This is a genomic window from Microbacterium deferens, assembly GCF_045517775.1.
Lineage (GTDB): Bacteria > Actinomycetota > Actinomycetes > Actinomycetales > Microbacteriaceae > Microbacterium.
This window is the reverse complement of the sequence record NZ_JBEUWT010000001.1, coordinates 1,807,486-1,920,302: the sequence shown is the minus strand read 5'-3', so window position 1 is coordinate 1,920,302 and position 112,817 is coordinate 1,807,486. Positions and strand designations below refer to the sequence as shown.

Here is a 112,817-nt window from a genome sequence, read left to right as displayed (position 1 = left end):
GAGCGTGCGGGTCAGCGTCCGGAACCACTGATGTCCGATGTCATCGGTGAACTGGCGATGCCAGGCGAGGATGATCGGCACGGGTGGCAGATCGACGGGCAGGCGAAACCGCGCTACTCCGGCGTCAAGGCGGACTGCCACGGACTTCGGCACGACGGCGACCACGTCGGTGGCGCGGACGATATCGATCGCCGCGCCGGTCGCTGCCACGGCTGCCACCACTGTGCGAGAAACGCCGGCGGCTTCGAGGACGTCATCGACACGGTCCCGCAATCGGCCTCTCCGCGACACCAGCACGTGCGGAACGGCGACGAACTCCTCGAGGTCGATCGCGGTAGCCAGCATCGGGTGGCCGGCCCGGGCTATCCCCACCAACTCGTCCATTCCGACGGCATCATGATCGACCGCCGGCGACGTCGGCATTGCGGACCCGATCTCGAGATCAATGACCCCGCGGCTAAGGTCTGCAGTCTCATCAGCCGTTTCGGCCAGAAACCGCAGCCTGACCCCCGGCGCGACGGCCGCGACCTGCTGCGCCAGCACCGGCGCCACGGCCGTCGTCAACGCATCGTGCGCCCGCAGCGTGAACGTGCGCTGCAACGTATCGAGGTGCAGCTCCTGCTCCGGTGCCAGCACCGCAGCGCTTCGAAGGACGAGAGCTCGCACCTCATCCCGAAACGCCAACGCCCGCGGAGTCGGCTGCATCGCGCGACCCGCGCGGACGAGGATCTGGTCGCCCGTCGCCCGCCGAATCCGTCCGAGCGCGCGGCTCATTGCAGGAGCCGAAAGGTGCAGACGGTCCGCGGCGCCCGTGACGCTCTCCTCCTCCAGCAGCGCATCCAAGGAGATCAAGAGGTTCAGGTCCAAGTGCATGAGAAGCAATCTATATGTGCATGGATTGCATTTGAGCGCATGTACCGGCGCTTGTACCGTTGCCGCCAGAGCGACGATGACCGCCGCGGCGAAGGAGAAGAACCCCCATGAACGACACCACCGCGTCGGTCCAGACCACCGACGATCTCGCCTTGCTCGAGGCTGTGACCTCAGCCGTCACGGAGGCCGGCAACGTCCTGCTCGACCGATTCTCCACGGAGAACCGCGTCGACGGGCTCGATGCGCTCCTCACCGCGATCGGCGGCAACGACGACGCGTCAGCCGCCGTGCTCCGGCCGGCTCTCGAACGCCTGCGTCCGCAAGCGCGGTGGGACGACGACGAAGAGGGACACGGCGCCCTCGGTCCGGGTGAGTGGTGGGTTGCAGACGCCGCCGAGGGCAACGTGAACCACATTCACGGCGGAGTGAACTGGGGCGTCACCGCGACCCTCGTCCGCGACGACGTCCCCGTCGTCACCGCAGTATTCCTGCCGGCGCTCGGTCAGACGTTCACCGCCGTCCGAGGCCGAGGCGCGTTCCTCAACGGCTCTCGCGTGTCGGTGTCGACGAAATCCGACCTGCGCGCCGCGCTGGTCGGCACTGGGCAAGCAAAGCCCGGCGAAGAACGCGACGTCCTGCGGCGTACGAGCGCGTCGATCGGCCGCATGCTCGACGCCGCGCTGCTCGTGTCCGTCACCGTCCCCGCGACACTGCAGCTCGTCCAGGTCGCTGCCGGACACACCGACGCGTTCTGGCAGTTCGGCCAGGTCCGCTCCGGTCTCGTCGCCGGCGCCTTGCTCGTGCAGGAAGCCCAGGGTGCCGTCATCGATTCCATGGGCGCACCGTGGACGCTGACCAGCGACGACTTCATCGCCACCACCCCCGGCCTCGCAGCGGATATCGCCGCAGTCCTTCGCTGATCCACCCCTTTCTCGAGATCCGCACACGTCAGGAGACACCATGACCCCCACCAGCACGATCGCCATCGCCGTCCTCGGTGCAGGCCGCGTCGGCGGCAACCTCGCCGCAGCCCTCACCGCCGCCGGCCACCGGGTCACTCTCGGCGTGCGCGACACCGACACCGCAGAGGCCGCATCCGACATCACCGTCACCGACGTCGCCACCGCGATCACCACCAGCGACCTCGTCATCAACGCGACCCCGGGCGACACCACCCTGCACCTCCTCACCGCCCACCGCGGACCGCTGTCCGGCAAGGTGCTGCTCGACGTGAGCAATGCCACCGTCCGAGGCGCCGACGGCCTGCCCGGCGGACTCGTCTATCCCGATAGGAGCCTCGGCGAGCTCCTGCAGGAGGCGCTGCCCGACACGATGGTCGTGAAGAGCTTGAACACGATGCTGTTCCCCGTCATGACCGCCCCGGGAGCGCTTCAGACGCCTCCCACGGCATACCTCTCCGGTGATGATGCCTCCGCCAAGAGCACGGTCCACGCCGTCCTCGGCAGCCTGGGCTGGCAGGACGACTGGGTGATCGACCTCGGAGGCATCAACACCGCCCGCGGTACCGAGGCCATGGCGCTCATGGTGCCGAGCCTCCTCGGCTCACTCGGATTCGTGCCCTTCGCCCTCGCGGTCGCTCGCTGAGCCGACCAGAGCACGGATGCTGCGCCCGCCGCGGCCTGGCAGGCTGTACCGATGAGCGAAGACGACGCCCCGATCGACGTCTCCGTCGAGCACGTGCACACCGGCGACGCGGTCACGCGCGTCACCCGGATGACGACCGACAGCGGCGACGACGCCACCGCCTTCGTGCTCGTCGCCGGGATCGGGGTCGCCGCGACCTACTTCGAGTTCCTCGCGCCGCTCCTGGCTCGCACGGGTGCGGTCTACGCCCTCGACCTCCCGGGGTTCGCGGGCGTGCGCCGCCCCGACGAGGCCCCCACCGCCGCGTTCTTCGCCGATCAGGTCGAGGCCGTCCTCGACCGGTTCGACCTGCGCGACCCGGTGCTGATCGGCCACTCGATGGGCACCCAGGTCGTGACCGAGGTGCTCGTGCGGCGCACGGGCCTCAGCCGCGGCGTGCTCGTCAGCCCCGTCGTCAACGAGGCCGAATCAGCCCCCCTCCTCCAGGGCGTGCGCTTCGCGCAGTCGGCGGCGCGCGAGTCGTTCCACCTCGCGATGACCGCCCTGTCGGCCTACATCCTCTGCGGCATGGTCTACTTCCTCACCGTGCTGCCGCACATGCTCCGCTACCGCATCACCGACCGGGTGCGTCTCGTGAACGCGCGCACCCTGCTCATCCGCGGCGAGTTCGATCGATCGTCACCCCGTCGCTTCCATTCCCGACTCGCCGACGCCCTCCCCGATGCCTGGCGCTGGGAGATGAAGGGGGCGGCCCACTCGATCATCAACGGCCATGCCGTCGGTGTCGCCGAACTCGTGATCCGCCACCTCGACGACGACCTGCCGCGCCGTGGACAGATGCCGTCGGACGAGGCCGAAGTGCCTCCCGCCCGGCACGCCGACATCCGCATGTTCGTCGCGGCGCTCGCCTCCCGCGGCGCGGAGTGGATCAGCGCCCTCCGCGGCGACGAGCGGGGCGTCGCCCGGGCGAAGTCCGAGCACGCCGCGCTTCTCTGGCGCGCGTACTCACCGCGCGGCTGACAGCCGACCGGGCGGCGTCCACGCGCGCCGATAGGATGGGCGCTATCCCCGATCCCCGCGATCTCTGGAGTTCAGCCGCGTGACCAGCCCCGCAGCATCCCTCGCCGACACCGTGCAGAACGCCGCGTCGACGCCCGAGAAGGAGCAGCCCTACGGCGCGCTCGGCCTCAAGTCCGACGAGTACGCGAAGATCCGCGAGATCCTCGGCCGCCGCCCCACGAGCGGCGAGCTGGCGATGTACTCCGTGATGTGGTCGGAGCACTGCTCCTACAAGTCGAGCAAGATCTATCTGCGCCAGTTCGGCCAGAAGGTCTCCGACGAGATGAAGACGCGCCTCATGGTCGGCATGGGCCAGAACGCGGGTGTCGTCGATGTCGGGCAGGGCTGGGCCGTGACCTTCAAGGTCGAGTCGCACAACCACCCGAGCTACATCGAGCCCTTCCAGGGTGCCGCGACCGGCGTCGGCGGCATCGTGCGCGACATCATCTCGATGGGCGCGCGCCCCGTCGCGGTCATGGACCAGCTGCGCTTCGGCGCGATCGACCACCCCGACACCGCCCGCGTCGTGCACGGCGTCACCAGCGGCATCTCGTTCTACGCGAACTGCCTCGGGCTGCCGAACATCGGCGGCGAGACCGTCTTCGACGCGGTCTACCAGGGCAACCCCCTCGTCAACGCCCTCGCGGTGGGCGTCCTTCGTCACGAAGACCTGAAGCTCGCGAACGCGTCGGGCGTCGGCAACAAGGTGGTGCTGTTCGGCGCCCGTACCGGCGGCGACGGCATCGGCGGAGCATCCATCCTCGCCTCCGACACCTTCGCCGACGGCGGACCGACCAAGCGCCCCGCGGTGCAGGTCGGCGACCCCTTCGCCGAGAAGGTGCTCATCGAGTGCTGCCTCGAGCTCTACAAGGCCGAGCTCGTCGAGGCGATCCAAGACCTCGGCGCCGCCGGCATCTCGTGCGCCACGAGCGAGCTCGCCGCCAACGGCAACAGCGGCATGAAGGTCGAGCTGTCCAAGGTGCTGCTGCGCGACCCGTCGCTCACGCCCGAGGAGATCCTCATGAGCGAGAGCCAGGAGCGCATGATGGCGATCGTCGCTCCCGAGAAGCTCGACGCGTTCCTCGCGGTCGTGGCGAAGTGGGACGTCGAGACCAGCGTGCTGGGCGAGGTCACCGGAGACGGCCGCCTCGTCATCGACTGGCACGGCGAGCGCATCGTCGACGTCGACCCCTCCACCGTCGCGGTCGACGGCCCCGTCTACGAGCGTCCCGTCGCCTACCCGACGTGGATCGACGCACTGCAGGCCGACTCGGCGAGCGCGCTTCCCCGCTCGAGCGACCCCGCCACCCTCCGCGACCAGTTCACGCGCCTGCTCGCCAGCCCCAATCTCGCCGACACCTCGTGGATCACGAACCAGTACGACTACTTCGTGCTCGGCAACACCGCCCTGTCGTTCCCCGACGATGCCGGCATGATCCGCGTCGACGAGGAGTCGGGTCTCGGCTTCTCGATCGCCACCGACTGCAATGGCCGCTACTGCCAGCTCGACCCCTACCAGGGGGCGCGTCTCGCCCTGGCCGAGGCCTACCGCAACGTCGCCGTCACCGGCGCCGCCCCCACGGCGGTCACCGACTGCCTCAACTTCGGCAGCCCCGAGAACCCCGAGGTCATGTGGCAGTTCTCGCAGGCCGTCGAGGGCTTGGCCGACGCGTGCCTCGAGATCGGCATCCCGGTCACCGGCGGCAACGTGTCGTTCTACAACCAGACCGGTGACGCCCCGATCTTCCCGACCCCGGTCGTGGGAGTGCTCGGCATCATCGACGACGTCGCCGCGCGCATCCCCAGCGGGTGGCAGGACGCCGGCGAGAACCTCTACCTCCTCGGCATCACGCGCGAGGAGCTCGACGGTTCGGCCTGGGCCGACACGATCCACGACCACCTCGGCGGACGCCCGCCCCAGGTCGACCTCGCCGGGGAGAAGCGACTGGGCGAGCTGCTGCGCGCAGCATCCGACCAGTCGCTCGTCTCCAGCGCTCACGACCTCTCCGCCGGCGGGCTCGGCCAGGCCCTCGCCGAGGGCGTGCTGCGCTTCGGCGTCGGCGCCCGGGTGTGGCTCACCGAGATCATGGAACGCGACGGGGTGGATGCGGCGACCGCCCTCTTCTCCGAGTCGACCGGCCGCGTCATCGTGTCGGTGCCGCGCGAGGAGGACGTGAAGTTCCGCGGGCTCTGCGCGGGCCGCGGCTACCCCGTGCTGCGCATCGGCGTCACGGATCCGGCCGCCGACGGCGAAGAGGCGGCGCTCGAGGTCCAGGGCGTCTTCACGCTGCCGATCTCGGAGCTCCGCGCCGTGTCGACCGCGACGCTGCCCGCCGCCTTCGGCGCCACCGTCACCGAGCCCGCCGCGTAGGGTTGACGCCATGAGCAACGACGAGGACTACGGCGATCTTGTAGGCGTCCGTCAGCGACGCGTGAAGGTGATCGCGTGGGTCGTGATCGCCGCCCTCATCATCACCGGCGGTGGCGCCACGGTGTTCGCGCTGCTCGTCCAGCGCTGAGACCGGGCTCGGGCTCCGGTCGCGGGGCGAGTATGACGCAGCTCCTGAACACCTCGACCGATGCGGCCGCACCCCGCGAGCGCGCGCGGCGACCGCCACGAGGCGCCGCCGCGACGAGCGACGTAGCATGAAGGAGTGGATCCGCTCTGGCTGTTCGTGGCCGACTGGTGGTGGATCGGTCCTGCGGCGGCCGGCACAGCCACTCTCGGCTGGATCGGCGTGCTCACACAGCGGGAGCGAGCGAAGCGGCCGGCGGTGGCGGGCGGCCTCGGACGCAAGACCATGAGCAAGGGTGCCGCGCGTCGGCTCGAGCTCGACGCCGCCGTACTCGATCTGCAGTCTTCGCGCGATGCCGTCGCGCGCAGCCGCGCCGAGGTGCAGGTGGCGCAGGCCGAGCTCGCCCGCGTGCAGGCCGACAGCGCAGCATCCCGCGTCGCTCCGGGTGCCATCGCCGCCGCCCGGGCGCGCGTGCAAGCCGCTCAGCGGCAGGTGCGCGCCGCGGGCGCCGACCTGCGCGCACGACGCGCGGGGTTGAAGGCCGCGAAGGCCACCTTGCCCGCCATCCGTGCCGGGCGCGCCATGCTGCCGCTCGACCGGCTCATGGCCCAGCACGACGCTCTGAACGCCCGGTGGCTGGCCTACGAGACCGACATCGACCTGCAGCTCGCCTACCCCGCGATGAGCGACGCCCGCTCGCCCCTGCTCGCGGTGTTCCTCCGCGAGCAGTCGCAGGCGCAGTGGCTGCGCCCCAGCTCGAGCAGTGTGCGGGTGACACCGGCGGACTTCCTCGCCTACCGCGATGCGGTGCGTCGGGCCGGGCACGCGTTCGACGACGCCGAGCGCGAGGCGCGTCGGCAGGCCGGCGAGGCACCCCCGCGAACGACGGATGCGGCGTCGGAGATGTGGTCGCAGATGGCGCAGACCCTCGGCGACAACGCGCAACGGGCCGTCTCCGACTCCGTGCGGGCGATGAGCCGCGCGGCGAAAGACCGCTTCGATCGCGCCCGATCGTCGCGCGCGTCCTCCGACGACGCACCGCGTCGGCCCTCGGGCGGCGACGACCCGATGCCTCCGAGCGACCCCGTGTGGCCCGTGCCTGGCCGCGACCGGCCGTACGACCGGTGACCGTCGACGACGGCGCACCGCCGCTCGGCGGACGCGCGATCATCGAGCAGCGGTGGAGCACGGCGCTCTTCCTGCACTGGCGGGTCGACCCCGCCGCGATCGCCGGCCGCCTTCCGCCCGGAACGCGCCCCGATCTCTTCGACGGGTCGGCCTGGGTGGGGTTGATCCCCTTCGTCCTCGGCGACTTCCGCTTCCTGCCTCTGCCGCCGGTGCCCGTGGTCGGATCGTTCGTCGAGATCAACGTGCGCACGTACGCCGTCGATGAGCGCGGCCGCCGGGGTGTCGTCTTCCTCACCCTGGAGGCCGAGCACCTGCTTCCGGTCGCCGGCGCGCGGGCGCTCTTCGGCCTCCCCTATCGCTGGGCGAGAGCCGGTCTCCGCGCCGACGAGCAAGCGATCGAGTACCGCTCACACCGGCACGGCCCCGGCCCGAGGCCGCGCACGCGCATCCGGGTCGTTCCCGGCGCGACCCCCGTCGACACCGACCTGTCGCGGTTCCTGACCGCGCGATGGGGGTTCCACCAGTCCCACCTCGGCCGCACGATCTGGGCCGCGAACGAACACGAGCCGTGGCCGCTCGTCGACGGCGAACTCCTCGCCCTCGACGACGAGCTGCTCGGCGACAGCGGCTTCGCCGGCCTCGCGTCGCGCCCGCCCGACTCCGTGCTCGCGATGCCGTCGCAGCATCCGGGATTCCTCACCCGCTTCGGGACACCCGTGCGCGTGTGACGCCGCCGCCCGTCACGACGGGAGGAGATCTCACGAGCGGCTGACCGCCGGGCCCCCGACGGTCCTCCGCTCGTGAGGTTTCCTCCGCTCGTGGCCGCGCCCCGTGCGCGAACGAGAGAACGGGCGGGCTCCCCGGAGGGAACCCGCCCGCTCATCGAACTCAGGTCAGCGCGCCGCGACCGCGGGGATCACGTCGGGGTACTGCTCGAGCCACGCGGTGATGGCCTCGGCCTCGCGCCCCTCGCCGTACTCGTTGACGACCATGTCTTCCAGGGCGCCGTACTGCTCGTCGTCCAGCTTGATGCCGGAGATCAGCTCCGCAGCATCCGGGTACTTCTCGGCGAAGCCCGACGCGCCGAGGAAGTGCAGCGCCTCGGGGTCGCCCATGAGGCCCTGCGGGTCGGCGAGGTCCTTGATGTCGAACGCGTCGTTGGCCCAGAACGGACGCCACAGCGTCACGACGATGTCGTCCTGCGCGGCGATCGCGTTGTCGAGCTCGGTGAGCATCGCCGCGGTCGACGAGGTGACGAGCTCGAACTCGCCGTCGAGACCGTACCCGGGGAGTGCGACCTCCTGGGTCTGCTTGGTCAGGCCGGCGCCGGGCTCGATGCCGTAGATCTTGCCGTCGAAGCGGTCGGCCTGGCCGGCGAGGTCTTCGATCGAGTCGATGTCGGAGTAGCTCGGCACCGCGAGCGTGAGCTTCGCGTTGTCGTAGTAGGCGCCGAGGTCGTCGATCGAGTCGCCGTACTCCTCCATGTAGGACGCGTGGGTCAGCTCGGGCCATGCCGACGGGTAGATGTCGATGTCGCCCTGGGCGAGCGCGGTGTAGAGCGGGCCCGCCTCGGTGAGCGTCTCCATCTCGACCGTGTAGCCGAGCTCCTCGAGCTGGTTCTGGAGGAGGTAGGCGGTGCTGAGGCCGTCAGTCCACGAGGGGAGGAAGCCGAGGGTGATGGTGCCCTTGTCGCCGGAGTCGGCGTTGCTGTCGCCGTCACCGGCGCCGCTCGCGCAACCTGCGAGGGCGAGGGATGCTGCGGCTCCGAGAGCAACGAGGGATGTGATCTTGCGGGACATCTGCATGGTGTTCCTTTCGTATGTTCTGCTGCGTTCCGTATGGGTTCAGTGAGGTCGGGCCGAGGCCCGTGTGTCAGCCGTTGGTGCTGATCGGGGCGCGACGCGGCGATGCCTTCATGCGGTCGGCCTCCGCCGTGGCGTCCTTGTCGTCGGCCGAGGGCGCGATCGCCCGCTGAGCGGCGCGGCGACGGGAGATCAGACCGAGGAGCGAGCCGCGGTACTCCGAGGGGTTGCCGAGCGCGGCGGTCACGCGGTCGAGGTAGACCGCGATGATGACGACGCTGAGGCCCGCTTCGACGCCCTTCGCGAGGTTGACGGTCGAGATCGCCGAGACGACCTCCTTGCCGAGGCCGTCGGCCCCGACGATGCCGGCCACGACCGCCATCGACAGCGCGAGCATGATGACCTGGTTGACGCCGGCCATGATCGTCGGCATCGCCAGGGGAAGCTGGATGCCGCGGAGGATCTGCCCCGGCTTGGCGCCGAACGCGTGGCCGGCCTCGACGGTCTCGGAGTCGACGCCGCGGATGCCGAGCTCGGTCAGCCGCACGCCGGGCGGGAGGGCGAAGATCACCGTGGAGACGAGACCGGGGACCACGCCGATGCTGAAGAACGTGATCGCCGGGATCAGGTAGACGAAGGCCGGCATCGTCTGCATGAAGTCGAGCACCGGCTTGAGGATCGAGCGCACCCGGGCGTTGCGCGCCGACCAGATGCCCAGCGGCACCGAGATCGCGACCGCGATCAGGGTGGCCACGAGCACGAGGGAGAGGGTCTGCATCGAGGCGGTCCACTGGGCCATGCCGACGATGAGGGTGAACGACACCAGGGTGCCCACACCGAGCTGCCACGATCGGACCAGCCAGCCGATGAGCGCCGCGACGACGATGGCCACGGGGATCGGGGTGCTCACCAGCACGTCGGTGAGCGTGTCGACGAGGAGGCGCACGATCCATGCGATCGCGTCGAGCAGTCCGTCGAGGTTGTCGCGGATCCAGTCCACCCCGCCCTTGACCCAGGAACCCACGGGAATACGGAAGTCTTCCATCACACTGCCGCCTTTCCTGTGGTGGTGGATGCATCGTCGGCCGACTCCGCGAGGGCCTCGTCGATGACGGTCGCCGGAAGCGGGACGACGGGGATCGTGATCTCGTCGGTCGCCCCGGGGCCGGGGCCGAGCGCCGCGAGAAGAGTGACGCGGGGGATCACGCCGACGAGCCTGCCCTCGGCGTCGGTCACCGCCAGCGGCACGGGCGATTCGACCGCGGGGACGAAGAGATTCATCAGCACCTCGTCCTGCGAGACGGTGAGCGGGGCGGGGCGGATCACCGAGGTGACCGAGCCCTCGCCGCGTCGGACCAGGGCGATCGCGTCGCGATCGGTGACCACGCCGAGGAGGCGGCGGTCTCGCCCCACGACGTACGCGGCCGACATGTACGCGTCGCGCATCTGGCGCAGGGCGGAGCGGGGTCCGGCGGTCTCGGTGACCACGGGCCGCGGGCGCTCCATGACGTTGGCGGCGGTCAGCACGCGTGCGCGATCGACGTCCTGCACGAACTGCTCCACGTAGTCGTTCGCCGGGTCGGTGAGGATGTCTTCCGGCGTGCCGATCTGCACGATGCGACCGTCGCGCATCACGGCGATGCGGTCGCCCAGGAGCATGGCCTCGTTGAGGTCGTGCGTGATGAAGACGATCGTCTTCTGCAGCTTCTGCTGGAGCGCGAGCAGTTGCTCCTGCATCTCGCGACGGATGAGGGGATCGAGGGCGCTGAAGGCTTCGTCCATCAGCAGCACATCGGGATCGGCCGCGAGGGCACGGGCGATGCCGACGCGCTGCTGCATGCCGCCCGACAGCGCGTCGGGGAGCTTGTCGCCCCACCCCTCGAGCCCGACGAGCGAGAGGATCTCCTCGGCGCGCGCGAGGCGCTCGGTCTTGGCGACGCCCCGCAGCTCGAGCGGGTACGCGACGTTCTCGGCGACCGAGCGGTGCGGCAGGAGCGCGAAGTGCTGGAACACCATCGAGACGCGGTCTCGGCGCAACGCCCGCAGCTTCGCCGCGGTGGTGCCGGTCACCGGCTCGCCGTGCACGTGGACCGACCCGGCGGTGGCGTCGTGGAGCCCGTTGAGCATGCGGATGATCGTCGACTTGCCGGAACCCGACAGGCCCATGATGACGAAGATCTCGCCTTCGGCGACGTCGAAGCTCGCGTCGATGACGGCGGCGGTTCCCGCGTCGGCGACGTCGGTGCGGCTCTCACCGGCTTTCAGGCGTTGGACGGCCTTCTGGGGACTGCGTCCGAAGACCTTGAAGAGATTGCGCGCCTCGAGGGCAGGCGGAAGAACGGTCACAGTGTGTACCTCGGCTGCCCCGCGCGGGGACGGCATCGGTCACGCCCGGGTGGCGGTCGCAGACGCGCACCTCGGGTCGAGGCGCGGCCGGGCGGCGGGTGTCGGACCCGCACGCAAAGACCGCCGACCGTACGATCGCGGTCTGACACCCTCGGGAGATGTCACCGCGACCGCGGACTGGTCGGGTGGCCCGGCAACGGGCACATCTCAACGTGTCACGGCCTCGGGGGCGTTGGCAAATCGGGCCGCGAGGCGACCTGCACGGTGCCGCGAGCCTCGATCCGGGTACGCCGGCGCGTGAGACGGCGTCGCCGACGGAGCACGCGGAGCCCCCGCCGGAAGGCCGCGGGATCCCTTATTCGGCGGCGATCCAGACGGCGACGTCGGGGGGCAGCTCGGCCCCCGAGAAGGGCTCGCTCGCGACGATCACCCGACCCGCGGGCAGGGGCACATTCGTCTGCCCGAGATTGGCGACAATCGTGACCTTCCCGTTACGGAAGGCCACCGAATCCTCCCCCAGGGAGAGCCATTCGAGCGTCCCGGCACCGAGTCGCGCCTCGCGACGAGCCGCCAGGAGCCGTCGATAGAGGTGGAGTGTCGAGTCGGGATCTCGCTCCTGACTGTCACGGGCGAACGGCGCCCACCCTTCCGGCTGCGGCAGCCAAGGCGGCGCATGAGTCGCACCGAAGCCGTACGAGGGCGCGTCCGCCTCCCACGGCAGAGGAACCCGGCATCCGTCCCTCCCGTACCGCTCGCCGTTCGAGCGGGCCCAGGTCGGGTCCTGACGTGCAGCGGCGGGAAGGTCGACGACCTCGGGGAGTCCGAGCTCCTCGCCCTGGTAGAGATAGGCCGATCCGGGCAGCGCCAGCATCACGGTCGTCGCCGCTCGCGCGCGTCGCAGGCCCAGTTCGGGGATGGGGCGACCGGGCGAGTCCGGACCGATCCCGTGCCCCTGCGGGTTCTCGGCGGTGAGCGCGAGACGGGCCGTGTGCCGCACCACGTCGTGATTCGACAGCACCCACGTGCTGGGCGCGCCGACCGCACCGTAGGCGCGCAACGACTCGTCGATGACGGCGCGGAGCCTGCCGGCGTGCCAGGGCGTCTCGAGATAGGCGAAGTTGAACGCCTGCGACATCTCGTCGGGGCGCACCCAGAGACTCGTCATCTCGATCGAGGGCAGCCAGGCCTCGGCGCAGAGGGCCCGGTCGCCGTCGTACTCCTCGAGCAGCGAGCGCCAGTCGCGGAAGATGTCGTGCACTCCCGGCTGCGCCCAGTACGGCACGCCGTACTCGTCGCCGCCCATCGACCCCGCGTGCGGGTCGGGGGTGTAATCGGGCAGCCCCTCGGCCTTCACCAGCCCGTGCGCGACGTCGACGCGGAAGCCGTCCACGCCCCGATCGAGCCAGAAGCGCAGGATGCGGCGGAACTCCGCCCGCACATCCTGGCTGGTCCAATCGAAATCGGGCTGCGAGGTGTCGAACAGGTGCAGGTACCACTGGCCGGGAGCGCCGTCGGCGTCGAGCGTCCGGGTCCACGCCGGCCCCCCGAACAGCGACTGCCAATTGTTGGGCGGCAGGTCGCCGCCCGGCCCCCGGCCGTCGCGGAACATGTATCGCGCGCGCTCCGGGCTCCCCGGGGCGGCGCGCAGCGCGTCGTGGAACCACGGATGCCGGTCGGACGAGTGGTTCGGCACGAGGTCGACGATCACACGGATGCCCCGAGCGTGGGCGGCCGCCCGCAGCACGTCGAAGTCGTCGAGCGTGCCGAAGAGCGGGTCGACGTCGCAGTAGTCGGCGACGTCGTACCCGGCGTCCTTCTGCGGCGACACGTAGAAGGGGCTCAGCCAGATGGCGTCGACCCCCAGCGCCTCGAGGGCGGACAGGCGCGCCGTCACGCCGGCGAGATCGCCGACCCCGTCTCCGTTCGCATCGGCGAACGACCGCGGATAGATCTGGTAGATGACGGCCGAGCGCCACCACTGCGCGCCGGCCGTCGTCGCGCCCGAGATCACGACTCCGACGTGGCGAAGGTATCGAGGCGCATCGTGGCGGTGGCGCTGTGCGCGGCCATCCCCTCGGAGTCGGAGATGACCTGCACCGCGTGCGCCAGCTCGGGGGTGGCGTCGCGGGTGATGCGCTGGTAGGTCAACGGCTTGAGGAAGCGGGAGACCGACAGCCCCGCGCTGTGCTTGGCGCCGCCGGCGGTCGGCAGAACGTGGTTCGTCCCCGCCATGCCCTTGTCGGAGTAGGCGACCGTGCTCCACGCGCCGAGGAAGATCGAGCCGTAGTTGCGCAGGTGGTCGTGGTACCACGCGTCGTCCGAGGTGATCACCTCGAGGTGCTCCGGCGCGAGATCGTCCATCAGCACGACCGCTGCTTCGCGGTCGGCGGCGACCGTGACCGAGCCGTAGTCCCGCCACGCCGGCCCGGCGATGGGCTCCGTGGCGAGTCCGCTCAGCTGTCGCTCGACGGCCTCGATCACCGCACGTCCGTGCTCCTCCGACGTCGTCACGAGGGCAGCGGGCGAGTTCGGCCCGTGCTCGGCCTGCCCGAGGAGGTCGGCGGCGACGATCTCGGGATCGGCGGTCTCGTCCGAGATGACGGCGACCTCGGAGGGCCCGGCGAGCAGGTCGATCGCCACGGTGCCGAAGAGCTGACGCTTCGCTTCGGCGACGTAGGCGTTGCCCGCACCGACGAGCATGTCGATCGGCAGCTCTCCGAGCAGCCCGTACGCCATGGCCGCCAGTGCCTGCACTCCGCCGAGCACGAACACGCGGTCCACACCGGAGAGGTGGGCCGCGTAGACGACCGCGTCGTTCGCGCCACCGCCGGGCTGCGGCGGGGTGCACGCGATGACCGTGGGAACGCCGGCTGCCTTGGCCACACCGACGGTCATGAACGCGCTGGCCGTCAGGGGGAAGCGCCCGGCCGGGAGGTATGCCCCGACGCGGGAGACCGGTACGTAGCGCGCGCCGGTGACCAGCCCCGGGACCAGCTCGGTCTCGAAGTCCTTCAGGTGGGAGCGCTGAACCCCGGCGAAGGCCCGTGTCCGTTCCGCGCCGAGCTCGATCGCCGCGCGGAGATCGGCCGGGAGGCGGTCGCCGCTCGTCGCGATCTGCGCCGCGGTGAGCTCGATCTCGCCGCCGGTGTCGTTGTCGAGGGTGCGCGCGTAGTCGCGGACGGCGTCCATCCCGCGGCGCTGGATGTCGGAGAGCATCGCCGAAACCGTCTCGATCACGGCGGGATCGCGCTGCGCGGCCGGAGCGTCGACGAGCGGAGTCTTGAGGTGGTGGAAAGAGCCCTGCAGGCTCTGCAGCAGAACGGGAGTGAAGCGCATGACAGATAGCTAAGCGTTCGCGCTGATACCCCACAAGCCCAGTGGATACGATGTGAACCATCGGGTTTACCATTGGCTGTGACCATCGCGCAGCTGAAGGCCTTCCTCGCCGCCCTCGACCTCGGCTCGTTCACCGCGGCCGCTGTCGAGCTCGACAGCGCTCAGGCCTCCGTCTCGGAGCTCGTGGCGCGTCTCGAACGAGAGCTGGGGGTGAAGCTGTTCGCCCGGGGCGGTCGACGACTCACCCCCACCGATGCCGCCCTCGCCCTGCGCGCTCACGCCGAGCAGGCCGTGAGCGCGATCGACAACGGTCTCGAGACCGTCCGCGCGCTCCACGCGCTCGAGGGCGGTACGTGCACCTTCGGGGTGCTGCGCAACGCCGCCTACTACGACCTGTCCGACCTGGTCGAGCGCTTCCACGCGCAGCACCCGAAGGTGAAGGTGCGCCTCGTCGGACTCAACTCCGCGCTCGTCGCGGAGTCGGTCGCCGCCGGCGAGATAGAAGCGGGTCTCGTCGTGCTGCCGGTCGAGGAATCGGGGCTGCGCATCACCCCGCTCTTCCGCGACGAGGTGCTCTACGCATCCGCACACCGTCGCCCCGCCGACGGCCCCGTGACGACGTCAGAGGTGTCGTCGGCGAAGCTCGTGCTCTACGACGCCTACGCCGCGTGGAACGACCCCACGCGACGGCAACTTCTCGCTCGGGCGCGACTGGAGGGGCTCACCATCGAGCCGGCGATCGAGGTCGAACACGTCGAGACGGCGATCAGCCTGGTGGCCACCGGCGCCGCCGACACGATCGTCTCGCGAACGATCGCCGAGTCGCCCTCGTTCCCGCCGGGGGTCGCCGTCACCCCGTTCGCCGATCCGATCTACGACACGATCGCCCTCGTGCAGCGCGACGGCGCCTACCTCTCACCCGCGACGCGCCGGCTCGCGCAGCTCGCCCAACAGCTGCTGATGGCCAGGGTGGGCGACCATGCCGGCCGCTCCCCCGCCTGACCTCACCCGTAGAGGTCGGGACGGCGATCGGCGAAGAGGTCGTTGCGAGGTGGCAGACCTTTGTCACCGCGCAACGAGATGGTCGTCGCGGCGATGCCGTCGACGTCTGCGGATGCCGCGACCCAGCCGTCCTCGTCGATGACCGCGGTGCCGCCCGTCCACGGCACCCCCCTCTCCACGCCGCGACGATCCGCGATGACGGTGGCCAGGCGTGAGGACCGTGCCGCGGCCATCGCCTGGATCGTCTCCGGGGCGCGCTCTCCTTCCGGGCGCGCGACGAGCGGCCAGTTCACGGGCAGCGCCAGCACGTCCGCACCGGCCAGCGCGAGCCGCCGCGGAACCTCGGGGAACTCGTTGTCGTAGCAGATCGCGACGCCGAGACGCCCGACGGGTGTCTCGAACAGCGCCCCCGCAGCATCCCCGGTGCGGAAGAAGTCCGCCTCCATCCCCCAGAGATGCGCCTTGCGGTAGTCGCCGATGCGCTCGTCTCGGGTGAGGACGGCGGCGGTGTTGTACAGATGCTCTCCGTCTCGCTCGGCGTACCCCACGACGGCGACCGCCCCGCGCGGCAGCGCGGCGGCGAGGTCGCGCCACCGCGGATCGTCGCGGGCGACGGATGCGGCGAAGGCCTCGGCGCGATCGGCGAACACGTATCCGCTCGTGGCGAGTTCGGGCACGACGATGAGACCCGCGCCGTCACTGCCCGAGCGGAGCACGGCGTCGCGGATACGCGCGAAATTGCCGGCGACCTCGCCCACACGAATGTCGGGCGAGGTCGCGGCGACCCTGAGAGTACGTGTCATACGTCGGGGGAGGAGATCAGTCGTCCTCGGTGGCCGTGATCATCACACCGACCGGTGCGAGGTATCCGTTGGGGTCGATCATCCAGTCGGCGTCGCGGGCGGCGTCGACGACCTCGGGCGCCCAGTCGATGTAGACACGGTCGTCGCCGGAGTTGACGACGAGGAGTTCTCCGTGGCCCGACTCCCCCGCCTCGATGCAACGGAACGCCCGCCAGGCTCCGACGGGCACCGAGAACGAGTCCGAGGGACCGATCTCCACGGTGGTGGCCGGGTCGCCGTTGAGAGTGACGGCCCACCGGCCGGACTTCACCAGCAGCGCCTGCGTCTTGTCGTGACGGTGGCGAAGGATTCCCTCGTCCTCCGCCGCGCGGACCCATGCCATGTTGAACGAGTGGGGCTCGTGGATGCGGGGCACCTGGCGCCGATCCTCGCTCATGCCGTACCCGATGGCCAGGCTGAGCTCGGCGCCACCGCCGGGGAGACTGGCGCACAGCAGGGCGTTGCTGCTGTAGACGCGGTCGCCGGGCTGGATGACGCGGCCGCGCATCTGCTCGACCGAGTAGGTGCTGAGTTCGTCGACGTACTTCTGCTGGATCGGCTTGATCAGCGAGACGCCCTCGGGGAGCACATCACCGGCGACCGTGTCGATCAGCTGGTTGTCCGCCGTCAGGTGCAGGCCGTAGGACTCCGCCTCCTTGAGCACGGAAGGGCCCCAGATGATGCCGCCCGTCACGTCGCGACCCAGCACTGTCCACAGGATGCCGTCGTCAGGACCCTCGTTCGTGAAGCCGCGGAAGATCCACGTGGGGATCGAGATGATGTCGCCGTCGGTGCTGACGTACTCGCCCTGCTTGCCGTCGATCCCCCAGCGCAGCCGGAACTCGCCGCCGAGGTTCACGAACACCTCGGCAGTGAAGTGCAGGTGGAGGTTGTTCGAGATGCCCTTGGGCATGCCCGCGGCACCGGTGTTGAATCCGTGTTCCTCGGTGAGGTTGATGACCTGACCGGCATTCTGCGAGACGCCGCCACCGATGAAGGCGTAGTTCTCCTTGCGGTCGGAGCCCGGGGTGCGGCAGTCGATGAAAGCCGCGTTGTGGGGCGCCCAATCCGTCTTGCGGATCGTGCGACGCTCGATCTCTGTTTCATCGACGGTGACGTCTTGGCTCAGATGATCGGTGCTCATTTTCGTCTTCTCTCTCTGTGTCGTGCGAATCAGTAGATGTTGGAGGGGCCGACGCTCTCGTCGCCGCGCATGCCGGCGATCTGGGCGCGAAGGGCGATGTCGTCCCAGAGCCGTACCTCTTTCGTCAACGCCCCCTTGTGGAACGTGAACTGCGAGATGCCCAGCAGGTCGACGGGCTTGCCCGTGAGGGGACCGTAGTTCGGCTTGCCGGAGTAGTCGCCGACGAACTTCCACGTGACGGCCACGCGCAGGCCCGCGTAGCGGACGTCGTAGTTGGTCTGGATGTCGCGGATCTCGAACTGCCCGGCCGGGAAAGCCTCGAGGAAGCGCAGCAGGGAGCGGCGGTAGCCCTCGGGCCGGATGACGAGGCGGTTGCCGACGGTCAGGAGGACGAGGTCGCGCTCGAAGTACTTCTCGACCTTCTGCAGGTCACGGTCGTTCCAGACCGTCTGGATCATGTCGATCACGGTCTCGACCTCTGAGCGGTGATCGTCGGCGCGCGGACCCGAATCACCCCGGGCGATCGGGTCGACGGGGGCGGGTTCCGTCCACGACCCCGTGTAGCCCCGGAAGGCCTGGGCACGGGCGAGCTCGTCGAGGTCGTCGCCGCGCTCGAGCGCCCCGGCGAGGGTGTCGCGCACGACCCACTCCTCGACCATGCGGCCTCGTCGGTAGAGGCAGTTGGCGATGGTACGGCTGTACTCCGGCGCCTGCAGGTGACCCGACAGCACCAGGTGCGAGCTCAGGAACGCGTCGTCGCCGCGCGCCTCCCAGATGACGTCTTCGGCCTGGCCGGTGCGATCGGGCGTCGCCGAGATGCGCATGAGAGTGCCCTCGATCACCTCGTCGCGCGACGTCGAGGTTCCGTAGGCCCCGTGCACGATCGAGTCCGGTTCATAGTTCTCGCGGATGTAGCTGATCGAACGGTCCACCCAGATGAGGTCGGTGACCTCGCGGATGAAATCGTCGGGGTCTGCATACGGCTGGTAGGCCACCGGATCGAGAGGCACGCGTGAACTCCTTGGGGTTGGTCCCGGCCGCGTCTTGCGTGGCGGGCGGGGTGTCGTTGTTGGCAGTGTATGCGTATGCACAACAAGCCCGCAAGGGGATGTCAGCGCATGCGCTGACCGGGTTCCGGCGTCAGCGACGAGGCGCGACCGCCAGGGTTCGACGCTCGACGAAGGAGGTCGGGAACTCGACGTGCGAGACGTCGGCGTCGGGGTCTTCGATGCGCCGGGCCATGAGCTTCGCCGCCTCTCGTGCCATCTGCGTGAAGTCGTACGCGATCGTCGACAACTCGATGATCGGCCACGCCGCGGGGGGCAGGTCGTCGAACCCGATGATCGACACGTCATCGGGCACAGCGACCCCCGCCCGTCGGGCGGCGTTCAGCGCGCCGTAGGCGACGACGTCGTTGCCGCAGAAGATGAGGGTGGGCGGATCGGGGAGGGCGAGCAGCTCCGTGGTGGCGGAGTCTCCGCAGGCGGTGTCGAACTTGCCGCGACGGACGAATGCGGGATCGAGCGCCACCCCGCGCTCGGCGAGCGCGGCCCGCAACGCCACCTCGCGCGTCTGCGCGGTGCTGGTGTTGCTCGGACCGAGCACCGCCCCCACGCGCCGGTGGCCGAGTTCGACAGCGCGCCTCACGGCGTCCGAGAAGCCCGCCATCGGCGAGACCACCGTCGCGTCCGCGTCGACGAAGGCGGCCGTCCGGTTGAAATAGACGAACGGCAGACCGCGGTCGCGCAACCGCAACGGGGCCACCGAATCGACGGTCGCCGTGGCGAGGATCACCCCGTCGAGCCCGTTGGCGATGAGCCGCTCTGCGACCGTCTCGTTGTCGGCCGTCTCGGTGTGGAGCACGAGCTGATAGCCCATGCCCTCCAGCTCGTGGTGCACCGGCGCGATGATGTGGGAGTAGAACTGGTTGCCCAGATCGGTGACGAGCAGACCGATGCGCCGCGTGCGCCCCGACGAGAGGGCACGGCCGGCCTCGCTGGGGACGTAGCCCAGAAGGTCGGCGGCCTCCCGGACGCGCTTCTTCGTCTCGGACGAGACACGGGGGTCGTCGCGGAGCGCTCGAGAGACGGTCGGCTGCGAGACACCCGCGAGCCGGGCGACGTCTCTGCTGGTGACAGCCATTGCACCCCCTGCGGTCTCGCCACGACGCGTCAAAGTCTATCCGACCGCTTGACCTGTCCATGCATACGCAGTCATGATGAGCACATACGTATGCACGAGAGGATGCACCGATGCCCCTTTACTTGAAGAGCGCCCCGACGAAATCGTTCACCGACACCGCGCAGACCGACGTCGCCGCCCGGGTGGGCTCGATCATCGCCGACATCCGCTCGAACGGCGATGAGGCCGTCCGCCGCTACGCCGACCAGTTCGACAAATGGACCGCGGAGTCCTTCCGTCTCGACGACGCGCAGATCGCCGAGATCATGGACACCCTCGATCAGCAGGTGATCGACGACATCGTCTTCGTCCAGACCCAGGTTCGCCGGTTCGCGCAGGCTCAGCGCGACTCACTCACCGACATCGAGATCGAGACCCTGCCCGGTGTGCACCTCGGACAGAAGCATGTCCCCGTGCAGGCCGCGGGCGCCTACATCCCCGGCGGCAAGTATCCCCTGACGGCCTCGGCGCACATGACGATCATCACGGCGAAGGTCGCGGGGGTCCCCCGCGTGGTGGCGTGCACGCCGCCGATCCGCGGTGAGATCCCCGCGGCGACCGTGGCGGCCATGAAGCTGGCCGGCGCGGACGAGATCTACATCCTCGGCGGAGTGCAGGCGGTCACGGCGATGGCGGTCGGCACCGAGACGATCGACCCGGTCAACCTCATCGCCGGCCCGGGCAACGCCTACGTCGCCGAGGCGAAGCGTCAGCTCTTCGGCGAGGTCGGCATCGACCTCTTCGCCGGTCCGACCGAGATCCTCATCGTTGCCGACGACGACGCAGACCCGTTCTTCACCGCGGTCGATCTGCTGTCGCAGGCCGAGCACGGCCCGGAGTCGCCCGCCGTGCTCATCACCACCTCGCAGGCGCTCGGCGAGAAGGTGATCGCCCACATCGAAGCCCTGCTGCCGGGGATGTCGACGAGAGACTATGCGGAGCCCGCCTGGCGTGACTGGGGTCAGGTGATCGTCGTCGACGACATCGACGAGGCCTACGAGCTGGCCGACTCCTTCGCGTTCGAGCACGTGCAGATCTTCACGAAGGAGCCACGCGAGGCCCTCACCAAGATGCACGACTACGGAGCCCTCTTCCTCGGCGAGAACACGTGCGTGTCGTACGGCGACAAGGTCATCGGCACCAACCACGTGCTCCCGACCCTCGGCGCGGCCCGTTACACCGGCGGACTCTGGGTCGGAAAGTACCTGCGCACGGTCACCTACCAGGAGATCGTCGAGCCGTCCTCCTCGGCCCTCCTGGGAGAGGTGTGCGGACGTGCGGCGCGCGTGGAGTTGTTCGAAGGACACGCCCGTTCGGGCGACGCGCGCGCGTGGCGACACGGCGGCGCCACCTTCGGGTGGATCGACGAGAGCGTGGGCGCGGAGACCGGCGCCCGATGACTGACCTCGGCGGCCGCACCGCGGTGATCACGGGCGGCGGAAGCGGACTGGGGGCGGCCATCGCCACGGCGCTGCACGAGGCGGGCGCCGAGGTCGTCGTCGTCGGCCGCGATCCGTCGAAGCTCGACGCGATCGTCGACCGGTTGGGGACGAAGGCGCGGCGCGTCGTCTGCGACGTCGCCGACCCTTCGTCGGTCGACCGACTGCGCGACGCGCTGGCCGACACCGAGATCTCCATCCTCGTCAACAACGCGGGCATCGCCGGTCCTGTCGCCGCTCTCACCGACATCTCGGTGGAGCAGTGGGACGAGGTCTTCGACATCAACGTCCGCGGCACGTTCCTCATGTGCCGGGCCTTCCTGCCCGCCATGACCGCCCGCGGTTCCGGCGACGTGATCAACATCGCGTCGGTGTCGGGAAAGCGGCCGCTGGCCCACCGGACGCCCTACACCGCCTCGAAGATGGCCGTCCTCGGGCTCACGTCCACTCTCGCCTTCGAGGTGGGTCCGGCCGGCGTCAGCGTCAACACCCTCTCGCCGGGTCCGGTCGCCGGGCCTCGGATGGATCGCAACTTCCGCCTCGAGGCGGAGCGCTCGGGGAGCACGGTCGACGACGCGGAAGCGGCGTTCGTCTCGCGCGCGGCGCTGGGCCGGATGGTCACCGAGGAGGAGGTCGGCGGCGCCGTCGTGGCGATGCTCGGCATGTCGGGCATGTGCGGTGCCGACATCGACCTGTCCGCCGGGATGGTCGCGTGATGCCCGAGTCTCTGCGCGCTCGCGCGCTGGCCGGCGAGCGCCTCCTCGGCGTGCTGCTGCGCATGCCCGCCGAGGAGCTCGTCGAGATGACCGCGGTCGCGGGCTACGACTTCGTGTTGATCGACTGCGAGCACGGCCCGGCCGACCTTCTCGCCCTCCGCCAGCACATCGCCGCGGCCGGCCTTCACGGCGTTCCCGTGATCGTCCGCGTCGGCGAAGGCGACGGGGGCTCGATCCTCCGGGTGCTCGACCAGGGAGCGGTCGGGGTCGTTGCGCCGCATCTGGACGACGCCCGCGACGCCGCCGCGCTCGTCGCCGCGGCGCACTACCCGCCGCTCGGAGCCCGGGGGTTCGCCACCTACAGCCGCGCCGGTCGCTTCGGTGAGGCCGACGCGGCGGCTCACAAAGACTGGTTCCTCCAGAACACCCTCGTGATCGGCATGATCGAATCCCCCGCGGGGGTCGCGGCGGCCGCAGACATCGTGGCGACACCCGGGCTCGACGGGATCATGATCGGCCCCGCCGACCTCGCCGCGTCGTCGCATGCCGACGACCTCCCCGTCGCCGAAGCCTCCGCCCGCGTCAACGCGTCGATCGCGTCGGCGGGGAAGCTCCGCATGGACATCGTGGGGACGACGGATGCTGCGACCGCCGCGTTCGACAACGGAGCGCACCTGGTCGTCTACAACCTGGCCCACGCCCTCATGAGCCACTTGCGTACGCTGCTGACCCCGCGGGGGTGAGGCGCCGGTCGCGCCACGAACGGACGAGGGCGCCGAAGGCGGCCGGCTGCACGAGGGGCAGCAGGTGCCCCGCATCCAGTGACACCACCCGCGCACCCCTGACCTCGTTCGCGATCTCGACGTGGAATGACGGGGGGCACACCGTGTCGTGCGCCCCCGACACCACGAGGGTCGGCACGCGGACGGCCCGAAGGCCCGGTCGCTGGTCGGTGCGCGTCTCCTGCATCAGCAACTGCGCGCGCAGGGTCTCCGCTCCCGTCGACTCTCCCATCGCCGCGGTGCGCGCCACCAGGTCGGGCCGATCGGCCACGGTCCGGGGTGTGAGCAGCGCGTCGATGATCGACTCCTGGAGCGACCGGGCGGATTCGCCGCGGTCGAGCCGATCGATCCAGCCCCGCCACGATCGTCGCTGCTCGTCGGTCGGCGCCTTGGCATTGGTCGACACCAGGCACAGCCCGGCGACACGGGAGGGCGCCCGGGCGATCAGCGCCATCGCCACGATCGCCCCCAGCGACAGCCCGCCCAGCGCGAACACCGGGGGCAGCGTATCGAGCAGGTGCTCGACCTGGGCGTCGATGGATCCCTCGGTCAGCTCGGGAGTGAGCGCATCGTCGAGACCGCACCCCGCCCAGAGGTCGGCCGTGCAGTTCATCCCCGCCAGGAGGACGAGCGGCACGGCCGACACCCCGCTCAGCCCTTCACCGCGCCGTCGCTGAGCCCGGCGACGAGGTACTTCTGCGCGATGAATGCGATCACCACCACCGGAATGGTCAGGAGGATGGAGGCCGCTCCCGCCTGTTGGAGCATCGGCAGCGTCTGGCCCAGCTGCGTGGCGATGAAGACCGGCACCGTCTTCGACGACGAGTCCGTCAGAACGAGCGCCGTGAGGTACTCCTGGAACGCGAACAGGAAGACGAAGATCCCGGCCGTGAGGATTCCCGGGCCCATCAGCGGAATCATCACGCGACGCAGCATCCCGATCCTGCTGCATCCGTCGATCATCGCGGCCTCGTCCAGTTCGCGTGGGATCTCGGCGAAGAAGTTGCGCAACAGCCAGATCGTGAACGGTTGATTGATCGCCACGAGTGCGATCGCCAGGGCGAACGTCGTGTCGTAGATCCCGAGTGCGCGGCTGATGTCGTACATCGGCAGCACCACGGCGAACCGTGGGAGCGCTCGGAAGATGAGGGCGAGCACGAGGAGAAGGGCGGAGACGTAGCTCGGGAACCGCGACAGCGCATACGCCGCGGGGATGCCGATGATGAGCGCGACGACGGTCGAGACCACGGCCACCACGACGGTGTTCACGAGGTAGTCGGCGAAGTACGTCGTCTGCCACAGGTCGACGAAGGCCTGAACCGTCGGCTCGTACCCCCACACCACCGGCGGATTGGCGAAAGCCACGTTGGTGGGTTTCGTGACCGAGAGGGTCATCCAGATGAAGGGGCTGAGCATCACCACGCAGAGGATGGCGAGCAGGAGCCCGGTGACGATGGGCGGACGCCCCCAGCGACCGCGGCGCCGGCGGGGCCCCTTGCCTTCGATATCTCCGGTGGTGATGGCACGGGTGGAGAGTCCGTCACTGGTGAGCGTCATCGTGCGACCCTCGCTTCCTTGAAGATGCCGCGGATGAAGGGAATGAGCATGACCAGGATCAGCCCGATCGTGAGGACGTTGATGGCACTGCCGAGTCCGAGGTTCTGCGCTCCGTCGGCGAAGGCCACGGAGTAGACGTAGAGCATGATCGACTCGTTGCCGATCGCCGCGGCCTGTGGCGACAACGGGATCAGGTTGTCGAACATGCGCAGCACGTCCATGATCGAGATCAGCGTGACGAACCCGACCACGCCCCTGATCGTCGGGATGATGACGTGCAGGTGGGTCTGCAGACCGTTCGCCCCATCGATTCTCGCTGCCTCTTTGAGCTCGGCCGGCACGCCCTGCAGGCCCGCCAGGATGATCAGCATCGCGAAGGGCAGCATGTGCCACACGGTGTTCGAGATCACGAGGATCGCGTTCGGCACCTGATCGGTGAACCACAGCACCTGGCTGCCGCCCAGGAGACCGATGAAGCGATTGGCCACGCCTCCGAAGTTGTCGTCGAACAGCCACGAGTAGGCGACGGCGCCGACGAGGTTCGGCAGCACGTACGACACCAGCATGATGCCGAGCACCAGCGGCCGAGAGGTGGTGAGCCGGTTGATGCCGGTCGCGATGATGTATCCCAGAACCAGCAGGATGGCCGTCGTGATGACGGTGACGACGACCGTGAACAGCGCCGCCTTCCCGAACCGCACGTCGGTCAGGGCGTCGGCGAAATTGGCGAGACCCACGAAGGTGCCGGGGGTGCCGTAGCGGACGCTCTCGAAGCTCCACTGGATCGTCCGCACCAGCGGGATGACCAGCAGCCCCGTCATGATGAGGAAACTCGGAGCGAAAAGCAGCCAGAACTCGCGCGCTTTCATGGGCGTTACTCCCTTCGCCGGAGTGCGGCCCGGACCAGGATCCGGGCCGCACTCGTCGGTGGTTGTGGGTGGACGTCGATCAGCCGACGAAGGCTTCGCCCGCGGCCTGCATCTGCGCCATACCCTCGTCGACCGACACGTTGCCCGCCAGGATCTGGACGAGGATCGGACGGATCTCGTTCGTCAGGTCGGCGAGCACCGGCGAGACGACGGGCGGCATCGCGGCCGCGATCGACTCGTTGGCAGCCTCGCCGTAGGGCGAGTTCTCGGCGGTGACCATACCCTCGCGCGCCGGGTAGGCCGCGGGGACGGATGCTGTCGATGCCTCCTCGCTGACGGCCGAGGCCATCATGACGAACAGCATGTCGTGGTCGAGCTCGGTGTTGAAGGGGATCGACCACCCGTCGATGGAGAGACGGTTGTACGCGTATTCGGCGGAGCTGGTGAGCTTCGGCGGTCCCGCGAAGGCGAACGAATCGGCGAGGTTGCTGTTCGTGTCGAGGGTGAGGTCGCTCATGCGTCCGGAGAACATGATCGACATCGCCGCGGTGCCGTTGTACATCTGCTGCTGCACCTTGGGCTGGTCGAAGGTGGTGACCTGCGGGTCCATGTACGGCTTGAGCGCCAGCATTCCCTCGAGCGCCTGCTGCGCCTCGGGGGTGTCGAGCGTGACATCGCCGGCGTCGTTGACGAAGTCGGCGCCCAGCGAGTTCATCGCCGCCTGGAAACTGGTGGACACGTCGGAGGTGGCGAGCCACGGCAGTGCGATGGGGTAGTCCATCTTGCCCGCGGCCTTGATCTTCTCGGCAGCCGCGATCATCTCGTCGAACGTGGTCGGCACGTCGATGCCGAGCTCCTCGAAGATGTCGGTGCGGTACGCCATGACGAACATCTGCGCCTGCATCGGCAGGGCGTAGAGCTCGCCGTCGAACGACATTCCGGTGCGCATCGACTCGCTGATCTTGTCGAGACCGTAGTCGGCGGCGTACTTGTCGTACAGGTCGTTCAGGGGTACGAGCTTCTCGTCGGTGGCGAGGCCGGGGATGACGAATCCGTAGGTTTCGATGATGTCGTAGGTGCCGGTGTCACCCGCCAGGGTGGCGGTCGTCTTGGTGACCTGTCCACCGAAGTCGATGGGGTCGTGCTTGACGGTGACATCGTCCTTGGAGCAACTCGACACCATGGTGTCGGTGAACGGGTCGATGGCGGAGGAGTTGTAGGCGAGCACGTTGACGGTGGTCGCCGAATCGGGGGCTGTGTAATCGCAAGTGACCTCGGTGGCATTCGCGTTGCCGGTGCGGCTGCCGGCGCCGCATCCTGCTAGAGCGAGTGCACCCACGGCCGCCGCAACGATGAGGGCGAATGCGCGCTTCTTGGTGGATGACATGGCCACACCGTATACGTATGCATACTGCTTAGGGAAGCCTAATTCACGCGAAATCTTTCGACACCCGGCTGTAACATGAATACGTATAAGCTCACCGCGGCGAGCACAAAGCGCCTCGCGGGGCGCACCGGCACCCCCCGACCACTCGTCCGGGCCGGGCTCGGTGACGGGGTTCAGGACTGCTGGGCGGCCGCCTCGTTGCGGTGGTGGCGGATCACCTCGGCGACGACGAAGTTGAACCACTTCTCAGCGAAGGCGGGATCGAGGTCGGCGTCTTCGGCGAGCCTCTTGAGGCGCGCGATCTGCTGCTCCTCGCGTGTCGGATCCGACGCCGGCATGTCGTGCTTGGCCTTGAGGACCCCCACCTGCTTGGTGCAGCGGAAGCGCTCGGCGAGCAGGAAGATCAGAGCCGCGTCGATGTTGTCGATGCTCCCCCGGAGCCCCGCGAGAACCACGGCGGGGTCGGACTCGGTCGATGTGGGTTCGGTCATGGCTTCCTCCGGCTTTGACGATACCGGTTGGCCGGGCGCACACCGCAGTGCCGCGTTCCCTGTGGTCGCGCCGCCGCAGCCCTAGAGTGTGACCCATGCGCGTCACCCCTAAGAAGTCCGCCTCAGACGCGGATCCGACCTCGCCCGGCGCCGACGGCGTGCACTCCGAGGGCCGCTCTCCGAACAAGCCGATCTGGGCGAATCTGGCCAGCCCCTTCGGCGTCGGATTCTTCATCACCCTCGGCGGACTCGCCGCGGTGCTGCTCGGGATCGCCATCTCGAACCTCTCGACGGTCATCATCTACGTCGCCTTCGCGCTGTTCGCCGCTCTCGGGCTCGACCCCCTGGTGCGGTTCCTCGGGCGTCGCGGGCTGTCGCGCGCGTGGTCGATCGTCGTGGTGTCGATCGCCTTCGCGGGGGTGCTCATCGGCATCCTGCTGCTGATCATCCCCACCGTGGTCCGCCAGGTCACCCAGTTCGTCACCGACGCCCCCGGGCTCGTCAGCGACTTCATGCGCAGCGACGTCTACCAGTGGCTCCAGGCGAACTTCGGCGACAGCGTGACCGACATCGTCGCCGACGTGCAGAAGTTCCTCACCGATCCCGGCAATATCGCCGCGATCGGCGGCGGCGTGCTCCAGGTGGGCATCACGATCGGTACCGGCATCTCCGGCGTCATCATCGTGATCGTCCTCAGCCTCTACTTCCTCGCATCGCTGCCGAACATGAAGACCGCGTTCGTCCGCCTCGTGCCGGCTCGCAACCGCGCGGGCGTCGCCGATATGACGGAGCAGATCACCGATTCCGTCGGCGGGTACCTCATGGGCATGGTGGTGCTGGCGTTCTGCAACGCGGTCGTCGCGTTCTTCCTCCTCCTCTTCCTCGGCTTCCCGTTCCCCGCGCTGATGGCCGTGGTCGCGTTCTGCATCACGCTGATCCCGCTCGTCGGTTCGGTTCTCTTCTGGGCGATCGGAACCGTACTCGTCCTGTTCGTGGATCCGATCGACGCGCTCATCTTCGCCGGCATCTACCTCGTGTACATGCAGCTCGAGGCATATGTGCTCACACCGCGCGTGATGAACCGCACCATCTCGGTGCCCGGAGCGCTCGTCGTCATCGGAGCGCTGGTCGGCGGAACACTGCTCGGGCTCCTCGGAGCCCTCGTCGCGATCCCGGTCACCGCGTCGATCCTGCTGATCGTGAAGCAGGTCGTCGTGCCGCGCCAGGACGCGAAGAAGTAGCCGTCGCGCACGCACCGCCGCCGGAGAACGTCACCGTCGTCGGAGCGTGCGAGGCCGATTCTCCGACCTCGGCGTGGATCTCCGACGTTCGGTCAGCGCGTCGGCAGCAGGCAGGTCGGGGTCGGAGCCGCAGTGCGGTGACGGACCCGTCCGGGAATGCCGGTGCGCTCGTCGATGAGGAGCGAGACGACCTCGCTCGCCCGCTGGCCGGCGACGAGGAGGGTGTCGCGCACCACGACGTGGTTGCGCGGCCAGTGCGTGCCCGCCTCCACGAAGGCGAGCGGCACGAGACCGCTGCCGTCTCCGGTGATGCGCACGACGCCGAGCGCGTCGCTTCCGCGTACCCCCGCGTAGAGCATCTCGCGGTCATGGCTCGGGGTGATCTCGGCGGCGGTGTCCGACCCGAGCTGCACGTCGGGCGACAGCGAGACACCGGAGACGATGCGCCACACCCCGTCGACGCCCGCGCGCAGGGCGAACACCTCGCAACTGAGCTCGGTGAGCACGTACAGATGCCCGCTCGGGTGCCAGACGGTGTGCCGGGGGCCGCTCCCCCGGGGGAGCACGACCTCCTGCACCAGCCGAAGCCCGCCCGTCGTCGCCCGCCAGAAGCGCACGAGGTCGAGCCCCATGTCGGTGGTGGCCACAAGGCCTCCGCCGAGGAAGACGCTCTGGTGAGCCCGGGAGGGGCGCGGCTCGGAGGGGTCGTCGGATGCTGCGCCGTCGCGCGCCGTCGGAGGCTCCGCCGCATCCGGCTCGTCGTGATCCGGAACGAGGTGCGCGAACTCCGCACCCGCGGCCTCCCGCAGGGCTCGGGTCGCGGCAGCGAGGTCGCTCACCGGCGAGGAGGCGACCGCCGAGGCGGCGTCGGGGCCGAACGGATCGCTCGCGGCGGGGGCGATCCAGGGCGACGAGGGCCGCCCCTCCGCATCCAGCGCCATCCGCACGACGCGCCCGTCGTTCCAGCAGCTCGCGAGGAGGAAAGCACCGTCGGGTGAGACGCCGACGTGGCACACCGCCGAGCCCGCCTCGACGGGACGCCCGTGGCGCGCGAGAGTCGTCTCGCCGGTGAGGCGGTACGCCTGCACCGTGCCGTCGCCTTCGAGGGCGGCGTAGAGCACGTCGAGCGAGGGGTGACGGGCGATCCACGAGGGTGAGCCGGGCGCGACGACGGCCGTCGGCCCCAGCCCGAGCGGGCCGGAGGCCCAGGGTGAGTCGGCCTCGCCCGCCTGCAGCAGCCCGATGCCTTCGGCCTCGCCCTTGCCGCTCGCGGAGTACCCGCCGACCCAGAGGCGCATCAGTCGACCAGAGGCGTGCGCACGATCACGGCGTCGCGGGCGGCGCCGACTCCGATGACCGAGATGCGCGTGCCGCTCATGCCCTCCAGCGCGAGCACGTAGTCCTGGGCCTCCCGCGGGAGGTCGTCGAAGGTGCGGGCACCCGAGATGTCGCTCTTCCAGCCCGGGAAGTACTCGAGGATCGGCTTCGCGTGGTGGAAGTCGGTCTGGCTCACCGGCACCTCGTCGAAGCGCACCCCGTCGACGTCGTAGGCGACGCACACGGGGATCTGCTCGAGACCCGACAGGATGTCGAGCTTCGTGAGCACCAGGTCGGTGATGCCGTTGATGCGCGTCGCGTACCGCGTGATCGGAGCGTCGTACCAGCCCACCCGGCGAGGACGCCCGGTGGTGGTGCCGAACTCGAAGCCGCGCGAGCGCAGCCATTCGCCCTGCTCGTCGAAGAGCTCGGTCGGGAACGGGCCCGACCCGACGCGGGTCGTGTAGGCCTTCACGATGCCGACGATGCGATCGAGGCGGTTGGGTCCGACGCCGGCACCGGTCGCCGCGCCGCCGGCGGTGGCCGACGACGACGTGACGAAGGGGTAGGTGCCGTGGTCGACGTCGAGCATGGTCGCCTGGCCGCCCTCGAAGACCACGACCTCGCCGGCGTCGAGCGCCTCGTTCAGCAGAAGCGAGGTGTCGGCGACCATAGGCCGCAGCCGCTCGGCGTACGAGAGCAGGTCTTCGACGATCTCGTCGACGGCGATCGCGCGCCGGTTGAAGACCTTCACCAGGAGGTGGTTCTTGCCGTCGAGGGCGCCCTCGACCTTCTGCCGCAGGATGTTCTCGTCGAAGAGGTCCTGCACGCGGATGCCGACGCGGTTGATCTTGTCGGCGTAGGCCGGACCGATGCCGCGGCCGGTCGTTCCGATCTGACGCTTGCCGAGGAAGCGCTCGGTGACCTTGTCGAGCGTGCGGTGGTACTGGGTGATGACGTGGGCGTTGGCGCTGACGCGCAGGCGCGACGTGTCGAGGCCTCGGGCGTTGAGGGCCTCGAGCTCGTAGAAGAGCACCTCGAGGTCGACCACGACGCCGTTGCCGATGACCGGGATGACCCCGGGCGAGAGGATGCCCGAGGGCAGCAGGTGCAGGGCGTACTTCTCGTCGCCGATGACGACGGTGTGCCCGGCGTTGTTGCCGCCGTTGAACTTCACGACCCAGTCGGTGCGTTCGCCGAGGAGGTCGGTCGCCTTCCCCTTGCCTTCGTCGCCCCACTGGACTCCGACGATGACGATTCCAGGCATGGGCGCTCCTCGCGTCGATGGCACAGATCCGTCCCATTCTACCGAGGGGGGCGTCGAACGCCGCCGCCCCCTCGCCCGGGGGCGGCGCGACGCCCGCCCCCTGCATGCGGGGGAATACATCGCGGTCGGCGCGCATTGCTCTTCGTGACGGTCGATTGGTCCGTCGTCTCCCCCCGATCGAGAATGTTCGAATCATGCCCGCATCCGACGACCACGCCCGCTGGCACGCCGCCCGAGAGCGCGCCGTCGCCTCGCCGACCGGAAACCTCTCGCTCGTCGAGACGCGGTGGACCGGCGAGCTCCCCGACATCGACGCGGCCCGCGCCGCAGCATCCGCGACCGTCGAGGTCACTCCGATTCAGCGCACCGCGATCGACGGCAGCGGCGCGGTCGAGCACGGCCTGCGGTTCTGGGACGCCGACGCCCCCGCGATCCGCGCGTTCGACCGCATCGACGCCTACCCCTACGACCCGACGTGGGTGCTCGAGGGCACCTTCACCCCGGTGGCGGAAGGCCGCACTGTGCCCTTCGAGCACATCCGCGACAACGGCGGCACCCGAGACCTCGTCGTCCCCGGTGACATCGCGCTGACCCTCGACGGGCGCGACTACACGCTCGCCGCCTTCGACGACGGCGGGAAGCTCCTGCTCGTCTTCGGCGATGCGACGAACGGCGACGAGACGTACGGCGCCGGCCGGTTCCTCTTCGTGGAGCACCACGCCGACGACCCGCAGCGCGTGATCCTCGACTTCAACCGCGCGTTCGTGCCGCCGTGCGGTTTCTCGGCCCAGTACAACTGCCCCCTGCCTCCCGCCTCGAACCGGTTCCCCGTTCCGGTCCGCGCCGGGGAGAAGACCGTCGTCTTCCGCGACGGCTTCGACATCTACGCGGCCTGAGCCGCACCCGAACCACAGCACCCTCCCACCGCACCCTGGAGTCACCCCCATGAGAAGACCCCTCATCGCCGTGTCGGCGACCCTCGCCGCAGCGCTCGTCCTCGCCGGCTGCTCTACCGGCGGCGGCACGAGTGCCGAGAGCTCCGACGACGCGACCATCGCGATCGGCTCGCTGTACGAACCGCAGAACCTCAGCAACACCCAGGGCGGCGGCCAGGGCGTCACCGAGGCGTTCAACGGCAACGTGTACGAGGGCCTCTACAAGCTCACGGACGACGGCCAGGTCGAACCCCTCCTCGCCGAGGGCGAAGAGGTCAGCGACGACGGCCTCACCTACACGATCACCCTGCGCGAGGGCGTCACCTTCCACTCCGGCAAGGCGCTCACGTCGGCCGACGTGAAGGCGAGCGTCGAGGCGGTCACCGCCGACGACTCGCAGTCGGCTCGCAAGTCGAGCTTCGCCACCATCGCCGACATCGCGACCCCCGACGACCAGACCGTGGTCTTCACGCTCTCGCAGCGCTCGATCTCGTTCCTCTACAACCTCAGCTACGTCTGGATCGTCAACGCCGAGGCCGGCGACCTGACGCAGGACGAGGACGGCACCGGCCCGTACACGCTCGATGAGTGGCGCCAGGGCAGCACCCTCACCCTCACGCGCTGGGACGAGTACTGGGGCGAGCCGGCGAAGAACGCCGAGGTCGTCTTCACGTACTTCACCGACGCCACCGCCGAGAACAACGCGCTGCTGACCGGCGAGATCGACCTCATCACCAGCGTGCAGAGCCCCGATTCGCTCACCCAGTTCGAGGGCAACGCCGACTACGTCGTGAGCGAGGGCACGTCGACCACGAAGGAACTGCTCGCGTTCAACGACCGCGTCGCCCCCTTCGACAACGCGCTGGTGCGCAAGGCCGTCTACTCCGCGATCGACACCCAGAAGCTCCTCACCTCGATCTGGGGCGACTACGGCACCCTCATCGGCTCGATGGTGCCCCCGACCGACCCCTGGTACGTCGATCTCACCCAGGTGAACCCCTACGACCCCGACCTCTCGACGCAGCTGCTGACCGAAGCCGGCTACGCCGACGGGTTCACGTTCACGCTCGACACCCCGAGCTACGACCCGCACCCGGCCGTCGCCGAGTTCCTGCAGTCGCAGTTGGCCGCGGTCGGGATCACGGTCGAGATCAACACGATCAGCGCCGACGAGTGGTACTCGAAGGTCTTCAAGGAGCGCGACTTCACCGCCACGCTCCAGGAGCACGTGAACGACCGCGACGTCGTCTGGTACGGCAACCCCGACTTCTACTGGGGCTACGACAACGCCGAGGTTCAGCAGTGGGTGTCCGAGGCCGAGCAGGCCCAGACCACCGACGAGCAGACCGAGCTGCTGAAGAAGGTCAACGAGCAGATCGCCGAGGATGCGGCTAGCGTGTGGCTGTACCTGTACCCGCAGATCGTGGTCGCCGGAAGCGACCTCAGCGGATACCCCGTCAACGGCCTGAACTCGCAGTTCTTCGCCTACGACATCGTCAAGTCCTGATCGTCTCGTTCATCCGTCGGGGGATGCTGCGGTCCGCTCGGGCTCGCAGCATCCCCCCGCCCGTTCCCTGTTGAGATCCGATGCTCACCTACGTGCTCCGCCGCTCCGGGTTCCTCCTGGTGTCGCTGGTGGTCGCCCTCGTCGTGATCTTCGTGCTGCTGCGCCTCCTGCCGGGCGATCCGGCCAACGCGCTGCTGTCGATCGACGCGACGCCCGAGCAGATCGCCGCGGCTCGCGCGCAGGTGGGCTCGGATCAGCCGTTGCTGACGCAGTTCGCCACCTGGGCGGGGCAGCTCGTGCGCTTCGACCTCGGGGAGTCGTACATCAGCTCGCGGCCCGTCGGACCCGAGATCGCCTCGCGCCTGGCGATCACGCTGCCCTTGACGCTGCTCGCCTTCGGGCTCGCGCTCGTCCTGTCGCTCGTCATCGGCATCACCGCCGCGGTGAAGGCCGACCGCTGGTACGGGGTCGTGCTGAGCGGCTTCTCTCAGCTCGGCGTCGCCGTGCCCGTGTTCTGGGTCGGTGTGATCCTCGTGTGGATCTTCGCTCTGCAGCTCGGACTCCTCCCCTCGGGAGGTTTCCCGCGCAGCGACTGGGAAGACCCGGCCGCCGCGCTTCGCGCCCTCACGCTCCCCGTCATCGCGATCGCGATCGTGATGAGCGCCTCGCTCAGCCGCTACGTGCGCTCGGCGACGCTCGACGTGCTCGGCAGCGACTACCTGCGCACTGCCCGCGCGGGCGGCGCCGGGATGACCGAGGCGCTGCTGCGCCACGGTCTGCGCAACGGCGCCGTACCCGTCGTCGCGGTACTCGGCGTGGAGCTGTCGACCACGCTCCTCGGCGCTGTCGTGGTCGAGAGCGTCTTCACGCTCCCCGGCCTCGGCAGCCTGCTGCTCACCGGAATCCAGCAGCATGACTACGCGAACATCCAGGGCGTGCTCGTGGTGAGCACCCTGTTCGTGCTGCTCGTCGGGTTCGCCGCCGACATCGCGCAGCGCCTCATCGATCCGCGCTTGCGCACGAGCGTCTCGGGCAACCGATGAGCGCCGTCGTCGAGCAGAACATCGCGGATGCTGCGCCCGCAGCATCCCGGCGGCGCTCGATCACCCTCGTGGTCGGGATCGTGCTCACCGCCCTGGTCGTCGTCGTCGCGCTGGTGTCGCTGTTCTGGCTGCCCTACCCGCTCGACGACATCAGCGGGGGGCGGCTCGACGGACCGAGCGCGGCGCACCTCCTCGGCACCGACCGCCTCGGCCGCGACCTCCTGTCGCAGCTGATGGTCGGCGCCCGCATCGCACTGCTGGTCGGTGCCGGTGCGGTGCTCCTCGCCGGCGTGCTCGGAACGCTCGTCGGGCTGGTGACGGCGTTCTCGCGCCCCTGGCTCGACGACACGCTCTCCTCGGCCCTCGACGTCGTGATCGCGTTCCCCGTGCTGCTGCTGGCGATGCTCGTCGTCGCCGTGCAGGGCGCGTCGCTGTGGTCGGCGACCCTCGCGATCGGGCTGGCGATGTCGGCCGTCGTCGCCCGACTGACCCGCATCCTCGCCCGGCGTGTGCTGCAGGAGCAGTACGTCACGGCCGCCCGCACGAGCGGCACCCGTCTGCTCGGGATCGTGTGGCACCACGTGCTGCCCAACATCGCCCCCACCCTGGCGGTGAGCCTCGCCCTGCAGTTCGGCGTCGCCGTGCTGGCGGAGGCGAGCCTGTCGTACCTCGGCCTCGGCGCCCCACCGCCCAACGCCTCGTGGGGACGGATGCTGCAGGAGGCCCAGGGCACCGTGCTGAACGCCCCCGTGGGCGCGATCGCGCCCGGCCTCGCGATCGTCGCCCTGGTGCTGGGCGTTAACTTCCTCGCCGACGGCCTGCGCGACGTCGCCGATCCGACGAGACGGAGGGCGCGATGAGCCTCCTCGACGTGACGGGCCTGACGGTGATGGCGGATGCTGCGCCCCTCGTAGACGACGTCTCTTTCACCCTCGACGCCGGAGACCGCGTGGGGCTGATCGGCGAATCGGGGTCGGGAAAGTCGCTGACCTCGCTCGCCGCGGTCGGGCTCCTCCCCTCCGCGCTGCGCGTCACCGGCTCGGTGCGCCTCGACGGGCACGAGATCGTCGGCACCCCCGACGCGCGGCTGCGCGCACTCCGTGGTCCGGTTGCGCAGGTCGTCTTCCAGGAGCCACTGACGGCGCTGGATCCGCTCATGCGCGTCGGGAAGCAGATCGCCGAGCCGCTGCGACGCCACCTCGACCTGCGCGGAGGTGCGCTCGGGGAGGCCGTCTCGACCGCGCTGGCGGAAGTCGCCCTGACCGACCCGCGCATCGCGCGCGCCTACCCGCACGAGCTCTCGGGCGGTCAGCGTCAGCGCGTCGCGATCGCGATCGCCCTCGCCGCTCGCCCCCAGCTGCTCATCGCCGACGAGCCGACCACCGCGCTCGACGTCACGGTGCAGGACGCCGTGCTGACCCTCCTCGAAAGGCTCATCGCCGAGCGGGGCATGGCGCTGCTCTTCGTCAGCCACGACCTCGCCGTCGTCGCTCGGATGGTCGAGCGCATCGTCGTGCTGCAGCGCGGCGTCGCCGTCGAGGAGGGGCCGGTCGACCGCGTGCTGCGCGATCCGCAGCATCCGTACACCCGCGCCCTCGTCGCCAGCGCCCGTGCGCTCGACGCCGCCCTCGACCCCGACGTCGGAGGTGCCGAATGAGCGTCATCGAACTGCGCGAGGCCGGATTCTCGTACGGGTCGCGCACCGTGCTCGACGACGTCTCACTCAGCGTCGCCGAGGGGGAGTCGGTGGGGCTCGTCGGCGAATCGGGTGCGGGCAAGTCGACGATCCTGCGCCTCATGCTGGGCCTGTCCGCCCCGCGCGACGGCTCGGTGCTCTTCGACGGGGCGCCCCTCGACCTCCGCGACCGGGCTCTGATGCGGCGATTCCGCGCCAGCGTGCAACCCGTATTCCAAGACCCGTACTCGTCGCTCGATCCGCGACAGCGCGTCGACCGGATCGTCGGCGAGCCGCTGCGCTCCCTCGGCCTCGCCCGCGGCGTCGACGCCGCATCCCGTGTCGAAGAGGCGATCTCCGCCGTCGGCCTCGACGCCGATACCCTCACCCGGTACCCGCACGAGTTCTCCGGAGGCCAGCGTCAGCGCATCGCGATCGCGCGGGCGCTCGTCTCGCGCCCGCGCGTGCTGCTCGCCGACGAACCGGTCAGCGCGCTCGACGTCACGACCCGTGTTCAGGTGATCGACCTACTCGCCCGCCTCCGCCGCGAGAACGGCCTCACGCTGGTGATGGTCTCGCACGACCTCAGCGCCGTGGCCTCGGTCTGCGAGCGCACCGTGGTGCTGCAGCACGGCCGGATCGTCGAGGCGGGCGCGACGCGCAGCATCCTCTCCTCCCCCACGACGGCGTACGCCCGTCAGCTCGTCGCCGCGGTGCCGCGCCTGCCGCGCTGACCGACGGCACGTCGCGACCCCGGAGGTCGCGCCGACTCTCGGCCCTCGCCCCTCCTGCCGAACCCGCCCCTTTCCGCCCGAACCAGCCCCTCCTGCCCGAACCCGCCCCCTCCTGTCCGTACCCGCCCCCTCCTGCCCGAACTCAGGATGGTTGGTCGAGCGCCCCCGCGGAGGCGCACATTTCCGGGGCCACCCGCAGGATGCGCCCCACCTCAGCCTGAGTACGGGCAAGGACCCGGGCGAGAAGGGCGAGAACGCACGGGCTGGACGGGATGGCGAGGCGGGCGGGACGGGCGGGACGGGCCCCGCGTCGCTTCAGGAGGTCGCGCCGACTCTCCAGTCTCGGCCCCCTCCCGCCCGTACTCAGGATGGTTGGTCGAGCGATCCCCGCGGAGGCGCGCATTCCCGGGGGCAGCCGCACTATGCGCCCCACCTCAGCCTGAGTACGGGCGGGGACGCCGACGAGAAGGGCAAGGACGCACGGGCGGGACGGCGGGACGGCGAGGTGGGCGGGACGGGCGGGACGGGCGGGACGGCGAGGCGGGCGGAACGGGTGCGGGACGGGCCCCGCGTCGCTTCGGGAGGTCGCACCGGCTCTCCGGTCTCGCCCCTCCCGCCCGAACTCAGGATGGTTGGTCGAGCGCCCCCGCGGAGGCGCACATTTCCGGGGCCACCCGCAGGATGCGCCCCACCTCAGCCTGAGTACGGGCGAAGTTCGCGACGGGACGGCGGCGGCAACGCGGCGCGGCGGCGGACGAGGCGGCGGCCGCTCTAATCTGGGAGCATGCGCACCCGCTTCGCCACCGTCTCTCTTGCCGCCCTTTCGCTGTTGGTCCTGGCGGGGTGCGCGAGCCCCGCGACACCTGCTGCGGAGCCGACCGCCGACGGCGCGTGCTCCTACGTCGCGGGCGGCCAGGCCGCTGCCGACGTCACCGCTCCTCCGACCGAACCCGTCGCCGCGCAGAACGTGACCCTCGAGACGTCGGCCGGCGCGATTCCGATGACCTTCGACGCCGAGCGCACGCCGTGCACCGTCAACAGCTTCGTCTCGCTCGCCCAGCAGGGCTACTTCGACGACACCGAGTGCCACCGTCTGACCACCGCGGCGTCGGGCATCTACGTACTGCAGTGCGGCGACCCCTCCGCCACCGGCATGGGCGGCCCCGGCTACAGCTTCGACGACGAGCTCGACGGCAGCGAGACCTACCCCGCCGGCACCGTCGCGATGGCCAATGCCGGCCCCGACACCAACGGCTCGCAGTTCTTCCTCGTGTACGAGGACTCCCAGCTCCCCCCGTCGTACACCGTGTTCGGACAGATGGATGCTGCGGGGCTCGCGGTCGTGCGTGAGGTCGCCGCCGCCGGTTCCGACGGCGGCTCCGGCGACGGCGCCCCCGTGACGCCGGTCGTGATCACGGACGTCACGGTCGACTGATCCTCGACCTGCGGGAACGACGAAGGGGACGGCCCGCAGGCCGTCCCCTTCGTCGTTCCCTGCGGGGTCAGCGCCCCGAGCGCCGCTTGCTGAGCACGTCGAACGCGACGGCGAGCAGCAGCACGAGTCCCTTGATGACCTGCTGCCACGCGGCATCCACCGACAGGATCGACAGGCCCTGGTTGAGCACACCCATGACCAGACCACCGATGACCGCGCCGACGACCGTGCCGACACCGCCCTGCACCGCAGCACCACCGATGAAGACGGCGGCGATGGCGTCGAGCTCGAAGCTGGTACCGGCCGAGGCGACCGCGCTTCCGGCTCGCGCGGTGCTGACCACGCCGGCGAGTCCGGCGAGGAACCCCATGTTGACGAAGATGAAGAAGGTGACCCACTTCGTCTTGACGCCCGACATCTGAGCGGCGAAGAGGTTGCCGCCCATCGCGTACACGTGACGGCCGAACACCGTGCGGCTGAGCACGAACGAGTAAATGAGGATGAGCGCCGCGAGGATGATGAGGATGATCGGCGTGCCCCGGTTGTAAGCCAGCAGGTAGGCGACGTACATGATCGCGGCAACGGCGATGCCCACCTTGATCCAGGCCGACACGGCGCGCTCGCGGGGCAGTCCGAGCCGCCGCAGCGTCGCCCGGGTGCGCACCTGCTGGACCACCAGCGCGACGGCCGCGAGCGCCGCGATCGCGAAGGTGATGAGGTCGGGGGTTCCCGTGGTCGGCAGTGTGCCCGAGCCGATGGCGTTGAACTCCGCCGGCAGACCGCTGATCGTGCCGCCGGTGAGAAGCACGAGCGCGAGACCGCGGAAGACGAGCATGCCGGCCAGAGTCACGATAAACGCGGGTATGCCGACGAAAGCGACCCAGAACCCCTGCCACGCCCCGATCACCGCACCGGTAATGAGGGCGACCACGACGGCGGCCCACCAGGGCAACCCCCACGACTGCATGGACAGCGCCGCGACCGCACCGACGACGGCGACGATCGAGCCGACGGAGAGGTCGATGTGGCCCGCGATGATGACGATCACCATGCCGATCGCGAGGATCAGCACGTACGCGTTCTGCTGAATGAGGTTGCTGACGTTGCCGGGGTAGAGCAGTCGTCCTCCGGTGAGCACCTGGAACAGGAGGATGATGATCGCGAGCGCGGCGAGGATCCCGTACTGCCGCATATCGATGCGCAGCCGTCGACGCGGCTTGCCGGGCCCGATCGGACCGGTCGGGGTGGCTTGCTCGGGCGCGGTGACGGTCACGGCTTTACTCCTTCGGGTCTGCCTGCGGTCATATGCCGCATCAGTTCTTCTTGCGTTGCGTCGGCACGGGCGATCTCGCCGGTGAGGCGGCCCTCGGCGATCGTGTAGATGCGGTCGGCGAGACCGATCAGTTCGGGCAGCTCGGACGAGATCACGATGACGGCCTTACCCTGCGCGGCAAGCTCGTTGATGATCCCGTAGATCTCGAACTTGGCCCCCACGTCGATGCCTCGAGTGGGCTCGTCGAGGATCAGCACGTCGGGACCCGAGTAGATCCACTTGCTGAGCACGACCTTCTGCTGGTTGCCGCCGGAGAGGAAGCCCGTGAGGGTCGACACCGACGGCGTCTTGATGTTCATCTGCTTGCGGTAGTCCTCGGCCACGGCGTACTCGCGGTTTCGGTCGATGACGCCGAGCCGGGCGAGCTTGCCCAGGGCCGCCGCCGACACGTTGACCGTGATGCTGCCGATGAGGTTGAGTCCGTAGCGTTTGCGGTCCTCCGTCGCGTAGGCGATGCCGTGGCGGATGGCCTCGTCAACGGTCTTCGTCGAGATCTCGACGCCGTCTTTGAACACCTTTCCCGAGATGTCGGTGCCGTAGGAACGACCGAAGATGCTCATCGCGAGCTCGGTGCGCCCCGCTCCCATGAGCCCGGCGAATCCGACGATCTCGCCGGCACGCACCGAGAACGACACGTCGTCGACGACCTTCCGGGTGGGGTCGACCGGGTGGTAGGCGTTCCAGTGCTCCACCCGGAACTTCTCCTCGCCGATCTGCGGATCGCGGTGGGGGAACTGGCTGTCGAGCGACCGGCCGACCATGTCGCGGATGATGCGGGTCTCGATGGCGTCGGAGTCTTCGACGGGGAACGCCTCGATGGTCGAGCCGTCGCGGATTACCGTGACGGTGTCGGCGATCGCCCGGATCTCCTTGAGCTTGTGCGAGATGATGATCGAGGTGATGCCCTGCCCGCGCAGGTGCTTGATGAGGTCGAGAAGATGGGCCGAGTCGTCGTCGTTCAGCGCCGCGGTCGGTTCGTCGAGGATGAGGAGCTTCACCCGCTTCGACAGGGCTTTCGCGATCTCGACGAGCTGCTGCTTGCCCACGCCGAGCTCGAGCACCTTGGTCGCCGGGCTCTCCTGCAGCCCGACGCGGGCGATGAGCTTCGCGGCCTCGGCGTTGGTCTGGTTCCAGTCGATCACCCCGCCGCGCGCGTTCTCGTTGCCGAGGAAGATGTTCTCGGCGATCGACAGGTAGGGGCTGAGGGCGAGCTCCTGGTGGATGATGACGATGCCGTCGCGCTCGCTGTCGTTGATCGACCGGTACGCCACCTCTTTGCCTTCGAAGGTGATCGTGCCGTCGAACGACCCGTGCGGGTACACGCCGCTGAGCACCTTCATCAGGGTCGACTTCCCCGCGCCGTTCTCGCCGCACACGGCGTGCACTTCGCCGCGCCTGACCTCGAGGTCGACGCCGTTGAGTGCCTTGACGCCGCTGAAGTCCTTCACGATGCCCTGCATCGTGAGAATGGCGTTGTTCATTCTGTCCCTTTGCTCGACGGGACCCCGATCGGCGCCGGCGGGCTGGCCGACGCCGATCGGGGTGGGGTGATCAGAGTCCGACGTCGGACGCCTTCAGGAAGCCCGAGTCGATCAGGACCGACTGCACGTCGTCCTTGACGACGACCTGCGGGTCGAGCAGGTAAGCCGGAACCACCTTCACGCCGTTGTCGTAGGTCGTGTCATCGTTCGTCTCCGGCGTCTCGCCAGCGACGATCGACTTCACCATGGCCTGCACCTGGTCTCCGAGCTCGCGGGTGTCCTTCCAGACCGTCATCGACTGCTGGTCGTTGAGGATCGCCTGGACGTTCGCCTTGTCCGCATCCTGGCCCGTGATGATCGGCCAGTCCGAACCCGGGGTGTACCCGGCCGACAGCAGCGACTGCTCGATACCGAGGGCGAGGCTGTCGTTGGGCGAGAGCACGACCTGAACCTTCTGGCCGCCGGTGTAGAACGACTGCAGACGGTTGTCCATCTCGGCCTGGGCGTCATCGGAGCCCCAGCCGAGGATGCCGATCGACTTCCAGTCGTCGTTGGTCGCCGACAGCTTGCCCGAGGGGATGACCAGCTGGCCACTCTCGACGTAGGGCTGGAGAACGTCCCACGCGCCCTGGAAGAAGAAGCCGGCGTTGTTGTCGTCGGGGCTTCCGGCGAAGGGCTCGAGGTTGAAGGGGCCGGCGCCGTCGGCGAGACCGAGCTGCTCCTCGATGAACTCGCCCTGCAGGGTGCCCACCTTGTAGTTGTCGAACGTCGCGTAGTAGTCGACGGCCTCGGTGCCGTTGATCAGGCGGTCGTAAGCGATGACCGTCACGCCCTGTCCCGCGGCATCTTCGAGCACCGGTCCGAGCGTCTCGCCGTCGATCGCGGCCACCACGAGGATCTTCGCGCCGCCGGCGACCTGGTTCTGGATCTGGCTGATCTGCTGATCGGTCTTGTTGTCGGCGTACTGGAGATCGACGGTGCAGCCGTCGCCCTCGAGCTTCGTCTTCAACCCTTCACCGTCGTTGATCCAGCGCTCCAGGCTGCGGGTCGGCATCGCGATGCCCACGTTGCAGTCCGTTCCGCCGGCGTCACCGCCCGTGCCTCCCGAGGTTCCGGCCGGTGCGCACGCGGCGAGGGAAGCGAGGAGGCCGCCCGTGACGACCAGGGTGATGAGTGTTCTGCCTTTGAACATGAGAATCCTTCCGAGGAATACGAGTCGGCGTCGACCCGCATCGCTCATCCCTCTCGAGTCCATCGAGGGGAATGGGAGACGCCGGTATCTGGTTCCGCAGACGACGCTGGCTTCCGGGTTGCTGCTTGTGGCGCACCGCCGATCCCGATTGCAGGACATACGTTGCGTGGGTCAACATACCGGCGGCGTGGAGGGCTCGTCACGCATTTTCTCCCTCCGTTCTGGTCACAACTTGGTATCGGCCGCGGCCCGGGCGGCTGGCGGCCGGGAGCGCTCCCGTTCGGAGCCGGGAACGGATGCTGCGCCACCGCCGCACGGGCACCCAACGCAGCATCCGCTCGCCCCTCAGATCGCGGGGCGCGCAATGCGGCGACCGCGACAGGTTTTGCGAACTGACAGTACGAACCGGTGTGCGCAGTCGCAGGAATGCGCCACATTCCGGCCAGACACGCGCGCAAGGCGGGAGACCGGCGCTCAGTAGAATCGAGAGTATGTCCAAGGTCCTTCAGTCCCTGCCCGTCGGCGAGCGCGTCGGCATCGCTTTCTCGGGAGGACTCGACACCTCCGTCGCCGTCGCGTGGATGCGCGACAAGGGCGCGGTGCCCTGCACCTACACGGGCGACCTCGGCCAGCCCGACGAAGACGACATCGCATCGATCCCCGGTCGCGCGCTCGAGTACGGCGCCGAGGTCGCGCGCCTGGTCGACGCCAAGTCGGCGCTCGTCGAGGAGGGCTTCGCCGCCCTGTCGTGCGGCGCATTCCACATCCGCTCCGGCGGACGCACGTACTTCAACACCACGCCGCTCGGTCGCGCCGTCACCGGCACACTTCTCGTGCGCGCCATGAAGGAAGACGGCGTCGACATCTGGGGCGACGGCTCGACCTACAAGGGCAACGACATCGAGCGGTTCTACCGCTACGGCCTGCTCGCCAACCCCGCCCTGCGCATCTACAAACCGTGGCTCGACGCCGACTTCGTCACCGAGCTCGGCGGCCGTAAAGAGATGAGCGAGTGGCTCGTCGAGCACGGCTTCCCCTACCGCGACAGCGTCGAGAAGGCCTACTCCACCGACGCGAACATCTGGGGCGCGACGCACGAGGCGAAGACCCTCGAGCACCTCGACGTCTCGCTCGAGACCGTCGAGCCCATCATGGGCGTGCGCTTCTGGGATCCGTCCGTCGAGATCGCGACCGAAGACGTCACGGTGACCTTCGACCGGGGGCGCCCGGTGGCCCTCAACGGCATCGAGTACACCGACCCGGTCGCCCTCGTGTTCGAGGCCAACCGCATCGGCGGTCGCCACGGACTGGGCATGAGCGACCAGATCGAGAACCGCATCATCGAGGCGAAATCGCGCGGCATCTACGAGGCGCCGGGGATGGCACTGCTGTTCATCGCCTACGAGCGGCTGGTCAACAGCATCCTGAACGAAGACACCCTCGCCACCTACCACGAGCAGGGCCGCAGGCTCGGCCGCCTCATGTACGAGGGCCGGTGGCTCGAGCCCCAGTCGCTCATGCTGCGCGAGTCGATCCAGAAGTGGGTCGGTTCGACCATCACGGGCGAGGTCACGCTGCGTCTGCGTCGCGGAGAGGACTACACGATCCTCGACACGACCGCGCCGACCATGTCGTACGGACCCGAGAAGCTCTCGATGGAGCGCGTCGGCGACGCCGCCTTCGGCCCCACCGACCGCATCGGACAGCTGACGATGCGCAACCTCGACATCGCCGACTCGCGCACGCGTCTCGAGCAGTACGCCGGGTTGGGCCTCCTCGGCGGCCCCACCGGCGAACTCGTCGGTCGCGTCACGGCCGGCGGCGCAGACGGTGTCACCGAACCCGCGAAGCGCCCCGATGCCGCTGACCAACGCCTCGCCGAGGCGACGGATGCTGCGGGCGAAGCCGCGGCGTTCGACTCCGGTACCGACTGACCCGAGGGCGGAGATTTAAACTGCACACATGTGTGCAGTTTCGTGCCACAATAGCGGCATGACTTCTCCTGCTGCGCGTCGGCCGCGCCGCGACGCCCAGGCCAACCGGGCGGGCATCGTGTCGGCCGCCGCCGTCGAGATCGCCCGCGACCCCCACGCCTCGCTCGACGCGATCGCGCGGTCGGCGGGCCTGTCTCGCCGCGCCCTCTACGGACACTTCGACGACCGCGACGCCCTCGTCACCGAAGTGATCGTCACCGGAGCCGCCCGTTTCAACGCGATCGCCGCCCGCATCGACGACCCCGACCCGCGTCGGGCGCTCGCACTCCTCGCCGCCGCTCTGTGGCACGAGGCATCGCACGTACGCGCCGCTGCCGCGATCGCCCTCGACGAGACCCACGTCGCCCACACCGCCGCGGCCCTCGCGCCCCTGCGGGCGAAGATCGCGGAGATCGTCGCGCGAGGCCGGGCCGACGGGTCGCTGCGCACCGACATCCCCGCCGCTGTGCTGACCGACCTCATCGAGGGCACCGGGCGCGCCGTGGTCTCGCACCTGCACGTGGATGCGACTGACGGGGGCGAGCTCGCGGTCAAAGCGGTGCTGGGCATCGCCGGGCTCTCGTGGCGCGAGAGCATCGAGCTGCTGGCTGACGAGTCCGAGGAGACGAGCGAATGAGGATCGAGCTGCGCGGTGTGAGCAAGGGGCGCGCCGAGCGTGCCCTCCCCGAGACGTCGCTGACGTTCGAGACCGGACGGGTGACCCTGGCGGTCGCCGAGACCGAGCAGCGCCCCACCGTGCTGGGGCTGCTGGCGTCCGGCCGCATGCGTGCGGATACGGGCGAGGTGCTGCTCGACGGACGCAAGGATGCGGCGGGTATCCGCCGCCGGGTCGCGCTCGTCGATGCGCTCGAGGTGTCCGAGCCCGCACCCGCGGTGACCGTGGCCGGCGTCGTCGCCGAGGAGCTGATGTTCGCCGGGACCTCCCCGAACCCGTTCGCCGCCCGACGCTGGCTCGACGATCTCGGCCTCGGCGAGCTGGCCGCGACCCCCATCGGCAACATCGAGCCGGCGGCGCGCATTCGCATCCTGCTCGAGCTGGCCGCGCTCAGGAAGGGCGTGGAGGGCATCGTGCTCACCTCCCCCGACCGCCACGGCGGCGAACCGCAGAACTGGTGGCGTGTCGCGACGGAGTTCGCCGAGCGCGGCTACGCGGTGCTCGCGATCGCCGGCCGCGCGTCGATGTCGGTGCTCACGGTCGAGGACGACGCGTCCACCCCGAGCGGCGACCCCGCGGCCGTGAACCCCGTCCCCGACACCAGCGCCGACGCGCCCGACACCGAAGCATCCGCACCCACGGAGGACGAACGATGAAGGTCCCGCAGATGATCGCCGCCGAGCTGCGGCGGCTCACCTCATCGCGCATGTCGCTGATCGCCCTCGTCGCGCTGCTGCTCGTGCCGATCCTCTACGGCGGCCTCTACCTGTGGGCGAACCAAGACCCGTACGGCAGCCTCTCCCGGGTGCCCGTCGCCCTCGTCGTCGACGACACCGGCGCGGCCGTGAACGGCCAGCAGCGCAACTTCGGCGACGAGGTGGCCGACGAGCTGCTCGGCGGCGACACCTTCGAATGGCATCAGGTGTCGTCCGACGCCGCAACGGCCGGGCTCGAGAACGGCGACTTCGACTTCATCGTCGAGGTACCCGCCGACTTCTCGGCGTCGATCGCCTCGATCTCGACCGACGCGCCCCGTCAGGCCGACATCGTGCTGCGGACGAACGACGCGAACAACTACCTCGCCTCGACGATCGGCACGCAGGCCGTCGCCCGCATCCAGTCGACCGTCGCGCAGAAGGTCGTCGACCAGGGCGGCCTCACGCTGCTGAACGCGCTCTCCACGATCCGCGTGAAGCTGACGGATGCGGCGTCGGGAGCCCAGCAGCTCGTCGACGGCCTCGGCACCGCGCGCGACGGATCCACGCGGCTCGCCGCCGGCGCCGGGGCTCTCGCCTCCGGCACGGCGCAGCTGCGCGACGGTGCCACGGCGCTCCGCGACGGCGCCGCCCAGGTGAGCTCGGGTGCCCAGCAGGTCGCCGACGGCACGCAACAGGCCGCCACCGTCGCCGATCGCGTCGCCGCAGCATCCGCCGACGCCGCTTCGCTCCTGCCGACCGCCCGCGCCGACATCGCGCAGAGGCTCGCCGACGCCGGCGTCGACCCCGCCCGCGTCGCGGAGGTGCTCGCCGCCCTCGACCCCGTGGGGCAGCGCCTGAGCGAGGCCAACACGCGCGTGCAGACCGCGGTCGCCCAGATCGATCAGCTCTCCGCCGGTGCGCAGCAGGTGTCGGCGGGAGCGCAGCAGGTCGCCTCGGGTTCCGCCGGACTCGCCGACGGCGCCGCTTCCGCCGCGGACGGCGCCGCGCAGCTGAGCGACGGCGCGAGCAGTCTCGACGACGGCATCGCGCAGATCGCCGACGGCGCCGAGCAGCTGCAGACCGGACTCGCCGACGGCGTGAGCCAGATCCCCGACACCGACGATGCGACCCGGGCGCGCCAGGCGTCGACGCTGTCCGACCCGGTGGCGGTCTCGACCAGCGCCCTCACCCAGGCGCAGAACTACGGCGCGGGACTCGCCCCGTTCTTCGCCGCACTGGCGGCCTGGATCGGCATCTACGCCCTGTTCCTCATCGTGAAACCGGTATCGCGTCGCGCGGTCACGGCCCTCCACTCTCCCGTGCGGGTCACTCTCGCCGGATGGCTGACGCCCGCGCTGCTGGGCGGCGTGCAGATGCTCGGGCTGTTCGGCGTCCTCGCCCTCGCGCTCGGGTTCTCGTTCGCGAATCCGCTGGCCACCCTCGGCATCCTTCTGCTGGCGACGGCCACGTACGCGGCGATCGTGCTCGCACTGAACGTGTGGCTCGGGTCGGTCGGGCAGTTCCTCGGTCTCGTGCTGATGGTGCTGCAGCTCGTCACCGCGGGCGGCACGTTCCCCTGGCAGACCTTGCCCGCGCCTCTCGCGGCGCTGCATCACGTGCTGCCCATGGGCTACGTCGTCGACGCGATGCGGCAGGTCATGTACGGCGGAGACCTCGATCGCGTGTGGCTCGACCTCGCCGTCCTCGGCACGTGGCTCGTCGGCGCCGGCGTCGTCGCGGCCATCGGCGTCGCGCGCATGACCCGCTTCCGCACCCTGCGCGACCTTCAGCCGAGCGTGATCGGCTGAACCGGAGGGAGGCGGCGGGCCGGAGGTAGGCGACGTGCCGGAGGTAGGCCGCTTCCGCGAGGATCGTCCTACGCCCGCGTCATCTCCTGCGCTCGGGTCAGCCGCCCGCCGCGGGCGGGGTCTCCTTCGACGCGCGCAGCTCGTCGGTGTACAGAGCGGTGCGGTCGAGGGTGCCGTTGCGGTAGGCCTGCCGCCCGACCATGTGCGCCGAAAGCGGCGCGGTCGCGAGCTGCATCAGCACGATCGGGACGATGAACGCGAGCACCGCCCACGAGCGCAGCGACAGGGCGATCGCGATGCAGATCACGATGAGGCCGAGCACCTGCGGCTTCGTGGCCGCGTGCAGCCGCGTCGGCACGTCACGGAAACGCAGCAGGCCGATCGCGGCCGTGAGGCACAGCAGGGCGCCGACGAGGATCAGCACGAGGGCGACGGTGTCGAGCACCGCGTCGAGCGGTGACGCGGTGACTTCGATGGGGGCGGTTGCGAGGATCACTGGCTTGCGTTGTCCTTCCTCGCGACGAACCGTGCGATCGAGATCGAACCGAAGACCCCCACCGCGGCGATGATGAGCAGCACCGGCAGGGTGCGGGTGTGCTGGTTGATCGCCATCTCGGCGCCCAGCACGCACATCACCTCGGTCAGGAGCACGTCGGACGCGACCGCCCGGTCGAGGATCGACGGGCCGATGACGATGCGCCAGAGCGTGAGAAGAGCGGCGACGGCGAAGACGACGAAGATCACCAGCAGCAGGACGTTCATAGGGGCGTACCTCCCTGACGCGGTGTGTCGACGGAAGCTCTGCGGATCATCTCGAGCTGGCTGCGCGAGCCGGCCGCGCGCACGATACGCGCCTCCCAGCCGAGGATCGACTTCCGAAGCGCCTCGACGTCGTCGTCGCTGTCGACGCCGATGACGTGGAGATACAGGATGCGGCGGTCGCGGTCGGCTTCGACGATGAGCGAGCCGGGGATCAACGAGGCCGTCACCGCGGTGTGGGTCATGATGAGATCGTCGTCGGTCCGCAGGTGCACCGCGATCACCGCGCTGCTCGGCTGGCGGCGGATGTCGACGACCTGCCAAGCGACCAGCAGCGAACCGCGCACGAGGGCGGCGAAGAAGGTCACCACGAAGACGAGCCCGTACCAGAGGTTCAACCGGCCCGACAGCTGCACGGGCGGGAGGCGGAACACGCGCGTGACGATCACCGCGGCGACCAGGCCCGTCAGGAAGGCCACGATCGTGAGTTGGCCCCACAGCAGCATCCACAGTGCGACGAGCCAGACGAAGAACGGCAGCTGCCGCCACAGCTGGTGCAGCGCGTCTTTCTTCTCGCGCATCATGAGACGGCCTCTTGCTCGAGCTGCACGACCGAGACGGGCTGCAGGAGCGACTCGCCGATGCGCGTGCAGACCTCGTACAGCGGCCCGGCGAAGATCGTCAGCGCGACGGTGACGGCGACCATGCCCGCCGTCGACGCGGTCATGATCTTGGGGATCGCGCGACGCTCGGTCTTCGTACCCGCCTCGGGCGAGTCGCCCAGGTACGAGATGCGCTCGTCGGACTCTGCCGAGTCCTCGTCCTCGCGCCAGAACGCGAGGTTCCAGGCACGCATGAGCGCGTACAGGGTGAGCAGCGAGGTGACGATACCGCCCACGATCAGCACGATCATGATCGGGGTGCCGATCTCGGCGGCGGCATCGAACAGCGCGTACTTGCCGATGAACCCCGAGAACGGCGGCAGGCCCCCGAGGTTCACCGCGGGAATGAAGTAGAGCACCGCGATGACGGGGGCGGCGCGCATGAGTCCGCGCACGCGCAGCACCGACGTACTGCCCGCCCGGCGCTCCACGAGTCCTATCGCGAGGAAGAGGGTCGTCTGCACCACGATGTGGTGGACGATGTAGTAGATCGTCGCCCCGATGGCTGCCGGCGTCGCGATGGCCAGGCCGAAGATCATGTACCCGATGTGGCTGACCAGGGTGAACGACAGGATGCGTTTGAGCTCCGCCTGCGCCACGGCGCCCAGCACACCGACGATCATCGTCGCCAACGCCACGATGAGCAGCAGCAGATTGATGTCGTTGTCGCGGAAGATCTCGGTCTCGGTGCGGATCAGCGCGTAGACGCCGACCTTCGTCAGAAGGCCTGCGAACACCGCCGTCACCGGGGCCGGCGCGGTCGGGTACGAGTCGGGCAGCCAGAACGACAGCGGGAAGACGGCCGCCTTGATGCCGAAAGCGACGACCAGCATGAGGTGCAGCACGAGCTGCGTCTCCTGGGGCAGCTCGACCATGCGCTCCGACAGCTGAGCCATGTTGACCGTGCCCAGCGCGCCGTAGATCGCACCGATCGCGGCGAGGAAGAGGATCGACGAGACGAGCGAGACGACGATGTAGACCACGCCCGTGCGTATGCGGTTCTCCGTGCCGCCGAGCGTGATGAGCACGTACGACGCCACGAGCAGGATCTCGAACCCGACGTAGAGGTTGAACAGGTCGCCCGCGATGAAGGCGGTGAAGATCCCTGCCGCCAGGATCAGATACGACGGGTGGAAGATCGACACCGGGGTGTCTTCGTCGCCGTCCTCGGCGCCCTGTCCGACCGAGAAGAGGAGGACCGAGAGCAGCACGACGCTCGAGACCAGCACGAGCAGCGCGGCGAGCCGGTCGACGTAGAGCACGATGCCGAAGGGCACGGGCCACCCGCCGACCGACACCGCGATCGGCACGTTCGACGCATCGACGTAGACCAGCAGCACGGTGGCGATGACCATCGTCAGCGTCAGCGTCGCGATCGACACGATGATCTGGGTGCGCCGATGGCGCCCCGCGATCAGGGCGATCGCTGCGCCCAGCAGCGGCAGGGTGACGAGGAGGGGAACGAGGGAGCTCATCGGTCTTCCTCGCTCTCGTCATCTCGGTTGTCGGGTCTGTCGGTCCGGGCCGGCCGTTCGGATGCTGCGGGGCGGTCGGACGGCGCATCGTCGCGCAGGTCGGTGTAGTCGCGGTTGCCGAGCAGGCGCAGTGGAGAGCTCTCGACCCCCACGAAGTCGGTCGTGGCGTCGTCGTCTTCCTCGTCGACCTCGACGTCCATCGCCTCCTCGTCCTGCGAGGTACGTGCGCGCATGGCCACGTCTTCGGCGTCGTCTTCCACCGTGTCGGCCTGACCGAGCTGCCACGACCGGTAGATCAGGGCCAGCAGGAAGGCGGAGACGGCGAAGGTGATCACGATCGCCGTCAGCATCAGCGCCTGCGGCAGGGGGTCGGAGTATCCCTCGGGGGTCGACGAGTCGGGGTAGAACGGAGCCACCCCCGGGTCGCCCATCACGATGAGCAGCATCAGGTTCGCAGCGTTGCCGAGGAGGAGGAAACCGATGAGCACGCGGGTGAGGCTGCGCTCGAGCATCGCGTAGACACCGCAGGCGAAGAGCACCGCCATGATGATGATGAGGACGAGCGAGACGTTCATCGGGCACTCGCCCCCTGGGCGCGCAGCTCCTGCGTCTGGCGGTCGACCTCGGCGCCGAGGCTGCGCAGCACGTCGAGCACGAGCCCGATGACGACGAGGTAGACGCCGACGTCGAAGATCGTCGAGGTGACGAACTCCACGTGGCCGAGGACGGGGATCTCGAACTCCCAGAACGTGCTGGTCAGGGGCGCCGCACCGAACAGCAGCGGCACGATGGCGCAGCCGACCGCCAGCGCCATCCCGACGCCGAGCAGGCGGCCCGGGTCGGCGGGAGCGGCGGCCCCCAGCTCGTAGCGACCACCCGCGACATAGCGCATGACGAGCGCCATGCCCGCGACGAGGCCGCCCGCGAAACCGCCGCCGGGGAGGTTGTGACCGGCGAAGAGGAGATACAGCGAGACGACGATGATCGAGTGGAAGAGCACCCGCACGATGACCTCGAGGATGATCGAGCGATTCTCGGGCCGCACCCGCTGACCGGCGAACAGCCAGGCCTGCGGACGGTTGCTCGTGTCATCGGTGCGCGCGCGCACGCCCTCAGCGGTCTCGACGAGCGCTCCGCGTCCGCGCTTGGTGAGCCGCGGGAGCCGCGTCGTCAGCTTCGAGAGGGTGTCGGAGCGGTGCGTGACGAAGACGAGCGATGCGACACCGGTGGCCGCCAGCACGAGCACCGACAGCTCGCCCATCGTGTCCCATCCGCGCAGGTCGACGAGGGCGACGTTCACGACGTTGCGCCCGTGGCCGATCTCGTAGGCCAGCATCGGGAAGCTGTCGGAGATGGGTCGCGCCTGTCGGGCGCCGGTCGCCACGATCGCGACGAGCGCCATGGTCGCGCCGGCGCCGATCGCGAGCACGGCGCGGGCGAGCGGCCAGACCGACGCGTTGTGGTCGCCCATCCGAGCGGGGATGCGACGCAGCACCAGGGCGAAGGCGATCAGGGTGACCGTCTCGACGAGGATCTGCGTGAGGGCGAGGTCGGGGGCCCCGCTCGTGGCGAAGAGCACGACCATGCCGAGACCGGTCACTGAGACGAGTACGACACCGCTGTAGCGCTTACGGGCGTTCACCGCGAGCACGCCCGCGGCGATCATGACCGGGGCCACCGCCAGCTGCGAGGGCGTGTGCCACGCGTCGAGCTGAGCCTGCCAGCCGGGGCTCGACAGCAGCACGGTGCCCTCGGCCACGACGAAGACGAGGAAGATCATGCCCACGTAGACGGGCAGCGAACCGCGCTGGGTGAGGCTCGTGGTGAACACCGAGGCGCGGGCGATGAACCGCAGCACCGCGTTGTACACGTCGACCGCGGTGAACGGCAGCACGCGGCGCGCGGTGGCGGGGGTGGCACGGCGGGTGATCCAGAAGACGAACAGACCGACGACGAGCGTGCCGAGCGAGATGAAGAGCGCGGGCTCGAGTCCGTGCCAGAGCGCCAGGTAGGGGGTGCTCTCGGGTTCGGGCAGTCCGGGGCTCGCGGCGGCCGCCGTCTGCGCATAGGGCTGGAGCACGAGGTCGAGCAGCGGTGCCCCGAATCCGCCGGCGAGTGTGATGAGCGACAACACGACCGGCGACGCGAGGAAGCCGATCGGCGGATCGGGCCACTCGGTGCGCTCGACCACGCGGCCCTCATCGTCTTTCTTGGTGCCGAATGCGCCCCAGACGAACCGGGCTCCGTAGGCGGCGGTCAGTATCGAGCCGAGCGAAACGCCGATCAGGGCGACGAGACCCCAGGTCTCGCCGTGGAGGGCCTCTTCGACGAACGCGGCGAGCGCGCTCTCCTTGGCCACGAAGCCGAGCGTGGGGATGATGCCGGCCATCGAGGCGATGGCGATCGTCGCGACGACCGTGAGCACGGGCGCTTGGCGCGCGACGCCGCTGAGCTCCCGGATGTCTCGGGTGGAGAGCTGGCGGTCGATGACGCCGACGACGAGGAACAGGCACGATTTGAAGAGGGCGTGAGCGAGCAGCAGCGCGAGCCCGGCCAGGGCGGCCTCCTGCGTGCCGTAGCCGAGCACGACGGTGAGGAAACCGAGCTGCGAGACGGTTCCGAACGCCAGGATGCGCTTCAGGTCGGTCTCGCGCAGCGCTTGGAGCCCACCGAGCAGCATCGTGAAGATGCCCAGCGCGAGCACGATCGGGCGCCAGCTCGGGGCGAACGCGAAGACCGGCGCCAGACGCGCGATCAAATAGATGCCCGCCTTCACCATCGCGGCCGCGTGCAGGTAGGCGCTGACCGGTGTCGGTGCGGCCATGGCTCCGGGAAGCCAGAAGTGGAACGGGAAGATGGCCGACTTGCTGAGCGCTCCGACCAGCAGCAGCACCAGGGCGGCGTCGACGATCGGACCGGTCGGTGCGAGGGCGAGGATCGAGGAGATGCTCGACGTGCCGGTGTCGACGACCAGCAGCACCACGCCGATGAGCATGACGAGGCCGCCGAGGGTCGTCACCAGCAGCGCCTGCAGCGCGGCACGACGGCTCGCTCCGCGCCGGTGGTAGTACCCGATGAGCAGGTACGACAGGATGCTGGTGACCTCCCAGAACATCACGAGCACCACGAGGTCGTCCGTCAGCACGAGGCCGTACATCGCGCCCGCGAAGGCGAGGAGGACGGCGGAGAACTGTCCGAGCCCCTCGTCCTTGCCGCGGAAGTACCAGCGGCAGTAGATCATCACGAGCGCACCGACGCCGCTCACGACGAGCGCCATCACCCATCCGAGGGTGTCCATCCGCATCGACAGCGAGATGCCGAGCGACGGGATCCACTCGTATGCCTCGAAAGGAATGTCGCCGTCGAGCACGGCGGGGGTCGCGACCGCTGCCTGCACGAATGCGGCGGCGGGCAGAAGAGCGGCGACGTAGAAAGCCCGTGCGCCCAGCCTCTTCACGAGCAACGGGAGCAGAAGCGGCGCGACCGCGAACGCGGCGAGGAGTACCAACATGCGGCCTCCTCGGGGGTCGACGGGCGGCTGCCCGGGCGCTCGGGGTGTCTGACCCATTCTACCGGGCGCATCCGCGCCCGGCGTTCAGCCACCGAGCCGATCAGGCCTTTCGCGCGACGGGCGCGGTCGTATTGCCCTCGCGGAACACGCACGTGAACCGCAGCGACGCAGCATCCCGTCCCTCGAGCATCGCCGCGACAGCATCGCCGGCCGCCCGCCCCTTCTCGGTCGAGGGCTGGATCAGGGTCGTCAGCGCGTAGGGGGCGAGGCCGTCGACGACCACGCCGTCGAACCCGGTGACGCTCACGTCATCGGGAACGCGGAGCCCCGCCTCCTCGGCGGCACGGATCACGCCTGCCGCGAGGAGATCGCTCTGCGCGATGACCGCTGTCGGATACGTGCGTGCGGCGAAGATCGCCCGGCCCGCCGCGAAGCCCTCGTCGATCGAGCTCGCCGCCGCGGCGTAGGCGGGGGCCTCGGGGTAGACGTCGCGGGCTCCGAACAGCCGATCGCGGGTGACGTCGACGCTGATCCGCGCCTCCTCGGCCGGCCTCATCCATCGCCCGGGACGCTCGAGACCGCTCGGCAGCGTCACGATCGCCACGCGACGGTGCCCGAGAGATGCGAGGTGGCTGGCCGCCTGCCGCTGGGCCTCCCGGTTGTCGAGACGGATCTGGGGCACGCCCTCGCCGGCGTCGCCCTCGATCACCACGACGGGGATGTTGCGCGCGCGCATCACGTCGAGCGACTCGCGCATCACCGTGCTGCACCCGATGAGTACGGCCGCGTCGATGGGCGCGGTCATGAGAGTCGGCTGCGCGTCGGCGAGATCCGGATCCTGGGAGTTGTCGCGCAGGAGCAGCACCCCGGCACCCAACTCGGCGACGCCCTCGGTGAGCCCGTCCATGACCTGCGTTGTCACCGGATCGAGGAACGCCGAGCTGAGCGGGGAGTCGAAGACCACGCCCACGATGCCCGACCGGCCGCGGCGCAGAGACGCCGCCCGCGGGTCTGGACCCGTGTACCCGAGTTCGGCGGCGGCGGTGAGCACCCGCTGGCGGGTGGCGTCCGACACCGGGGTCCGCCCGCTGAAGACCACCGACGCCGTCGATGGCGAGACGCCCGCGGTACGGGCGACGTCGGCGATGGTGGCTCGGCGCGCGCGCATCCCCCGATCGTACTCGCGCGCGTGACAATCATCGAATCGATTCGGTACGCTCCAGACATGGACACCGACCTCTCGCGATCGCAGATCGTGCGCTGGCGTACCGCGATCTTCGCGATCTTCCTGGCGAGCGGGCTCAGCATCGCGACCTGGGCATCCCGCGTTCCCGCCATCAAGCAATCGCTCGGCGTCGACAACATCCAGATCGGCCTGCTGCTGTTGGGAATGGGCGTCGCCTCGATCCTCGGCCTCTCGGTCGCGCCCATCGTGCTGGCGCGGCTGGGCGCGAAGAGAGGGATGCTGGGAGGACTGCTGCTCGTCGCGGTCGGCGTCACGGTCATCGGCGTCGGCACCGACCTCGTGCACTCGTACTCCGTCGTGCTCCTCGGGCTCGCCCTGTTCGGGTTCGGCAACGGATCGGTCGACGTCATGATGAACGTCGAGGGCGCGGCCATCGAGAAGCAGACCGGGAAGACGATCCTTCCCCTCTTCCACGCGTTCTTCAGTTTCGGCACTGTGATCGGAGCCGGACTCGGCGTCGCCGCGGTGGCGATGGACCTCGCGGTCGTCGTCCACGCGAGCATCATCGCCGTTCTCATCGTCGTGATCGCCGTCCTCAGCGTCGCGAACGTGCCTGCGCGCGAGATCACCGGCGACGAGCAGGCGACGAGCGCGCCGCGGGGCTGGCGTGACCGCCTCCACACCGCGATGTCGGCGTGGCGCGAGCCGCGCACCTACGCGCTGGGCGTGGTCATGCTCGGTATGGCCTTCGCCGAGGGCGGTGCGAACGACTGGCTGCCCCTTGCCCTCGTCGACGGCCACGACGCCGATCAGGCGCTCGGCGCCGCCGGCCTCGCCGTCTTCTCGATCGCGATGACCGTGTTCCGCGTCTTCGGCGGACCGCTCGTCGATCGATTCGGTCGGGTGACGGTGCTCCGCGTCCTCGCCCTCACCGCTGCCGCCGGCCTGCTGCTGTTCATCCTCGCGCCCACTCTGCCGCTCGTGTTCGTCGGTGCGGCGCTGTGGGGCGCGGGGGCCTCGCTCGGCTTCCCTCTCGGAATGTCGGCGGCCGCCGACGACCCCGCCCACGCCGCCGCACGTGTGAGCGCGGCCGCGACCATCGGCTACGTCGCTTTCCTCTGCGGTCCGCCGGTCCTCGGCTTCATCAGCGAGCACATCGGTCTGCTCGAGACGCTGTTCATCGTCGTCGGGCTGATCGTGGCATCCGGACTCTTCTCGGGCGCCGCGCGCCCGCTCGTCCCGGCGGCTCGCGAGCCCCTCCCCGAGCACAAAATGTGACACATTCCGGCGAAGGACCCCATCAATTGGTGGGGGCATTCGCCGGAAAGTGTGGCGAACACCCCCCGCCTCGCCCGCCCGGCCGGTGCACTCCGACGGCGGCTCGTACACGCTGCTGAACGGGATGAGGAGCGCTGAGGTGCGTATTCACAGGGCACATAAAGACGAACCGGGCCTTGAGCGAAGTCACTCCGCACGTGCACCGTCTCCGAGCGTTTGATCGCCGAGCTGATGGCTCGCGCGGCCGACGAAGGCACCATCCGTCGTGATGTGCCACCGGGGTCGGTGATGGTCATTCTCCACGGCATTGGATCCGCAGTCGACCGCCCGCACTGGGAGTCCGAGTCTCGGGACGCCGTGGAGCTGCTCATCCGCGGCCGCATGGCAGTCTGACGTTCACCCGGCCCCATATTCTGGGTACGTGCGTCTCGTCATCGCCCGCTGCTCGGTCGACTACTCCGGCCGCCTCAACGCGCATCTGCCCCTGGCCACCCGTCTGCTCGTCCACAAGGGCGACGGGAGCCTTCTGGTGCACTCCGACGGCGGCTCGTACAAGCCGCTGAACTGGATGAGCCCGCCGTGCACCCTCACGCTGGAGGTGCCGGATGCTGAGGCCGCCGAGGACGGCGTCGTGCAGCAGTGGCGGGTCACGCACGCGAAATCGGGCGACGCCCTGATCGTTCGCATCCACGAGGTGCTCCATGACTCGAATCACGAGCTCGGCATCGATCCGGGACTCATCAAAGACGGTGTCGAGGCCGATCTGCAGCGCCTGCTGTCAGAGCAGGTCTCGATCATGGGCGACGGCCTGAGCCTGGTGCGCCGCGAGTATCCCACGGCGATCGGCCCGGTCGACCTGCTCCTGCGCGATGCGGCCGGAGGCACCGTCGCGGTCGAGGTCAAGCGACGCGGCGACATCGACGGCGTCGAGCAGCTGACGCGCTACCTCGAGCTCCTCGGCCGCGACCCTGGACTCGCCCCGGTGACCGGCGTCTTCGCCGCCCAGGAGATCAAGCCTCAGGCCCGCGTGCTCGCCGCCGATCGCGGCATCCGCTGCGTCACTCTCGACTACGACGAGATGAAGGGCATCGACTCCGGAGCCCCCCGCCTCTTCTGACCTCCGGCGGCCGGTAGCGTGGGAGTCATGCCCGAACGCTCCCCCTTCTCGTGCATCCTCTGGGATGTCGACGGCACCATCGTGGATGCGTCCGAGGGCATCCTCCGACGGTTGACCGCCACCCTGACCCACTTCGACCGGCGCCCGCCCACTCGTGACGAGCTGTCGCATTGGATCGGTCCGCCCATGTTCGAGTCATTCCAGGTGAACGTGGGCATGACGCCCGAGCAGTCCACCGAGGCCGTGACCTACTACCGCTCGCTGAACAAGGCCGAGGGCTACACCTCTAGTGCGACGCTCTTCGCGGGTGTCGGCGAGCTCATCCACGACATCGCCGCGGCGGGCATTCCCCAGGCCACGGCGAGCTCCAAGCCCGAAGTTCAGGTGACGGCCCTCATGGAGCACTTCGACCTCTCGCCCGCGTTCACCGCAATGGTGGGAGCGAGCCTCGACGAACGCACGCTGAGCGCCAAGTCGGACATCGTCGCCGAGGCGCTCCGTCGTCTCGAGGTCGCCGGTGTCGACACCGATCGCCCCGTGCTCATCGGTGACCGGCACCACGACGTCGAGGGCGGTCTCGAGAACGGGGTGCCCGTGATCTTCGTGCGCTGGGGGTTCAGCTGGCCCCACGAGTCGGAGGGGGCGCAGGCGGCCGTCGAGACGATCGACGAGCTGCGAGCCTTGCTGCTCGTCCCGAACGGCGAGCGCTGAGCCGACCGCTCAGCCCTGGCGGAAACCACACCGCGTTCGAGACGATCCGCACCGCCGCCGATGATCACGCGGCGATGCGGACCGCGAAAAACCCGCCTCAGCGGGCGGTGATTCAGATGGGGTTGATGTTCTCCGCCTGCAGGCCCTTCGGACCCTGCGCGACGTCGAACTCGACCCGCTGGTTCTCCTCCAGGGAGCGGTAACCCGAGGCCTGGATCGCCGTGTAGTGCGCGAAGACGTCCGCGCTGCCGTCATCGGGAGCGATGAATCCGAAACCCTTCTCCGAGTTGAACCACTTGACCGTGCCCTGCGTGCTCATTGCGTGCCGTTCTGCTGCTGCCGACGCCTTCTGCGTCGGTCCTCTGACACGCTAACGGTCGACGTGTCGTCGCCGAAAGGATGGTGACAGAAACGTTGCATGCGGTTACGGCGGCGAAACGCGCCCGGAAACCATACGACGCCCGGGCCGAGCTGAAGCTCTGAGGCCCGGGCGTCGACGGATCCCCCCGGATAGGCCACGCAATGCGTGACTGCGAACACTCTACTGATGAACGGAGTGTCCCGGCGACAGCATTTTCTGGGAATTTCTCCTGGGGTCGAGGCGACCTCCCGGCGTAGGGTGACGACGTGGACCCGATAGACCTTCGACACCTGCCCGACGACGGTGGAGCCACGATCTCCGAGCTCGTCGCGACGACCGCGGAACGCCCTCTGTACGTCCGCGTGGGGGCGGACGACGACGCATCCGCATCGCTGCTGTCGAAGCTCGGATTCATCGAGGTCTCGCGCACGACCTCGTCCGTCCCGGGCAGCGAACGCACCGCCGAAGAGATCGTGCTCGCGCTCCCACCCACTCTGGAGTAACCGAGCGGGAATCACGCGGCACCCCGACAATGAGGGGGTGTCTCTTCAAGCCGGAACCAGGTCTTCGAGTTCGCTGACGTCGCCGACGTCGATCGGCGGCGCGCTCATCGAGCCGCAGACGATCGAGCGCCGCATCCTCGGCAGCCGCCGTTCCGCCCTGATCTTCGCCCTGACCGTGTTCGTCGCGACAGTGATCCCCGTGCTGTCCGTGCCGATCTCCGCCCTCGTCGCCACGCAGGGCCAATGGAACTTCCCGGTACCGATGGCGCTCACACTCGGCCTGCTGGTGGCGGGGTGCGCAGCGCAGTCGGCGATGCTGCTCGTGAGCGATCGACACCCCGCTCTCGCCGTAGCCGGAGCGACGGCGATCTATCTCGCGCTCGCGATCGGACTGGGGGTGCCGAAGTGGCTCGTGCCGATGCAGGCGGTGATCGCGATCGCTCTGTTCCTGCTCGCCACTCGCACCACGGCGTTGAGGGGTCTGCTCTCCCTCGTGGTCGTCGTGGTCGTCCTCGTCGTGGGGATGCTGCTGTGGGTGCTCTCGCTGGGCGAGCCTCTCGGGGTCGCGATCGGTTTCATCGTCGCCGAGTCGATCGCCATCATCGCGATCGCCGGCGGTGCCGCCGTGCTCGGGGTGTGGTGGGGCGCGCAAACTCGACGACTGCTGCTGGAGCGGCACCGCGCCGATACCGCTCGACGCGAGCACGAGAAGCGCGTGGAAGAGGCCCGCGGAAGAGAGCGGGCGAGGATCGCGCAGGAGCTGCACGACGTCGCCGGCCAGCACCTTGCCGGTCTCATCGCCCTCGCCGACGCCGCCATGAGCCTGGCACCGGAACACCCCGAGCGGGCTCTCGAACTCGTCGAGGACGTGCGCAACGAGGGCAGGTTCGCCGCGGCCAGCCTCGCGGGCGCCCTCGCCGACTTCCGAGCGGTGGGTGCCACGCCGATCGAGGCGACGCGCGACCTCCGCCGTGCCGATGAACTGGTCTCGTACTGGCAGAAGCGCGGGATGCCGCTGACCATTCAGTCGTCTGGTCCTCTGGAGGAGCTGCCCGCCGTCGTCTCCACCACCGCCTACCGAGCGCTGCAGGAGGCCCTGACCAACGCGGCCAAGCACGCGCCCGGCGCGGCGGTCCAGGTCGATCTCGCGCACTCCCCCGGGATGCTCGAGCTGCACGTGAGGAACGAGCCTCCGCGACCCGGCACCGAACCGCTCCCCGGCCTCAACCTGGGCTGGGGTCTGACCGGAATGCGCGAACACATCGACCTCCTGCGAGGCACAATGACCAGCGGCGACACCGCCGACGGCGGCTGGGGTGTTCGGGTGCGCATCCCGGTCGCACACATCGACTAGACGAGGAGACGCCGATGGGCGGCAAGACGACGATCCGCGTGCTGATCGCCGACGACAACCGCACCGTCCGCAAGGGCCTGCGTCTCCAGCTCGAGGGCGCCGCGGGGATCACGGTGGTCGGCGAGGTCACCAATGGGGTGGATGCCGTGGCCGCGGCGCGCTCGGAACACGCCGACGTCGTGCTCATGGATCTGCAGATGCCGGGGATGAGCGGACTCGAAGCCACCCGCGAACTCACGACGTCGCCCGATCATCCGTCCGTCGCCGTCATCGTCATGACCAGCTTCGCGATCGACGGCTACGTCTCGGAAGCACTCGACTCCGGAGCTGTCGGCTATCTGCTCAAGAGCCACGACTCCGACGTGCTGCTCGAGGCGATCCACGCGGCCGCGCGGGGGCACGCCCTCGTGTCGTCGCACGTGACCGCCACCATGCTGCAGGAGTTCGTCCGCCGGGGCTCGTCGCGCGATGACCGGGCCATCGCGCATCGGCTCACCGCGTCGGAACGCCGGGTGGTCGCGGTGCTGTCGAAGGGCGTGACCAGCAGCGAGGCGATCGCGGAGCACCTGGGTGTCTCGGTCCACACGGTGCGCTCCCACATGCACTCCGCGATCAAGAAGGTCGGGCTCGAAGACCGCACGCAGCTTGCCCTGTGGGGAGCGCGCAACCACCTGTCCTGAAAATGCACCTCATACATATGTATGAAGTTCGACGACGAGTTTTCCGGTGTCGCAGGGGCGTCCGTCCGTTCGGTGTCGAGTCGCCGGGCCGCAACGCGGCGCCCCGGGAGCACCGCGTCACCCTGGCAGCCGATCCACCGCCTGCCCTTCGATGGGACCGTGATCGCAGACTGACCTGCGCGGGGTTCACGGTGACAAGGGGGGCTTGTGGACACCAACTATTCGGCGTTCGCGAACGCCCACCCACGGTTCTACGACGCACCGTCCCGAGCGGTTGCGGCGACCGGCCGATGCTTCGTCGTGCCGGCCGATCTCGACTGGAGCGGGTGGGACCACCTCGTCGAGCGGCCGTGGTCGTTCTGGCGCCCCCGGGGCTCCGTCCTTCCCGAGCAGGGGTGGAAGATGCACGTCGGCGCGACGCTGGAGACGGCCGATCGGATGCTGCGCGAGGCCGCCGCGTTCTGTCACCGCCGCGGGATCGCCTTCAAGTTTCTCGTCGACCAGGGCCAGCTCGAGCGATCCCTCAGCAAGGATGCCGACCGGTCGTCCGCGGGGAAGTTCCTCACCGTGTATCCGCCCGACGAGCGGTCCCTGCACGAGGCGCTCGTGGAGCTCGACGAGCGACTCGGTGGAGCCCCGGCGCCGTACATCCTTTCCGACCTGCGCTGGCGCGAGGGCCCGCTGTTCGTCCGGTACGGGGCCTTCGTGAAGCGGTGGGCAACGATCGACGGCGTGCCCGTCCTCGCGGTCCGTGATCTCGACACGGGGCGATGGCGGCCCGACGTGCGGTCGGCGGCATTCCAGGTGCCCACCTGGGTGCGGATGCCCGGCTTCCTCCGCGAGCAGCTGGGCGCGCTCGACCTGACACCTCCGGCTGGCCTTCCGACCATCACGGGGGCGCTGCACCATTCGAACGCCGGCGGTGTCTACGAGGCCACCGTCGGCGGCGCATCCGTCATCGTGAAAGAGGCCCGCCCCCACACCGGGCGCACTCCCGACGGCCGCGACGCGGTGACCCGGATCCGCGACGAGGAGCACGTGCTGCGCGAGCTCGCGAGCCTTCCCACCCCCGACGTCGTCGATGTCTTCGAGGCGCACGGCCACCGCTTCCTCGCCATGGAGCGCATCGACGGCACGCCCCTGAATGCGGCCGTCGTCGCCCGCCACCCGCTCGTGCGGACCGGCGCCGACGCGGCATCGCGGGCGGAGTACCGCGACTGGGCGCTCACCGTGACCGCCGCGGTCCGGCGCGCGATCTCGCAGCTGCACGCCGCCGGCTTCGTTCACGGCGACCTCCATCCCGGCAACGTGATGGTGCGGGCCGACGACTCCGTCGTGCTCATCGACCTCGAGATGGCACGAGACGTCTCGGCGCCCGATTCGGCGGGCATCGGCGTCCCCGGTTTCGTGCCCCCCGACGGCCGGGGCGGAACCGCACGCGATCTCTACGCGCTCGCCTGCATCGACCTCTTCGTCTTCCTCCCCCTCACGGCCCTCCTTCCCCTGGACGACGCGAAGGCCGCGCAGCTGATCTCCGCGGCCGCGGCGGAGTTCTCCCTCGACCCTGCCTGGGTCGAGCGCTCGGCGGGCGCCCTGGCCCTGCGCGACCGTGACCGCGCTCCGCGCAGCATCCACGACCCTGCCGAGACGACGGATGCTGCGCTGTCGCGCACGATCGACGGGGTCGTCGCTGCGCTGCGCGCCGACCTCGATCTCGGGCGCGACGACCGCCTGTGGCCGGGCGACCCCGCACAGTTCGCCGAGCCCGCGACCGGCGTCGCGCACGGGGCGCTCGGCGTCATGAGCGCCCTGCGGCTGGCAGGGCACGACGACCTCGCTCTCGAGCGGGCGTGGGTCGAACGCGCTCTCGCCCGCGAGCAGGCACCGCGCGCGGGGCTGATGGACGGCGCGGCCGGGTCGGCGTGGGCGTTCCGCCTGCTCGGCGATCGATCCGCAGCGCAGCGTGCGACGGCGTGGCTCGCCGCCGACGAGCTGAGCGGTCTCGGCAGCGACCTCTACTCGGGGCTGCCGGGCGTGGGTCTGGCGTTTCTCGCCGAGAGCGACGAGAGCCCCGCGATGCTCGATGCGGCGGTGCGCATCGCCGATGATCTACGCAATCGTCTGGCCGACGCCGCACCGCAGACCCGCGTCGCGACCGGCCGCGGCGGGCTGCTGCACGGTGCGACGGGCACCGCGCTCTTCGCGGTGCGCCTGTACGAACGCACGGGCGACGTGCGCCACCTCCGGCTCGCGAGCGACGCCCTGGACCACGACATGGCCTCGCTCACCCGGCCCACCGACGCATCGCTGCAGGTGAACGAGGGCTGGCGCGTGCTCCCTTACCTGGGTCACGGGTCGGCGGGCATCGGCGTGGTGATCGCCCTCGCGCTCGCCCACCTCGGCGAGAGCGAACGCCATCTCGAGTCGCTCGACGGCATCGTGCGCGCGGCGTCAGCGCCGTTCGCGATCCAGTCCGGTCTCGTGCAGGGGCGGGCCGGTCTCATGCAGTTCCTGCTCCTCCTCGAAGCTGTCGGACGCTCCGACACCATGTCGACAGAGGCCCTGCACCGGCACGCCGCTCAGCTGCCCCTGCACTCTCTCTCCTCCCCCGATGGCATCCGATTCGTGGGCAACGGGCTACTCCGCGCATCCTGCGACCTCGCCACCGGGTCGGCGGGAGTACTCACGGCCCTGGTGGCCTACCGTGCACACCTTCGCGGCGAGACCCCCGTGCTGCTGGGTCTGCCGTACCTGCTCTCCCCCCGCGATATCGAGATGCGCTCGCTCCGGCGGCGCCCTTCGCAACGAGGGAGGTGAGATCCATGGGATATCTGTTGTCACTCCAGACGCTCGACGACGCGTCGGGCGAAGGGCGGGGAACACAGTTCGCCAGCACCTTCAGTGCCAGCGTCTGCGTGAGCACGGCATCGGCGTCGGTCTGCTGACATAGACGTCGGTCACGGTCGCGGGGAGTGGAGTCGCGAGGCGAGCCACTCCCCCGATCGTGGGCCCTCACTCATATGTATGAACTTCCGACGGCAATCTGCGACCGCGAGCGGATGCGGCGCACGACCGTCCGACGGAAGCGAGTCGGGCCGCATCCCGCGAACTCCCTTGTCTCCCCAGGCAAGTGGCCGCCTGCACTGAGTTCTCGGCCGTCAACCGAGGGCCGCGATGAGCCGGATGTGTCCCCCATTCGGGGGACATGCGCGCAGCACCCGCCCTGACCTAACGTGCGTGGTGGACGGAGTCGTGACTGCGGACCTCGACCCGTTTATCGAGCTCGGACCTCCAGCCCGAGGTCCGAGCTCGTCAACGTCCGTGGCGGGTTCACGTGGGGTGGGTACGCCAAGGTCTCGAGGAGAAACATGGCCGACCTGACCGTTATCGACGACTCGCTCGTCGTGCGGATGGAAGGCGCCGTGCGGATCCTCTCTCAGGAGCGGGAACTCAGAATCCCGCTCGCGCACATCGTGGGAGTTGTGCGTGACCCGGACCCCTTCTTTCGGGTAGAAGGGGTCCGGGCATCCCCCGGCATCCATCGCGACGAAGACGACGACGAGAAGTCCTTCTGGGCGGTCGACGATCAGGCCAAGGCGATCATCGTCATCCTGCGCGACAACGAGTACGAGAAGCTCGTCGTCGATGTCGACGACCCCGACGCCGCGGTACGCCTCATCACGAGCAGCCTGGACTGAAGGGCCCTGCGACGGCGTTGTGGGCCTGGCTCTGCCGCAGTCTGCGGCTGGAGAACAGTTTGTAGGGAGACACTACAAAAGCTCCGCGTGACCTGTTAGCGTCCCCGCTACCGCACTGATCCGGTGCTGTCGCCTTCTGTGAACACGCGTCGAGGGCGTTCGGTAAGCGAACGGAGTTGTCAATGAAGATGAAGAAGAAGTTCGCCGGCGCAGCCATCGCTGCTTCATTAGCGCTCGCGCTACTCCCGGCACTGCCGGCGGCCGCAGGCGTATCGACAGTGGGCTGTACGAACGGCGGTTCGATGACGGGCGTCTCGAACACCACCACGGTCCGGTCTGTGAATGAGGTCAACTGCGGCACCGTGTACGTGCGAGCCCGCTATGGAACGCCTGGCGGTAATGCGTTCACGGCTTACACGAGCAGCGCCTCCATAACGACGCAAAGCGGATTGCCGAATGTGAACCGAGGCGACCACTACGCGCAACGGCGAGCCCTGTTCTACACCACGCCGTGACCGTTCGATGCTCGATGAGGGTGCAGCTCGCCGCCTTGGTGGCGGGCTGCACCCTCCTGCTGGCCGGCTGCTCGGGAGCACCCGCACCGCCATCCGAATGGAGCAGCCTGTACGGAGCCGACATGGCACAAAGCATCGAGATGTGGGCCCAGGAAGCTCCGATGTCCGATGCGCAGCGCGAGGATCTCTTGGACGGGCGTGTGACGGAGGCTGACGCCATGGCTGCCTTCGAGCGATACCGATCGTGTCTACGTGCGGCAGGCTACGAACCATTCGGGATAAAGCGCGACGGGCCGTTCATCAACTTCAGCATCCCTGCCGCCGCAGTCGAATCCGGCGTGGATGGGCCCTGTTACGCGAGTGAATACGCCGCCGTGGACACGATCTGGCAATCGGTCGAGAATGCTGACGTCGGGGACGAACGCACTCAGCTGGCGGAGTGCGTCTCGCAACTCGGACTCGACTTCGTCGCCAGCTCGGGCGCCGCCACGATGGACGAGATCAGAGCCGCCATTCAGGAGGCGGGGTACAGCGTCGACGATTGTGCCTGACGAATGGCGGCAGAATGAGGTTCACCCGCGAGCGAGGAGGCTTGTGTGACGACCACAGACAGCACCCGCCGCGCGACGAGTCGCGCGCAACGGTTTGGTACGGGCCGAGTGATCGCACTCGTGGGGTTGTGGGTGGCGCCAGTCGTGGCGGTGGGGCTCGCAGTCCCGTTATCCGCAGCACTGGACGCGCGAAGCGTCGAAATCCCTGCCCCCCTCACAGTGACCGTGGGATCTCGAGAGGTAGACCGAGCAATCGCCGTCAACGCCGTCGCGACCCTCGCTGCGCAGCCGGAGATCCGTACCACCGCTGTGGGGGTGCTCACCGGCATTGGAGCGCCCGGCCCAGTCGTGTCCGGCTCTGAGGTCTTCGCGGTGAATGGGGTTGCCGTACTCGCGTACCGCGGACCGGTGCTGCACCGTGACTTGAACCGAGACGACCGCGGTGCCGACGTGGCCGCGTTGAGCAGCTATCTCTCTTCGCTCGGCCTGCTGGACCCAGCCTCTGGAGGCGACACGTTCGGTCCCGCCGTGCAAGCCTCGGTACGCGCCCTCCAGCAACGACTAGGTGTAGGAGGCCAGGACGTTGTTGACGCGTGCCGCAGTTGCAGATGCGGGCGGCTGTCCTTTGTGGGCGCCGTGGGGTCGGTGGTAGTTGTAGTGACGGTTCCAGATATCGAGTGCGTCAGTCCGTTCGGCTTCTGAGTGCCAGGTGCGTGCGTAGAGGAACTCTTCGGCCAGGATGCGGTTGTAGCGCTCGATCTTCCCGTTGTGCCGCGGCGTGTAGGGGGTGATCCGCTGGTGCCGGCTCGTGCCGATCGCGTCGGTGAAAGCGTTCGCGCGGTAGCAAGCTCCGTTGTCTGTGACGATGCGTTCGATCTGTGTGATGCCGTGTGCTGAGAACCAGGCTCTCGCTCGCTCGAGAAAGGCGATGGCAGAGACAGCCTTCTCGTCGGGCAGGGACTCGGTGTAGGCCAGTCGTGAGTATCCGTCGATGGCTGAGTGGAGGAAGACGTAGCCCGCTCTCTTGCCTCGTGTCTTCGTGCGGGCGACGGCTTTCGCCTCGGCACTGTTCTTGCCGTGCACTCGCCATCCGCCGCCGTCGGGAATGCGGCCGGTCTTCTTCACGTCGACGTGCACCATGTGTCCCGGGTGGTTGGCAATGATCTTTCGAGGCTCCCGGTTGTTCTCGCCAGTCGGGTCGATGAACTTCCGCCGGTTCAGCCCGAGTTGTGCGAGCAGCCTGGTGATGGTGCGGCGGCTGACGGGCTCACCGTTCTGGTGCATCTCGAACGCGATGCGTGACGCCGACCACTTGCGCTCACGTCTCATCACCTCGATGAGTTCGATGAGTCGACCGGGAGTCGCGGTTGGTTGGCTTGCTGGCGCGGAAGACCGATCGAGTAGTCCGAGCTCGCCATAACGTCGATAGCGATTGATCCACTTCGATGCGGTGGCGCGGGAGATGCCCATCTCTGCCGCGACGTGCGCGATCGGTCGGGTGCGGCAACGTTCGATCAGCCTCCTGCGTCCTTCGACGGTGAGAGGAGCGTTGCGATGCACCCGGCTCCGCATCGCAGTGATGTTGCGAGCGTCAGCCCCCGAGCTAACGGGGGACTGGCGCGAGCGCCTCACGCAACCCTTCTTTCGCTCGCTGGTACCTGCCGCGGGCCGTGGAAGCAGGGATGTCCAGCAGCGCGGCGGCGTCGACGATGGAGAACCCGTCCCAGTGGATGAGCCGGATCAGTTCTGCAAGGTCGTCGTCGAGCCTGTCGATGGCGTCGCGGATTTCTGACCCGGCATCCGCTGGTGGAGCCGTCCGGAGGGACAGCGTGATTCGCATGCGGTCTGCGAGCTTGGACCGGCGGATGTTGCCGCGCTGCGTGTGCAGGAGCACGTTGCGAGCAATCCCGAACAACCACATGCGCGCTTCTTCGGGGTCAGTTGGCATCGCGTTCACGCGTGTCCATGCTGTTGCCATGGTGTCAGCCAGTGCATCCGCTGCGTCTTCCCCATCGAGTCGTCGCACGAAGTAGCGCAGCAGATCATCAGAGGTCTCGCGGAGCGCATCGGTGAGCCGCTTACGAGAGTTCGCCGCCCTCATTCGCAGTATCCCTGGCCCTCGATGCTCCACCACTGACCCTCATACCCATTCGCTGCATAGGCGTCCTGGAGGCGAAGGTTGACTGCCCAGACATATCCCGTCTCGAACGCGCCATCATCGGTCCGCGGATCACCAGCAGCATCGACGTATGCTGCGCCTTCCGCAATGTCAGCCGGAGTGATCTCGACGCCCGCCAGAGTGTCCCGGACGATGTCGTCGACCTCGTCCGGCGCTCCCTCAGGGCTTCCGATGCGCCACTCGCACGACGCCCCGCTGGGCAATTCGTAATGAAGAATCGCGAGCGCATCGTTCTGCGCCCACCCCTCCCACAACCCGGTGGCCGCTGCCGCCGCCATCCCGCCGCCGCCAAGAAGAACCGCCGCCACAGCCCCCACCGCAATCGGCCGCGCAACGCGCCGCTCCTTCCCGGGTCTCGACTGCTCAGCCATCTCCGCCGCGAGACGCCGCTGCTTCGCGGTCACCTCACGCGCAGGGTCGCTCATGGTCAGAAGCTGGTCGACGTCGTCGATGTGCATCGTGTTCTCCGTTCGTGAGATGGTCTCACTCTGCACATTCCCGGATCAGCTCAAATCGTCCATCACATCCGCAAACTTGTGCCGGCTATCCGCTCGACGTTGACGGTCCGCTCGCCCCGTCAACAATGTCATGGCCAGCAACAACTAGGTGTTGCTCAGGATGGCGTGTTCCGCCTGCAATACATCTCCTACGTTCCGGAAGGTGCGACAGAGATCGTCGGTGCGGTCGCTGAGTTGGGGGACCAGGTGAGCTCGGGCGACCCGATACTGGTTGCAGCCGCACCCGTCGAATCCGTCGTCCTCACACCGGTATCTGCCGGCAACCTCGCCGCGTACGACGGCGTCGACCTCGCGCTTCGCCTCGGGTCGTCGGCTGTCGACGTCTCGGGTGTCGAAGTGACCGGAGCAGAGGCCGCAGTTGTCGCTGCGGCGCTGGACGAAGCCGTGCGTACCGGAGCCGCCCGCGTCGAGATCTCGGACGGGGCTCCCTCGACGTACAGCGGCGGCATCCTCGTCCTGCGCGCGCCGGAGACGACGGGGACCGTGCCCTCAACGGCTGTACTCATCGAGGCGACCTCGGTGGCGTGCCTGCTCTCGGTGGGTCCGAGTGGTGGCCTGGAGGACCTCACTCCGCTTCCATTGACAACGGCGACCGCGGGAAACGAACTCGGAACGATCGTCGTCGACGAGGCGGCGATCGGCGCCCAGGTGGTGCGCGACGTGTCCGCCCTCGCGGAGAAGGACCGAACGTGCAGGTGATCGTGGCGGACGCGTCCATCGCGTTCGGCTCGTTCACCGTCTTCGATGGATTCTCGGCTCGCTTCGAGGCCGGTCAGGTGACCGCGCTGGTCGGTCCCTCCGGAAGCGGGAAATCATCCTTACTCGCTGCGATGGCGGGGTACGTCCGTCTGCGCGACGGCTCTATCACGATCGTGGATCAGGGCACCTCCCTCAGTCCGCACGCGGATCTGGTGTCGTGGGTTCCGCAAGGGTCGAACTCGCTTGCTCGACGGTCCGTCCTCGACAACGTACTCATCGCCTCGCTGGCGGCCGGCTTGGCAATGCGCGAGGCCGTCGATGTCGCGGAGGACGCGTTGTCTCAGGTCGATCTCATGACCAGATCGGGGGAACAGGCACGACGTCTTTCAGGGGGTGAGTTGCAGCGCGTCGCCATTGCCCGCGCGCTCGCGTCCGGGAAGGATCTGATCCTCGCGGACGAGCCGTCAGCGAATCTCGACGAACGAAACACCAACGAGGTCGCGGCCATCCTCAACCGGCTCGTTTCCCGAGCCACCATCATCGTGGCCACCCACGACCCCATCCTCGTCAGCTCATCCCATGCCGCGGTTCACATGCGCCAGCAGGTCTCCACCGTTGGCTGACTCGTGGAGGTTCGCCGATCTGACTCGCGAGGCTATGCGGAACGTGTTCGGTCGAAGCGCGCGACTGCTGCCGGCTCTGGCCCTGGCCGGAGTGCTCGGTGGTGGGGCAGTGGGAGTGCTCACACTTGAGCAGTCGGCGCTGAACGCTCAGATCGCTGCCCTCACCTCGCAGGGCCGAGGGGTCGTCTTCATCGGCGAAGCCTCCCCGGACCGACCCGCCTCGATATCGCGGAACTCCTGCGAGGCACTCACGGAAGATCCGCGGGTCGAGCGCGCCGGCATCATCGTCGACGCGGGTCGAGCTGACGCCGCGCCGTTCGCCGTCGATGCACCCGCTCGCCGTGCGTCAACGACCCTCTTTCCCGAGCTCGGGGAGGTAGACGTTCTTGTCGGGGACACCCTCGCCAGCCAACAAGGCCCCTTCCGAACGCTCGTTTACGACCAACCGTTCGACGCGATAGTGGCCCCGCCCTCGCGTGAGGGGACCGGGAGCGCCTTCACGCTGACATTCCCACTCCTTCCCGCGGACACGTCCGCCTCTCGCTGCGCGGTACTTCTGGACCCATTCGCCACGGCGTCCGAACTCACCTCAGACCTCATCGCCCAGCTCGAGGTCACCGGCAACACGGTGAGCGGCCAAGAAGTACTCGCCGCGGCGTCAGATCCCGTAGACAGCTACCTAGGACGGTTGGGTCGCTTCGCGCCAATGGCGTTCGGCGCGCTCGGAGGTTTTGCCACCGCCCTCATCACCCGAACAAGGACCAGCGAATTGGCCGTCTACCGTCTCTCCGGTACGTCAACGACCTCGCTGCTGACACTTCTCCTTCTCGAGAATCTTCTTCTCGCGGGCACCGCGGCAGCGGTGAGCGGCGCGGCGGCCTTACTTCTCCTGCCTCAGTTGTACGACCCCGCGACAGCAGCTGTCGGAGGATTCGCATTGGCAGGATGCTGGGCCCTCGTCGCGACGATCGCCTCGGTGGATATACCGTTCCGGCGCCCGACGGACCTCGCGAAAGACCGGTAGACCCGCACACCGGCGAACGGCGGCATCGGTTGTCCGCTGGGACCGGCCACACCTTCGCCGAAACGAACTTCTGAGATCGTTGACGCCATGACAGAAGTCCTCGCCATCGACCTGGGCGGCACGAAGGTGGAGGCCGCTCTCGTCCGTGAAGACGGCGAAGTGGTCTCCGGCTCGCGGTTCCGCGCCGAGACGGGCGCGGCCGCCGCGCGCGATGCGGCGGTGGCGACCGACGCGATCGGCACCGTCGTGTCGAGCGCTCTCGCGTGCGCGACCGACGTCGCGGCCGTCGGCGTCGGCTCTGCCGGCCCCATCGACCTCGGTCGCGGTGCCGTCAGTCCCCTCAACCTGCCCGCGCTCGTGGACTACCCTCTCGGCGACGTCGTCCGCGCCGCCAGCGGACTCGACCGCGTCTCCGTGCGCCTCGACGGGACGTGCATCGCTCTTGCCGAATACGCCTACGGAGCGGCGCGGGGCACCGCCAACGCGTTGGTCATGGTGGTCTCCACCGGCGTCGGCGGCGGCCTGATCAGCGACGGACGACTGGTCAGCGGGCTCACCGGGAACGCCGGCCACCTCGGCCAGATGCTCATCGGTGATCCCGACCACGACCTGCGCGGCGCAACCGTGGAGGGTGTCGCGTCCGGGCCGGCGACGATCGCCTGGGCCCGGTCGCACGGATGGTCGGGGTCGACCGGCGAGCAGCTCGCCGAATCGTACGCCGGCGGCGATGACGTCGCGCGGCGCGCCGTGCGGCGCTCGGCGAGGGCCGTGGCCCACGGCCTGGTGAGCGCCACCACTCTTCTCGACCTGGAGGTGGCGGTCATCGGCGGCGGCTTCGTGGCGGTCGCCGACGATTACATCGCCCTCGTCCAGGAGCAGATCGCCCCCGCCGCCGTCAACGCCTACGCCGCAGGGCTGCGCGTGCAGGCGGCGGCGCTCGGTTCGCAGTCGCCTCTCGTGGGCGCCGCAGCGCTGATCCATCGCGCGGATCTCCTGGGTGCCCGACCCACCGAACGCTGAACGTCCTGCTCATCGCTCGCGGGCCCGTCTCCCGGCGGGACCCCCGCGCCCTGGATGTTCGAGTTCACGTGCCACCGTCAGTCTCCATCACGGCCGCGCTCACGACCCTGGTGATTCAGGCAACGAAGCCGATCCTTCAGGCACCAAAGCAAAGGGCCGGTCGAGGATTCTTCCCTCGACCGGCCCTTTTCGCACATTTACTGAAAGGCAACTCTCACAAAAACTGAGAGCGCCCGTCTGTGCGCGAGGGGGGACTTGAACCCCCACGCCCTTGCGGGCACTGGCACCTGAAGCCAGCGCGTCTACCTATTCCGCCACTCGCGCGAGGCGCAGCATCCGAGATACCGCGCACTCAACTTCCCGAGAATATCACGCGCCGAGCCCTGCCGAATCGAGGAGGTGTACGAGACCGAGGATGCTGCGTCACGAACCCCACCCCTGAACGACATCTCGCATCGGTGCGGCGCTTGGTGAGACCGCCGAACACCCCCGTACACGCACGCAATGACGCGCGTCCACGGGGCATCCAGCCGCGGCAACTACGATGTAGCCACCATCTGCCTGCCCGAAGGAGTCTCGTGGGGCTACTCGACAGTTTCGAGAAGGGTCTCGAACGTGCCGTCAACGGCGCGTTCGCGAAGACCTTCCGCAGTGGCATCCAGCCCGTGGAGATCGCCTCTGCGCTGCGCAGCGAACTCGACACGAAGGCCGCCGTCGTCAGCCGCGACCGCATCCTCGCGCCGAACACGTTCCTCGTGCGGCTCTCCGCCGCCGACGACGAGAAGATGCGCGCCCTGGGGCAGACCCTCGTCGAAGAGCTCGACGGCCTCGTGAAGAAGCACGCCCGCACCCAGGGCTACTCGTTCGCCGGCCCCGTGACGATCACGATCGAGCGCGATGCGAGCCTGTCGACCGGAACCCTCCGCGTCGAGTCGCAGACCGCGAGCGTCGCAAGCGTCTCGTGGCGCGCGGTCGTCGACATCGACGGCAAGCGGCATCCCCTGGTCGCGGCGCGCACGGTCATCGGCCGCGGAAGCGATGCCGACATCACCATCCCCGACGCGGGAACCAGCCGTAAGCACGTCGAGATCCTCTGGGACGGCGAGCGCGCCATGGTGCGCGACCTCGGCTCGACGAACGGCACGCAGCTGCAGGGCCGCAAGGTCACCGAAGCGCCGCTTCCCCCTGACGCCACCGTCACCATCGGCCGCACGAACATCGTGTTCCGCATCGTCGCCGAGGCATCGACACCGCCGCGACCGCCGGTTCCCGATGCGACGCGTGCCTTCGACACTCGACGAGGAGACTCGCGCTGATGGTCACCGACCTCACCTACCTCCTGCTGCAGATCGGCTTTCTCGTTCTGCTGTGGTTCTTCGTGTTCGCCGTCGTCTACTCGCTGCGCGCCGACCTCTTCGGCGTCAAGGTGCGAAAGATGCCCGAGCCGGCACCCGCTGCGGCTGCGCCGTCGGCGCCGGTCGCACCCGGCCGCCCGAGCGACAAGACCGAGATCGTCAACGCCGCGCCCCGTGCTTCGGCGGCACCCACCGGCAAGGCGACCACCGCGACCGTCTCACGCATCGTGATCACCAGCGGCCCCAAGGCCGGCCTCGAGCTTCCGCTGGGCACCGAGCCGCTGACGATCGGGCGATCCAGCGAGTCGGGCCTCGTCATCCGCGACGACTACACCTCGAGCCACCATGCGCGCCTCGTGCTGTGGGGCGAGCAGTGGATGCTGCAAGACCTCGATTCCACGAACGGCAGCTGGCACGCGGGCTCACGCGTCTCGTCGCCGGTGGCGATCGACGTCGGCGCGCCCATCAAGGTCGGCGCGACGACGTTCGAACTGCGGAAGTAAGCGGCGGACTCCTCACGATGGTCTTCCAGGGCTCGAGCGCGGCGATCTCGCACACCGGCAAGGTGCGGTCCAACAACCAGGACTCCGCGTACGCCGGGTCGAACCTCTTCGTCGTCGCCGACGGCATGGGCGGTCACGCCGGCGGCGATGTCGCGTCGAGTCTCGCGATCGCCCGCCTCGCCGAGCTCGACCGGCCCTACACCTCCACCGCCGAGGCCGAGCGCGCGCTGCGCGACAGCATCGCCGACACCGCCGTCGCCCTGATCGACACGGTCGCGCAGCGGCCGGAGCTCTCGGGCATGGGAACGACGGTGAGCGCCCTCATCATGGTCGACGACTACGCGGTCATCGGTCACATCGGCGACTCGCGCATCTACCTCTACCGCGACGACGCGCTCACCCAGATCACCGCCGACCACACGTTCGTGCAGCGACTGGTCGACTCGGGTCGCATCACGCCCGAGGAGGCGCGGTACCACCCGCGTCGCTCGGTGCTCATGCGCGTGCTCGGCGACATGGACCCCGATCCCGAGGTCGACACGTTCATCATGCCGACGCAGCCGGGCGACCGCTGGCTGCTCTGCTCCGACGGCCTGTCGGGTGTCGTCGACGACTCGCACACCGCCAAGGCGATGGCCGGCGGCCTCGCGCCCGGACGCACCGCCGACCTTCTCCTGCGGCAGGCCCTCGACGGCGGCGCCCCCGACAACGTCACGATCGTGCTCGTCGACGTCGGCGGACAGCATCCGGTCTTCATCGGCACCCCGACGATCGTCGGCTCCGCGTCGAACCCCAGCGGCATCGAGGTGCCGGCCGCACGGGTCGGGCGCAGCGGGTGGCTGCACCCCAACCGTCAGGCCGCGAACGAGCCCACCCACTTCGAGCCCGCCGCCGAGTTCCTCGAGGAGCTCATCGAAGAAGACCGCCGTCGCGCGCGGCTGCGGCGCGTGGGCTGGTTCGTCGGGTTCGCGCTCGTGGTCGCCGCGATCGTGGTCGGGCTGGTGCTCGCCTACAACTGGACGCAGACGCGCTACTTCGTCGGAGCCGACGACGACACGGTCGTCGTCTACCGCGGCATCCAGCAATCCATCGGCCCGATCACGCTCTCGACGCCGTACGAAGACACGCAGATCCCTCTGGCCGACCTGCCCGACTTCGACCGCGCGACCGTCGAGGGCACCATCTCGGCGCGCTCGCTGTCGGACGCGCAGCTGATCGTCGCGAGACTGCGCGAGACCTCGGGGGTGGGGGAATGATGACCACGGCCACAGACGGCAAGCCCACGACCGACACCACCGTCATGAAGGCGCTGCGGCGCCTGCGGGTGCCGCAGACGCAGCGCAACCGCGAGCTCGGACTGCTCGTCTTCGCGCTCGTGATCGTCGCGGGCGCCGTCGCACTCGTCGAGCTCGGCACCTCCGGCACCCTGAACCCGCAGATCTTCTACTACGCGGGCATCCCCGCGGCCCTGGCGATCTCGCTGCACATCGTGCTGCGGCTGCGGGCGCGCGCCGCCGACCCGTTCGTCCTCCCGATCGCGACGCTGCTCACCGGCCTCGGGATCGCCGAGATCTACCGTCTCGACATCGCGAACGACCGGCTCGGCTGGGACGCCTTCTCGGCCCGGCAGCTCGTCTGGGCGGCCATCGCCACCGCCGGAGCCCTCGCGATCGTGCTGCTGCTGCGCAACTACCGCGTGCTGTTCCGCTACACGTACGTCTTCGGCTTCGCCGGCATCGCGCTCCTGATGCTTCCCTTCATCCCCGGACTCGGTCTCGCCGGCGCCAACGCCAGCGTCTGGATCTCGGTCGGCGGCCTCTTCCAGTTCCAGCCGGGCGAGCTCGGAAAGATCGCCCTCGCGATTTTCTTCGCCGGCTACCTCGTTCGAACGCGCGAGAGTCTGACCTCCGTCGGCACCCGCTTCCTCGGCATGACGTGGCCCCGCGCGCGCGAGCTCGGCCCGCTCCTGGTGATCTGGCTGATCTCGCTCGGCATCATCGTGCTCCAGCGCGACCTCGGCACGGGACTGCTGATCTTCGGCATGTTCGTCGCCATGCTCTACGTCGCCACGGGGAAGACGAGCTGGGTCGTGATCGGTGTGACCCTCGCCGTGGCAGGAGCCGTGCTCGCCTCCCAGGTGCTCACCTACGTGGGCTGGCGGTTCGCCAACTGGCTCAACGCCTTCGACACCGAGATCATCGACCGCGTCGGCGGGAGCTTCCAGCTCGTGCAGGGCATCTTCGGCCTCGCTCAGGGCGGTCTCATCGGCACCGGGCTCGGCCAGGGCCGCCCCTACCTCACGCCCGTCGCGGAGAGCGACTACATCTTCCCGAGTCTCGGCGAAGAACTCGGCCTCGTCGGCGTCTTCGCGATCCTCGCGCTGTACATGGTGTTCGCCAGCCGCGGCATCCGCATCGGCGTCGCCGGTCAAGACGACTTCGGCAAGCTGCTCGCGGTGGGCCTGTCGTTCACGATCGCGCTGCAGGTGTTCATCATGGTCGGCGGCGTGACCCGGCTCATCCCGCTCACCGGTCTGACGACGCCCTTCCTCGCCGCGGGCGGCTCCTCGCTGATCGCGAACTGGCTGATCGTCGCGATCCTGCTCAGAATCTCGGATGCTGTGCGCAGCCGCCCCCGGGTGGTCATCGGATGAACGTGCAGCCCACCACGACCACGCACCGAACGACGAAGGGAGGCACGACCCGATGACGAAAGAGCTTCGCCGTCTGAGCATCGTGATGCTCCTGATGTTCATCGCGCTGTTCGCCTCCACGAGCGTGATCCAGGTCGTCCAGTCGGGGTCGCTCGCCGAGAACCCCCAGAACACCCGCGCACGCTACGACTCCTACGAAGTGCAGCGGGGGTCGATCATCGTCGACGGCACCGCGATCGCCTCCTCCGTGCCCGCCGACGACGTGTACCGCTGGCAGCGCCTCTACGTCGACGCCGACATGTGGGCGCCGGTCACCGGCTACCTCAACCCCGTGCTCGACTCACGCACGGGTCTCGAGCAGACCGAGAACAGGGCCCTGAGCGGCACCGCGCCCGAGCAGTTCCTGCAGCGCATCGACCAGATCGTCACCGGGCAGGCGGCCCGCGGGTCGAACATCGTGCTCTCGCTCGACGGCGAGGTGCAGCGCGCGGCCTATGACGCTCTCGGCGACCTGCAGGGCGCCGTCGTCGCGATCGAGCCGAGCACCGGACGCATCCTCGCAATGGTCACCAGCCCGAGCTTCGACACGAACGCCCTGGCATCCCACGACGTCGCCGCCGTGAACGCGGCCGACGCTCAACTGCAGGCAGACCCCAGCAATCCGTTGTTCAACCGCGCGATCGGCGGCAACCTGAACCCGCCCGGTTCGACGTTCAAGCTCGTCGTCGCCTCGGCCGCCCTCGCCAGCGGCGAATGGACGCCTCAGTCGACGCTGCCCAACGTCTCGAGCTACACGCTCCCGGGCACGTCGACCTCCATCAGCAACGCCGGCAGCGGCGCGTGCGGCGGCGGCGACACCGTCACGATCGCCGACGCGCTCCGCCTGAGCTGCAACATTCCGTTCGCGGAGCTCGCCGTGGAGCTCGGTCAAGACGCCATCCGCACCGAGGCCGAGAAGTACGGATTCAACTCGACGTTCGAGATCCCCCTGGCAACGACCGCCTCGGCGTACCCGCGCCTCGAAGACGACGCACGCACGGCGCTGTCCGGCTACGGCCAGGGCGATGTGCGCGCGACGCCACTGCAGATGGCGATGGTGTCGGCGGGTATCGCGAACGGCGGCGTCGTGATGAATCCGCGCATGATCGACTCGGTCATCGCACCCGACCTGTCGGTGCAGGAAACGGCCACCGACAGCGAGTACGGCCGCGCTCTGGACGAGGCTCTCGCCGACGAGATGGTCGGCATGATGCTCGCCAATGTCAGTGACGGCGCGGCGTCCGGTGCAAGAATAGACGGGGTCGAGGTCGGCGGAAAGACTGGCACCGCGGAGAACGGCGACAACTCGCCGTACACGCTGTGGTTCACCGGATTCGCCCCCGCGGACGACCCCCAGGTCGCGGTAGCGGTAGTCGTCGAAGACGGCGGTGGTAAGGGACAGTCGGGCAGCGGGAACACCCTCGCGGCACCGATTGCGAAGAAGGTCATGGAGGCGGTGCTGGGAAGATGAGACCAACACAGGGTGCGACCTTCGGAGGACGCTACGAACTGGACTCGCGGATCGCTATCGGCGGGATGGGCGAGGTCTGGGAAGCGACCGACCACGTCATCGGCCGCACGGTCGCGATCAAGATCCTCAAAGACGAGTACATGGGCGACCCGGGGTTCCTCGAGCGCTTCCGCGCCGAGGCCCGCCACGCCGCACTCGTCAACCACGAAGGCATCGCGAGCGTCTTCGACTACGGCGAGGAAGACGGCAGCGCCTTCCTGGTGATGGAACTGGTTCCGGGCGAAGCCCTGTCCACCATCATCGAGCGCGAGGGCTCCCTGTCGACCGACAAGACGCTCGACATCGTCGCGCAGACCGCGTCGGCACTTCAGGCCGCCCACGCCGCGGGTCTCGTCCACCGCGACATCAAGCCGGGGAACCTCCTCATCACCCCCGACGGTCGCGTGAAGATCACCGACTTCGGCATCGCCCGCATCGCCGACCAGGTGCCGCTGACGGCTACCGGTCAGGTCATGGGCACCGTGCAGTACCTTTCGCCCGAGCAGGCCTCGGGACACGCGGCGTCGCCGGCCACCGACATCTACTCGCTCGGCATCGTGGCCTACGAAGCCCTCGCCGGAAAGCGCCCCTTCACGGGCGAGTCGCAGGTCGCCATCGCGATGGCGCAGATCAATGAGACGCCGGCACCTCTTCCGCCGACCGTCGCCGTGCCGGTGCAGAACCTCGTGATGGCGATGATCGCGAAGAAGCCGGAGGAGCGCCCTGCCTCCGCCGCGGCGGTCGCCCGCGCAGCATCCGCTCTGCGTCGCGGTGATCTCACGGCAGCCACCGCCGCCGTCCCCGCCATCGCCGGAGCCGCCGGCGCAGACGAACTCACGCAGCTGCTCACCCCCGGTTCCGACACGTCCGCCGCCACGCGCCTGATGGCCGCGCCCGCGGTCGTCGACGTGGCGGACGACACGCTGACCGACGAGCCGAAGAAGAAGCGCAGCCCGTGGACGTGGCCACTGATCGCGCTCATCGTGCTGCTCGTGCTGGTCATCGGCGGCACGATCTTCGCGATGGTCGTCAACAACGACCCCGCACCCGATCCGACCACGTCTTCGGCGACCCCGCCGCGTTCGCCGAGTCCTAGCCAGTCCAGTGCGACTCCGGCCCCGTCCCCCTCCGAGACCCGGGTCGACGTGAGCTCCCTCGGCCTCGTCGGCCAGACGTGCGACGCGGCGCGAGGGATCCTCGAAGAAGCCGGGCTCGTCGCCAACTGCCAGCCGGGCAACGCCGCGACCAGCGAAGACCAGGTCGGCGTCGTCTACTCGGTGAACCCGACCGGCGGCGTCGCAGAGGGCGCGACGATCACGGTCACCACCTACGCCGAGCAGACCCCCATGCCGACCCCGGGCAACCCCACGCTGCCGGCGTCGGTGACCCCGTCGAGCACGGCGACGGTGAACTGGACCGGATACAGCTGCCCGGCCGGAACGCCGACCGTCAGCGCCTACACGCTCACCGCCATCAACGGCGTGTTCGCGACGAACGGGCAGTCGACGGCCGTCTTCGGTCCGAACGACCGCAACGCGCAGATCGAGATCGCCAACGCGCCCGGCCAGACGCTCACGGTCAGCTACACGGTCACGTGCACGGGAAGCAACACGGAGCGAACCTCGGGATCGTCGGCGGAGGCCAACGCGCCGATCGCCGCGCCCAACACTCCGAGCCCGACCACGAGCTCCACTCCGTGACCTCGGAACCGCGCGTCCTGTCAGGGCGCTATCGCGTTGACGACCTCATCGGCCGCGGCGGGATGGCGACGGTCTATCGCGGATACGACCTGACCCTCGGACGCGCGGTCGCGATCAAGATCCTCAAGCGCGAACTCGCCGACAACGCCGCGTTCCGCACGCGGTTCCGCCTCGAGGCCCAGGCGGCCTCGCGCATGGCGCACCCGACGATCGTTCGCGTCTTCGATGCGGGCGAGGCCACCGAGGTCGGCGCCGACGGTCAGGCGCGACCCGTGCCCTACATCGTGATGGAGCTCGTGCACGGCTCCCTGCTGAAAGACGTCATCGACCAGGGGCCGGTGCCGACCGCAGACGCCCTCCGCTACGTCGACGGCATCCTCGAGGCGCTCGAGTACTCGCACCGCGCCGGCGTCGTACATCGAGACATCAAGCCCGGCAACGTCATGATCACCGACGCCTCCGAGGAGCACAGCTCCGGGTCGACCGCCGAAGCCGAGCGCGGCGAGGTGAAGGTCATGGACTTCGGCATCGCCCGGGCCGTCTCCGACTCGTCGTCGACCGTCGCCGAGACGACCGCGATCATCGGAACGGCCGCCTACTTCTCGCCCGAGCAGGCGAAGGGCGAACCGGTCGACGCCCGCGCCGACCTCTACTCCACGGGCGTCGTGCTGTACGAACTCCTCACCGGACGCCCGCCCTTCCGGGGCGACACCCCGGTGGCCGTCGCCTACCAGCACGTCAGCGAGACCCCCGTACCGCCGTCCGAGCTGAACGAGTCGGTGCCCCGCGGTCTCGACGCCGTGGTGCTCCGTGCGCTGGCGAAAGACCCCTTCCAGCGGTACCCGGATGCTGCGGCTTTCCGCGAGGCACTCGACGCCGCGGTCGGTGGCAAGGCCCCGACGAAACGACAGCTCGGCGCGCTGACGAGCGAACTGTACGGGCCCAATCCGCGACAGGCCGCGGAGACGGCACGATCGCTCCGTCAGCTCAGCACCGACACCACGATGCGTCGTACCCAGGCGGGTCCCCCGGTCGCGTGGGTGTGGGCGGGTGTCGCGCTGCTCGCGGTGCTCCTCGTCTCGGTGCTTTTCTGGGTGCTCTCGATCAGGCCGGCCGACGAGGTCCCGAGCAGCGCACGCGTCGTGCCCGACATCGTCGACATGGCCTACGACCGCGCCGCAGACGTGCTCAGCGAGAACGATCTTCGTGCGTCCCGCGTGAACGAACCGAGCGACTCCGTGACGGAGGGCAACGTCATCCGCACCGACCCCGGCTCGGGTGAGTCCGTCAGTGCGCAGCAGTTGATCACGGTCTACGTCTCGCAGGGCGAGGCCACCTCGACCGTCCCCCCTCTCACCGGCATCTCGGAAGACGCGGCACGTACCGCCCTCGCCGAAGCCGGACTCACCATCGGCACGATCACCCAGCGCAACGACCCCGGGGCGGCGGCCGGCACGGTACTCGAGGCCGACCAGGTCGCGGGCGCGAAGGTCGGCGTCGGCAGCACCGTCAACCTCGTCGTCGCGAGCGGCAGAGTGGTGATCGTCGACTACACGGGCTACACGGTGGACGCGGCGAAGCGCCTGCTCGAGAGCGCCGACATCGGTCTCACCGTCCTGACGGAGCAAGACCCCAGTTGCCCCACGACGAACCCGCCGACCGTGCGCACGCAGTCGCTCGCTCCGGGTGAGGTTCCCGTGCGTTCGGAGATCGTGCTGATCAGCTGCTCCGGCTGACTTCGCGCTGAGCGGAGTCCGACCGCCGCGGTCGCAGCATCCGCCCTCGCTCTGCGGCCCCGACGCTCCCGGCTGCCTCCAGCCAGTTGCCGAGAAGACGATGTCCGCCGACGGTGAGGATGCTCTCGGGATGGAACTGCACGCCCCACATCGGCAGGCTGCGGTGGGCGAGGGCCATCACGACGCCCGACTCGGTGCGGGCGGTCACGACGATCTCGCTCGGGAGCGAGGCCTCGTCGACGGCGAGGGAGTGATACCTCGTCGCGGTGAAGGGGTCGGGGAGTCCGGCGAACAGGATGCTGTCGTCATGCCGCACCTCGGAGGTCATTCCGTGCATGAGTTCGGGCGCGTGGACGATGCGCGCCCCGTAGGCGGCACCGATGGCCTGGTGCCCGAGGCAGACGCCGAGGAGCGGGAGGCGGCGTTCGGCGGCGTTCGTGACCACGGCGATCGACGCCCCGGCGTCGGCAGGATCACCCGGACCCGGCGAGACCAGCACCGCATCGTGATGCGAGAGCTCCACCGCCGGATCGATCGCGTCAGCCTCGACCATGGTGACGATCGCACCCAGTTCAGCCAGGTAGTCGACGAGGGTGTGGACGAAACTGTCGTGGTTGTCGACGACGAGGACGCGCAGCGCGCTCACCCGAAGGTCGGATCCTGCGGATTGACGAACGAGCTCACCCACGGGAAAGCGTAGAAGAAGAGCCCGTAGAGCGCCGCAGCAATCAGGATCAGGAGGATCAACAACCGCACGAACCACGGCCCGGGCAGCACCCGCCACAATGCGCCGTACATCACACCACCGCTTCCGTGAGTGAGGCGGGCGGGGTGCCGTCCGCTCTCGGGGTGAACGATTCGAAAAGTCCGTACCCGACGATGCGCTCCGCGAGCGAGAACATCGGGCTGCAACTGGTCAGCGTGATGTATCGCTCACCGGCCGGCACGTCGGGGGCCTGCGGCACGTCGAGCAGCACGTCGACCTCCGTGGGCTTCACGTACTGAAGGGTGCGGAAGCGGTAGGTGTACCACCCCTCCTGCGTCTCGATCACGATCGCGTCGCCGACGTGCAGCTCCGCGAGACGGTTGAACGGGGCACCGTAGGTCGTGCGGTGCGCGGCGACGGAGAAATTGCCCACCTGGCCCGGCATGGCGGCATCCGTGTAGTGACCGATGCGATCGGTGTCGAGCGTGCGGGCTCGCGTGGTTCCGCCGGCGATCTCACGCGAGTAGTCCGCCCCGAAGCGCGGGATATACATCACCGCGAACGTCTCGGCGTCGGCCGGCTGCGGCAGGATCGGCGGCTCGGCGGTGACGGGCTCCGCCTCGGGCACCGAGGGATCGGCGACCGGCGGAGCCGGGTCGTACTCCTGAGCCCAACTCTGAGAGAGCTCCTGGCTGGCGGCATTGGCTTGCGCGCCGGTGATCACGTCGCCGATCCACATCTGCCATGCGACGTAGAGGAAGATGATCACACCGGCGGTCATCAGCAGTTCACCGACGACACCGATGACCGAGACCCGACGACGGCGCTTCGGGGGCGGCGTCGCGCGACGCTCGCGGCGCGTGGCCGGTGGGGCGTCTTCAAGGGTCTGCACGCAGGGATTCTCCCACACCGTGATGAGTGGCACCGTGGAGTTAGACTGACGGCATGGCACGAACCACGAGTGGCGAAGACCCGATCGCCGAGCGCAGTGAGAGCGAAGCCGCACCGAATCCGGTGTGGTTCAAGCCCGTCATGATCGGGCTCATGCTCGTCGGGCTGGTCTGGGTTCTCTTCTTCTACCTGAGCAACATGCAGTACCCGATTCCCGGGATCGGCGCATGGAACTTGGTCATCGGCTTCGGAATCGCGTTCATCGGGTTCCTCATGACGACCCGCTGGCGCTGACACACCGAATTACACCCGTGTGATTCATCCCCAGGTGTGGATGGAACTGTGGATAACTTCTCAGCCGACCAATGACGGCACGGCGAGGAGACCGATGAGCACGACGCTGACGGCGACGAGCGACCCGATCTGCAGGGGTCGCTGCTTCGGCGCTCGCGTTCTCGCGTAGACGAACCCGACGAGTGCTCCGACGACCAGGCCACCGAGGTGCGCCTGCCAGGAGATGCCGACGGCGTTCAGCTCCGCGACGAACGATCCCGAGCCGATCGAGTTGATCAGCGCGAGCACGAACGGGAAAGCGAAGTTGATGCCGATCAGCACCGCGATGACGCGGATGTCGGCACCGATGTGGCGCCCGATGACGAGCAGCGCGCCGAACAGACCGAAGATCGCGCCCGAAGCTCCGACGACACTGGTCAGCGGCGCGAGCAGGGTCACTGCCACGGATCCGCCGAGCGCACTGATCAGGTACAGCGCGAGGAAACGGCCCTTACCCAGCATCGGCTCGAGACTGCGGCCGAGGATCCACAGAGTGAACATGTTGAGGGCCAGGTGCAGGAAGCTCGCGTGCGCGAGCGCTGCGGTGAGCACACGCCACGGCTGGAACGGGTAACCGGGCGTGACGAATCCACTGTTGAACACCAGCGTCGACTGGATCACCGGGCCGTAACCCGGGATCAGCGTCAGGATGTAGAACAGCGCGGTGATCGCGATGATCGCGAGGGTGACCACGGGTCGTCCGCTCGACACAGCGGCGAGGGCCTGGGGCCTCCGCGCCCAGCGACGCTCGGCCTTCCGCTGCACGGGCGTTCGAGCCTTCCGCTGCTCCGCCATGCACTCGGGGCAGATCACTCCCACGGCACCCTGCGTCTGGCACTCGGGACAGATCGTGCGCATGCATCGCTGGCACAGCACGAAGCTCTGCCGGTCGGGATGCCGGTAGCAGAAGTTGTCGCGGTTGCGACGGAACTCGTCCGTGGTCACCGGTGTGCGATCAGACGGAGACGACGTCGATCGACGAGATCACGACGGGCTCGACCGGACGGTCGCCGGCACCGGTCGGCACAGCGGCGATCGCGTCGACGACGGCCTTCGACGCGTCGTCGGCGACCTCGCCGAAGATGGTGTGCTTGCCCTGGAGCCACGGGGTCGGGTCGGTCGTGATGAAGAACTGCGAGCCGTTGGTGCCCTCGGCCTTGCCGGTGATGGCGTTGCGGCGCAGGCCGGCGTTGGCCATCGCGAGCTTGTAGGGAGCGGCGAAGTCGAGTTCGGGGCTGATCTCGTCGTCGAAGTTGTAGCCCGGGCCTCCGATGCCCTGTCCGAGCGGGTCGCCGCCCTGGATCATGAAGTTGGGGATGATGCGGTGGAAGATCACGTCGGAGTAGAGCGCGCCTTCGCCCGGCTTGCCGGTGCCCGGGTCGGTCCACGCCTGCGAACCGTCGGAGAGTCCCACGAAGTTCTGCACCGTGCGGGGTGCCTGGTCTCCGAAGAGGTTCACGACGATGTCGCCGTGGTTGGTGTGGATGGTCGCAACCGCGCTGTGGATAGGCATGGGTACATTCTCGCAGAGTTATAAGCAAGCCCCTCCGCCCGGAGAAGCCCGCTTCTGGCAGTATGGGTGCACACGTCCCATCTATCCGGGAGGGCATCATCGTGAGCCTCAGCCGTAAGCGCAAAAAGCAACTCCGCAAGCTTCAGGATCAGGCATCGAAGCTGTGGGAATCGCAGCAGGTCCTCGTCGGGGAGAGCGCGCACGTCGCGCGTGAAGCCGGACGCCAGTTGGGTTACTTCGGCCGCGAGCAGGTCGTACCCACCGTTCAGGATTCGTACCAGAAGTACGCCGCTCCCTACGTCGACCGCAGCGTCGACTACTCCAAGCACGTGCTGTCCGACAAGGTCGTGCCGGCCGCCGGCGCCGTCGTCGGATCCGCGCTGTCGGTGTGGGATGCCGCGCACGACACCCGCGACCGCATCGCCAAGGGACGCGGCCTCGAACTCCCCAACGCGAAGAAGTATGCAAAGCGCGCCGACAAGTACGGCAAGAAGGCGACCCGGAAGCTCTCGAAGAAGCTCTCCGTGCAGCCCCGCCATGACGGAATCAGCGCCGGTGGCGTGATCGCCATCATCCTCGGTGTCGCCGCTGCCGTGGGCGTGGCCTACGCCGCGTGGCAGACCCTGCGCGCCGACGACGAGCTGTGGGTGGCCGACGACCCGCTGCGCGCCCCCGACGCGTGACACCGGACCCCACGGAGCGCGTGCGCACGGCAGCCGCCGAGCGCGGGCTCGACATCGAGGTGCGAGAGCGCCCCGCGGCCCACAGCCTCGTCGACGCCGCCGCGCTCCTGGGGATCCGTCCCGCCGATATCGTCAAGACGCTGGTCGTCAAGCGGTCTGACGACACGTTCTTGTTCGCCTTGATCCCGGGCGATCGGGCCATCTCCTGGCCGAAGCTCCGGGCTATCGTCGGCGTCAACAAGCTCCGCCTTCCCGAACCGGAGCTCGCCCTCGAGGCGACCGGTTATGAGCGTGGAACGATCGTTCCGATCGGCAGCTCCACCGCGTGGCCCGTCTTCGCCGACGAGCGCATCGCGGGCACTCGAATCGCGATGGGCGCGGGCGCCCACGGATTCAGTCTGTTCGTCGACGCCGACGCCCTGATCGAGGCGTACGGCGCAACGGTCGCCGACATCTCCGGTGACCTTCCGGCGTCCTAGCGACCGGCCATCTTGAGGCCGATCTCGACGAGCTTGACCTTCTGCAGATGCCGTACATCGGGCAGGTCGAACCAGGCTGCGCGATCGGTGGAACCGTCGAGCTCGTTGCGCAGGCGTCCGCCGGTGATGCGCGCTCGATACACGATCCGCAGGGTGTGCAGCGGACCCGGAGCGTCGGCCGTCAGGCGACTCGACGCCGGTATCACCCGCGAATGGATACCGAGCAGGCTCTCGACCGAAACCCGATAGCCGGTTTCTTCACGCACCTCACGGCGCACTGCGTGCTCGGGATCCTCACCGGGTTCAAGACCCCCACCGGGGAGCGTCCACGCCGCCCGGCGTCCCTCGTTCCAGTGCGCCAGCAGCATCCGATCATCGGCGCCGATGACGACGGCGTAGGCGGCGACTCTGGTATCCATCCGATCCACATTACTCAGGCTCCTATGCTGGCGAGTGTGATGGCACCGCGTTCACCCGAAGCCGCCAGGCTTCTCTCGCTCGCGGCCGACTACATGTTGCGACACGGAGTCGGCGGAATCTCGCTCTCGCGCCTGGCCAAAGACATCGGATCGAACAATCGGATGCTTCTGTATTACTTCGGCTCGAAGGACGAACTGTTCACGGCCGCCATTCTCCGGGCGTACGAGCGATTCCCCGGTCTTCATGGCCTCATGGCCGCCCTGAGAGACGGCGACGGCGGACTCGAGGAGCGCATCGCCTACGGGTGGCGCACCATACGCGCGGCGGAGCATCGGGCCTACGTCGCGTTGCTGTTCGAGTCGTTCTCGATCGCCGTGCGTGAGCCGACCGAGAACAGGAGCCAGATCGCGGCGGTCGGGGCCGAATGGCCGGCCGGTCTCACCGATCTCTTCCTCGCACACGGGCGTGAACCCGCTGTGGCGCGGCGCGAAGCCACCCAGTTGCTCGCCCTCTGGCGTGGATTGCAGTTCACGCTCCTCGAAGGCACCGATATCGCCGAACTCGACGAAGCCCACGACCGCGCGGTCGCCGCGATGTTCGGCGGCGGAGGACGCACCGAGCGCTCAGAAGGGTGAGTTCACCGACGCATCCGCTCGCGGAGCGTCTCGCAGTCGACACGGTCGGCCAGGCGTCCGCGCTCTCGCAGGATCGGGAGCACGAGTTCTCCGAAAGCGGCGATGTCGCGGGTACCGAAGACGGGCTCGATGAGAAAGCCGTCGAGCCCGGTCTCTGCAGCCAGCGACTCGATGCCGTCGGCAACCTCGTGCGGATCGCCCACGATGCGAAACCCCCGGGTTCCCTTGCCCTTCAGGTCGTCGATGATCTCGCGCACGGTCGGCGCGGGCGCGCCGTTCGAGCCGAGGAACCGCTCGATGTTGCTCGTACCCATCTGGCCGACGGGGCCGCCCGCCTCGAGCACCTGATGAAGGGTGAGGTCGGGATCGAGGGCGAGGAGGTCGATGCCCGTATTGCCGGCGTACAGCGTCGCGACGACATCATCGGTCTGCATCGCGTCGAACTCCGCAGCCAGGCGGTGCGCCTCCTGCGATGTCTCGGCGACCACGACGGTGAGCCCCGACATGATCCGCGGGTCTTCGCGCCCCTGCTCTGCAGCGACCTCTCGGATGTGCGCCACGTTGCGGGCGGTGTGCGCGGGAACCGTGGCCTGCACGAAGACGCACTCGGCGTGGGTCGCGGCGAAGGCACGACCCGCCGGTGACGTCCCCGCCTGGAAGATGACGGGCGTCCGCTGCCGCGTCGGAGGCGCCCCGAAGTATCCGTCGCTGCGGTAGTGCTCCCCGTCGTAGGTCACCCGCGTGATCCCCGCGCGGTCCGCGTAGATCCCGCGCACCGGGTCGGCGACGAGAGCGTCATCCGACCACGACTCCTCCCAGTACTTCTTCGCGAGCTCGACGTACTCGGCCGCGATCGCGTAGCGCACGTCGTGCGGCACCATCTCGGTGTGCCCGAAGAGTTCGGCGACGGCGTTCTGCGAGGAGCCGGTCACGACGTTCCAGCCGAACCGTCCGTTCGAGATCGCGTCGAGCGTCGAGAACCGCCGCGCCAACTGCACCGGATGATCGACGCCCGTGTTCGCCGTGATCACGAACCCGAGTTCGGTGGTCTCACGCATCAGGATCGGGACGAGCCCCGCGGGGTCGTAGCCCGAGAAGTTGATCCCGCGTTCCACCGCGCCGAGGGCGATGTCGTCACCGAGGATCGGATAGCCGAAGCCGTCGGCGAAGAACAGGAAGTCGTACCCGGTCCGATCCATGATCCGCGCAATCTCGACCCAGTGCTGCGGGTCGGCGAAGTCGATCGAGTCGCTCAGCGGGTGCGGCCAGCTGAGGGTTCCCCCGATCTGGGGTCCGTAGACCTCGAAGACTCCGAAATGCAGGCTCACCGCGCGCCCTCCATCGAGATCCGATCCATGCCGCGATCCTTCCTTCGCTCTCTCTCGTCCGACCGACGAAGCGGTCGGTGACGAGAGGGTGCCGAGCGACCGACCCGAAATGAATCGATCAGTTCACACGGTAGGGGGCGGTTGTTTCGAGGGAATGACGCGACCTCGACGCGGGCGTAACGCCCCGAAGCTCGTCGCGCTTCCGAAGTGACCTCGCAGGTGCGAAGCCTGCAAGCCTCGAAGCGTGATCGTCGCGTGGCTTCGTCTACGCGGTGAAGTGGCGTCGTAGCCACAAGGACAGCCGCTGGCCGATGCCCCATCCGGGAACCTCCATGGAGCCGCGCCTGGTGGACGTGTGGACGAAGCCGCGATCATCTCGGATCAGCACCTGGCACCGCACCAGCACACGGGTCCCATGACTCGCCCCCTCAGTGCTCACCGAAAGGCTCGCCGCGCTCACCCACGCGGGATCGATCCTGCGCACCGCTAGGTGCCTGGTGAAGTCACCGCGCAGAAAGTGCGCCACCGACTCGACTTCCTTCGCGGGGGGTTCCACTGTGCCGTCAAGGAGGTCGAATGAATACGCAACCCCGTGACCGGCTCGCACCGCGAACGAGACGTGCGCGAGAGGCCAGTCGGGGTTGGCTGGGGAGTCAAAAATGAAGTGTCCGGTGATGCCGTCTGCAACGTCGGCGAGTTCACGTCTCCTAGGCACGTAACGCCCTCCTCCGTCCCTGCGCTCTCCACGCGCCGCTTCGCAGCGCGCGGAGCCTCGGCGCCGGGGCCCATCGAACGCTCGCTTCGCTCGCCGTTCGAATCCCCGATCCCGAAGACGGGAAAAGCGGCCGCCCTGTCGGGCGACCGCTTTCCCATCTGTGGAGCCTAGGAGATTCGAACTCCTGACATCCTGCTTGCAAAGCAGGCGCTCTACCAACTGAGCTAAGGCCCCGGGGCTGTTGTGGGGCTACCAGGACTTGAACCTGGGACCTCTTCATTATCAGTGAAGCGCTCTAACCGCCTGAGCTATAGCCCCGAACTACATTGACGCAACAAGTCGTCAACCTCGAAGACTTTACCGGAACCGCGACGAATTCACGAATCGGTACCGCGCCGGTCCGCTGTGCAACGCCGCGGTTTGGTTCACTGATCAGGTGACCTCAGAAACTCCCGCACACGACGGCGAAGAACACGGCACGGGGATCGGCCGCCGGCTCAACTGGCTTCGAGCCGGCGTGCTCGGTGCGAACGACGGCATCGTCTCCGTCGCGTCGCTCGTCGTCGGCGTCGCGGGCGCCGGTGCCGGCATACCCGCGATCCTGGCGGCGGGTATCGCGGGGCTCGTGGGTGGCGCCATCTCGATGGCCCTGGGCGAGTACGTCTCGGTCAGCAGTCAGCGCGACAGCGAACGCGCGCTCATCGCGCAGGAGAAGCGTGAGCTGCGGGACATGCCGGAGGAGGAGTTGGGGGAGCTGGCGCTGATGTATCGCCGACGCGGGCTGTCGGAGGCGACCGCCGAACAGGTCGCCCGAGAGCTGACCGCGCACGACGCACTCGCCGCGCACCTCGAGGTCGAGCTCCACATCGACCAGGACGACCTCGTCAGTCCCTGGCAGGCCGCCGCGTCGTCCGCGCTCGCTTTCACCGTCGGCGCGCTGCTCCCGCTGCTGGCGATCCTGCTTCCGGCGCCGGAGTGGCGCGTGCCCGTGACGGCCGTGGCAGTGCTGGTCGCCCTTGCGATCACGGGGACCATCAGCGCGCGACTGGGTGGATCGTCCGCTCCTCGCGCCGTCGTGCGACTGGTCGTCGGCGGCGCGCTCGCACTGGCTGCTACCTATGCGATCGGTGCACTCCTGGGGACCACCGGCGTCGTGTGACGCCGAGACAGGATCAGTTCGAGGTGAAGCCGACGAGCAGACCGCCGCTCACCTTGACGGCGAGGTTGTAGATGCCAGCGATGACCGCGCCGAGCACGGTCACGACGATGAGATTCAGGATGGCGACGATCGCTGCGAAAGCCATCACCTGCGGCAGGCCGATGAAGGTCTTGATCGACACACCGCCGTCGGAGAAGCTCGTGAAGAACTCGTCGACCTGATCGATCAGACCCGTCGTGTTGACGACCATGAACACCAGGAAGAACGACACCACGGTGACGATCGCGAGCGCGACCGCCGCGAGGAACGACAGCTTCACTGCCGACCAGAAGTCGACGTAGACCAGACGCAGGCGAACCTGCTTCGCGGTCGTCTTGTGCGTCGATTTCTTGGCGAGCTTGTCGGCTACCGTGCTCATTCGTCCGCGCTTTCCTCAGGTGTCTCGGTCGGCTCTTCGACAGACTCGGTTGTGGGCTCGGGTGCAGGATCTGCGACCACGTCGGCATCTCCGTCGGATTCGGATGCTTCAGCCAGGCCGCGCTCTCCGTTCCGGGCGATCGCGATGATGCGATCATCGCCTCCGGCACGTGCGAACACGACTCCCATCGTGTCACGACCCTTGGCGGGCACCTCGGCCACGGCAGAGCGTACCACCTTGCCGCTGGCAAGAACCACAAGGATCTCGTCGTCCGCGGAGGCGATGAGGCCGCCCGCGAGATCGCCTCGATCGTCGCTCAGACGCGCGACTTTGATGCCGAGTCCGCCGCGGCTCTGGGTGCGGTACTGGTCGACCGCGGTGCGCTTGGCGTAGCCACCCTCGGTCACGACGAAGACGAATCCGTCGTCGCTGACGAGCGACGCGGACAGCAGGCTGTCGTCGCCACGGAACGACATGCCCTTCACGCCCTCGGTCGCGCGTCCCATCGGACGCAACGAGTCGTCGGTCGCGGTGAACCGGAGTGACATGCCGTGCCGGCTGATGAGGAAGACGTCATCACCCTCATCGGTGAGCAGGGCGCTGACGAGCTCGTCGCCGTCCTCCTCGTCTGCGCCGCGCAGCTTGATCGCGATGACACCGCCCTGACGGTTGGTGTCGTATTCGGTGAGTCGCGTCTTCTTGACGAGGCCGCCACGCGTGGCCAGCACGAGATAGGTCGCGACGTCGTAGTCGCGGATGTCGAGGATCTGGGCGATCTCTTCGTCGGGCTGCAGCGCGAGAAGGTTCGCAACGTGCTGACCCTTCGCGTCACGACCGGCTTCCGGAACCTCGTAGGCCTTGGACCGGTAGACGCGACCCTTGTTGGTGAAGAAGAGCAGCCAGTGGTGCGTGGTGGTGACGAAGAAGTGCTCGACCACGTCGTCCGCGCGCAGCTGGGCACCCTTCACACCCTTGCCGCCGCGGTGCTGCGAGCGGTAGTTGTCGCTGCGCGTGCGCTTGATGTAGCCCTCGCGCGTGACGGTGACGACCATCTCTTCCTCGGGGATGAGATCTTCGATCGACATGTCTCCGTCGTAGCCCGGGAGGATCTCGGTGCGACGGTCATCGCCGTACTTCGACACGATCTCGGTGAGCTCGTCGCGGATGATGGAACGCTGGCGGGCGGGGTCGGCGAGGATCGCCTTGAAGTCGGCGATCTGCAGCTCGAGTTCGGTCGCTTCGTCGATGATCTTCTGACGCTCGAGAGCAGCCAGTCGACGCAGCTGCATCTGGAGGATCGCGTCTGCCTGGAGACCGTCGATATCCAGCAGCTCGATCAAGCCGGTGCGGGCGTCGTCCACCGTGGGGGAGCGCCGGATGAGCGCGATGACCTCATCGAGGGCATCGAGCGCCTTCAGGTATCCGCGCAGGATATGAGCGCGCTCTTCGGCCTTGCGCAGACGGAAGGTCGTGCGCCGCACGATGACGTCTACCTGGTGCGCGATCCAGTAGCTGATGAACCCGTCGAGAGGCAGAGTGCGGGGCACCCCGTCGACGATCGCGAGCATGTTGGCGCCGAAGTTGTCCTGCAGCTGCGTGTGCTTGTACAGGTTGTTCAGCACGACCTTGGCCACCGCGTCGCGCTTCAGCACGATCACGAGGCGCTGACCGGTGCGGTCGGAGCTCTCGTCGCGGATGTCGGCGATCCCGGTGATCTTGCCATCGCGCGCCAGGTCGCGGATCTTCACCGCGACGTTGTCGGGGTTGACCTGATAGGGCAGCTCAGTGATCACGAGGCACGTACGGCCCTGGATCTCCTCGACGTTGACGACGGCGCGCATCGTGATCGAGCCGCGGCCCGTGCGGTACGCGTCTTTGATGCCCCGCGTTCCGAGGATTTGCGCCGCGGTGGGGAAGTCGGGCCCGGGGATGCGCTCCATGAGCGCTTCGAGCAGTTCTTCGCGGCTGGCCTCTGGGCGCTCGAGCGCCCAGAGCGCGCCGGCGGCGACCTCACGCAGGTTGTGGGGCGGGATGTTGGTCGCCATACCGACGGCGATACCCACCGAGCCGTTGACCAACAGATTCGGGAAGCGCGCCGGGAGCACGACGGGCTCCTGGGTCTGCCCGTCGTAGTTGTCCTCGAAGTCGACGGTCTCTTCTTCGATGTCGCGCACCATCTCGAGCGCGAGGGGAGCCATCTTCGTCTCGGTGTAGCGCGGGGCGGCCGCACCCTGGTTGCCCGGGGATCCGAAGTTCCCCTGTCCGAGAGCGAGGGGGTAACGCAACGACCACGGCTGGACGAGGCGCACGAGGGCGTCGTAGATCGGAGCGTCACCGTGCGGGTGGTACTGCCCCATGACCTCGCCCACGACACGGGCGCACTTCGAGAACGACTTGTCGGGGCGGAACCCGCCGTCGTACATGCCGTAGATGACGCGACGGTGCACGGGCTTGAGGCCGTCTTCGACACGCGGCAGCGCGCGACCGACGATGACACTCATCGCGTAGTCGAGATAGCTCCGCTGCATCTCGAGCTGCAGATCGACCTGGTCGATGCGGCCGTGGTTGTGCTCGGGGATCGAGCGTTCTTCGTCAGCCATGTGTTCTTTCCGTTGATCGGTCCCTGAGCGAGCTCGGGGGCGCGAGTGAACGCGTCAGATGTCGAGGAAGCGCACGTCTTTGGCGTTGCGCTGGATGAAGCCGCGACGCGACTCGACGTCTTCGCCCATGAGGACGGAGAAGATCTCGTCCGCCGCCGCGGCGTCGTCGATCGTCACCTGGAGGAGGGTGCGCGTCTGGGGGTCCATCGTGGTCTCCCACAGTTCCTTGGCGTTCATCTCGCCGAGACCCTTGTAGCGCTGGATTCCGTTGTCCTTGGGCACACGCTTGCCGCTGGCGATGCCCTCCGCGAGCAATGCGTCGCGCTCACGATCGCTGTACACGTATTCGTGCGGAGCGTTCGACCACTTCAAGCGGTAGAGCGGCGGCTGGCCGAGGTAGACGAACCCCGCCTCGATGAGGCCCCGCATGTAGCGGAACAGCAGCGTGAGAAGCAGGGTGGTGATGTGCTGGCCGTCGACGTCGGCATCGGCCATCAGCACGATCTTGTGATACCGCGCCTTCTCGATGTCGAAGTCCTCGCCGATGCCGGTGCCGAAGGCCTGGATCATCGCCTGCACCTCGTTGTTGCCGAGAGCACGATCCAGACGCGCGCGCTCGACGTTGAGGATCTTGCCGCGGAGGGCCAGGATCGCCTGGATGTGCGGGTCGCGACCCTGCACCGCCGAACCGCCGGCCGAGTCTCCCTCGACGAGGAAGATCTCACTGATCTTCGGGTCTTTGCTCGTGCAGTCCTTGAGCTTGTCGGGCATGGACGCCGACTCGAACACGCTCTTTCGACGCGCGGTCTCGCGCGCCTTGCGTGCCGCGAGGCGCGCGGTGTTCGCATCCATCGCCTTGCGGACGACGTTCTTGGCCTGCGTGGGATTGCGATCGAACCAGTCGCCGAGGCGGTCGCCCACGGCCTTCTGCACGTACGCCTTCGCCTCGGTGTTGCCAAGCTTGGTCTTCGTCTGACCCTCGAACTGCGGCTCGGAGAGCTTCACCGAGATGACGGCTGTGAGACCCTCGCGAACGTCCTCGCCGGAGAGGTTCTCGTCTTTCTCCTTGAGGAGGTTGTTCGCCCGTGCGTATTTGTTGACCAGAGCCGTGAGGGCCGCACGGAAACCTTCTTCGTGCGTTCCGCCCTCGTGGGTGTTGATCGTGTTGGCGAACGTGAAGACGTTCTCCGTGTAGCTCGTGGTCCACTGCATGGCCATCTCGAGCGCGATCTTGCGCTCGGTGTCTTCGGATTCGAAGTCGATGATCACGTCATTGACGACGTCTGCGCGGCGCACCTTGTTCAGGTACTCGACGTAGTCGACGAGCCCGCGCTCGTAGAGGAAGCTGTCGTTCGGGTGGTGCGGCGTTTCTTCGCCGTCTTCGCTCGCTTCGACCGAGATGGCATCCGGACGCTCATCGCGCAGCGTGATGCGGAGCCCCTTGTTGAGGAAGGCCATCTGCTGGAAGCGCGTGCGAAGGGTCTCGTAGTCGAAGTCGACCGTGTCGAAGATCGTGGCATCCGGCCAGAACGTGATGGTCGTACCGGTCGCGTCGCTCGGCTCTGCCTGAGCGAGGGGTGCCTCGGGCACGCCGCCGTTGCGGTACGACTGACGCCAGAAGTAGCCCTGACGCTGCACGGCGACCTCGAGACGCGAGGAGAGGGCGTTGACGACCGACGAGCCGACACCGTGCAGACCACCCGACACCGCGTATCCGCCGCCGCCGAACTTTCCGCCGGCGTGCAGCACGGTGAGAACGACCTCGACGGTCGACTTGCCCTCGGTGCGGTGCATGTCGACGGGGATGCCTCGACCGTTGTCGACGACGCGGACAGCGCCGTCTTCGAGGATCGTCACCTCGATCGTGTCGCAGTACCCGGCCAGGGCCTCATCGACCGAGTTGTCGACGATCTCATACACCAGGTGGTGGAGTCCTCGAGCACCGGTGGAGCCGATGTACATGCCGGGGCGCTTGCGAACCGCCTCGAGCCCTTCGAGTACCTGGATCTCATCGGCGCCGTAGTCGTTGTGAACTTTCTCTGCGGGCCGGGATTCGGGTTCTTCAGGAACGCTGTCGGGGTTCACGGACGTCATAGGTTTCGCGCGCTCCACATCGGTCATCGGTAACTCGGCCAGTCTACCCTGTGCCGGCAGGATCCCGACGCTTATACGCCTCTGTGACGCGATGAAAATGCCGTAACCAAGATCGGACCTAGCTCAACCGTAGGTATCGCGCGGACCACGGCCCTGAATCGCTCTGGGACCCCATTTCCAAGAGGGGACGTCAGGTCCGATGAAGCGGATGCTGTCGACCCCCGCCTCCGGGAACCGCCGGACGATCTCCGACAGGATCTGCGCGCGCATGAGCTGGAGTTGCTTGGCCCAGGCCGTCGAATCGGCCTGCACCGTCAGCATCCCGGCGTCGAGTGCCACCGGTCGCGTGTGCTTGGCCGTTTCGTCGCCGGCCACGTCATCCCACGTGCGGACGAGGTCTTCGCGGGCGAGGGCGGAGTTCCATCCCGCCGTCCGAGTCAAGTCGGCGAGCACGTCGCCGACACCGTGGGGATCGCGACCCGCCGTGAACGGAGCGTTCTCCTCGGAATCGGCCGAGCGTCGTTGCCGGCGCTTGCGCCGATAGGGAGAGGGCTCCAGTCCGCGCAGGCGGAGGTATGTCGCCATCGATTCGGGGAGATCCGCCTCGTCAGGCATCGGGGGCCTCGACGATCCGTCCGGAATCGACCCGCACCAGACGCGCGCGGAGTGCGTCGGGCACGTCTTCTTCCACCGCCGACGTCACGATGACCTGCTCATAGCCGCCGACCAGATCGGCCAGTCGCGACCGACGGCCGGCGTCGAGCTCGGCGAAGACGTCGTCGAGGATGAGCACCGGATCACCCAGACGCGACTCCGCTCGCAGCAGCTCGGCCGACGCGAGTCGCAGGGCGAGCGCGACCGACCACGATTCGCCGTGCGAAGCATAGCCCTTGACCGGCAGGCCCCGTACGCGCAGCACCAGATCATCTCGATGCGGGCCAACGAGGGTCAGCCCTCTCTCGAGTTCCGCGGGACGTCGCGCCGCGAGCGCGGCGCGGAACTGCTCTGCCAGAGAACCCGAGTCGGTCGATTCACCGTCGATCGATTCGTCGTCTTCAGGATCTCCGCCGCGAACCGAGAGCGCCCACTCGAGCCGCGGATCGTGATCGGCACCCGCGATAGCGGTGTAGGCGCCGGCGACGGGCGCCGCGAGGTCACGGGCCAGCGAGAGCCTCGCTTCGATGACCTCGGTACCGAGCGCGACGAGTTTGTCGTCCCACACGTCGAGAGTCGACAGAGCATCGCCGCGCACGCCGCGTGCTTTCGCGGATTTGAGCAGTGCGGTGCGCTGCTTGAGCACGCGGTCGTAGTCGCCGAGCACGCCGGCAAGACGGGGAGCGCGCTGCACGAGCAGCTGATCGGCGAATCTGCGACGGGCAGACGGGTCTCCTCGCACGATCTGGAGATCTTCGGGTGCGAACAGGATCACCTGCGCGTACCGCGGCAGCTCCGCCGTCTTCACGGCCGCGCCGTTGACCCGGGCCTTGTTGGCGCCCTGGCGGTTGACCTGCAATTCGAGCAGCACGCTTCTCTCGCCGTGCGCGAGGCGCGCTCGGACGATGGCGGCCTCCGCGCCGTCGCGAACCAGCGGGGCATCGTTCGATACCCGGTGCGACCCGAGGGTGGCGAGGTAGGCGATCGCCTCGGCGAGATTCGTCTTTCCCTGACCGTTGCGACCGACGAACACGTTGGCCCCGGGACCGAGTGACACGTCGGCGACCGCGTAGTTGCGGAAGTCGACGAGACTCAGCTGCTCCACGATCACCGGGGAAGCCTACCCGCGACGTCCGACGTCAGCGCAGGAGGAGGTTCGGCTGCAGCAGGTACTTGAACGACTCCTCGCCGCCCGATGTCTGGGGCGTGACCAGCACGGGGCTGAGCTTGTTGGCGTTCTCGCTCGACGTGAAGGTGACGCGCGCGAATTCGCTGCGGACCGCGCCGAGCGACTCGAGCAGGTACTGCGGGTTGAGCCCGAGGGTGACGTCCTCGCCGACGAGAGTCGCGTCGACCGATTCGGAGGCGCGCGCCTGCTCGGTGCCGGACGCATCCATCGAGACGCCGTCGGCGGTGAACGTGAAACGCAGCGGTGCGGAGCGGTCGAGCACGAGCGCGACACGACGAACCGCTTCGGCGAGCTCTGCCGTGTTGACCACCGCGTGGTGGTCAGTAGCTTCGGGGAAAAGCCGGCGGACCGGGGGGAAGTTGCCCTTGATCAGCAGCGATGTCACGGTCTTGTTGCCCGCGGTGAACGCGATGATCTCGCGGTCGCCCGAGCCGGAGAAGGCGATCGAGATGTCACCACCGTGGGCGAAGGTCTTGCCGACCTCCTGCAGGGTTCGTGCCGGGACGAGGGCCGTGGTCGGCTCGTCGGAGGCCGAGGTTCCGCCGTCCCAGGGGATCTCGCGGAGCGCAACGCGGTAGCGGTCGGTGGCCACCAGGCTCAAGCGCGTTCCCGACACCTCGAGCTGCACGCCGGTGAGAACCGGGGTGACATCGTCGCGCGACGCGGCGAAGGCGACCTGCGCGATGGCCGTCGCGAAGTCTTCGGAGGGAACGAGGCCGGACTCGCCATTGACCTCGGGAATGGCGGGATATTCCTGAACCGGCATCGATGCCAGCGTGAAACGCGCCGAACCGCAGGTGAGCACGATTCCGCCGTCATCGTCGACGACGATCTGGATCGGCGCGTTGGGCAGGCGGCTCGCGATCTCGGACAGCAGACGCCCGTGGACGAGGATCGTGCCCGGTTCGTCGACGGTCGCCTCGATGGTGGTGCGGGCGGATGCTTCGTAGTCGAAAGCGGCGAGCGACAGACCCTCGTCGCTCGCTTCGATCAAGACTCCCGCAAGGATCGGCTGCGGGTTCCGCTGCGGCAGGAGCTTGACGACGAACGACACGGCTTCGCTGAACACATCACGATTGACGTGAAATTTCACGGGTGCTCCCTCGACGTCGGGCTTGGGTTACTCATGCTAGTGCCCGCTCCCGGATGATCCGGAAAGCCCGTTGCCGCCGTAAAGGTGATCGACCCGGCTTGCTTAACAATTTTTGTTCTTCATCTTGTTAACAGCTGTGGAAACTGTGGACAACTCGGTGGATACCTGTCGCGACATGGGAACTACACGCGTGTGAGATGTGGACTCGGTGCGGAAACCGCCCCCAACATGTCGTCGTCGGGATCACAGCATCCGAGGCTCTGTCCACAGGTCTGTCGAATCCGTACACATCCCGCGCACGGGAAATCGTAGTTATCCACACGTTTTCCACATGTGCAGAACGTCGTTCGAGAACCCCTCTGAGGGGCCGTCTGCGCACGAAAGAGCCCCCGAGACCCGTGGAAGGGGGTCACAGGGGCTCAGTCGGAGAGGATCAGCGGGACCGGCCGAGCTGCGTGGTGATCTCCGTCACCTGGTTGTAGATCGATCGGCGCTCCTTCATGAGGTCGCTGATCTTCTTATAGGCGTACATCACGGTGGTGTGGTCGCGGTTCCCGAACAGCTGACCGATCTTCGGCAGTGACAGGCTCGTGCGCTCCCGGCACAGGTACATCGCGATCTGACGGGCGATCGCGATCGACTGCGAGCGACTCGACCCGTACAGATCGTCGACCGACAGCTTGAAGTACTGAGCGGTCGCCGTGATGATGTCGGTCGGTGAGACGACGTTCTGGTCGTCCTGATCGATGATGTCGCGCAGCACCGTCTGGGCGAGGGACATGTCGAGCGTCGAGCGGTTCAGGCTGGCGAACGCCGAGACACGGATGAGTGCGCCCTCTAGTTCACGGATGTTCGACGACACCACGGTCGCGATGTACTCCATGACCTCGTCGGGAATCTGCAGTCGCTCGCTCTGTGCCTTCTTGCGCAGGATGGCGATACGCGTCTCGAGGTCGGGTGCCTGGACGTCGGTGATGAGGCCCCACTCGAAGCGGCTGCGCATGCGGTCTTCGAAGCCGGTGAGGTGCTTGGGGGGCACATCGCTCGTGATCACGACCTGCTTGTCGTGGTCATGGAGCGTATTGAAGGTGTGGAAGAACGCTTCCTGGGTCTCGGCGCGACCCTGCAGGAACTGGATGTCGTCGATCAGCAGGATGTCGACATCGCGGTACCTGGCCTGGAACGCCGAGCCGCGGTTATTCACGATCGAGTTGATGAAGTCGTTCGTGAACTCTTCGCTGGAGACATAGCGCACGCGGATGCCGGCGTACATGCTCACGGCATAGTCACCGATGGCGTGCAGGAGGTGTGTCTTGCCCAGTCCGGAGTCGCCGTAGATGAAGAGCGGGTTGTACGCCTTCGCGGGGGCCTCGGCGACCGCGACCGCCGCGGCGTGGGCGAAACGGTTGGACTGCCCGATGACGAAGTTGTCGAACGTGTACTTCGGGTTGAGGCGGGTGTCGTTGCGGGAGGCGGGGGACGCGGACTCGGACGTATCGTCCATGTTCGGTCGCGAGTGGGGAACCGTCGCGGGCGCGGGCGTGGGGGCCGGCTCGTGGTCGATCTCCGGATGCGGCGAGTTCGCCGGCGAGCTGAGATGAGCGTCGATGAGGTCGGGGTTCACGGCGACCCGGAAGGATGCGGCGGGCTCGGGTGCCTCGACCCGGGTGAGGGCCTCGAGCAGGGGCAGCCGAAGACGCTTGTTGATCTGCGCTGCGGTCAGATCGTTCGGTACGTCGAGGTACAGAACGCCGGCGTAGACACCGCTGGGCACGACGAGGTTGAGGAACCCCCGGAGCTGGGGAGTCACGCGGTCGTCCCGGTCGAGCATCTCGAGAACCGCGGGCCAAATGGGGACGTCGGCGACCTCGTTCGGTGACATCGTCCCCCCGGGAGCTCGCGCGTCTCAGATCGACGGGCGCGCCGAACCTGTGGATAACTATCGGAGACACACGTTAGTCAGCGGTCGTCACGAGAGCAAAACCCACTGTAGATCCGGGCGGCGTGTCATTGCCAGGGGGAACCCCACAGGTTGGGGATAATCGCTCTTTGGCCTCGATCGGGTTTGAGTTCTCAGGAAGTCCGGCTTAGTCTTAGTCGGTTGACTTATGCCCTCGTGGCAGTCCCCACCGTCTGGGCCCGGATGATCGCCCGGGCGGCATCCGATACCGGAGTTATCTCATGAGCAAGCGTACGTTCCAGCCCAACAACCGCCGTCGCGCCAAGAAGCACGGCTTCCGTGCCCGCATGCACACGCGTGCCGGTCGCGCCATCCTCTCGGCTCGGCGCGCCAAGGGGCGCACCGAGCTCTCGGCCTGACCTCACTCGGTCTCACCCACCCCGTGCTCGCGAAGCCGAACCGACTCACGCGCGGATCGGACTATAAAGCCATCGTCCGGCGCGGTGCTCGGTGTGCGGGAACGCACACCGTCACCTACGTGGGCGGTGGCGGCGACGCGCCGGCTCGTTTCGGTTTCATCGTGAGCCGACAGGTCGGTTCGGCAGTCACGCGCAATCTCGTCCGGCGTCGGCTGAAGGCCGTGTGCGCGGAGGCTCTCGAGGTCGTTCGCCCCGGGGCAGATGTCGTGATCCGTGCTTTGCCCGGTTCAGCGACGGCAGACTTCGCGGAACTGCGTGACGACGTCGTCCGCTGTCTGAAGCGGAGGGCCGTATGAGCACCTCCACTCTGCCGACCTCGTCGACGGGGAACGGACACTGGGTCGCATCCGATCTCGTGCGCTCGGTTCCTCTCGTGCCGCGCAACACGGCGCTGAGTGTTCTCCACGCATATCGCGCGACGATCTCCCACGTCTATGGCGACGTGTGCAAGTACTACCCCTCTTGTTCGGCGTACGCGGTTGGTGCGGTGCAGCAGCACGGGGTCGTGAAAGGCGTGGTTCTGGCGGCCGCGCGACTCGCCCGATGTCATCCCTGGGCTCAGGGTGGCATCGACGACGTGCCGCCTCACCGCGCCTTCCGCTATGAGCTCACCCGGCACGGCTTCGTCGTGCCCCCTGGAAAGGACTGACTCTTGGGCTTCGACCTGATTGGAACCATCCTCTGGCCACTGAAGTGGCTGGTCGAACTCGTGCTGGTCGCGTGGCACTGGGTGTTCACGGCGATCGGCATGGCGCCCGCAGCGGGCCTGACGTGGGTGCTTTCGATCGTCGGTCTGGTGATCGTCGTGCGCGCCGCGCTGATTCCGCTGTTCGTCCGTCAGATCAAGAGCCAGCGAAAGATGATGGAAATCGCTCCTGAACTGCGAAAAGTTCAGGAGAAATATCGCGGCAAGAAGGATCAGCTCTCTCGTGAGGCCATGAGCCGGGAGACCATGGCGCTCTACAAGAAGCACGGCACGACACCGGTGTCGAGCTGCTTGCCTCTGCTCGTGCAGATGCCTGTGTTCTTCGCGCTGTTCAGCGTGCTCAACGACGTGCAGAAGATCGCGACCAATCCCAGCTTCAGTGGTGTCGGGCTCCTTGACAACCGGCTCACGCAGGAGTTCTACGACGCCAAGCTCTTCGACGTCGCTTCGCTGCACGTCAACCTGACGACGGCATGGAGCCAGCCCGACGGCCAGGTGTCGGTCATCATCCTGATCATCCTCGTGGTGCTCATGATCTCGTCGCAGTTCTTCACCCAGCTGCAGATCATCTCGAAGAACCTGTCCCCCGAGGCCAAGACCGGCCAGGCCTACCAGATGCAGCGCGTCATGCTCTTCATCCTGCCGCTGGGCTTCATCTTCTCGGGTGTGTTCTTCCCCCTCGGCGTCGTCATCTACTGGTTCGCCAGCAACCTGTGGACGATGGTTCAGCAGTTCATCGTCATCCGCGAGATGCCGACTCCCGGGTCCGAGGCTGCGAAAGCCCGCGAGGAGCGCCTCGCTCGCAAGGGCAAGGCGATCGACTCGAACGGCAAGGTCGTTCCCATGGAGAAGTACCAGGCCGAACAGCAGCGTCTGCTCGAGGAGGCCGAGCGCGCACGCGCCGCAGCCCCCAAGCGCCAGCAACCGGTCGGCAAGCAGCGCGCCAAGAAGCAGGGCACGAAGCCGACGGCCGCTCGTCCGGCAGCATCCCCGCCGTCGTCGCCCGATGCGCCCGACGCGCCCACACCTCGCTGACCGCACCACCTGAAAGACGATCATGACGACTTCCGAGCAGACCGAAGCACCCGCCCCCGCTACCGATGAGCAGCTCGAGCAGGAGGGCGACGTCGCCGCCGACTATCTCGAAGCGCTTCTGGATATCGCCGACATCGACGGCGACTTGGCGATGGATGTCCGCGCCGGTCGCGCTTATGTCTCCGTCGAGGCGGATGCAGCGGGACCTATCGCCCGCCTCGCAGAGCCCGAGACGGTGCGCGCCCTGCAGGAACTCACGCGGCTCGCTGTGCAGAACAGTACCGGGCGATTCTCGCGTCTCATCCTCGACGTCGGTGGATCGCGCGATGCTCGCCAGCGCGAGCTCGAGGTGCTCGTCGATCGTGCGATCGCGCGCATCGACGAAGGCTCATCGCAGGCCTCGCTGCCGGCGATGTCGAGCTATGAGCGGAAACTGATTCACGACATCGCAGCGGACCGCGGATATGCGTCCGAGTCGTTCGGCGAGGGCGCGGACCGTCACCCCGTCATCCGCCGCGCCTGACGCGTTTCACGTGAAACATCGATGACCTCTCTCGAAGCCGAGCCGGCGGCTGCCGCTGTCATCTTCGGCGACACGATCGACCAGGCCCGTCGGTTCACGAACGCTCTCGCCGAGCACGGGGAGGAACGCGGTCTGATCGGACCCCTCGAACTCCCCCGGTTGTGGACGCGCCACGTACTGAACAGTGCCGTCGTTGCACCGCTCTTCACGGGACGGGTCGGCGACGTCGGATCCGGCGCCGGCCTTCCGGGTATCGCGCTCGCGATCGCACGCCCCGACGTCGAGTGGGTTCTCATCGAACCGATGGAGCGCCGTACCGTGTGGTTGGCGGAACAGGTCGACACGCTCGGCTTGACCAATGTCGAGATCGTTCGCTCGCGCGGTGAGGAATGGTCGGGAGCCGGGACTCTCGATATGGTCACGGCTCGCGCAGTCAGCGCTCTGAAGACGCTTCTCCCCTGGACGGCGCCCCTCGTTCGCAGTGGCGGCGAGCTCGTGCTTCTCAAAGGAGCGAATGCGCAGAACGAGATCAGCGCCGCGACGAAACAGCTTCGTGCTCATAGGGTGACCGATGCTCGAGTCGAGGTCGTGGGTGCTGATCTGCTCGACGAGCCCACGCGCGTCATTCGCGCTTTCGTCCGCGCATAACCGTAGACCCCGCCCCCGTTTCACGTGAAACATCGGCCGTCGTCGCGGGCACGACGGACGCATGCCCGCGGCGACGATGTTTCACGTGAAACCCACCCGGAATAGATGCTGTCCGCCCCCTGACGTAGACTCGATCGAGTGTGCCGAACCGGCGAGAAGGAGAGAGTTTCACGTGAAACATCCCGATGACCGGTCGCCGATGGATGCTTTCGAGGACTCGCCCATCGCCCGCGAGATCGCCAACCTCTCCGCCCGACGACGTGCTCTCGAGAGCGTCGAAGTGCAGCTTTCCGGCGAGACCCGCATCATCACCGTCTCGAACCAGAAGGGCGGAGTCGGAAAGACGACGAGTGCCGTCAATGTCGCTGCCGCTCTGGCTCAGGTCGGGGCCCGTGTGCTCGTCATCGACCTCGATCCGCAGGGGAATGCCTCCACGGCCCTCGGCGTGCCCCACAACGCTGAGGTCTCGAGTATCTACGACGTGCTGATCGACGAGGTCCCTCTCGCTGACATCGTGCAGCAGAGCCCGGAGTCTCCCCATCTCTTCTGCGCGCCGAGCACGATTCATCTCGCCGGTGCGGAGATCGAGCTCGTTTCGCGCGTCGCACGCGAGCACCGCTTGCGCACCGCCCTCGATGAGTACGTGAACGATCCTGATCACCGCATGGACTTCGTGATCATCGATTGCCCTCCGTCGCTCGGTCTCCTCACGATCAACGCCTTCACCGCGGCCCGCGAAGTGTTGATTCCGATCCAGTGCGAGTACTACGCCCTCGAAGGTCTGAGCCAGCTGCTCGGTAGCGTGCAGATGATTCAGAAGCACCTCAATCCCAGCCTTCGACTGTCCACGATCCTGCTGACCATGTACGACGGACGCACGCGCCTCGCTCAGCAGGTGGCGGAGGAGGTGCGAGAGCATTTTCCCCACGAGGTGCTGCGCACCGTCATCCCGCGATCGGTGCGCGTATCGGAGGCGCCGAGTTTCGGACAGACCGTCATCGCCTACGATGGGCAGTCGGCCGGCGCCATTGCCTATCGCGAAGCCGCGATCGAGATCATCCGGCGAGATGCCGTTGACCGGAAGGAAGCCTGATGGCGAAGAGGACTGGCCTGGGCAGGGGGATCGGCGCGCTGATCCCGACGGCGGAGCAGAGTGAGTCGCGTCCCGTCGACGTGTTCTTCCCCGATGGGCAGGCGCAGGCGGCGGCCGATCAGGCGGCGGTAGCACGCGCAGAGGATGAGGCCGCGCAGCTCGTTACGGTGCCGGGAGCGCGGTTGATTCAGGTCGACCCCCACAAGATCGTTCCGAATCCCCGGCAGCCGCGAACCAATTTCGATCCCGACGACCTCGCCGAGCTCGTCCACAGCGTCCGTGAGTTCGGGGTGCTGCAGCCGGTCGTCGTGCGACCGCTGGATGACGGAACCTACGAGCTCATCATGGGGGAGCGACGCACACGCGCTTCGCGTGAGGCCGGGCTCGAGACGATCCCGGCGATCGTGCGAGAGACCTCCGACGAGAATCTCCTGCGTGACGCTCTCCTCGAGAACCTCCACCGTTCGCAGCTGAACCCGCTCGAAGAAGCATCGGCGTATCAGCAGCTGCTCGAAGACTTCGGTATCACCCAAGACGTGCTGGCGACCCGCATCGGACGCTCCCGTCCTCAGATCAGCAACACGATCCGTCTGCTTCGGTTGCCTGTGCCGGTGCAGCAACGGGTTGCGGCCGGCGTTCTCACGGCAGGTCACGCACGTGCCATCCTCTCGGTGGACGGGCCCGATGCCATGCAGCGGCTGGCCGACAAGATCGTCAACGAAGACCTCTCGGTGCGCGCGGCGGAGGCCGCGGCCAAGACTCCCGAGCTCAAGCGAGCGGCTCCGAAGGCCGGCGCTCGGCGAGGGCACCTCGACGAGGTCGCGGAGCGGCTGGGTGACCGGCTGAACACGAAGGTCCGAATCGCCCTGACAGCACGTAAAGGCCAGATCAGCATTGATTTCGCGACCATCCAGGATCTCAACCGGATTCTCTCGGAGATGGGCGAAGAGGGCTACGGCGCCTGAGGCCGGAACCTCGCCCCACGCATTCGCCGTCGGCGGCGCCGAGGGGTGTTCTCGCCGCGTACCCTTGATGGATGGCCACGCATGACGACCAGCCCCGGAGGAGGGCGAGCCTCGAACTGCTCCGCGCAGAGGCAGCCGACGAACTCTCCGTTCTCGTCCACGAGAGGTTGCGTGACGGCGAAGATCCGTGGGATTTCATGGAGGACCTCCCCACGGTCGACGAGCTCGTCGTGCTCATCCTTCGGGCCGAGAACATCGCCGAGAACGGTGGAGCGCGGCCCAACCGGGCGCGGCACTACCGGGTTCTCCGGCAGATCGCGTTGGACTATCCGCCACTGACCCGAGCCGTGTGGCGTCTGCTGGGCAATGAGGAGAACCACCGTCGATGGGATGCGGCGATCCGTCTCGACGCGCAGTGACCCGATCCCCGTGAGCTGATCCCGAAACAGGAGATGCCCGTGGGGGAATGCGAGAATCCCCCGCAACCACGGGGGTTACGAGGGATTCTCGGATGCTGCGCGGAGCAGTATGCGCGAGACGGAATGTGTCAGCCGATGAACGCAGCGAGATCCTTCTCGAGCGCGAACTTGGGCTTCGCGCCGATGATGGTCGTCTTGACCTCGCCACCCTGGAAGACCTTCATCGCCGGAATCGACGTGATCTGGTACTTCATGGCCAGGTCAGGGTTCTCGTCGACGTTGAGCTTCAGAACGGTGATCTTCTCGGAGTTCTCGGACTGGATCTCGTCGAGGATCGGTCCGACCATGCGACACGGGCCGCACCACTCCGCCCAGAAGTCGACCAGGACGGGTCCATCTGCGTTCAGGACGTCCTGCTCGAATGTGGCGGACGTCGTCGCCTTAGCGGTCATTGCATCTCCTTAGTGGGAAGTTCTGCTCGTGATAACGCCGGTCGGGGCCCGAATGTTCCTCAGGCAGCGTCGGCGTCGGGGAGGTTCTCGATCTGGTCTGCCGTCACTTCGGGCGCGCCGGCCTCGCCGCGCGCGGCCAGGTAGTGCTCGACATCGAGGGCGGCGATGGTTCCGGTGCCTGCAGCGGTGATCGCCTGACGGTAGGTCGGGTCGATGACGTCACCGGCGGCGAAGACACCCGACACCGAGGTACGCGAGGAGCGCCCGTCGACCCAGATGGTGCCCTCGGGGGTGAGGTCGAGCGTGCCGTGCACGAGGTGGGTGCGCGGGTCGTTGCCGATGGCGACAAAGAGACCGTCGAGATCGAGGTGCCGGGTCGAGCCGTCGACGGTGTCGCGAAGCTCGACGCCCGATACGGCGTCATCGCCGAGGATGTCGGCGACCTCGGTGTTCCAGATGAACTCGATCTTCTCGTTCGCGAAGGCGCGCTCCTGCATGATCTTCGAGGCGCGAAGGCTGTCCTTGCGGTGGATGACGTAGACCTTCGAGGCGAACTTGGTGAGGAACGTCGCCTCCTCCATCGCCGAGTCGCCGCCGCCGACGACGGCGATCGTGCGGTCGCGGAAGAAGAACCCGTCGCACGTGGCGCACCACGAAACGCCGCGGCCGGACAGGCGCTCCTCGCCCGGCAGACCGAGCTTGCGATAGGCCGAGCCGGTCGCGTAGACGATCGAGTAGGCCTCGTACTCCTTGCCGCTGCCCAGAGTGACCTTCTTGATCGGTCCGTTGAGGTCGAGCGACACGACGTCGTCGTAGAGCACCTCAGCGCCGAAGCGCTCGGCCTGCTCCTGCATCTTCGTCATGAGGTCGGGACCCTGGATGCCTTCGGGGAATCCGGGGAAGTTCTCGACGTCGGTGGTGTTCATGAGTTCGCCGCCGGCTTCGACGGAGCTCGCCACGACGAGCGGCTCCAGGTTCGCTCGAGCTGCGTAGATCGCGGCGGTGTATCCCGCCGGGCCCGATCCGATGATGATGACGTGACGCACGTGCGTCGCCCCCTTCGTTGGTCCTACGGCGTATGAACTCATCGTAGCCCGGCGGTATTCCGCACCCTCGCGCTCATCCGGAGAGCGGAAGGTCGGATCAGCGGGTGGTCAGCGCTTCGGGAGGAAGCGCTGCACGATGGCGATCGCGGGCCGCAGCTCGGGCGTGCGGAACAGCGCCAGGACGCCGACGTAGGCGACGAGGGTGACCGTGCCGATCAGGGCCGCTCCGAGCGCACCGAAGATCTTGTCGTTCGTGGTCCAGCCGTCGATGCCCCCCGTCAGGAGGAACATGCCCCAGCCGACCGCGGCGGCCGGGACGGCGGCGAGGGCGAAGCGGGCGATGGACGACATCCATGACCCGACACCGATTCCGCCCAGCCGACGGTTGAGCAGCCAGGCCGCGACGACGACCTGCGCGATGCTGGCGATCGATTGGCCCAGAGCCACGCCGACGGCGACGTGCTGCGGCGGCAAGGTCGCACCCGCTATGAGCGCCGAGGTGACGACGAGAACACCCTGGAAGAGGGTGAAGAAGAACGGTGTGCGCGTGTCGTTATACGCGTAGAAGGTGCGCTGGACCACGAAGAGTACGGCCAGGGGAACGAGTGAGACGAGATACGCGATGAGTACGGCTCCGACCGCGGGGGCCGTCGAGGCCTGGTCGGTGAAGATGCGCGAGGCGGGAACGGCGGCGACGGCCAGAGCCGCGGCGGCGACGACCGTGAAGAGGCCCAGAATACGGATGCTGCTGACGATGTCGGCCCGTACCTCGTCGTGCCGACCGGCGTTCGCGTGCTCGCTCAACCGTGTGAAGTAGGGCGTACCGATCGACAGCACGATGATCGAGTACGGGAGCATGAAGACGAGCCACGCGTTCGCCGACGCGAAGTTCGCCACGGCGTTGCCGGACGCCGGTGCCAGGACGTTGGACTGCACGATGCCGGCGATCTGGCCGACGACGACCATCAGGAACGTCCAGCCGGCCATGCGGCCGATATGGCGCAATCCCACCCCGCGCCACCGGAAGTCGGGGCGAATCCGCAGCCCTGCTCGGCGCCAGAAGAGCACGAGCACCAGGCACTGGATGACGATCCCCGCGGTCGCCGACCCCGCCAGGACGGCGATCATCAGGGGGGTCCACTCCTCGACGACCGTGATCGGGCCGCCGAAGAGGGCGATGAAGACGAGGAAGCCGGCGATCGACACGATGTTGTTGACGATGGGCGCCCAGGTATATGGACCGAACACCCGCCGCGCATTCAGGATCTCGCCGAGGAGGGCGAACAGCCCGAAGAAGAAGATCTGGGGAAGCAGCCAGTAGGCGAAGGCTGTGGCGAGGGCGTGCTGCTCCGGGGGGAACTCCCGCGCATAGAGCCCGACGAGGAGTGGTGCGACCAGCACCGCCACGCCCGTCGCCGCCACGAGGATCGTGGCGCCGAGGGTGAAGAGCTTCGAGATGAAGGCGTGGCCGCCGTCGGCATGGGACGCCGCCTTGACGATCTGCGGCACGATCACCGCGGTCAGGAGGCCCGTCGAGATGATCGCGTATGCGCTGTTGGGCAGCGAGTAGGCGACGGCCCACGCGTCGGCGGCCTGGCTGACGCTCCCGATCGCCGAGACGAGAACGATGGTGCGCAGCAGCCCGGTCAGGCGCGAGATGATCGTGCCCGCCCCGATGAGGGCGCTGGCGCGTCCGAGGCCGCTCACTCGCTCACCTCGTCTTTGCTCTCGGTGGCGGTGTTCGCCCGCGCAGCCTTGCGCCGCCGGAGCACGGTGCGGACGATGCCCGCACCCACGAAGAGCACGAGAGCCCCACCGAGGACGGCGAGGCCGATGTTCTCCCAGTCGGCGTGCACCTCCACGGCGATGCTCGTGGGCGTCCCGATCGGCTCCCCGGTGGGACTCATCAGACGCATGTCGACCGTCACGGTTCCGTTGGCGATCTGTGCGGTGACCGGGACGGCGACCCTCGTGTTGCTGTTGGCCGGCAGTGCGGTCGCGTCGGTGCGGTTCTGCATGATCAGTCGCGGGTTGTTGGGTTGCGCGATCAGCGTCACGGTGATGGGCCACGGCAGGCCGTTGCGCACGTACGGACGGTAGTCCGCTCCGTAGCTGAGGAGGTTGACGTCCGAGGCCAGGATCCCGACGGAGTCGAGCGTCGCCGCCGTCGCGGATCGGTGGTCGGCGACCGCCGTCTGGGCGGCCGCCGCATCCGCTCGCCACGTCGCACTCAGAAGCTGCAGGATCTCCGCACGCTGGCGTCCGGTCAGCAGCGTCGGGTCGTCAAGGATCGTGGCGAACCGACCGATCGTCTGTTCCTCGGCGAGCAGGGTCGTGAGATCGGCGACGCGTGCCTCGTCGGCCGGTGCGTCGATGATCTCGACGGAGGCGGAGGGGGGCGACGCGACGATCTCGTCGAGCGTGGCGGGTGCGGCGCCCGGTGCTCCCGTCGCGGCCAGGATCGCGGCACGAAGGTTCGAGCGCGAGCGGTCGGTGCCGCGGTCGACCGTCACCAGCAGCGGAGTGGACCCATCGACGAAGGCGATCTGCGCCGTCGCCTCGGCGAGCGACGCGTCGCGCTGCACGGCGTCGCCGGCGTCGCTCGCCGTGCGCAGCAGATCGGAGATGGTCGAGTCGTACGCGAGCAGTGCGGACGCTGCCGCGTCGACCCTCGCGCCGACGCGTGCCCCGTCGGCACCGGCCGACGTGCTCGAGGAGGGCACGAGGGTCAGAGCCGGTTCCTCGGCCGTGCCGAACGCCCCCAGGGCGGCCGCGACGCTCGGACCGGCGGTGCCCGTCGCAGGCCAGTACACGGCGGCTCGCGCATCTCCGATGTCGGTCGGTGCGACATCGGCGGCTGCGGCGGACTCGGGGGCAGTGGGCGTGGGGGTGGCCGTCTCGGGCGCCGTTCCGTCGGGCACGTACGAGACGAGGGAGAGCGGGCTGAGGGGCTCGGTGAGTCCCGCCTGCACCTGGGTGGCGAGGTCGGCGTCGCCGAACTGCAGCGCGAACCTCGAGTTCGGCAGGTTCATGAGTCGGTCGAGCCAGTCACGTGCGGTGCCCGGGGCGGCATCTCCCAGCACGCGGATGGCCGCGGGGATGGCGGGGTCGACAGCCAGGATCGCCGTAGTGCCGGCGACCGCGTCGAGTTGCGCGGTGAGGTCTCCGTCGGCGGCGGTGAGCTCGGCGAGGGCGTCGGAGGTCAACAGGCCGCGTGAGATGGCGGGCCCGGTGATGGGCACCACCACGCCGATGCTGACCGGGGCGCGCGGGCCGAGGATGACGACAGCGCTCGTGGAGACGAGCGTCGCGCCGCTCGCCGTGGTGGTCGTCGCGACGATCGGGTACACCCCGGCCGGGCGGCCGAGCAGGGTGGGATTCGCCGCCGCGACGCGGATCGGGGCGCTCGCCGCACCGGGGGTCCCCTGCGCGTCGATCGCGACGGAGCCGACGTCGGCGACCGCGACCCCGTCGCGCTCACCGGCGCTCCACCTCGTGAGAGCGGCACGGTCGGCCAGCGGTTGCGTTCCGATGGCCAGTGACACGGTCGAGGGGCCGCCCCCGGCGGTCAGCGAGACCGTCACGGCGAGATCGGCGCCCGGTGTGAGAACGCCGTTGTCGGCGGGGACGAGCGTGAGGGCGGGCGCGGGCGCTGCGGTGGCGGCCGGCTCGGGGGTCGCCGCAGCGAAGGCCGGTGCCGCTCCGCCGAGAAGGATCGCAAGGATCGCACCGGTCGCCGCAAGACGCCGCAGGGGTCGGCGGCGCGACGCGCGAACGCGCGGGACGTGAGGAGTCTCGATCATGCGGGGCTTCTGCTCGGGTGCGGATGGAGGCCACACCGGTGCGATTGTACGGTCCACGGCTCTGCGAGCCCTGCGCGCGCGGCGGGAAACGGGAGAATGGACGGATGCTTCCCCACCCCGATCCCGTCGCGGTTCCCGCGCTCGCCGCCGATCTCGCCGCGGCGGGTTTCACGACCGAGGCGGTGCGCGGCGCGTGGGGTGAGGAAGCCGACGACGCCATCGCCCGGGGCCTGCGCACGCCGGCGCTTCGCGCGCTGGGCTCGCGCGAAGACGCTCTGGCGGTGCTCGCCCGTCTGCTCGCGCTCGGCATCCCCCAGCCCGTCGCGCATGTCGATGCCGCCCTCCCCGTCACCCGAGCCGAGGGACTCGCCGGGCTGGGCCTCGCGACCATCGAGGACGACACGGTCCGCCCCGCCGTGCTGGTGCGCCCGCAGTCGTTCTCCGATGACACGGGCGACGGCGAGTGGTGGATCGCGAGCGACCTCGACGAGGCGGCCCTGGGCGGGGCGTTGCCGGAGGATCACGTGCTCGGCGTCGGGGGAGCGTCGCTGACCCTGGCGCGTCTGCAATCGGTCGCCCCCGCAGCATCCGGTCTCGACATCGGCACGGGGTGCGGCATCCAGGCGCTGCGCATGCGGCGAGTGGTCGACCGCGTCGTCGCCACCGACGTCTCGGTGCGGGCGCTCCGCTTCGCGGAACTGAACGCGCTGCTCAACGGCGTCGACGGCATCGAGACGCGCCTGGGAAGCCTCTTCGACCCGGCGGGTGACGACGTCTTCGACCGCATCGTGTCGAATCCGCCCTTCGTCATCACCCCGCGGGTGACCGGCGTGCCCGCGTACGAGTACCGCGATGGCGGCATGGTGGGCGATGCCCTCGTGTCCACTTTCGTCCAGGGTGTCGGGGAGCGCCTCGCGCCCGGCGGCGTGGCACAGCTGCTCGGCAACTGGGAGACCCGCGACGGCGTCGAGGGACTCGAGCGCGTGCGCGAGTGGGTGGCGGCCTCGCCCGTCGCGCTGGACGCGTGGGTGGTGGAGCGGGAGTGGCTCGATCCCGTGGCCTACGCCGAGCTGTGGATCCGCGACGGCGGCACTCTTCCCGGCTCACCCCGCTTCGCCGGCCTGGTCGACGCGTGGCTCGACGACTTCGCCGCCCGGGGCGTGACCGGCATCGGGTTCGGCTACATCGTGCTGCGGCGGGCGGCCGCGGGTGCCACACCCCTCGCCCGGTACGAGACGGCCTTCGGTGCGGGGGACGGCGCACTCGGCGCCCACGTCGACGCGGTGCTCGCCGCCCACGACCGCCTGGCCGGGCTCGATGACGACGCGCTCGCCGGTGAACGCCTGGTCGTCGCCCCCGACGTCACCGAGGCACGCCACCACCGTCCCGGTGAAGAGGAGCCCACCGTCATCGAGCTGCGTCAGGGCGGCGGCTTCGGCCGTGCGCTCTCGGTCGATCCGGGGCTCGCGGCGCTCGTGGGAGCCTGCGACGGCGACCTTCCGCTCGGTTCGCTGATCGATGCGATCGC

Annotated in this window: 108 protein-coding genes, 3 tRNA genes and 1 pseudogene (2 of these 112 only partly in view); 60 read left to right on the top strand and 52 right to left on the bottom strand. The window is 68.5% G+C overall.

Annotated elements, in window-relative coordinates; translation table 11 throughout:
• Window positions 1-873, bottom strand: partial view of a LysR family transcriptional regulator gene (locus ABTU82_RS09130; protein ID WP_407173025.1) — the 5' portion only. It extends 21 nt beyond the left edge of the window; only the first 873 of its 894 coding nucleotides appear in the window; the start codon lies at window positions 871-873; the stop codon falls past the left edge of the window.
• Window positions 874-980: 107 nt separating this feature from the next.
• Between ABTU82_RS09130 and ABTU82_RS09125 the strand changes: the two genes are divergently transcribed.
• The 7 genes from ABTU82_RS09125 (at window position 981) to ABTU82_RS09095 (ending at window position 7,909) form a co-directional block, all read left to right on the top strand.
• Window positions 981-1,793, top strand: a complete 813-nt coding sequence (locus ABTU82_RS09125; protein WP_407173024.1) for an inositol monophosphatase family protein — start codon at window positions 981-983, stop codon at window positions 1,791-1,793.
• 40 nt (window positions 1,794-1,833) lie between these two features.
• Window positions 1,834-2,478, top strand: coding sequence for an NADPH-dependent F420 reductase (locus ABTU82_RS09120; protein ID WP_407173022.1), 645 nt, complete (start codon window positions 1,834-1,836; stop codon window positions 2,476-2,478).
• A gap of 51 nt (window positions 2,479-2,529) precedes the next feature.
• On the top strand, window positions 2,530-3,498 hold the full coding sequence (locus ABTU82_RS09115; protein WP_407173020.1) for an alpha/beta fold hydrolase: 969 nt from the start codon (window positions 2,530-2,532) through the stop codon (window positions 3,496-3,498).
• A 79-nt stretch (window positions 3,499-3,577) separates the two neighbouring features.
• Window positions 3,578-5,908: a phosphoribosylformylglycinamidine synthase subunit PurL gene (gene purL / locus ABTU82_RS09110; RefSeq protein WP_407173019.1), complete on the top strand. Its 2,331-nt coding sequence runs from the start codon at window positions 3,578-3,580 to the stop codon at window positions 5,906-5,908.
• A 10-nt stretch (window positions 5,909-5,918) separates the two neighbouring features.
• Window positions 5,919-6,056 (top strand): hypothetical protein, encoded by a 138-nt coding sequence (locus ABTU82_RS09105; RefSeq protein WP_165817938.1) that lies wholly within the window; start codon window positions 5,919-5,921, stop codon window positions 6,054-6,056.
• A gap of 135 nt (window positions 6,057-6,191) precedes the next feature.
• Window positions 6,192-7,181, top strand: a complete 990-nt coding sequence (locus ABTU82_RS09100; protein ID WP_407173017.1) for a hypothetical protein — start codon at window positions 6,192-6,194, stop codon at window positions 7,179-7,181.
• Window positions 7,178-7,909, top strand: coding sequence for a YqjF family protein (locus tag ABTU82_RS09095; RefSeq protein WP_407173016.1), 732 nt, complete (start codon window positions 7,178-7,180; stop codon window positions 7,907-7,909). Before ABTU82_RS09100 ends, ABTU82_RS09095 begins: the two co-directional genes overlap by 4 nt.
• A gap of 165 nt (window positions 7,910-8,074) precedes the next feature.
• Here ABTU82_RS09095 and ABTU82_RS09090 read toward each other — a convergent pair whose 3' ends face one another.
• The 5 genes from ABTU82_RS09090 to hisD (ABTU82_RS09070) form a co-directional block, all read right to left on the bottom strand.
• A complete protein-coding gene (locus ABTU82_RS09090) occupies window positions 8,075-8,980 on the bottom strand; it encodes a glycine betaine ABC transporter substrate-binding protein (RefSeq protein ID WP_116647274.1) in 906 nt (301 codons plus the stop codon).
• 73 nt (window positions 8,981-9,053) lie between these two features.
• A complete protein-coding gene (locus tag ABTU82_RS09085) occupies window positions 9,054-10,028 on the bottom strand; it encodes an ABC transporter permease (protein ID WP_116647036.1) in 975 nt (324 codons plus the stop codon).
• Complete coding sequence (locus tag ABTU82_RS09080) at window positions 10,028-11,365, bottom strand: quaternary amine ABC transporter ATP-binding protein (protein ID WP_116647035.1); 1,338 nt, start codon at window positions 11,363-11,365, stop codon at window positions 10,028-10,030. Before ABTU82_RS09080 ends, ABTU82_RS09085 begins: the two co-directional genes overlap by 1 nt.
• A 319-nt stretch (window positions 11,366-11,684) precedes the next feature.
• Window positions 11,685-13,340 (bottom strand): glycoside hydrolase family 13 protein, encoded by a 1,656-nt coding sequence (locus tag ABTU82_RS09075; protein ID WP_116647034.1) that lies wholly within the window; start codon window positions 13,338-13,340, stop codon window positions 11,685-11,687.
• Complete coding sequence (gene hisD, locus ABTU82_RS09070; RefSeq protein ID WP_116647033.1) at window positions 13,337-14,665, bottom strand: histidinol dehydrogenase; 1,329 nt, start codon at window positions 14,663-14,665, stop codon at window positions 13,337-13,339. Before hisD (ABTU82_RS09070) ends, ABTU82_RS09075 begins: the two co-directional genes overlap by 4 nt.
• 78 nt (window positions 14,666-14,743) lie before the next feature.
• Between hisD (ABTU82_RS09070) and ABTU82_RS09065 the strand changes: the two genes are divergently transcribed.
• Window positions 14,744-15,667, top strand: coding sequence for a LysR family transcriptional regulator (locus ABTU82_RS09065; protein ID WP_407173008.1), 924 nt, complete (start codon window positions 14,744-14,746; stop codon window positions 15,665-15,667).
• A 2-nt stretch (window positions 15,668-15,669) separates the two neighbouring features.
• Here the strand turns inward: ABTU82_RS09065 and ABTU82_RS09060 are convergent, their stop codons facing one another.
• From ABTU82_RS09060 to ABTU82_RS09045, 4 genes are all read right to left on the bottom strand, one after another.
• Window positions 15,670-16,470, bottom strand: coding sequence for a nitrilase-related carbon-nitrogen hydrolase (locus tag ABTU82_RS09060; RefSeq protein WP_407173007.1), 801 nt, complete (start codon window positions 16,468-16,470; stop codon window positions 15,670-15,672).
• Between the two features lie 16 nt (window positions 16,471-16,486).
• Window positions 16,487-17,653, bottom strand: coding sequence for a cupin domain-containing protein (locus ABTU82_RS09055; RefSeq protein WP_116647030.1), 1,167 nt, complete (start codon window positions 17,651-17,653; stop codon window positions 16,487-16,489).
• A gap of 29 nt (window positions 17,654-17,682) precedes the next feature.
• Window positions 17,683-18,663 (bottom strand): ester cyclase, encoded by a 981-nt coding sequence (locus ABTU82_RS09050; RefSeq protein WP_116647029.1) that lies wholly within the window; start codon window positions 18,661-18,663, stop codon window positions 17,683-17,685.
• Window positions 18,664-18,793: 130 nt separating this feature from the next.
• On the bottom strand, window positions 18,794-19,795 hold the full coding sequence (locus tag ABTU82_RS09045) for a LacI family DNA-binding transcriptional regulator (RefSeq protein ID WP_116647028.1): 1,002 nt from the start codon (window positions 19,793-19,795) through the stop codon (window positions 18,794-18,796).
• A gap of 110 nt (window positions 19,796-19,905) precedes the next feature.
• On the opposite strand from ABTU82_RS09045, the gene hisD (ABTU82_RS09040) reads away from it, so the two are divergent.
• The 3 genes from hisD (ABTU82_RS09040) to ABTU82_RS09030 are packed head-to-tail and all read left to right on the top strand — an operon-like array spanning window position 19,906 to window position 22,732.
• Entirely contained in the window at window positions 19,906-21,234 is a 1,329-nt protein-coding gene (gene hisD / locus ABTU82_RS09040; protein ID WP_407173005.1) for a histidinol dehydrogenase, read from the top strand.
• Window positions 21,231-21,989 carry an SDR family NAD(P)-dependent oxidoreductase gene (locus ABTU82_RS09035; protein WP_407173004.1) on the top strand — a complete coding sequence of 253 codons (759 nt, stop codon included), beginning with the start codon at window positions 21,231-21,233 and terminating at the stop codon, window positions 21,987-21,989. The genes hisD (ABTU82_RS09040) and ABTU82_RS09035 overlap by 4 nt, the downstream gene beginning before the upstream one ends.
• Entirely contained in the window at window positions 21,989-22,732 is a 744-nt protein-coding gene (locus ABTU82_RS09030; RefSeq protein ID WP_407173003.1) for an HpcH/HpaI aldolase family protein, read from the top strand. Before ABTU82_RS09035 ends, ABTU82_RS09030 begins: the two co-directional genes overlap by 1 nt.
• On the opposite strand, the gene ABTU82_RS09025 is transcribed toward ABTU82_RS09030, so the two are convergent.
• From ABTU82_RS09025 to ABTU82_RS09005, 5 genes are all read right to left on the bottom strand, one after another.
• On the bottom strand, window positions 22,692-23,417 hold the full coding sequence (locus ABTU82_RS09025) for an alpha/beta fold hydrolase (protein ID WP_407173001.1): 726 nt from the start codon (window positions 23,415-23,417) through the stop codon (window positions 22,692-22,694). The two genes, ABTU82_RS09030 and ABTU82_RS09025, sit on opposite strands and share 41 nt — an antisense overlap.
• Window positions 23,418-23,422: 5 nt before the next feature.
• Window positions 23,423-24,328 (bottom strand): carbohydrate ABC transporter permease, encoded by a 906-nt coding sequence (locus tag ABTU82_RS09020; protein ID WP_116647023.1) that lies wholly within the window; start codon window positions 24,326-24,328, stop codon window positions 23,423-23,425.
• The gene (locus tag ABTU82_RS09015) at window positions 24,325-25,197 is read right to left on the bottom strand and encodes a carbohydrate ABC transporter permease (RefSeq protein WP_407172999.1); all 873 of its coding nucleotides are present in this window, start codon (window positions 25,195-25,197) and stop codon (window positions 24,325-24,327) included. The genes ABTU82_RS09020 and ABTU82_RS09015 overlap by 4 nt, the downstream gene beginning before the upstream one ends.
• A gap of 79 nt (window positions 25,198-25,276) precedes the next feature.
• A complete protein-coding gene (locus ABTU82_RS09010; RefSeq protein ID WP_407173313.1) occupies window positions 25,277-26,380 on the bottom strand; it encodes an ABC transporter substrate-binding protein in 1,104 nt (367 codons plus the stop codon).
• A 377-nt stretch (window positions 26,381-26,757) separates the two neighbouring features.
• The gene (locus ABTU82_RS09005; RefSeq protein ID WP_407172998.1) at window positions 26,758-27,075 is read right to left on the bottom strand and encodes a chorismate mutase; all 318 of its coding nucleotides are present in this window, start codon (window positions 27,073-27,075) and stop codon (window positions 26,758-26,760) included.
• Window positions 27,076-27,170: 95 nt separating this feature from the next.
• On the opposite strand from ABTU82_RS09005, the gene ABTU82_RS09000 reads away from it, so the two are divergent.
• A complete protein-coding gene (locus ABTU82_RS09000; protein ID WP_407172997.1) occupies window positions 27,171-28,316 on the top strand; it encodes an AI-2E family transporter in 1,146 nt (381 codons plus the stop codon).
• A 92-nt stretch (window positions 28,317-28,408) separates the two neighbouring features.
• On the opposite strand, the gene ABTU82_RS08995 is transcribed toward ABTU82_RS09000, so the two are convergent.
• Together ABTU82_RS08995 and ABTU82_RS08990 are read right to left on the bottom strand one after the other, a co-directional pair.
• Window positions 28,409-29,614 (bottom strand): lactonase family protein, encoded by a 1,206-nt coding sequence (locus ABTU82_RS08995; RefSeq protein WP_407172995.1) that lies wholly within the window; start codon window positions 29,612-29,614, stop codon window positions 28,409-28,411.
• On the bottom strand, window positions 29,614-30,900 hold the full coding sequence (locus tag ABTU82_RS08990; protein ID WP_116647017.1) for an adenylosuccinate synthase: 1,287 nt from the start codon (window positions 30,898-30,900) through the stop codon (window positions 29,614-29,616). The genes ABTU82_RS08995 and ABTU82_RS08990 overlap by 1 nt, the downstream gene beginning before the upstream one ends.
• Before the next feature lie 194 nt (window positions 30,901-31,094).
• Here ABTU82_RS08990 and ABTU82_RS08985 point away from each other — a divergent pair, with 194 nt between their 5' ends.
• The 7 genes from ABTU82_RS08985 to ABTU82_RS08955 all read left to right on the top strand — a co-directional run bounded on the left by ABTU82_RS08985 (window position 31,095) and on the right by ABTU82_RS08955 (window position 38,229).
• Complete coding sequence (locus ABTU82_RS08985; protein WP_407172993.1) at window positions 31,095-31,796, top strand: DUF1684 domain-containing protein; 702 nt, start codon at window positions 31,095-31,097, stop codon at window positions 31,794-31,796.
• A gap of 49 nt (window positions 31,797-31,845) precedes the next feature.
• On the top strand, window positions 31,846-33,342 hold the full coding sequence (locus ABTU82_RS08980) for an ABC transporter substrate-binding protein (RefSeq protein ID WP_407172992.1): 1,497 nt from the start codon (window positions 31,846-31,848) through the stop codon (window positions 33,340-33,342).
• 80 nt (window positions 33,343-33,422) lie between these two features.
• Window positions 33,423-34,385, top strand: a complete 963-nt coding sequence (locus ABTU82_RS08975) for an ABC transporter permease (RefSeq protein WP_407172990.1) — start codon at window positions 33,423-33,425, stop codon at window positions 34,383-34,385.
• Window positions 34,382-35,245 (top strand): ABC transporter permease, encoded by an 864-nt coding sequence (locus ABTU82_RS08970; RefSeq protein WP_407172988.1) that lies wholly within the window; start codon window positions 34,382-34,384, stop codon window positions 35,243-35,245. The genes ABTU82_RS08975 and ABTU82_RS08970 overlap by 4 nt, the downstream gene beginning before the upstream one ends.
• Window positions 35,242-36,042: an ABC transporter ATP-binding protein gene (locus ABTU82_RS08965; RefSeq protein WP_407172987.1), complete on the top strand. Its 801-nt coding sequence runs from the start codon at window positions 35,242-35,244 to the stop codon at window positions 36,040-36,042. Before ABTU82_RS08970 ends, ABTU82_RS08965 begins: the two co-directional genes overlap by 4 nt.
• Entirely contained in the window at window positions 36,039-36,794 is a 756-nt protein-coding gene (locus ABTU82_RS08960) for an ABC transporter ATP-binding protein (RefSeq protein ID WP_407172985.1), read from the top strand. The genes ABTU82_RS08965 and ABTU82_RS08960 overlap by 4 nt, the downstream gene beginning before the upstream one ends.
• A 784-nt stretch (window positions 36,795-37,578) precedes the next feature.
• Window positions 37,579-38,229: a peptidylprolyl isomerase gene (locus ABTU82_RS08955; protein WP_407172984.1), complete on the top strand. Its 651-nt coding sequence runs from the start codon at window positions 37,579-37,581 to the stop codon at window positions 38,227-38,229.
• Between the two features lie 67 nt (window positions 38,230-38,296).
• On the opposite strand, the gene mmsB is transcribed toward ABTU82_RS08955, so the two are convergent.
• The 3 genes from mmsB to chvE form a co-directional block, all read right to left on the bottom strand.
• Window positions 38,297-39,502 carry a multiple monosaccharide ABC transporter permease gene (gene mmsB / locus ABTU82_RS08950; RefSeq protein ID WP_116647009.1) on the bottom strand — a complete coding sequence of 402 codons (1,206 nt, stop codon included), beginning with the start codon at window positions 39,500-39,502 and terminating at the stop codon, window positions 38,297-38,299.
• Complete coding sequence (gene mmsA / locus ABTU82_RS08945) at window positions 39,499-41,043, bottom strand: multiple monosaccharide ABC transporter ATP-binding protein (protein WP_116647008.1); 1,545 nt, start codon at window positions 41,041-41,043, stop codon at window positions 39,499-39,501. Before mmsA ends, mmsB begins: the two co-directional genes overlap by 4 nt.
• A gap of 70 nt (window positions 41,044-41,113) precedes the next feature.
• Entirely contained in the window at window positions 41,114-42,235 is a 1,122-nt protein-coding gene (chvE, locus tag ABTU82_RS08940; protein ID WP_407172981.1) for a multiple monosaccharide ABC transporter substrate-binding protein, read from the bottom strand.
• A 491-nt stretch (window positions 42,236-42,726) separates the two neighbouring features.
• Here chvE and argG point away from each other — a divergent pair, with 491 nt between their 5' ends.
• Genes argG through ABTU82_RS08920 form a run of 4 tightly spaced genes read left to right on the top strand, consistent with a single transcriptional unit; the run spans window position 42,727 to window position 47,390 of the window.
• Window positions 42,727-44,169, top strand: a complete 1,443-nt coding sequence (gene argG / locus ABTU82_RS08935) for an argininosuccinate synthase (RefSeq protein ID WP_116647006.1) — start codon at window positions 42,727-42,729, stop codon at window positions 44,167-44,169.
• A 58-nt stretch (window positions 44,170-44,227) separates the two neighbouring features.
• Window positions 44,228-44,845, top strand: a complete 618-nt coding sequence (locus ABTU82_RS08930) for a TetR/AcrR family transcriptional regulator (protein ID WP_116647005.1) — start codon at window positions 44,228-44,230, stop codon at window positions 44,843-44,845.
• The gene (locus tag ABTU82_RS08925) at window positions 44,842-45,540 is read left to right on the top strand and encodes a P-loop NTPase family protein (RefSeq protein ID WP_407172979.1); all 699 of its coding nucleotides are present in this window, start codon (window positions 44,842-44,844) and stop codon (window positions 45,538-45,540) included. The genes ABTU82_RS08930 and ABTU82_RS08925 overlap by 4 nt, the downstream gene beginning before the upstream one ends.
• Window positions 45,537-47,390, top strand: coding sequence for a YhgE/Pip family protein (locus tag ABTU82_RS08920; protein WP_407172978.1), 1,854 nt, complete (start codon window positions 45,537-45,539; stop codon window positions 47,388-47,390). The genes ABTU82_RS08925 and ABTU82_RS08920 overlap by 4 nt, the downstream gene beginning before the upstream one ends.
• 97 nt (window positions 47,391-47,487) lie before the next feature.
• Here ABTU82_RS08920 and mnhG read toward each other — a convergent pair whose 3' ends face one another.
• The 7 genes from mnhG to ABTU82_RS08885 all read right to left on the bottom strand — a co-directional run bounded on the left by mnhG (window position 47,488) and on the right by ABTU82_RS08885 (window position 54,965).
• Entirely contained in the window at window positions 47,488-47,886 is a 399-nt protein-coding gene (mnhG, locus tag ABTU82_RS08915) for a monovalent cation/H(+) antiporter subunit G (RefSeq protein ID WP_407172976.1), read from the bottom strand.
• Complete coding sequence (locus ABTU82_RS08910) at window positions 47,883-48,152, bottom strand: MrpF/PhaF family protein (RefSeq protein WP_116647003.1); 270 nt, start codon at window positions 48,150-48,152, stop codon at window positions 47,883-47,885. Before ABTU82_RS08910 ends, mnhG begins: the two co-directional genes overlap by 4 nt.
• Window positions 48,149-48,733, bottom strand: a complete 585-nt coding sequence (locus tag ABTU82_RS08905) for a Na+/H+ antiporter subunit E (protein WP_240606835.1) — start codon at window positions 48,731-48,733, stop codon at window positions 48,149-48,151. Before ABTU82_RS08905 ends, ABTU82_RS08910 begins: the two co-directional genes overlap by 4 nt.
• A complete protein-coding gene (locus ABTU82_RS08900; RefSeq protein WP_116647002.1) occupies window positions 48,730-50,286 on the bottom strand; it encodes a Na+/H+ antiporter subunit D in 1,557 nt (518 codons plus the stop codon). The genes ABTU82_RS08905 and ABTU82_RS08900 overlap by 4 nt, the downstream gene beginning before the upstream one ends.
• Window positions 50,283-50,861 (bottom strand): Na(+)/H(+) antiporter subunit C, encoded by a 579-nt coding sequence (locus ABTU82_RS08895; RefSeq protein ID WP_116647001.1) that lies wholly within the window; start codon window positions 50,859-50,861, stop codon window positions 50,283-50,285. Before ABTU82_RS08895 ends, ABTU82_RS08900 begins: the two co-directional genes overlap by 4 nt.
• Entirely contained in the window at window positions 50,858-53,797 is a 2,940-nt protein-coding gene (locus ABTU82_RS08890) for a Na+/H+ antiporter subunit A (protein ID WP_116647000.1), read from the bottom strand. Before ABTU82_RS08890 ends, ABTU82_RS08895 begins: the two co-directional genes overlap by 4 nt.
• 100 nt (window positions 53,798-53,897) lie before the next feature.
• Window positions 53,898-54,965: a LacI family DNA-binding transcriptional regulator gene (locus ABTU82_RS08885; RefSeq protein ID WP_407172975.1), complete on the bottom strand. Its 1,068-nt coding sequence runs from the start codon at window positions 54,963-54,965 to the stop codon at window positions 53,898-53,900.
• A gap of 57 nt (window positions 54,966-55,022) precedes the next feature.
• Between ABTU82_RS08885 and ABTU82_RS08880 the strand changes: the two genes are divergently transcribed.
• From ABTU82_RS08880 to ABTU82_RS08865, 4 genes and pseudogenes are all read left to right on the top strand, one after another.
• Complete coding sequence (locus ABTU82_RS08880) at window positions 55,023-56,261, top strand: MFS transporter (RefSeq protein ID WP_407172974.1); 1,239 nt, start codon at window positions 55,023-55,025, stop codon at window positions 56,259-56,261.
• Between the two features lie 210 nt (window positions 56,262-56,471).
• Window positions 56,472-56,654: pseudogene (locus tag ABTU82_RS08875) on the top strand (SbtR family transcriptional regulator); the annotation flags it as partial.
• Window positions 56,655-56,682: 28 nt separating this feature from the next.
• On the top strand, window positions 56,683-57,378 hold the full coding sequence (gene nucS, locus ABTU82_RS08870) for an endonuclease NucS (RefSeq protein WP_116646997.1): 696 nt from the start codon (window positions 56,683-56,685) through the stop codon (window positions 57,376-57,378).
• 27 nt (window positions 57,379-57,405) lie between these two features.
• A complete protein-coding gene (locus ABTU82_RS08865; RefSeq protein ID WP_116646996.1) occupies window positions 57,406-58,089 on the top strand; it encodes an HAD hydrolase-like protein in 684 nt (227 codons plus the stop codon).
• Between the two features lie 112 nt (window positions 58,090-58,201).
• On the opposite strand, the gene ABTU82_RS08860 is transcribed toward ABTU82_RS08865, so the two are convergent.
• Window positions 58,202-58,408 carry a cold-shock protein gene (locus tag ABTU82_RS08860; RefSeq protein ID WP_116646995.1) on the bottom strand — a complete coding sequence of 69 codons (207 nt, stop codon included), beginning with the start codon at window positions 58,406-58,408 and terminating at the stop codon, window positions 58,202-58,204.
• Window positions 58,409-58,716: 308 nt separating this feature from the next.
• Between ABTU82_RS08860 and ABTU82_RS08855 the strand changes: the two genes are divergently transcribed.
• The 7 genes from ABTU82_RS08855 to ABTU82_RS08825 all read left to right on the top strand — a co-directional run bounded on the left by ABTU82_RS08855 (window position 58,717) and on the right by ABTU82_RS08825 (window position 65,751).
• Window positions 58,717-58,953, top strand: a complete 237-nt coding sequence (locus tag ABTU82_RS08855; RefSeq protein ID WP_407172972.1) for a hypothetical protein — start codon at window positions 58,717-58,719, stop codon at window positions 58,951-58,953.
• A gap of 37 nt (window positions 58,954-58,990) precedes the next feature.
• On the top strand, window positions 58,991-60,307 hold the full coding sequence (locus ABTU82_RS08850) for a sensor histidine kinase (protein WP_407172970.1): 1,317 nt from the start codon (window positions 58,991-58,993) through the stop codon (window positions 60,305-60,307).
• Window positions 60,308-60,321: 14 nt separating this feature from the next.
• On the top strand, window positions 60,322-60,987 hold the full coding sequence (locus tag ABTU82_RS08845) for a response regulator transcription factor (protein WP_116646992.1): 666 nt from the start codon (window positions 60,322-60,324) through the stop codon (window positions 60,985-60,987).
• Between the two features lie 207 nt (window positions 60,988-61,194).
• Window positions 61,195-63,804 carry a class III lanthionine synthetase LanKC gene (gene lanKC, locus ABTU82_RS08840; RefSeq protein ID WP_407172968.1) on the top strand — a complete coding sequence of 870 codons (2,610 nt, stop codon included), beginning with the start codon at window positions 61,195-61,197 and terminating at the stop codon, window positions 63,802-63,804.
• A 551-nt stretch (window positions 63,805-64,355) separates the two neighbouring features.
• Window positions 64,356-64,685, top strand: a complete 330-nt coding sequence (locus tag ABTU82_RS08835) for a hypothetical protein (protein ID WP_407172966.1) — start codon at window positions 64,356-64,358, stop codon at window positions 64,683-64,685.
• Window positions 64,686-64,867: 182 nt separating this feature from the next.
• Window positions 64,868-65,200 (top strand): hypothetical protein, encoded by a 333-nt coding sequence (locus ABTU82_RS08830; RefSeq protein ID WP_407172964.1) that lies wholly within the window; start codon window positions 64,868-64,870, stop codon window positions 65,198-65,200.
• Window positions 65,201-65,322: 122 nt separating this feature from the next.
• The gene (locus tag ABTU82_RS08825; RefSeq protein ID WP_407172962.1) at window positions 65,323-65,751 is read left to right on the top strand and encodes a hypothetical protein; all 429 of its coding nucleotides are present in this window, start codon (window positions 65,323-65,325) and stop codon (window positions 65,749-65,751) included.
• 561 nt (window positions 65,752-66,312) lie between these two features.
• Here the strand turns inward: ABTU82_RS08825 and ABTU82_RS08820 are convergent.
• The 3 genes from ABTU82_RS08820 to ABTU82_RS08810 are packed head-to-tail and all read right to left on the bottom strand — an operon-like array spanning window position 66,313 to window position 68,388.
• A complete protein-coding gene (locus tag ABTU82_RS08820; protein ID WP_407173311.1) occupies window positions 66,313-67,323 on the bottom strand; it encodes an IS481 family transposase in 1,011 nt (336 codons plus the stop codon).
• Between the two features lie 31 nt (window positions 67,324-67,354).
• Window positions 67,355-67,852: an RNA polymerase sigma factor gene (locus ABTU82_RS08815; protein ID WP_407172961.1), complete on the bottom strand. Its 498-nt coding sequence runs from the start codon at window positions 67,850-67,852 to the stop codon at window positions 67,355-67,357.
• Window positions 67,849-68,388: a hypothetical protein gene (locus ABTU82_RS08810; RefSeq protein ID WP_407172960.1), complete on the bottom strand. Its 540-nt coding sequence runs from the start codon at window positions 68,386-68,388 to the stop codon at window positions 67,849-67,851. The genes ABTU82_RS08815 and ABTU82_RS08810 overlap by 4 nt, the downstream gene beginning before the upstream one ends.
• Before the next feature lie 165 nt (window positions 68,389-68,553).
• Between ABTU82_RS08810 and ABTU82_RS08805 the strand changes: the two genes are divergently transcribed.
• The 4 genes from ABTU82_RS08805 to ABTU82_RS08790 all read left to right on the top strand — a co-directional run bounded on the left by ABTU82_RS08805 (window position 68,554) and on the right by ABTU82_RS08790 (window position 71,814).
• A complete protein-coding gene (locus tag ABTU82_RS08805; protein ID WP_407172958.1) occupies window positions 68,554-69,147 on the top strand; it encodes a hypothetical protein in 594 nt (197 codons plus the stop codon).
• Window positions 69,138-69,770: an ATP-binding cassette domain-containing protein gene (locus tag ABTU82_RS08800; RefSeq protein WP_407172956.1), complete on the top strand. Its 633-nt coding sequence runs from the start codon at window positions 69,138-69,140 to the stop codon at window positions 69,768-69,770. The genes ABTU82_RS08805 and ABTU82_RS08800 overlap by 10 nt, the downstream gene beginning before the upstream one ends.
• Window positions 69,763-70,794 (top strand): hypothetical protein, encoded by a 1,032-nt coding sequence (locus ABTU82_RS08795; RefSeq protein ID WP_407172954.1) that lies wholly within the window; start codon window positions 69,763-69,765, stop codon window positions 70,792-70,794. Before ABTU82_RS08800 ends, ABTU82_RS08795 begins: the two co-directional genes overlap by 8 nt.
• An 87-nt stretch (window positions 70,795-70,881) precedes the next feature.
• Entirely contained in the window at window positions 70,882-71,814 is a 933-nt protein-coding gene (locus tag ABTU82_RS08790; protein ID WP_407172952.1) for an ROK family protein, read from the top strand.
• Window positions 71,815-72,054: 240 nt separating this feature from the next.
• Here the strand turns inward: ABTU82_RS08790 and ABTU82_RS08785 are convergent.
• A tRNA-Leu gene (locus ABTU82_RS08785) sits at window positions 72,055-72,138 on the bottom strand.
• 254 nt (window positions 72,139-72,392) lie between these two features.
• Between ABTU82_RS08785 and ABTU82_RS08780 the strand changes: the two genes are divergently transcribed.
• Genes ABTU82_RS08780 through pknB form a run of 7 tightly spaced genes read left to right on the top strand, consistent with a single transcriptional unit; the run spans window position 72,393 to window position 81,310 of the window.
• A complete protein-coding gene (locus ABTU82_RS08780) occupies window positions 72,393-73,130 on the top strand; it encodes an FhaA domain-containing protein (protein ID WP_407172950.1) in 738 nt (245 codons plus the stop codon).
• Window positions 73,130-73,672, top strand: a complete 543-nt coding sequence (locus ABTU82_RS08775) for an FHA domain-containing protein FhaB/FipA (RefSeq protein WP_116646983.1) — start codon at window positions 73,130-73,132, stop codon at window positions 73,670-73,672. The genes ABTU82_RS08780 and ABTU82_RS08775 overlap by 1 nt, the downstream gene beginning before the upstream one ends.
• Window positions 73,673-73,689: 17 nt before the next feature.
• Entirely contained in the window at window positions 73,690-74,928 is a 1,239-nt protein-coding gene (locus tag ABTU82_RS08770) for a PP2C family protein-serine/threonine phosphatase (protein ID WP_116646982.1), read from the top strand.
• A complete protein-coding gene (locus tag ABTU82_RS08765; protein WP_116646981.1) occupies window positions 74,928-76,325 on the top strand; it encodes an FtsW/RodA/SpoVE family cell cycle protein in 1,398 nt (465 codons plus the stop codon). Before ABTU82_RS08770 ends, ABTU82_RS08765 begins: the two co-directional genes overlap by 1 nt.
• A gap of 52 nt (window positions 76,326-76,377) precedes the next feature.
• On the top strand, window positions 76,378-77,835 hold the full coding sequence (locus ABTU82_RS08760; protein WP_116647271.1) for a peptidoglycan D,D-transpeptidase FtsI family protein: 1,458 nt from the start codon (window positions 76,378-76,380) through the stop codon (window positions 77,833-77,835).
• Entirely contained in the window at window positions 77,832-79,574 is a 1,743-nt protein-coding gene (locus tag ABTU82_RS08755) for a serine/threonine protein kinase (protein WP_407172946.1), read from the top strand. The genes ABTU82_RS08760 and ABTU82_RS08755 overlap by 4 nt, the downstream gene beginning before the upstream one ends.
• Window positions 79,571-81,310: a Stk1 family PASTA domain-containing Ser/Thr kinase gene (pknB, locus tag ABTU82_RS08750; protein WP_407172944.1), complete on the top strand. Its 1,740-nt coding sequence runs from the start codon at window positions 79,571-79,573 to the stop codon at window positions 81,308-81,310. Before ABTU82_RS08755 ends, pknB begins: the two co-directional genes overlap by 4 nt.
• On the opposite strand, the gene ABTU82_RS08745 is transcribed toward pknB, so the two are convergent.
• Genes ABTU82_RS08745 through ABTU82_RS08735 form a run of 3 tightly spaced genes read right to left on the bottom strand, consistent with a single transcriptional unit; the run spans window position 81,294 to window position 82,908 of the window.
• Complete coding sequence (locus tag ABTU82_RS08745) at window positions 81,294-81,956, bottom strand: anthranilate synthase component II (RefSeq protein WP_407172942.1); 663 nt, start codon at window positions 81,954-81,956, stop codon at window positions 81,294-81,296. The genes pknB and ABTU82_RS08745 overlap by 17 nt on opposite strands.
• Window positions 81,953-82,108: a hypothetical protein gene (locus ABTU82_RS08740; RefSeq protein WP_165817933.1), complete on the bottom strand. Its 156-nt coding sequence runs from the start codon at window positions 82,106-82,108 to the stop codon at window positions 81,953-81,955. Before ABTU82_RS08740 ends, ABTU82_RS08745 begins: the two co-directional genes overlap by 4 nt.
• Entirely contained in the window at window positions 82,108-82,908 is an 801-nt protein-coding gene (locus ABTU82_RS08735; RefSeq protein WP_407172939.1) for a class E sortase, read from the bottom strand. The genes ABTU82_RS08740 and ABTU82_RS08735 overlap by 1 nt, the downstream gene beginning before the upstream one ends.
• Window positions 82,909-82,961: 53 nt before the next feature.
• Between ABTU82_RS08735 and ABTU82_RS08730 the strand changes: the two genes are divergently transcribed.
• Entirely contained in the window at window positions 82,962-83,201 is a 240-nt protein-coding gene (locus tag ABTU82_RS08730) for a cell division protein CrgA (protein ID WP_121150989.1), read from the top strand.
• Between the two features lie 60 nt (window positions 83,202-83,261).
• On the opposite strand, the gene ABTU82_RS08725 is transcribed toward ABTU82_RS08730, so the two are convergent.
• On the bottom strand, window positions 83,262-84,185 hold the full coding sequence (locus ABTU82_RS08725; RefSeq protein WP_407172937.1) for a rhomboid family intramembrane serine protease: 924 nt from the start codon (window positions 84,183-84,185) through the stop codon (window positions 83,262-83,264).
• 10 nt (window positions 84,186-84,195) lie between these two features.
• A complete protein-coding gene (locus tag ABTU82_RS08720; RefSeq protein WP_116646975.1) occupies window positions 84,196-84,753 on the bottom strand; it encodes a peptidylprolyl isomerase in 558 nt (185 codons plus the stop codon).
• Window positions 84,754-84,854: 101 nt separating this feature from the next.
• Here ABTU82_RS08720 and ABTU82_RS08715 point away from each other — a divergent pair, with 101 nt between their 5' ends.
• Together ABTU82_RS08715 and ABTU82_RS08710 are read left to right on the top strand one after the other, a co-directional pair.
• A complete protein-coding gene (locus ABTU82_RS08715; RefSeq protein WP_116647269.1) occupies window positions 84,855-85,436 on the top strand; it encodes a DNA helicase in 582 nt (193 codons plus the stop codon).
• Between the two features lie 20 nt (window positions 85,437-85,456).
• Window positions 85,457-85,915 carry an aminoacyl-tRNA deacylase gene (locus ABTU82_RS08710; RefSeq protein WP_407172935.1) on the top strand — a complete coding sequence of 153 codons (459 nt, stop codon included), beginning with the start codon at window positions 85,457-85,459 and terminating at the stop codon, window positions 85,913-85,915.
• On the opposite strand, the gene ABTU82_RS08705 is transcribed toward ABTU82_RS08710, so the two are convergent.
• On the bottom strand, window positions 85,912-86,334 hold the full coding sequence (locus ABTU82_RS08705) for an NUDIX hydrolase (protein ID WP_407172933.1): 423 nt from the start codon (window positions 86,332-86,334) through the stop codon (window positions 85,912-85,914). The two genes, ABTU82_RS08710 and ABTU82_RS08705, sit on opposite strands and share 4 nt — an antisense overlap.
• 39 nt (window positions 86,335-86,373) lie before the next feature.
• Here ABTU82_RS08705 and ABTU82_RS08700 point away from each other — a divergent pair, with 39 nt between their 5' ends.
• Window positions 86,374-86,970, top strand: coding sequence for a TetR/AcrR family transcriptional regulator (locus ABTU82_RS08700; RefSeq protein ID WP_407173310.1), 597 nt, complete (start codon window positions 86,374-86,376; stop codon window positions 86,968-86,970).
• A gap of 2 nt (window positions 86,971-86,972) precedes the next feature.
• Here the strand turns inward: ABTU82_RS08700 and ABTU82_RS08695 are convergent, their stop codons facing one another.
• The 3 genes from ABTU82_RS08695 to ABTU82_RS08685 all read right to left on the bottom strand — a co-directional run bounded on the left by ABTU82_RS08695 (window position 86,973) and on the right by ABTU82_RS08685 (window position 89,331).
• Entirely contained in the window at window positions 86,973-88,298 is a 1,326-nt protein-coding gene (locus tag ABTU82_RS08695; protein ID WP_407172931.1) for an NtaA/DmoA family FMN-dependent monooxygenase, read from the bottom strand.
• Window positions 88,299-89,174: 876 nt separating this feature from the next.
• Window positions 89,175-89,247 (bottom strand) — tRNA-Ala (locus tag ABTU82_RS08690).
• A 10-nt stretch (window positions 89,248-89,257) separates the two neighbouring features.
• Window positions 89,258-89,331 (bottom strand) — tRNA-Ile (locus ABTU82_RS08685).
• 118 nt (window positions 89,332-89,449) lie between these two features.
• On the opposite strand from ABTU82_RS08685, the gene ABTU82_RS08680 reads away from it, so the two are divergent.
• On the top strand, window positions 89,450-90,172 hold the full coding sequence (locus tag ABTU82_RS08680; protein WP_407172930.1) for a VIT1/CCC1 transporter family protein: 723 nt from the start codon (window positions 89,450-89,452) through the stop codon (window positions 90,170-90,172).
• A gap of 13 nt (window positions 90,173-90,185) precedes the next feature.
• Here the strand turns inward: ABTU82_RS08680 and ABTU82_RS08675 are convergent, their stop codons facing one another.
• From ABTU82_RS08675 to dnaA, 7 genes are all read right to left on the bottom strand, one after another.
• Complete coding sequence (locus tag ABTU82_RS08675) at window positions 90,186-90,590, bottom strand: DUF3566 domain-containing protein (RefSeq protein ID WP_116646968.1); 405 nt, start codon at window positions 90,588-90,590, stop codon at window positions 90,186-90,188.
• Window positions 90,587-93,190 carry a DNA gyrase subunit A gene (gyrA, locus tag ABTU82_RS08670; RefSeq protein ID WP_407172928.1) on the bottom strand — a complete coding sequence of 868 codons (2,604 nt, stop codon included), beginning with the start codon at window positions 93,188-93,190 and terminating at the stop codon, window positions 90,587-90,589. The genes ABTU82_RS08675 and gyrA overlap by 4 nt, the downstream gene beginning before the upstream one ends.
• Window positions 93,191-93,244: 54 nt before the next feature.
• On the bottom strand, window positions 93,245-95,284 hold the full coding sequence (gene gyrB, locus ABTU82_RS08665; protein WP_116646966.1) for a DNA topoisomerase (ATP-hydrolyzing) subunit B: 2,040 nt from the start codon (window positions 95,282-95,284) through the stop codon (window positions 93,245-93,247).
• A 123-nt stretch (window positions 95,285-95,407) separates the two neighbouring features.
• Entirely contained in the window at window positions 95,408-95,899 is a 492-nt protein-coding gene (locus ABTU82_RS08660; protein WP_116646965.1) for a DciA family protein, read from the bottom strand.
• On the bottom strand, window positions 95,892-97,049 hold the full coding sequence (gene recF, locus ABTU82_RS08655) for a DNA replication/repair protein RecF (protein ID WP_407172927.1): 1,158 nt from the start codon (window positions 97,047-97,049) through the stop codon (window positions 95,892-95,894). The genes ABTU82_RS08660 and recF overlap by 8 nt, the downstream gene beginning before the upstream one ends.
• A gap of 28 nt (window positions 97,050-97,077) precedes the next feature.
• The gene (dnaN, locus tag ABTU82_RS08650; RefSeq protein WP_116646963.1) at window positions 97,078-98,220 is read right to left on the bottom strand and encodes a DNA polymerase III subunit beta; all 1,143 of its coding nucleotides are present in this window, start codon (window positions 98,218-98,220) and stop codon (window positions 97,078-97,080) included.
• A 433-nt stretch (window positions 98,221-98,653) separates the two neighbouring features.
• Window positions 98,654-100,102 (bottom strand): chromosomal replication initiator protein DnaA, encoded by a 1,449-nt coding sequence (gene dnaA / locus ABTU82_RS08645; RefSeq protein WP_116646962.1) that lies wholly within the window; start codon window positions 100,100-100,102, stop codon window positions 98,654-98,656.
• A gap of 299 nt (window positions 100,103-100,401) precedes the next feature.
• Between dnaA and rpmH the strand changes: the two genes are divergently transcribed.
• The 9 genes from rpmH (at window position 100,402) to ABTU82_RS08600 (ending at window position 105,988) form a co-directional block, all read left to right on the top strand.
• Entirely contained in the window at window positions 100,402-100,539 is a 138-nt protein-coding gene (gene rpmH, locus ABTU82_RS08640) for a 50S ribosomal protein L34 (protein ID WP_026302947.1), read from the top strand.
• Window positions 100,540-100,562: 23 nt separating this feature from the next.
• Window positions 100,563-100,895: a ribonuclease P protein component gene (gene rnpA, locus ABTU82_RS08635; RefSeq protein ID WP_116646961.1), complete on the top strand. Its 333-nt coding sequence runs from the start codon at window positions 100,563-100,565 to the stop codon at window positions 100,893-100,895.
• Entirely contained in the window at window positions 100,892-101,248 is a 357-nt protein-coding gene (yidD, locus tag ABTU82_RS08630) for a membrane protein insertion efficiency factor YidD (RefSeq protein ID WP_116646960.1), read from the top strand. The genes rnpA and yidD overlap by 4 nt, the downstream gene beginning before the upstream one ends.
• Before the next feature lie 3 nt (window positions 101,249-101,251).
• On the top strand, window positions 101,252-102,340 hold the full coding sequence (yidC, locus tag ABTU82_RS08625) for a membrane protein insertase YidC (protein ID WP_407172924.1): 1,089 nt from the start codon (window positions 101,252-101,254) through the stop codon (window positions 102,338-102,340).
• Window positions 102,341-102,362: 22 nt separating this feature from the next.
• Entirely contained in the window at window positions 102,363-102,863 is a 501-nt protein-coding gene (locus tag ABTU82_RS08620; RefSeq protein ID WP_116646958.1) for a Jag family protein, read from the top strand.
• 21 nt (window positions 102,864-102,884) lie between these two features.
• Window positions 102,885-103,511 carry a 16S rRNA (guanine(527)-N(7))-methyltransferase RsmG gene (gene rsmG / locus ABTU82_RS08615; RefSeq protein WP_407172923.1) on the top strand — a complete coding sequence of 209 codons (627 nt, stop codon included), beginning with the start codon at window positions 102,885-102,887 and terminating at the stop codon, window positions 103,509-103,511.
• Between the two features lie 199 nt (window positions 103,512-103,710).
• On the top strand, window positions 103,711-104,604 hold the full coding sequence (locus ABTU82_RS08610) for a ParA family protein (protein WP_116646956.1): 894 nt from the start codon (window positions 103,711-103,713) through the stop codon (window positions 104,602-104,604).
• Complete coding sequence (locus ABTU82_RS08605; protein ID WP_116646955.1) at window positions 104,604-105,569, top strand: ParB/RepB/Spo0J family partition protein; 966 nt, start codon at window positions 104,604-104,606, stop codon at window positions 105,567-105,569. Before ABTU82_RS08610 ends, ABTU82_RS08605 begins: the two co-directional genes overlap by 1 nt.
• Window positions 105,570-105,640: 71 nt before the next feature.
• Window positions 105,641-105,988, top strand: a complete 348-nt coding sequence (locus ABTU82_RS08600) for a tryptophan synthase subunit alpha (RefSeq protein ID WP_116646954.1) — start codon at window positions 105,641-105,643, stop codon at window positions 105,986-105,988.
• A 128-nt stretch (window positions 105,989-106,116) separates the two neighbouring features.
• On the opposite strand, the gene trxA is transcribed toward ABTU82_RS08600, so the two are convergent.
• From trxA to ABTU82_RS08580, 4 genes are all read right to left on the bottom strand, one after another.
• Entirely contained in the window at window positions 106,117-106,440 is a 324-nt protein-coding gene (trxA, locus tag ABTU82_RS08595) for a thioredoxin (protein ID WP_116646953.1), read from the bottom strand.
• A gap of 59 nt (window positions 106,441-106,499) precedes the next feature.
• Window positions 106,500-107,486 carry a thioredoxin-disulfide reductase gene (trxB, locus tag ABTU82_RS08590; RefSeq protein WP_205781220.1) on the bottom strand — a complete coding sequence of 329 codons (987 nt, stop codon included), beginning with the start codon at window positions 107,484-107,486 and terminating at the stop codon, window positions 106,500-106,502.
• A 108-nt stretch (window positions 107,487-107,594) separates the two neighbouring features.
• Entirely contained in the window at window positions 107,595-109,193 is a 1,599-nt protein-coding gene (murJ, locus tag ABTU82_RS08585) for a murein biosynthesis integral membrane protein MurJ (RefSeq protein WP_407172920.1), read from the bottom strand.
• Window positions 109,190-111,289 carry a DUF6049 family protein gene (locus ABTU82_RS08580; protein WP_407172918.1) on the bottom strand — a complete coding sequence of 700 codons (2,100 nt, stop codon included), beginning with the start codon at window positions 111,287-111,289 and terminating at the stop codon, window positions 109,190-109,192. The genes murJ and ABTU82_RS08580 overlap by 4 nt, the downstream gene beginning before the upstream one ends.
• A gap of 104 nt (window positions 111,290-111,393) precedes the next feature.
• Here ABTU82_RS08580 and ABTU82_RS08575 point away from each other — a divergent pair, with 104 nt between their 5' ends.
• Window positions 111,394-112,817, top strand: the 5' portion of a protein-coding gene (locus tag ABTU82_RS08575; protein WP_407172916.1) for a DUF7059 domain-containing protein. The gene runs 100 nt beyond the window's last position; only the first 1,424 of its 1,524 coding nucleotides appear in the window; its start codon is at window positions 111,394-111,396; the stop codon falls past the right edge of the window.

Bases quoted from the DNA above. Each gene is read 5' to 3' on its own strand.
- ABTU82_RS09000 (WP_407172997.1), top strand. From the start codon at position 27,171: ATGCGCGTCACCCCTAAGAAGTCCGCCTCAGACGCGGATCCGACCTCG.
- ABTU82_RS09125 (WP_407173024.1), top strand. From the start codon at position 981: ATGAACGACACCACCGCGTCGGTCCAGACCACCGACGATCTCGCCTTG.
- ABTU82_RS09020 (WP_116647023.1), bottom strand. From the start codon at position 24,328: ATGACGCTCACCAGTGACGGACTCTCCACCCGTGCCATCACCACCGGA.
- ABTU82_RS08730 (WP_121150989.1), top strand. From the start codon at position 82,962: ATGGCACGAACCACGAGTGGCGAAGACCCGATCGCCGAGCGCAGTGAG.
- ABTU82_RS08925 (WP_407172979.1), top strand. From the start codon at position 44,842: ATGAGGATCGAGCTGCGCGGTGTGAGCAAGGGGCGCGCCGAGCGTGCC.
- ABTU82_RS09060 (WP_407173007.1), bottom strand. From the start codon at position 16,470: ATGACACGTACTCTCAGGGTCGCCGCGACCTCGCCCGACATTCGTGTG.
- rpmH (WP_026302947.1), top strand. From the start codon at position 100,402: ATGAGCAAGCGTACGTTCCAGCCCAACAACCGCCGTCGCGCCAAGAAG.
- ABTU82_RS08990 (WP_116647017.1), bottom strand. From the start codon at position 30,900: ATGCCTGGAATCGTCATCGTCGGAGTCCAGTGGGGCGACGAAGGCAAG.
- ABTU82_RS08930 (WP_116647005.1), top strand. From the start codon at position 44,228: ATGACTTCTCCTGCTGCGCGTCGGCCGCGCCGCGACGCCCAGGCCAAC.
- ABTU82_RS08910 (WP_116647003.1), bottom strand. From the start codon at position 48,152: ATGAACGTCCTGCTGCTGGTGATCTTCGTCGTCTTCGCCGTCGCCGCT.
- dnaA (WP_116646962.1), bottom strand. From the start codon at position 100,102: ATGTCACCGAACGAGGTCGCCGACGTCCCCATTTGGCCCGCGGTTCTC.
- ABTU82_RS08705 (WP_407172933.1), bottom strand. From the start codon at position 86,334: ATGGATACCAGAGTCGCCGCCTACGCCGTCGTCATCGGCGCCGATGAT.
- ABTU82_RS08770 (WP_116646982.1), top strand. From the start codon at position 73,690: ATGGTCTTCCAGGGCTCGAGCGCGGCGATCTCGCACACCGGCAAGGTG.
- chvE (WP_407172981.1), bottom strand. From the start codon at position 42,235: ATGTTCAAAGGCAGAACACTCATCACCCTGGTCGTCACGGGCGGCCTC.
- ABTU82_RS09120 (WP_407173022.1), top strand. From the start codon at position 1,834: ATGACCCCCACCAGCACGATCGCCATCGCCGTCCTCGGTGCAGGCCGC.
- ABTU82_RS08825 (WP_407172962.1), top strand. From the start codon at position 65,323: ATGGCACAAAGCATCGAGATGTGGGCCCAGGAAGCTCCGATGTCCGAT.
- rsmG (WP_407172923.1), top strand. From the start codon at position 102,885: ATGACCTCTCTCGAAGCCGAGCCGGCGGCTGCCGCTGTCATCTTCGGC.
- ABTU82_RS08900 (WP_116647002.1), bottom strand. From the start codon at position 50,286: ATGAGCTCCCTCGTTCCCCTCCTCGTCACCCTGCCGCTGCTGGGCGCA.
- ABTU82_RS09005 (WP_407172998.1), bottom strand. From the start codon at position 27,075: ATGACCGAACCCACATCGACCGAGTCCGACCCCGCCGTGGTTCTCGCG.
- gyrA (WP_407172928.1), bottom strand. From the start codon at position 93,190: ATGGCTGACGAAGAACGCTCGATCCCCGAGCACAACCACGGCCGCATC.
- ABTU82_RS09015 (WP_407172999.1), bottom strand. From the start codon at position 25,197: ATGAAAGCGCGCGAGTTCTGGCTGCTTTTCGCTCCGAGTTTCCTCATC.
- ABTU82_RS09105 (WP_165817938.1), top strand. From the start codon at position 5,919: ATGAGCAACGACGAGGACTACGGCGATCTTGTAGGCGTCCGTCAGCGA.
- ABTU82_RS08720 (WP_116646975.1), bottom strand. From the start codon at position 84,753: ATGCCTATCCACAGCGCGGTTGCGACCATCCACACCAACCACGGCGAC.
- ABTU82_RS09115 (WP_407173020.1), top strand. From the start codon at position 2,530: ATGAGCGAAGACGACGCCCCGATCGACGTCTCCGTCGAGCACGTGCAC.
- ABTU82_RS09090 (WP_116647274.1), bottom strand. From the start codon at position 8,980: ATGTCCCGCAAGATCACATCCCTCGTTGCTCTCGGAGCCGCAGCATCC.
- ABTU82_RS08675 (WP_116646968.1), bottom strand. From the start codon at position 90,590: ATGAGCACGGTAGCCGACAAGCTCGCCAAGAAATCGACGCACAAGACG.
- ABTU82_RS08760 (WP_116647271.1), top strand. From the start codon at position 76,378: ATGACGAAAGAGCTTCGCCGTCTGAGCATCGTGATGCTCCTGATGTTC.
- ABTU82_RS08755 (WP_407172946.1), top strand. From the start codon at position 77,832: ATGAGACCAACACAGGGTGCGACCTTCGGAGGACGCTACGAACTGGAC.
- gyrB (WP_116646966.1), bottom strand. From the start codon at position 95,284: ATGACGTCCGTGAACCCCGACAGCGTTCCTGAAGAACCCGAATCCCGG.
- yidD (WP_116646960.1), top strand. From the start codon at position 100,892: ATGAGCACCTCCACTCTGCCGACCTCGTCGACGGGGAACGGACACTGG.
- ABTU82_RS09055 (WP_116647030.1), bottom strand. From the start codon at position 17,653: ATGAGCACCGATCATCTGAGCCAAGACGTCACCGTCGATGAAACAGAG.
- ABTU82_RS08820 (WP_407173311.1), bottom strand. From the start codon at position 67,323: ATGCGGAGCCGGGTGCATCGCAACGCTCCTCTCACCGTCGAAGGACGC.
- ABTU82_RS09080 (WP_116647035.1), bottom strand. From the start codon at position 11,365: ATGCCGTCCCCGCGCGGGGCAGCCGAGGTACACACTGTGACCGTTCTT.
- ABTU82_RS08920 (WP_407172978.1), top strand. From the start codon at position 45,537: ATGAAGGTCCCGCAGATGATCGCCGCCGAGCTGCGGCGGCTCACCTCA.
- ABTU82_RS08605 (WP_116646955.1), top strand. From the start codon at position 104,604: ATGGCGAAGAGGACTGGCCTGGGCAGGGGGATCGGCGCGCTGATCCCG.
- ABTU82_RS08985 (WP_407172993.1), top strand. From the start codon at position 31,095: ATGCCCGCATCCGACGACCACGCCCGCTGGCACGCCGCCCGAGAGCGC.
- ABTU82_RS08610 (WP_116646956.1), top strand. From the start codon at position 103,711: ATGGATGCTTTCGAGGACTCGCCCATCGCCCGCGAGATCGCCAACCTC.
- argG (WP_116647006.1), top strand. From the start codon at position 42,727: ATGTCCAAGGTCCTTCAGTCCCTGCCCGTCGGCGAGCGCGTCGGCATC.
- ABTU82_RS09030 (WP_407173003.1), top strand. From the start codon at position 21,989: ATGCCCGAGTCTCTGCGCGCTCGCGCGCTGGCCGGCGAGCGCCTCCTC.
- ABTU82_RS08860 (WP_116646995.1), bottom strand. From the start codon at position 58,408: ATGAGCACGCAGGGCACGGTCAAGTGGTTCAACTCGGAGAAGGGTTTC.
- ABTU82_RS08790 (WP_407172952.1), top strand. From the start codon at position 70,882: ATGACAGAAGTCCTCGCCATCGACCTGGGCGGCACGAAGGTGGAGGCC.
- ABTU82_RS08815 (WP_407172961.1), bottom strand. From the start codon at position 67,852: ATGAGGGCGGCGAACTCTCGTAAGCGGCTCACCGATGCGCTCCGCGAG.
- ABTU82_RS08895 (WP_116647001.1), bottom strand. From the start codon at position 50,861: ATGAACGTCTCGCTCGTCCTCATCATCATCATGGCGGTGCTCTTCGCC.
- ABTU82_RS09045 (WP_116647028.1), bottom strand. From the start codon at position 19,795: ATGGCTGTCACCAGCAGAGACGTCGCCCGGCTCGCGGGTGTCTCGCAG.
- ABTU82_RS08975 (WP_407172990.1), top strand. From the start codon at position 33,423: ATGCTCACCTACGTGCTCCGCCGCTCCGGGTTCCTCCTGGTGTCGCTG.
- ABTU82_RS08905 (WP_240606835.1), bottom strand. From the start codon at position 48,733: ATGATGCGCGAGAAGAAAGACGCGCTGCACCAGCTGTGGCGGCAGCTG.
- ABTU82_RS08865 (WP_116646996.1), top strand. From the start codon at position 57,406: ATGCCCGAACGCTCCCCCTTCTCGTGCATCCTCTGGGATGTCGACGGC.
- ABTU82_RS08960 (WP_407172985.1), top strand. From the start codon at position 36,039: ATGAGCGTCATCGAACTGCGCGAGGCCGGATTCTCGTACGGGTCGCGC.
- ABTU82_RS08580 (WP_407172918.1), bottom strand. From the start codon at position 111,289: ATGATCGAGACTCCTCACGTCCCGCGCGTTCGCGCGTCGCGCCGCCGA.
- ABTU82_RS09010 (WP_407173313.1), bottom strand. From the start codon at position 26,380: ATGGTGTCGAGTTGCTCCAAGGACGATGTCACCGTCAAGCACGACCCC.
- ABTU82_RS08740 (WP_165817933.1), bottom strand. From the start codon at position 82,108: ATGTACGGCGCATTGTGGCGGGTGCTGCCCGGGCCGTGGTTCGTGCGG.
- ABTU82_RS08880 (WP_407172974.1), top strand. From the start codon at position 55,023: ATGGACACCGACCTCTCGCGATCGCAGATCGTGCGCTGGCGTACCGCG.
- ABTU82_RS08835 (WP_407172966.1), top strand. From the start codon at position 64,356: ATGGCCGACCTGACCGTTATCGACGACTCGCTCGTCGTGCGGATGGAA.
- ABTU82_RS08775 (WP_116646983.1), top strand. From the start codon at position 73,130: ATGGTCACCGACCTCACCTACCTCCTGCTGCAGATCGGCTTTCTCGTT.
- ABTU82_RS08970 (WP_407172988.1), top strand. From the start codon at position 34,382: ATGAGCGCCGTCGTCGAGCAGAACATCGCGGATGCTGCGCCCGCAGCA.
- ABTU82_RS08980 (WP_407172992.1), top strand. From the start codon at position 31,846: ATGAGAAGACCCCTCATCGCCGTGTCGGCGACCCTCGCCGCAGCGCTC.
- ABTU82_RS08845 (WP_116646992.1), top strand. From the start codon at position 60,322: ATGGGCGGCAAGACGACGATCCGCGTGCTGATCGCCGACGACAACCGC.
- ABTU82_RS08620 (WP_116646958.1), top strand. From the start codon at position 102,363: ATGACGACTTCCGAGCAGACCGAAGCACCCGCCCCCGCTACCGATGAG.
- trxA (WP_116646953.1), bottom strand. From the start codon at position 106,440: ATGACCGCTAAGGCGACGACGTCCGCCACATTCGAGCAGGACGTCCTG.
- hisD (WP_407173005.1), top strand. From the start codon at position 19,906: ATGCCCCTTTACTTGAAGAGCGCCCCGACGAAATCGTTCACCGACACC.
- ABTU82_RS08600 (WP_116646954.1), top strand. From the start codon at position 105,641: ATGGCCACGCATGACGACCAGCCCCGGAGGAGGGCGAGCCTCGAACTG.
- ABTU82_RS08955 (WP_407172984.1), top strand. From the start codon at position 37,579: ATGCGCACCCGCTTCGCCACCGTCTCTCTTGCCGCCCTTTCGCTGTTG.
- hisD (WP_116647033.1), bottom strand. From the start codon at position 14,665: ATGCGCTTCACTCCCGTTCTGCTGCAGAGCCTGCAGGGCTCTTTCCAC.
- ABTU82_RS08830 (WP_407172964.1), top strand. From the start codon at position 64,868: ATGAAGATGAAGAAGAAGTTCGCCGGCGCAGCCATCGCTGCTTCATTA.
- ABTU82_RS08765 (WP_116646981.1), top strand. From the start codon at position 74,928: ATGACCACGGCCACAGACGGCAAGCCCACGACCGACACCACCGTCATG.
- ABTU82_RS08995 (WP_407172995.1), bottom strand. From the start codon at position 29,614: ATGCGCCTCTGGGTCGGCGGGTACTCCGCGAGCGGCAAGGGCGAGGCC.
- ABTU82_RS08885 (WP_407172975.1), bottom strand. From the start codon at position 54,965: ATGCGCGCGCGCCGAGCCACCATCGCCGACGTCGCCCGTACCGCGGGC.
- ABTU82_RS08660 (WP_116646965.1), bottom strand. From the start codon at position 95,899: ATGCCTGACGAGGCGGATCTCCCCGAATCGATGGCGACATACCTCCGC.
- ABTU82_RS08700 (WP_407173310.1), top strand. From the start codon at position 86,374: ATGGCACCGCGTTCACCCGAAGCCGCCAGGCTTCTCTCGCTCGCGGCC.
- ABTU82_RS08965 (WP_407172987.1), top strand. From the start codon at position 35,242: ATGAGCCTCCTCGACGTGACGGGCCTGACGGTGATGGCGGATGCTGCG.
- ABTU82_RS09085 (WP_116647036.1), bottom strand. From the start codon at position 10,028: ATGGAAGACTTCCGTATTCCCGTGGGTTCCTGGGTCAAGGGCGGGGTG.
- ABTU82_RS09035 (WP_407173004.1), top strand. From the start codon at position 21,231: ATGACTGACCTCGGCGGCCGCACCGCGGTGATCACGGGCGGCGGAAGC.
- mmsA (WP_116647008.1), bottom strand. From the start codon at position 41,043: ATGAACAACGCCATTCTCACGATGCAGGGCATCGTGAAGGACTTCAGC.
- ABTU82_RS08890 (WP_116647000.1), bottom strand. From the start codon at position 53,797: ATGTTGGTACTCCTCGCCGCGTTCGCGGTCGCGCCGCTTCTGCTCCCG.
- ABTU82_RS08810 (WP_407172960.1), bottom strand. From the start codon at position 68,388: ATGCACATCGACGACGTCGACCAGCTTCTGACCATGAGCGACCCTGCG.